This window comes from Bacteroides sp. MSK.18.37, assembly GCF_019129155.2.
Lineage (GTDB): Bacteria > Bacteroidota > Bacteroidia > Bacteroidales > Bacteroidaceae > Bacteroides > Bacteroides ovatus.
In genome coordinates this window covers 6,686,904-6,802,246 of record NZ_JAHOIB020000001.1, presented here as the reverse complement: position 1 = coordinate 6,802,246, position 115,343 = coordinate 6,686,904, and the positions used below count along the sequence as shown (strand labels likewise).

118 protein-coding genes, 1 tRNA gene and 1 pseudogene (2 of these 120 cut by a window edge) are annotated in these 115,343 nt (G+C 40.5%); 86 read left to right on the top strand and 34 right to left on the bottom strand.

Annotated features, from left to right (window positions below; translation table 11 throughout):
• Positions 1-130 carry the 3' portion of an alpha-L-arabinofuranosidase C-terminal domain-containing protein gene (locus KSX81_RS26975; RefSeq protein ID WP_149939484.1) on the top strand. Its footprint begins 1,853 nt before the window's first position, so 130 of the gene's 1,983 nt are visible here — the last part of the coding sequence; its start codon lies beyond the left edge, outside the window; the stop codon is at positions 128-130.
• Positions 127-1,095 (top strand): glycoside hydrolase family 43 protein, encoded by a 969-nt coding sequence (locus tag KSX81_RS26970; RefSeq protein WP_195355295.1) that lies wholly within the window; start codon positions 127-129, stop codon positions 1,093-1,095. Before KSX81_RS26975 ends, KSX81_RS26970 begins: the two co-directional genes overlap by 4 nt.
• A 130-nt stretch (positions 1,096-1,225) precedes the next feature.
• Here KSX81_RS26970 and galK read toward each other — a convergent pair whose 3' ends face one another.
• From galK to KSX81_RS26955, 3 genes are read right to left on the bottom strand one after another with little or no spacing between them, the layout of a single operon-like run.
• Positions 1,226-2,380, bottom strand: coding sequence for a galactokinase (galK, locus tag KSX81_RS26965; RefSeq protein ID WP_008774868.1), 1,155 nt, complete (start codon positions 2,378-2,380; stop codon positions 1,226-1,228).
• A 47-nt stretch (positions 2,381-2,427) separates the two neighbouring features.
• Positions 2,428-3,768: an MFS transporter gene (locus KSX81_RS26960; RefSeq protein ID WP_008644046.1), complete on the bottom strand. Its 1,341-nt coding sequence runs from the start codon at positions 3,766-3,768 to the stop codon at positions 2,428-2,430.
• A gap of 51 nt (positions 3,769-3,819) precedes the next feature.
• A complete protein-coding gene (locus tag KSX81_RS26955; RefSeq protein WP_004307294.1) occupies positions 3,820-4,917 on the bottom strand; it encodes an aldose epimerase family protein in 1,098 nt (365 codons plus the stop codon).
• Between the two features lie 259 nt (positions 4,918-5,176).
• Here KSX81_RS26955 and KSX81_RS26950 point away from each other — a divergent pair, with 259 nt between their 5' ends.
• The 4 genes from KSX81_RS26950 to KSX81_RS26935 all read left to right on the top strand — a co-directional run bounded on the left by KSX81_RS26950 (position 5,177) and on the right by KSX81_RS26935 (position 8,905).
• Positions 5,177-6,148: a type I phosphomannose isomerase catalytic subunit gene (locus tag KSX81_RS26950; protein ID WP_004309166.1), complete on the top strand. Its 972-nt coding sequence runs from the start codon at positions 5,177-5,179 to the stop codon at positions 6,146-6,148.
• A gap of 101 nt (positions 6,149-6,249) precedes the next feature.
• Entirely contained in the window at positions 6,250-7,215 is a 966-nt protein-coding gene (locus KSX81_RS26945; RefSeq protein ID WP_217725686.1) for a tyrosine-type recombinase/integrase, read from the top strand.
• 334 nt (positions 7,216-7,549) lie between these two features.
• Positions 7,550-8,128: a UpxY family transcription antiterminator gene (locus tag KSX81_RS26940; protein ID WP_004307291.1), complete on the top strand. Its 579-nt coding sequence runs from the start codon at positions 7,550-7,552 to the stop codon at positions 8,126-8,128.
• A gap of 27 nt (positions 8,129-8,155) precedes the next feature.
• Positions 8,156-8,905, top strand: coding sequence for a polysaccharide biosynthesis/export family protein (locus KSX81_RS26935; protein WP_004307290.1), 750 nt, complete (start codon positions 8,156-8,158; stop codon positions 8,903-8,905).
• Here the strand turns inward: KSX81_RS26935 and KSX81_RS26930 are convergent.
• The 3 genes from KSX81_RS26930 to KSX81_RS26920 are packed head-to-tail and all read right to left on the bottom strand — an operon-like array spanning position 8,898 to position 9,964.
• Positions 8,898-9,323, bottom strand: a complete 426-nt coding sequence (locus KSX81_RS26930) for an N-acetylmuramoyl-L-alanine amidase (RefSeq protein ID WP_004307289.1) — start codon at positions 9,321-9,323, stop codon at positions 8,898-8,900. The genes KSX81_RS26935 and KSX81_RS26930 overlap by 8 nt on opposite strands.
• A gap of 4 nt (positions 9,324-9,327) precedes the next feature.
• A complete protein-coding gene (locus KSX81_RS26925; RefSeq protein ID WP_004297473.1) occupies positions 9,328-9,435 on the bottom strand; it encodes a smalltalk protein in 108 nt (35 codons plus the stop codon).
• Positions 9,436-9,475: 40 nt separating this feature from the next.
• Entirely contained in the window at positions 9,476-9,964 is a 489-nt protein-coding gene (locus KSX81_RS26920; RefSeq protein WP_004307288.1) for a DNA-binding protein, read from the bottom strand.
• Between the two features lie 220 nt (positions 9,965-10,184).
• Between KSX81_RS26920 and KSX81_RS26915 the strand changes: the two genes are divergently transcribed.
• Complete coding sequence (locus KSX81_RS26915; RefSeq protein ID WP_004297475.1) at positions 10,185-10,403, top strand: DUF4248 domain-containing protein; 219 nt, start codon at positions 10,185-10,187, stop codon at positions 10,401-10,403.
• Positions 10,404-10,536: 133 nt separating this feature from the next.
• Here KSX81_RS26915 and KSX81_RS26910 read toward each other — a convergent pair whose 3' ends face one another.
• Both KSX81_RS26910 and KSX81_RS26905 read right to left on the bottom strand, forming a co-directional pair.
• The gene (locus KSX81_RS26910; protein ID WP_009041113.1) at positions 10,537-12,369 is read right to left on the bottom strand and encodes a DUF3987 domain-containing protein; all 1,833 of its coding nucleotides are present in this window, start codon (positions 12,367-12,369) and stop codon (positions 10,537-10,539) included.
• Between the two features lie 29 nt (positions 12,370-12,398).
• A complete protein-coding gene (locus KSX81_RS26905; RefSeq protein ID WP_120080411.1) occupies positions 12,399-13,028 on the bottom strand; it encodes a BT4734/BF3469 family protein in 630 nt (209 codons plus the stop codon).
• A 153-nt stretch (positions 13,029-13,181) separates the two neighbouring features.
• Between KSX81_RS26905 and KSX81_RS26900 the strand changes: the two genes are divergently transcribed.
• The 28 genes and pseudogenes from KSX81_RS26900 to KSX81_RS26765 all read left to right on the top strand — a co-directional run bounded on the left by KSX81_RS26900 (position 13,182) and on the right by KSX81_RS26765 (position 40,476).
• On the top strand, positions 13,182-13,328 hold the full coding sequence (locus KSX81_RS26900; RefSeq protein WP_165863272.1) for a hypothetical protein: 147 nt from the start codon (positions 13,182-13,184) through the stop codon (positions 13,326-13,328).
• 147 nt (positions 13,329-13,475) lie between these two features.
• Positions 13,476-14,882 (top strand): undecaprenyl-phosphate glucose phosphotransferase, encoded by a 1,407-nt coding sequence (locus KSX81_RS26895; protein WP_004307284.1) that lies wholly within the window; start codon positions 13,476-13,478, stop codon positions 14,880-14,882.
• Positions 14,883-14,946: 64 nt separating this feature from the next.
• The gene (locus tag KSX81_RS26890; protein WP_008651614.1) at positions 14,947-15,756 is read left to right on the top strand and encodes a polysaccharide biosynthesis/export family protein; all 810 of its coding nucleotides are present in this window, start codon (positions 14,947-14,949) and stop codon (positions 15,754-15,756) included.
• 6 nt (positions 15,757-15,762) lie between these two features.
• Positions 15,763-18,198 carry a GumC family protein gene (locus KSX81_RS26885; protein WP_151923051.1) on the top strand — a complete coding sequence of 812 codons (2,436 nt, stop codon included), beginning with the start codon at positions 15,763-15,765 and terminating at the stop codon, positions 18,196-18,198.
• Positions 18,199-18,234: 36 nt separating this feature from the next.
• The gene (locus KSX81_RS26880) at positions 18,235-19,548 is read left to right on the top strand and encodes a UDP-glucose dehydrogenase family protein (RefSeq protein WP_151923050.1); all 1,314 of its coding nucleotides are present in this window, start codon (positions 18,235-18,237) and stop codon (positions 19,546-19,548) included.
• A gap of 47 nt (positions 19,549-19,595) precedes the next feature.
• A complete protein-coding gene (locus KSX81_RS26875) occupies positions 19,596-21,125 on the top strand; it encodes a lipopolysaccharide biosynthesis protein (RefSeq protein WP_151923049.1) in 1,530 nt (509 codons plus the stop codon).
• Positions 21,118-21,915 (top strand): acyltransferase, encoded by a 798-nt coding sequence (locus KSX81_RS26870; RefSeq protein WP_217725685.1) that lies wholly within the window; start codon positions 21,118-21,120, stop codon positions 21,913-21,915. Before KSX81_RS26875 ends, KSX81_RS26870 begins: the two co-directional genes overlap by 8 nt.
• A 113-nt stretch (positions 21,916-22,028) precedes the next feature.
• Positions 22,029-22,697, top strand: a pseudogene (locus tag KSX81_RS26865) (glycosyltransferase family A protein); the annotation flags it as partial.
• A gap of 248 nt (positions 22,698-22,945) precedes the next feature.
• Entirely contained in the window at positions 22,946-23,920 is a 975-nt protein-coding gene (locus KSX81_RS26860) for a hypothetical protein (protein ID WP_151923784.1), read from the top strand.
• Entirely contained in the window at positions 23,910-24,917 is a 1,008-nt protein-coding gene (locus KSX81_RS26855; RefSeq protein ID WP_233471900.1) for an acyltransferase family protein, read from the top strand. The genes KSX81_RS26860 and KSX81_RS26855 overlap by 11 nt, the downstream gene beginning before the upstream one ends.
• Before the next feature lie 6 nt (positions 24,918-24,923).
• Complete coding sequence (locus tag KSX81_RS26850; protein WP_230297185.1) at positions 24,924-25,421, top strand: glycosyltransferase family 2 protein; 498 nt, start codon at positions 24,924-24,926, stop codon at positions 25,419-25,421.
• Between the two features lie 49 nt (positions 25,422-25,470).
• Positions 25,471-25,848, top strand: coding sequence for a hypothetical protein (locus KSX81_RS26845; RefSeq protein ID WP_230297184.1), 378 nt, complete (start codon positions 25,471-25,473; stop codon positions 25,846-25,848).
• A gap of 1 nt (position 25,849) precedes the next feature.
• Positions 25,850-26,887, top strand: coding sequence for a hypothetical protein (locus KSX81_RS26840; protein WP_120080421.1), 1,038 nt, complete (start codon positions 25,850-25,852; stop codon positions 26,885-26,887).
• Positions 26,884-28,851: a pyruvate formate lyase family protein gene (locus tag KSX81_RS26835; protein ID WP_120080423.1), complete on the top strand. Its 1,968-nt coding sequence runs from the start codon at positions 26,884-26,886 to the stop codon at positions 28,849-28,851. The genes KSX81_RS26840 and KSX81_RS26835 overlap by 4 nt, the downstream gene beginning before the upstream one ends.
• Entirely contained in the window at positions 28,841-29,629 is a 789-nt protein-coding gene (locus KSX81_RS26830; RefSeq protein ID WP_120080425.1) for a 4Fe-4S cluster-binding domain-containing protein, read from the top strand. Before KSX81_RS26835 ends, KSX81_RS26830 begins: the two co-directional genes overlap by 11 nt.
• The gene (gene glf, locus KSX81_RS26825; RefSeq protein ID WP_120080427.1) at positions 29,626-30,756 is read left to right on the top strand and encodes a UDP-galactopyranose mutase; all 1,131 of its coding nucleotides are present in this window, start codon (positions 29,626-29,628) and stop codon (positions 30,754-30,756) included. The genes KSX81_RS26830 and glf overlap by 4 nt, the downstream gene beginning before the upstream one ends.
• A gap of 1 nt (position 30,757) precedes the next feature.
• A complete protein-coding gene (locus KSX81_RS26820) occupies positions 30,758-31,762 on the top strand; it encodes a galactofuranosyltransferase (protein WP_074708508.1) in 1,005 nt (334 codons plus the stop codon).
• A 58-nt stretch (positions 31,763-31,820) separates the two neighbouring features.
• Positions 31,821-33,014 carry an O-antigen ligase family protein gene (locus KSX81_RS26815; protein ID WP_074708511.1) on the top strand — a complete coding sequence of 398 codons (1,194 nt, stop codon included), beginning with the start codon at positions 31,821-31,823 and terminating at the stop codon, positions 33,012-33,014.
• Positions 33,015-33,185: 171 nt separating this feature from the next.
• Positions 33,186-34,244: a glycosyltransferase family 4 protein gene (locus KSX81_RS26810; RefSeq protein WP_120080429.1), complete on the top strand. Its 1,059-nt coding sequence runs from the start codon at positions 33,186-33,188 to the stop codon at positions 34,242-34,244.
• A 10-nt stretch (positions 34,245-34,254) separates the two neighbouring features.
• Positions 34,255-35,349 carry a glycosyltransferase gene (locus tag KSX81_RS26805; protein ID WP_074708514.1) on the top strand — a complete coding sequence of 365 codons (1,095 nt, stop codon included), beginning with the start codon at positions 34,255-34,257 and terminating at the stop codon, positions 35,347-35,349.
• Between the two features lie 11 nt (positions 35,350-35,360).
• Positions 35,361-35,948 (top strand): putative colanic acid biosynthesis acetyltransferase, encoded by a 588-nt coding sequence (locus tag KSX81_RS26800; RefSeq protein WP_081354192.1) that lies wholly within the window; start codon positions 35,361-35,363, stop codon positions 35,946-35,948.
• A gap of 25 nt (positions 35,949-35,973) precedes the next feature.
• The gene (locus KSX81_RS26795) at positions 35,974-37,089 is read left to right on the top strand and encodes a glycosyltransferase family 4 protein (protein WP_074708516.1); all 1,116 of its coding nucleotides are present in this window, start codon (positions 35,974-35,976) and stop codon (positions 37,087-37,089) included.
• On the top strand, positions 37,082-37,651 hold the full coding sequence (locus KSX81_RS26790; protein WP_230297196.1) for a DapH/DapD/GlmU-related protein: 570 nt from the start codon (positions 37,082-37,084) through the stop codon (positions 37,649-37,651). The genes KSX81_RS26795 and KSX81_RS26790 overlap by 8 nt, the downstream gene beginning before the upstream one ends.
• An 8-nt stretch (positions 37,652-37,659) precedes the next feature.
• The gene (locus tag KSX81_RS26785; protein WP_004313228.1) at positions 37,660-38,139 is read left to right on the top strand and encodes a hypothetical protein; all 480 of its coding nucleotides are present in this window, start codon (positions 37,660-37,662) and stop codon (positions 38,137-38,139) included.
• Between the two features lie 41 nt (positions 38,140-38,180).
• A complete protein-coding gene (locus KSX81_RS26780; RefSeq protein WP_229096967.1) occupies positions 38,181-38,606 on the top strand; it encodes a glycosyltransferase in 426 nt (141 codons plus the stop codon).
• A gap of 30 nt (positions 38,607-38,636) precedes the next feature.
• Entirely contained in the window at positions 38,637-39,392 is a 756-nt protein-coding gene (locus tag KSX81_RS26775) for a glycosyltransferase family 2 protein (RefSeq protein ID WP_008651635.1), read from the top strand.
• Between the two features lie 405 nt (positions 39,393-39,797).
• Positions 39,798-40,091, top strand: coding sequence for a nucleotidyltransferase family protein (locus KSX81_RS26770; protein WP_004311443.1), 294 nt, complete (start codon positions 39,798-39,800; stop codon positions 40,089-40,091).
• Positions 40,084-40,476 (top strand): DUF86 domain-containing protein, encoded by a 393-nt coding sequence (locus tag KSX81_RS26765; protein WP_008644079.1) that lies wholly within the window; start codon positions 40,084-40,086, stop codon positions 40,474-40,476. Before KSX81_RS26770 ends, KSX81_RS26765 begins: the two co-directional genes overlap by 8 nt.
• A 7-nt stretch (positions 40,477-40,483) precedes the next feature.
• On the opposite strand, the gene KSX81_RS26760 is transcribed toward KSX81_RS26765, so the two are convergent.
• The 3 genes from KSX81_RS26760 to KSX81_RS26750 are packed head-to-tail and all read right to left on the bottom strand — an operon-like array spanning position 40,484 to position 41,349.
• Entirely contained in the window at positions 40,484-40,741 is a 258-nt protein-coding gene (locus KSX81_RS26760; RefSeq protein ID WP_004297510.1) for a hypothetical protein, read from the bottom strand.
• Positions 40,742-40,744: 3 nt separating this feature from the next.
• A complete protein-coding gene (locus KSX81_RS26755; protein ID WP_004297511.1) occupies positions 40,745-41,107 on the bottom strand; it encodes a phage holin family protein in 363 nt (120 codons plus the stop codon).
• Positions 41,108-41,139: 32 nt separating this feature from the next.
• Positions 41,140-41,349 carry a YtxH domain-containing protein gene (locus KSX81_RS26750; RefSeq protein WP_004297513.1) on the bottom strand — a complete coding sequence of 70 codons (210 nt, stop codon included), beginning with the start codon at positions 41,347-41,349 and terminating at the stop codon, positions 41,140-41,142.
• A gap of 200 nt (positions 41,350-41,549) precedes the next feature.
• Here KSX81_RS26750 and KSX81_RS26745 point away from each other — a divergent pair, with 200 nt between their 5' ends.
• From KSX81_RS26745 to KSX81_RS26660, 18 genes are all read left to right on the top strand, one after another.
• Positions 41,550-42,320, top strand: a complete 771-nt coding sequence (locus tag KSX81_RS26745) for an SDR family oxidoreductase (protein ID WP_217725684.1) — start codon at positions 41,550-41,552, stop codon at positions 42,318-42,320.
• Positions 42,321-42,435: 115 nt separating this feature from the next.
• A complete protein-coding gene (locus KSX81_RS26740; RefSeq protein ID WP_004313235.1) occupies positions 42,436-42,930 on the top strand; it encodes an SPOR domain-containing protein in 495 nt (164 codons plus the stop codon).
• Positions 42,931-43,181: 251 nt separating this feature from the next.
• The gene (gene cysQ / locus KSX81_RS26735; protein ID WP_195580724.1) at positions 43,182-44,006 is read left to right on the top strand and encodes a 3'(2'),5'-bisphosphate nucleotidase CysQ; all 825 of its coding nucleotides are present in this window, start codon (positions 43,182-43,184) and stop codon (positions 44,004-44,006) included.
• Between the two features lie 11 nt (positions 44,007-44,017).
• Positions 44,018-45,571: an SLC13 family permease gene (locus KSX81_RS26730; RefSeq protein ID WP_149939514.1), complete on the top strand. Its 1,554-nt coding sequence runs from the start codon at positions 44,018-44,020 to the stop codon at positions 45,569-45,571.
• Between the two features lie 12 nt (positions 45,572-45,583).
• Complete coding sequence (gene cysC / locus KSX81_RS26725) at positions 45,584-46,192, top strand: adenylyl-sulfate kinase (protein ID WP_004297522.1); 609 nt, start codon at positions 45,584-45,586, stop codon at positions 46,190-46,192.
• A 7-nt stretch (positions 46,193-46,199) separates the two neighbouring features.
• Positions 46,200-47,108, top strand: a complete 909-nt coding sequence (cysD, locus tag KSX81_RS26720) for a sulfate adenylyltransferase subunit CysD (protein WP_004297523.1) — start codon at positions 46,200-46,202, stop codon at positions 47,106-47,108.
• 12 nt (positions 47,109-47,120) lie between these two features.
• On the top strand, positions 47,121-48,581 hold the full coding sequence (gene cysN, locus KSX81_RS26715; protein ID WP_004307251.1) for a sulfate adenylyltransferase subunit CysN: 1,461 nt from the start codon (positions 47,121-47,123) through the stop codon (positions 48,579-48,581).
• An 82-nt stretch (positions 48,582-48,663) separates the two neighbouring features.
• Complete coding sequence (locus KSX81_RS26710) at positions 48,664-49,770, top strand: sulfotransferase family protein (protein ID WP_055235431.1); 1,107 nt, start codon at positions 48,664-48,666, stop codon at positions 49,768-49,770.
• Between the two features lie 25 nt (positions 49,771-49,795).
• Entirely contained in the window at positions 49,796-50,764 is a 969-nt protein-coding gene (locus tag KSX81_RS26705; protein WP_004307249.1) for a PCMD domain-containing protein, read from the top strand.
• 318 nt (positions 50,765-51,082) lie between these two features.
• Positions 51,083-52,222, top strand: coding sequence for an OmpA family protein (locus KSX81_RS26700; RefSeq protein WP_004311450.1), 1,140 nt, complete (start codon positions 51,083-51,085; stop codon positions 52,220-52,222).
• 74 nt (positions 52,223-52,296) lie between these two features.
• A complete protein-coding gene (gene ruvX / locus KSX81_RS26695) occupies positions 52,297-52,713 on the top strand; it encodes a Holliday junction resolvase RuvX (protein WP_004307247.1) in 417 nt (138 codons plus the stop codon).
• Positions 52,714-52,758: 45 nt separating this feature from the next.
• Complete coding sequence (gene def, locus KSX81_RS26690; RefSeq protein ID WP_004313245.1) at positions 52,759-53,313, top strand: peptide deformylase; 555 nt, start codon at positions 52,759-52,761, stop codon at positions 53,311-53,313.
• Positions 53,314-53,389: 76 nt separating this feature from the next.
• Entirely contained in the window at positions 53,390-55,420 is a 2,031-nt protein-coding gene (locus tag KSX81_RS26685) for a tetratricopeptide repeat protein (protein WP_004307245.1), read from the top strand.
• Positions 55,421-55,502: 82 nt separating this feature from the next.
• Positions 55,503-57,443 (top strand): threonine--tRNA ligase, encoded by a 1,941-nt coding sequence (thrS, locus tag KSX81_RS26680; RefSeq protein WP_004311453.1) that lies wholly within the window; start codon positions 55,503-55,505, stop codon positions 57,441-57,443.
• 72 nt (positions 57,444-57,515) lie between these two features.
• Positions 57,516-58,127 carry a translation initiation factor IF-3 gene (infC, locus tag KSX81_RS26675; protein WP_004297533.1) on the top strand — a complete coding sequence of 204 codons (612 nt, stop codon included), beginning with the start codon at positions 57,516-57,518 and terminating at the stop codon, positions 58,125-58,127.
• A 68-nt stretch (positions 58,128-58,195) separates the two neighbouring features.
• Positions 58,196-58,393 carry a 50S ribosomal protein L35 gene (gene rpmI, locus KSX81_RS26670; protein ID WP_004326827.1) on the top strand — a complete coding sequence of 66 codons (198 nt, stop codon included), beginning with the start codon at positions 58,196-58,198 and terminating at the stop codon, positions 58,391-58,393.
• Positions 58,394-58,491: 98 nt separating this feature from the next.
• Positions 58,492-58,842 (top strand): 50S ribosomal protein L20, encoded by a 351-nt coding sequence (rplT, locus tag KSX81_RS26665; protein ID WP_004297540.1) that lies wholly within the window; start codon positions 58,492-58,494, stop codon positions 58,840-58,842.
• Between the two features lie 359 nt (positions 58,843-59,201).
• The gene (locus tag KSX81_RS26660) at positions 59,202-59,963 is read left to right on the top strand and encodes an EFR1 family ferrodoxin (RefSeq protein WP_118418658.1); all 762 of its coding nucleotides are present in this window, start codon (positions 59,202-59,204) and stop codon (positions 59,961-59,963) included.
• Positions 59,964-59,980: 17 nt separating this feature from the next.
• On the opposite strand, the gene xpt is transcribed toward KSX81_RS26660, so the two are convergent.
• From xpt to KSX81_RS26625, 7 genes are all read right to left on the bottom strand, one after another.
• Positions 59,981-60,553 (bottom strand): xanthine phosphoribosyltransferase, encoded by a 573-nt coding sequence (gene xpt, locus KSX81_RS26655; RefSeq protein WP_004297542.1) that lies wholly within the window; start codon positions 60,551-60,553, stop codon positions 59,981-59,983.
• A gap of 89 nt (positions 60,554-60,642) precedes the next feature.
• Complete coding sequence (locus KSX81_RS26650) at positions 60,643-61,950, bottom strand: phenylacetate--CoA ligase (protein ID WP_004297543.1); 1,308 nt, start codon at positions 61,948-61,950, stop codon at positions 60,643-60,645.
• Between the two features lie 14 nt (positions 61,951-61,964).
• A complete protein-coding gene (locus tag KSX81_RS26645; protein WP_004307241.1) occupies positions 61,965-62,546 on the bottom strand; it encodes an indolepyruvate oxidoreductase subunit beta in 582 nt (193 codons plus the stop codon).
• 3 nt (positions 62,547-62,549) lie between these two features.
• On the bottom strand, positions 62,550-64,142 hold the full coding sequence (locus KSX81_RS26640; RefSeq protein ID WP_004319097.1) for a thiamine pyrophosphate-dependent enzyme: 1,593 nt from the start codon (positions 64,140-64,142) through the stop codon (positions 62,550-62,552).
• An 83-nt stretch (positions 64,143-64,225) separates the two neighbouring features.
• Entirely contained in the window at positions 64,226-65,263 is a 1,038-nt protein-coding gene (mltG, locus tag KSX81_RS26635; RefSeq protein ID WP_004319095.1) for an endolytic transglycosylase MltG, read from the bottom strand.
• A 235-nt stretch (positions 65,264-65,498) separates the two neighbouring features.
• Complete coding sequence (locus tag KSX81_RS26630) at positions 65,499-66,377, bottom strand: DNA/RNA non-specific endonuclease (RefSeq protein WP_004326832.1); 879 nt, start codon at positions 66,375-66,377, stop codon at positions 65,499-65,501.
• 27 nt (positions 66,378-66,404) lie between these two features.
• The gene (locus KSX81_RS26625; protein ID WP_004326834.1) at positions 66,405-66,986 is read right to left on the bottom strand and encodes an epoxyqueuosine reductase QueH; all 582 of its coding nucleotides are present in this window, start codon (positions 66,984-66,986) and stop codon (positions 66,405-66,407) included.
• Positions 66,987-67,198: 212 nt separating this feature from the next.
• Between KSX81_RS26625 and KSX81_RS26620 the strand changes: the two genes are divergently transcribed.
• From KSX81_RS26620 to KSX81_RS26605, 4 genes are all read left to right on the top strand, one after another.
• A complete protein-coding gene (locus KSX81_RS26620) occupies positions 67,199-69,241 on the top strand; it encodes a toxin-antitoxin system YwqK family antitoxin (protein WP_217725683.1) in 2,043 nt (680 codons plus the stop codon).
• A 108-nt stretch (positions 69,242-69,349) separates the two neighbouring features.
• A tRNA-Thr gene (locus tag KSX81_RS26615) sits at positions 69,350-69,422 on the top strand.
• Positions 69,423-69,561: 139 nt separating this feature from the next.
• Positions 69,562-70,794 (top strand): tyrosine-type recombinase/integrase, encoded by a 1,233-nt coding sequence (locus KSX81_RS26610; protein ID WP_217725682.1) that lies wholly within the window; start codon positions 69,562-69,564, stop codon positions 70,792-70,794.
• 227 nt (positions 70,795-71,021) lie between these two features.
• On the top strand, positions 71,022-72,782 hold the full coding sequence (locus KSX81_RS26605) for a hypothetical protein (RefSeq protein WP_217731665.1): 1,761 nt from the start codon (positions 71,022-71,024) through the stop codon (positions 72,780-72,782).
• A 13-nt stretch (positions 72,783-72,795) separates the two neighbouring features.
• Here the strand turns inward: KSX81_RS26605 and KSX81_RS26600 are convergent, their stop codons facing one another.
• The 3 genes from KSX81_RS26600 to KSX81_RS26590 are packed head-to-tail and all read right to left on the bottom strand — an operon-like array spanning position 72,796 to position 74,592.
• The gene (locus KSX81_RS26600; RefSeq protein ID WP_254884274.1) at positions 72,796-73,077 is read right to left on the bottom strand and encodes a DUF6965 family protein; all 282 of its coding nucleotides are present in this window, start codon (positions 73,075-73,077) and stop codon (positions 72,796-72,798) included.
• Between the two features lie 41 nt (positions 73,078-73,118).
• Complete coding sequence (locus KSX81_RS26595) at positions 73,119-74,045, bottom strand: hypothetical protein (RefSeq protein WP_217726125.1); 927 nt, start codon at positions 74,043-74,045, stop codon at positions 73,119-73,121.
• A 4-nt stretch (positions 74,046-74,049) separates the two neighbouring features.
• Positions 74,050-74,592, bottom strand: a complete 543-nt coding sequence (locus KSX81_RS26590; protein WP_217726124.1) for a hypothetical protein — start codon at positions 74,590-74,592, stop codon at positions 74,050-74,052.
• 353 nt (positions 74,593-74,945) lie between these two features.
• Here KSX81_RS26590 and KSX81_RS26585 point away from each other — a divergent pair, with 353 nt between their 5' ends.
• From KSX81_RS26585 to KSX81_RS26570, 4 genes are all read left to right on the top strand, one after another.
• Entirely contained in the window at positions 74,946-75,233 is a 288-nt protein-coding gene (locus KSX81_RS26585) for a hypothetical protein (protein WP_118496698.1), read from the top strand.
• Between the two features lie 61 nt (positions 75,234-75,294).
• On the top strand, positions 75,295-75,735 hold the full coding sequence (locus KSX81_RS26580; RefSeq protein ID WP_118496696.1) for a LexA family protein: 441 nt from the start codon (positions 75,295-75,297) through the stop codon (positions 75,733-75,735).
• Between the two features lie 11 nt (positions 75,736-75,746).
• The gene (locus KSX81_RS26575; protein ID WP_217726123.1) at positions 75,747-76,985 is read left to right on the top strand and encodes a Y-family DNA polymerase; all 1,239 of its coding nucleotides are present in this window, start codon (positions 75,747-75,749) and stop codon (positions 76,983-76,985) included.
• A gap of 1 nt (position 76,986) precedes the next feature.
• Positions 76,987-77,685 (top strand): SOS response-associated peptidase, encoded by a 699-nt coding sequence (locus KSX81_RS26570; RefSeq protein WP_217726122.1) that lies wholly within the window; start codon positions 76,987-76,989, stop codon positions 77,683-77,685.
• 32 nt (positions 77,686-77,717) lie between these two features.
• Here KSX81_RS26570 and KSX81_RS26565 read toward each other — a convergent pair whose 3' ends face one another.
• Positions 77,718-78,341: a hypothetical protein gene (locus KSX81_RS26565; RefSeq protein ID WP_217726121.1), complete on the bottom strand. Its 624-nt coding sequence runs from the start codon at positions 78,339-78,341 to the stop codon at positions 77,718-77,720.
• 32 nt (positions 78,342-78,373) lie between these two features.
• Positions 78,374-78,616 carry a DUF6965 family protein gene (locus tag KSX81_RS26560; protein WP_254884273.1) on the bottom strand — a complete coding sequence of 81 codons (243 nt, stop codon included), beginning with the start codon at positions 78,614-78,616 and terminating at the stop codon, positions 78,374-78,376.
• A 264-nt stretch (positions 78,617-78,880) separates the two neighbouring features.
• On the opposite strand from KSX81_RS26560, the gene KSX81_RS26555 reads away from it, so the two are divergent.
• Both KSX81_RS26555 and KSX81_RS26550 read left to right on the top strand, forming a co-directional pair.
• The gene (locus KSX81_RS26555) at positions 78,881-79,081 is read left to right on the top strand and encodes a type II toxin-antitoxin system HicA family toxin (RefSeq protein ID WP_217726120.1); all 201 of its coding nucleotides are present in this window, start codon (positions 78,881-78,883) and stop codon (positions 79,079-79,081) included.
• A 33-nt stretch (positions 79,082-79,114) separates the two neighbouring features.
• Positions 79,115-79,522 carry a helix-turn-helix domain-containing protein gene (locus KSX81_RS26550; protein ID WP_217726119.1) on the top strand — a complete coding sequence of 136 codons (408 nt, stop codon included), beginning with the start codon at positions 79,115-79,117 and terminating at the stop codon, positions 79,520-79,522.
• Positions 79,523-79,561: 39 nt separating this feature from the next.
• On the opposite strand, the gene KSX81_RS26545 is transcribed toward KSX81_RS26550, so the two are convergent.
• Genes KSX81_RS26545 through KSX81_RS26520 form a run of 6 tightly spaced genes read right to left on the bottom strand, consistent with a single transcriptional unit; the run spans position 79,562 to position 85,530 of the window.
• Entirely contained in the window at positions 79,562-80,014 is a 453-nt protein-coding gene (locus KSX81_RS26545) for a DUF6808 domain-containing protein (protein ID WP_217726118.1), read from the bottom strand.
• On the bottom strand, positions 80,011-80,505 hold the full coding sequence (locus tag KSX81_RS26540; protein ID WP_217726117.1) for an N-acetylmuramoyl-L-alanine amidase: 495 nt from the start codon (positions 80,503-80,505) through the stop codon (positions 80,011-80,013). Before KSX81_RS26540 ends, KSX81_RS26545 begins: the two co-directional genes overlap by 4 nt.
• Positions 80,502-80,960 (bottom strand): phage holin family protein, encoded by a 459-nt coding sequence (locus KSX81_RS26535; protein WP_049702776.1) that lies wholly within the window; start codon positions 80,958-80,960, stop codon positions 80,502-80,504. The genes KSX81_RS26540 and KSX81_RS26535 overlap by 4 nt, the downstream gene beginning before the upstream one ends.
• A 27-nt stretch (positions 80,961-80,987) precedes the next feature.
• Positions 80,988-81,254, bottom strand: coding sequence for a hypothetical protein (locus KSX81_RS26530; RefSeq protein WP_217726116.1), 267 nt, complete (start codon positions 81,252-81,254; stop codon positions 80,988-80,990).
• Positions 81,251-81,574, bottom strand: coding sequence for a hypothetical protein (locus tag KSX81_RS26525; RefSeq protein WP_117611185.1), 324 nt, complete (start codon positions 81,572-81,574; stop codon positions 81,251-81,253). Before KSX81_RS26525 ends, KSX81_RS26530 begins: the two co-directional genes overlap by 4 nt.
• A gap of 5 nt (positions 81,575-81,579) precedes the next feature.
• Positions 81,580-85,530: a hypothetical protein gene (locus KSX81_RS26520; RefSeq protein ID WP_217726115.1), complete on the bottom strand. Its 3,951-nt coding sequence runs from the start codon at positions 85,528-85,530 to the stop codon at positions 81,580-81,582.
• A gap of 145 nt (positions 85,531-85,675) precedes the next feature.
• Here KSX81_RS26520 and KSX81_RS26515 point away from each other — a divergent pair, with 145 nt between their 5' ends.
• Genes KSX81_RS26515 through KSX81_RS26505 form a run of 3 tightly spaced genes read left to right on the top strand, consistent with a single transcriptional unit; the run spans position 85,676 to position 87,031 of the window.
• Complete coding sequence (locus KSX81_RS26515; protein WP_217726137.1) at positions 85,676-86,062, top strand: gp53-like domain-containing protein; 387 nt, start codon at positions 85,676-85,678, stop codon at positions 86,060-86,062.
• Positions 86,063-86,092: 30 nt separating this feature from the next.
• Entirely contained in the window at positions 86,093-86,488 is a 396-nt protein-coding gene (locus KSX81_RS26510; protein WP_217726136.1) for a hypothetical protein, read from the top strand.
• A 12-nt stretch (positions 86,489-86,500) separates the two neighbouring features.
• Positions 86,501-87,031, top strand: coding sequence for a DUF4376 domain-containing protein (locus tag KSX81_RS26505; RefSeq protein WP_151923605.1), 531 nt, complete (start codon positions 86,501-86,503; stop codon positions 87,029-87,031).
• On the opposite strand, the gene KSX81_RS26500 is transcribed toward KSX81_RS26505, so the two are convergent.
• Genes KSX81_RS26500 through KSX81_RS26485 form a run of 4 tightly spaced genes read right to left on the bottom strand, consistent with a single transcriptional unit; the run spans position 87,001 to position 96,629 of the window.
• Positions 87,001-87,531, bottom strand: coding sequence for a DUF4376 domain-containing protein (locus KSX81_RS26500; protein ID WP_151923606.1), 531 nt, complete (start codon positions 87,529-87,531; stop codon positions 87,001-87,003). The genes KSX81_RS26505 and KSX81_RS26500 overlap by 31 nt on opposite strands.
• A gap of 12 nt (positions 87,532-87,543) precedes the next feature.
• On the bottom strand, positions 87,544-90,804 hold the full coding sequence (locus tag KSX81_RS26495; RefSeq protein ID WP_254884277.1) for a hypothetical protein: 3,261 nt from the start codon (positions 90,802-90,804) through the stop codon (positions 87,544-87,546).
• Between the two features lie 6 nt (positions 90,805-90,810).
• A complete protein-coding gene (locus tag KSX81_RS26490) occupies positions 90,811-91,764 on the bottom strand; it encodes a hypothetical protein (RefSeq protein ID WP_217726135.1) in 954 nt (317 codons plus the stop codon).
• Complete coding sequence (locus KSX81_RS26485; protein ID WP_217726134.1) at positions 91,761-96,629, bottom strand: tape measure protein; 4,869 nt, start codon at positions 96,627-96,629, stop codon at positions 91,761-91,763. Before KSX81_RS26485 ends, KSX81_RS26490 begins: the two co-directional genes overlap by 4 nt.
• 207 nt (positions 96,630-96,836) lie before the next feature.
• Between KSX81_RS26485 and KSX81_RS26480 the strand changes: the two genes are divergently transcribed.
• The gene (locus KSX81_RS26480) at positions 96,837-97,247 is read left to right on the top strand and encodes a hypothetical protein (RefSeq protein WP_055167973.1); all 411 of its coding nucleotides are present in this window, start codon (positions 96,837-96,839) and stop codon (positions 97,245-97,247) included.
• A gap of 47 nt (positions 97,248-97,294) precedes the next feature.
• On the opposite strand, the gene KSX81_RS26475 is transcribed toward KSX81_RS26480, so the two are convergent.
• Positions 97,295-97,684, bottom strand: coding sequence for a hypothetical protein (locus tag KSX81_RS26475; protein ID WP_217731663.1), 390 nt, complete (start codon positions 97,682-97,684; stop codon positions 97,295-97,297).
• A gap of 221 nt (positions 97,685-97,905) precedes the next feature.
• Here KSX81_RS26475 and KSX81_RS26470 point away from each other — a divergent pair, with 221 nt between their 5' ends.
• The 19 genes from KSX81_RS26470 to KSX81_RS26380 all read left to right on the top strand — a co-directional run.
• The gene (locus KSX81_RS26470; protein ID WP_005777415.1) at positions 97,906-99,036 is read left to right on the top strand and encodes a site-specific integrase; all 1,131 of its coding nucleotides are present in this window, start codon (positions 97,906-97,908) and stop codon (positions 99,034-99,036) included.
• A 133-nt stretch (positions 99,037-99,169) separates the two neighbouring features.
• The gene (locus KSX81_RS26465; protein WP_008640347.1) at positions 99,170-99,943 is read left to right on the top strand and encodes a hypothetical protein; all 774 of its coding nucleotides are present in this window, start codon (positions 99,170-99,172) and stop codon (positions 99,941-99,943) included.
• Between the two features lie 176 nt (positions 99,944-100,119).
• Positions 100,120-100,518 carry a helix-turn-helix domain-containing protein gene (locus KSX81_RS26460; RefSeq protein WP_004322056.1) on the top strand — a complete coding sequence of 133 codons (399 nt, stop codon included), beginning with the start codon at positions 100,120-100,122 and terminating at the stop codon, positions 100,516-100,518.
• Positions 100,496-101,602, top strand: coding sequence for an AAA family ATPase (locus tag KSX81_RS26455; RefSeq protein WP_004310190.1), 1,107 nt, complete (start codon positions 100,496-100,498; stop codon positions 101,600-101,602). The genes KSX81_RS26460 and KSX81_RS26455 overlap by 23 nt, the downstream gene beginning before the upstream one ends.
• Positions 101,603-101,708: 106 nt before the next feature.
• Positions 101,709-102,596, top strand: coding sequence for a toprim domain-containing protein (locus tag KSX81_RS26450; protein ID WP_008640349.1), 888 nt, complete (start codon positions 101,709-101,711; stop codon positions 102,594-102,596).
• Positions 102,597-102,830: 234 nt separating this feature from the next.
• Entirely contained in the window at positions 102,831-103,283 is a 453-nt protein-coding gene (locus KSX81_RS26445) for a hypothetical protein (RefSeq protein ID WP_008640351.1), read from the top strand.
• Position 103,284: 1 nt separating this feature from the next.
• On the top strand, positions 103,285-103,608 hold the full coding sequence (locus tag KSX81_RS26440) for a DUF4134 domain-containing protein (protein ID WP_004310187.1): 324 nt from the start codon (positions 103,285-103,287) through the stop codon (positions 103,606-103,608).
• Between the two features lie 62 nt (positions 103,609-103,670).
• The gene (locus KSX81_RS26435; protein WP_004322059.1) at positions 103,671-104,048 is read left to right on the top strand and encodes a DUF4134 domain-containing protein; all 378 of its coding nucleotides are present in this window, start codon (positions 103,671-103,673) and stop codon (positions 104,046-104,048) included.
• A gap of 13 nt (positions 104,049-104,061) precedes the next feature.
• Entirely contained in the window at positions 104,062-104,355 is a 294-nt protein-coding gene (locus KSX81_RS26430; protein WP_117833886.1) for a DUF4133 domain-containing protein, read from the top strand.
• A gap of 110 nt (positions 104,356-104,465) precedes the next feature.
• The gene (locus KSX81_RS26425; protein ID WP_004322061.1) at positions 104,466-107,177 is read left to right on the top strand and encodes a helicase HerA domain-containing protein; all 2,712 of its coding nucleotides are present in this window, start codon (positions 104,466-104,468) and stop codon (positions 107,175-107,177) included.
• A complete protein-coding gene (locus tag KSX81_RS26420) occupies positions 107,177-107,815 on the top strand; it encodes a hypothetical protein (RefSeq protein WP_217725898.1) in 639 nt (212 codons plus the stop codon). Before KSX81_RS26425 ends, KSX81_RS26420 begins: the two co-directional genes overlap by 1 nt.
• A gap of 4 nt (positions 107,816-107,819) precedes the next feature.
• On the top strand, positions 107,820-110,351 hold the full coding sequence (locus KSX81_RS26415; protein WP_032577526.1) for a hypothetical protein: 2,532 nt from the start codon (positions 107,820-107,822) through the stop codon (positions 110,349-110,351).
• Positions 110,348-111,073, top strand: coding sequence for a hypothetical protein (locus KSX81_RS26410; RefSeq protein WP_004322064.1), 726 nt, complete (start codon positions 110,348-110,350; stop codon positions 111,071-111,073). The genes KSX81_RS26415 and KSX81_RS26410 overlap by 4 nt, the downstream gene beginning before the upstream one ends.
• A gap of 210 nt (positions 111,074-111,283) precedes the next feature.
• Entirely contained in the window at positions 111,284-112,054 is a 771-nt protein-coding gene (locus KSX81_RS26405) for a DNA-methyltransferase (RefSeq protein ID WP_004310179.1), read from the top strand.
• 68 nt (positions 112,055-112,122) lie between these two features.
• Positions 112,123-112,893 carry a DUF5045 domain-containing protein gene (locus KSX81_RS26400; protein ID WP_032577527.1) on the top strand — a complete coding sequence of 257 codons (771 nt, stop codon included), beginning with the start codon at positions 112,123-112,125 and terminating at the stop codon, positions 112,891-112,893.
• A gap of 14 nt (positions 112,894-112,907) precedes the next feature.
• Positions 112,908-114,041, top strand: a complete 1,134-nt coding sequence (locus tag KSX81_RS26395) for a hypothetical protein (RefSeq protein ID WP_117833885.1) — start codon at positions 112,908-112,910, stop codon at positions 114,039-114,041.
• A 29-nt stretch (positions 114,042-114,070) separates the two neighbouring features.
• A complete protein-coding gene (locus tag KSX81_RS26390) occupies positions 114,071-114,460 on the top strand; it encodes a hypothetical protein (protein WP_004310176.1) in 390 nt (129 codons plus the stop codon).
• 6 nt (positions 114,461-114,466) lie between these two features.
• Complete coding sequence (gene traK, locus KSX81_RS26385) at positions 114,467-115,081, top strand: conjugative transposon protein TraK (RefSeq protein WP_004310175.1); 615 nt, start codon at positions 114,467-114,469, stop codon at positions 115,079-115,081.
• A 12-nt stretch (positions 115,082-115,093) separates the two neighbouring features.
• Positions 115,094-115,343, top strand: the 5' portion of a protein-coding gene (locus KSX81_RS26380) for a hypothetical protein (RefSeq protein ID WP_117833884.1). It continues 125 nt past the right edge of the window; the window shows 250 of its 375 coding nt (coding positions 1-250); it begins with the start codon at positions 115,094-115,096; its stop codon lies off the right edge, out of view.

Here is a 115,343-nt window from a genome sequence, read left to right as displayed (position 1 = left end):
CAAGGATAACACGCTTGAACAACCTTCCGCCATCACTCCGCAGGAAACTCCGGTATCGATTGAGGGTAATGTGTTTGTTACCGAATTGGAACCTACCACCTTTGCGGTTTATAAATTCAAGAAGAAATGATAACTAAGATTAGATTCATTGTTTACTCATTTGCACTGACAGTCTTTTCCGGGCTGTCAGCGCAAAATGACACCACTTTCATTGCTAACGGTAACCCCATCATTAGATACAAATATACGGGTGATCCTGCTGCTATGGTGCATAATGGTAAAGTATATATCTATGCCGGACACGATGAATGTCCTCCTCCCAAAGAACACTACCTGCTGAATGAATGGTGTGTGTTTTCCTCTCCTGATATGAAAACATGGACGGAGCATCCCGTTCCCTTGAAAGCAAAAGATTTCAGTTGGGCGAAAGGAGAAGCGTGGGCAAGCCAGGTAATCGAACGAGACGGTAAATTCTACTGGTATGTAACGGTAGAACATGGTACGATTCCCGGCAAATCAATTGGCGTAGCTGTTTCGGATTCTCCGGCAGGTCCTTTTGTGGATGCTCGCGGATCAGCATTGATTACCAATGATATGACAACCGAATACACTAAAATCCGGTGGGATGACATTGACCCGACGGTTTTCATTGATGATGACGGACAGGCATATCTCTGTTGGGGAAATACCCAGTGTTACTACGCTAAACTGAAAAAGAACATGATTGAGCTGGATGGTCCGATTATCCCCATCAAGCTGCCCCGTTATACGGAAGCTCCATGGATACACAAACGTGGAGACTGGTATTACCTCTCTTACGCTTCCGAATTTCCCGAGAAGATCTGCTATGCTATGAGCCGTAGTATCGAGGGACCTTGGGAATATAAAGGTATCCTGAACGAACTGGCGGGTAATTCCAATACCAATCATCAGGCTATCATCGAATTCAAAGGAGATTGGTACTTCATTTACCACAATGGAAGCATTAATACGGCAGGTGGTAGTTTCCGCCGCGCTGTTTGCATCGACCGTTTGTACTATAATGAAGATGGTACGATGAAACGGATTCAGATGACGACAGAGGGTGTACAATAAGAAGAATCAAAACGAATAGGGTTAGTTAAATCAATAGGTAATAGATTTTAGATTTTTGTTAATTGTAAAAGTAAGGGCGGCTCCCGTGATGGAAGCCGCCCTTCTTACTTATTTAATTTCGAATAAATTCTTATTCAATTCTACGAGAACCGTCGCCGATTACTACGTCATACACTTTCGGGCTTCTGCCGAATTTAGCTTTGAAAGCAGCTTTTGTTTTTTCAACGAAGTTATCGTACAACTCATCCTTAACAAGGTTGATAGTACAACCACCGAAGCCGCCACCCATAACGCGTGAACCGGTTACACCGTACTCTTTAGCGCAGTCATTCAGGAAGTCGAGTTCTTCGCAGCTTACTTCGTACAACTTGCTCATGCCGTGATGAGTTTCGTACATCTTCTTACCTACAGTTTCGTAATCATCCTTTTCCAATGCCTCGCAAACATCGAGTACACGTTGGATTTCTTCGATTACATATTCTGCACGCATATAGTCTTCAGCGCTGATATCAGCTTTCGCTTCTTCTAGCATAGCCATTGTACAGTCGCGCAGGAATTCTACGTGCGGATGTTTTTTCTGGATAGCGGCAACAGCAGCTTCACAGCTTTGGCGACGCTTGTTATAAGCAGAAGAAGCCAATTCGTGTTTCACAACTGAATCCATCAGAACCAGACGATAACCTTCCGGATGGAATGGGAAATACTGATACTCCAGTGAACGGCAATCCAGACGGATCAAACTACCTGCTTTACCGAATACGGAAGCAAACTGGTCCATAATACCGCAGTTCACACCACAATAGTTATGTTCTGTAGCCTGGCCAACTTTAGCCAATTCAAATTTATCTATTTTGTTTTCACCGAACAGTTCGTTCAGTGCGAAAGCATACGTACTTTCCAAAGCAGCAGAAGAAGACATACCTGCACCCAGAGGTACATCACCTGCGAAAGCAGTATTGAATCCCTTCACATCAACGCCACGTTTAATCATTTCACGGCATACACCGAAAATATATCTTGCCCAGCTGGCGCGTGGAGCATCTTCTTCATTCAAACCAAATTCTACATAATCCTTCAAGTCGATAGAGTAAGCCTTTACTTTGTCAGTACCGTTAGGTTTGATTTCAGCAATCATCCCTTTGTCTACCGCTCCCGGAAAAACGAATCCACCGTTGTAGTCAGTGTGTTCACCGATCAGGTTGATACGGCCCGGAGAAGCATATAAAAATCCAGTAGTTCCGTCAAAGTGTTTAATGAATCGACTTCTTACGTATTCTGTATCCATGATATTTATATTTTAAAGGTGAATAAATTGAATTCTATTCTATGTGATTATTCCACAGGAATATCCTTATTTACATTCTTGCAACCTACCAAACCGTAGAACAACAGGTAAGCCAGAGCAGCGATAATCAACCAGTAGCTAGCCATATAACCTACAGAGTCAGAGATGCTTTGTTGGATCAACGGCAATACACCACCACCAACAACCATCATCATAAAGATTCCGGAAGCCTGTGCTGTATATTTTCCTAAGCCTTCTACTGCAAGGTTGAAGATACCACCCCACATTACAGAAGTACAAAGACCGCAAAGTACAAGGAACAAGGCACTTATAGGAACCTGTGCCATCATAAAGCCTTCGCCTACAGTGTAACCCGGCATTGAAACCGTTACATCTTTCGGAGTGAAGATAGCGATCAATACGAAAATGATAGCAGTAGCAGAAACAGCGATCAACTGTGCACGGCTGGAAACCTTACCACTGATAGCACTACTTGCAGTACGTCCCACAAGCATCAGCAACCAATAGATAGCAGCGATAGCACCACCGATAGCAGCACCGTTCATCATGATACCGGCACCTTTATCGCTTGAATCGGCAAGATAGAAGTTCAGTGTACCCGGGATACCAATTTCAATACCTACATAAATAAAGATACCGATTACACCCAGTAAAGTGTGACGGAAGCTCCATGGACTGTGAGAGAATTTTTCTTTCTTCACTCCACCTTTCTGAAGGTGTGGTTCAGGAATAGCAACAAATGAGATAACGATAAATGCAGCAACGAATACACCCATAGCAACGAAGAGCAGAGGAGCAACGTCAGACATAGCAGTACTTGAAGTAACAGTACCGATCAAAGCACCTACGAAAAGCGGAGTCAATGTACCAGACAAAGAATTAAGAGCTCCACCAGTCTGAATCAACTGGTTACCTTTGTTACCACCGCCACCGAGAAGGTTCAACATCGGGTTTACCACTGTGTTAAGCATACAAACGCAGAAACCGCAGATAAATGCACCAAGCAGATAGATTACAAAGTTTAATTTGATAACATACTCACCGAATGCGAATACTTCAGCACCTGCTCCGAATAAGCTGGAAAGATACTGTGTGAACAAACCGAGGAAACCTACTGCCATTGCAATCAAAGCAGTCTTCTTGTAACCGATCTTAACGAGCATGTTACCGGCAGGAATTCCCATAAACAGGTAAGCCAGGAAGTTCATCATATTTCCCATCATACCTAAAGTGTTCGAACCCGCATATTCATTTCTCCAGATTGTTCCGAATGGAGCAGCGAGGTTTGTTACGAAAGAGATCATCGCAAAGATGAAGAACATCGTGATAATTGCGACGAGATTACCGTTCTTTTTTTCTTGTGTCATGGTTCAAAAAAAATGTTAGTTTATAAAATTAGGTTAGTTATTTTTCAAATCTTATTCTTCTACCGTAAATTTGTAGACAGTGATCTGTTGGTATTCATCACCCGGCAGCAAGGTAGCCGATGGGAAATGAGGTTTGTTCGGAGTATCCGGAAAACACTGTGCTTCAAAGCAGATAGCGCTTCTGGCAGGGAATGTAGCTCCGTGTGCACCTTCAAATCCGTTGAGCCAGTTGCCCGTATAGAGTTGTACACCCGCTTCGGTGGTATATACTTCCATGATACGTCCGCTTTCCGGGTCCTTGCAAGTGGCAGCCAGGTCGAGCGAACCGCTTTCCATCTTGTTCAGTACATAACAGTGGTCATATCCTGCACCGAAAATCAGTTGCTGGAATTTGTCGTCGATACGTTCGCCTACAGTGTGTGGAGCACGGAAATCCATCGGAGTACCCTCTACTTTGGCAATTTCACCGGTAGGGATAGAAACTTCGTCGATAGGCGTATAGAAATCAGCGTTGATCGTAACGATGTGGTTGTTAACGGTAGGAGTAGGGTTGGAAATACCGGCGAGGTTGAAGAAACCGTGGTTAGTCAAGTTAACGACTGTAGCTTTGTCGGTGGTAGCGCGGTATTCGATAGTCAGTGCATTTACTTCATTTTCCAGGCGGTAAGTCATTTCCACTTCCAGATTGCCGGGGAATCCCTCTTCGCCGTCAGCAGAAACATAGTTGAATTGCACTGTGCTCTCATCAATCTGGACAGCATCCCAAACACGGGCGTGGAAACCGGTAGGTCCACCATGCAGAGAGTTAGGTCCGTTGTTAATCGTGAGTTCATGTTCTTCGCCGAACAAGGTGAATTTTCCTTTTGCGATACGGTTACCGTAGCGTCCGATAGTAGTGCTTAGGAAAGGTTCCGGGCTGTTGATGACGTGGTCGATGCTGTCGTGTCCGAGGATTACATTAGCATACTTACCGTTTTTGTCCGGTACCATGATAGAAAGAATGGCGCATCCGTAATTGGTTACAGCTACTTCCATTCCCTTTGTGTTTTTGAGGATAAATAAATCAGTTTTCTTATCATTTATATCCTTTTGGAAATCTTTCCGGCTGAGCCCTGATAGATTCCCTTCTGTTGGGAATGTGTTATTCATGTCTGGTATTATTAAAAATTTCCTGCAAATAAAGGGAAATTCTTTCTTACTCACAAATTATTCCGACTAAATATGACAGGTGCTTTAGGAAAGTTTAGCTTTATTACTTCATCTTCTTTGGATGCAAGGACAAAAGATGATTTCTTAAATGAATTTTCATCCTCCTTTTCTTAAAAACTGAACTATTTTTTGTATGTTTGTTCCCGGATTGTAACAATCCGAGCGAATTTAATCTAAGTTTATAACAAGAAAAACAAAAATGTATCCATTAAAATTCGAACCTATTCTGAAGCAGACGCTTTGGGGGGGCGACAAAATTATTCCGTTCAAGCATTTGAATTCAGACTTGAAAGGAGTAGGAGAAAGCTGGGAGATTTCCGGTGTTGAGAACAATGAATCCGTAGTGGCTAATGGCCCGGATAAAGGTTTAACCTTGGCCGATATGGTAAGAAAGTATCGTGAGGAACTGGTTGGTGAAGCGAATTATGCCCGTTTCGGCAATAAATTCCCACTGCTCATTAAGTTCATCGACGCCAAACAGGATTTGTCAATCCAGGTACACCCAACAGATGAGTTGGCGAAGAAACGCCACAATTCGATGGGAAAAACCGAGATGTGGTATGTGGTAGATGCCGACAAAGGAGCTAAATTGCGTTCAGGATTCTCTGAACAGATTACCCCGAAAGAATATAAAGAACGCGTGTTGAACAATACGATTACCGACGTATTGCAGGAATATGAAATTCATCCGGGTGATGTATTCTTCCTTCCTGCCGGACGTGTGCACAGCATCGGGGCAGGTTCTTTCATCGCCGAGATTCAGCAAACTTCTGATATAACTTATCGTATCTACGATTTCAACCGTAAAGATGCGAATGGTAAAACCCGCGAACTTCACACCGATTTAGCCCGTGAAGCCATCAACTACGAAGTGTTGGATGACTATCGTACTAAATACGAACCACTGAAGGACGAACCGGTAGAACTGGTTGCCTGCACCTACTTCACGACTTCTCTGTATGATATGACTGAAGAAATCAGTTGTGACTATTCCGAACTCGATTCATTCGTGATCTTTATCTGTATGGAAGGATCATGTACAATGAGAGACAATGAAGGTAATGAACTGACTGTTAGTGCAGGAGAATCTATCCTGTTGCCTGCTACCACGCAAGATGTCACTATCACTCCCGAAGGAGGAAGTGTGAAATTGCTGGAAACATACGTATAAGATAATAGCGTACAAAATGAAGGTCATCCGACTTTGTTTCATCCTCATGATGGGCAAAGGCGGATGACTTTTTTGAAATATATAAAATAACTAGTGATGTAATGAGGAACAAAAATGGATTTAGCCGATGTGCAGAGTTCTACATCGGCCGTTTGCGAAAGGAGGGACGCTATTCTACGGCGCATGTCTACAAGAATGCCCTCTTCTCTTTCAGCAAGTTTTGCGGCACGCTCAATGTGTCGTTCAGACAAGTCACCCGGGAAAGTTTACGACGCTACGGGCAGTATCTTTACGAGTGTGGCTTGAAACCCAACACGATCTCTACGTATATGCGTATGCTTCGTAGTATTTATAACCGGGGAGTAGAAGCGGGCATTGCGCCTTATGTGCCGCGACTGTTTCATGATGTTTATACCGGTGTCGATGTTCGCCAGAAGAAGGCCCTGCCTGCTGTCGAATTGCATAAGCTTCTGTATGAGGACCCCAAGTCGGAGCGTTTGCGTCGTACACAGGCTATTGCTGCCCTGATGTTCCAGTTTTGTGGAATGTCGTTCGCTGATCTGGCTCACCTGGAGAAATCAGCTTTGGAACAGAATGTGTTGCGATACAACCGTATCAAAACTAAAACCCCGATGAGTGTGGAAGTGCTTGATACAGCCAGAGAAATGATTAACCAGCTTCGCAATAGGGAAGATGCACAACCCGATTGTCCGGATTATCTGTTTGACATCCTTAGCGGCGATCAAAAACGTCTGGATGAAAGAGGGTACCGGGAATATCAGTCCGCTCTTCGCCAATTCAATAATTGTTTGAAGGACTTGGCAAGAGCCTTGCATTTGCAATCTCCAGTCACTTCCTATACACTTCGCCATTCTTGGGCAACGACAGCGAAGTATCGGGGAGTACCTATTGAAATGATTAGTGAATCATTGGGCCATAAATCTATAAAAACCACACAAATCTATTTGAAAGGCTTTGGACTTAAAGAACGTACAGAGGTAAATAAAGGGAATTTATCTTACATTAAAAACTGTTGTGTAGACAGGGCAAAAAGTGCAAAGTATTAGTATTCAGAACTAAAGTATGTGTGTTACTTCTTAGGTAACGGAACTTAAATTTGACGCAAAGATAGACAAAAACATAAATAGTAAGCAAATATTCTTCCACTTTTTTTCGTTTTATCTGAAATATAGGAAAAAAACTATCCGAACATGAAATAACTTTATTTTCATGTTCTAAACTTTTTATTGCCTAATCTCTGGATTTTTCCTGTTGAGTATTAGGCAGTTCCTTTCTTGTGCCCTATTCCTATATGTGATTTCCATTTTTATAGAGACGCGCGCCTTGTGTGTGTATTGTCCGTTACCTAAGAAGTAACGGAATAACATGGGGTAAAAAAACATGATTTTAACAAAACCAAAATCACTTAGTGCTGGGCCTAGCGATGGGACAGGGGAAGGCGTAGCACACTCTAAACGCTGGTATGTTGCTCTGGTTCGTATGCACCACGAGAAGAAGGTAGCCGAACGTTTAGACAAAATGGGGATCGAGAATTTCGTCCCTGTCCAACAAGAAATTCATCAGTGGAGTGACCGGCGCAAGGTAGTTGAGTCTGTCCTTCTTCCAATGATGGTGTTTGTGCACGTAAATCCGAAAGAACGCAAAGAAGTTCTGGGTTTTTCTACAGTGAGCCGTTATATGGTGATGCGTGGTGAGAGCTCTCCGGCGGTGATTCCAGATGAGCAGATGGCTCGTTTCCGTTTCATGCTCGACTATTCCGAGGAAGCTATTTGTATGAACAGCTCTCCTTTGGCACGTGGTGAGAAGGTCCGTGTTGTGAAAGGACCTCTGACCGGGCTGGTTGGTGAACTGGTCAATGTCGATGGCAAAAGCAAGATTGCCGTCCGGCTGAATATGCTGGGATGCGCTTGCGTTAATATGCCTATTGGCTATGTCGAGGCTGTCTGCGAGAAAAACTAATCCCGTCATCATTTATCCACCATTTACATGAATACGAAATTATCCGGTGCTTTTGCACTGATATTCTTTTTCTTCTTTCTCTCGGCTTGCCAGTCCTATAAGAAAGTACCTTACTTGCAGGATGCGGAGATTTTGAAACAGGCGAATACGCAAGTTGCGCCTGTTCAGGACGCAAGACTGATACCGGGTGATGAAGTTTCCATTCTTGTTTCCACTTCCGATCCGGTTGTTTCGCAGCCTTTCAATGCGCAAGGCAGTACGTTTCTATTGGACGATCAGGGAAATATCAATTATCCGGTTTTAGGTAAACTTCCTTTGAACGGTTTAACAAGTCGTGAAGCTGAAAACCTGATAACGGATAGACTGAAATCTTACGTGAAAGAAAGACCTACGGTAGTAGTCCGTATGTCCGGTTTTAAAATTTCCGTTTTGGGCGAAGTGGCCTCTCCCGGTGTTTATCCGGTAGTGAATGAGCAGATCAATGTGCTCGAGGCCCTTGCCATGGCAGGAGATTTGACTATTTATGGTGTTCGTGATAATGTAAAACTAATCCGCGAAGACAGGAATGGGCATAAACAGTTTGTTACACTCAATCTGAACGACGCGGATTTGTTATTATCTCCTTACTATCAGTTGCAACAGAATGACATCCTGTATGTCACTCCTAATAAAACCAAAGCGCAGAGCGCAGACATCGGAACAAGTACGACGATGTGGGTTTCGGGATTTTCCATTCTGGTATCTATTGCCAGTTTGCTGGTCAATATACTTAGATAATACCATCTAATTCCCGGTACTCCTCCGTACAATTAAAACACGGACACTCCTTTATCGGATTCAAATCATGATGGCCTACAATCAACGTCTTAGGAAATATTTTCCTCAATTCGCGGAGCAGACCGAGCAAAGAAGCCCGTTGTGCCAATGTACGCGTGTCTTTGGGACGTCCCGCCATATCCAGCCCTCCTTCGTAACAAATACCTATCGAATGGGTGTTATGGTCACGGCAGTGTGCCCCGACCTTTTCCAGAGGACGGCCTTGGTAGATTTCTCCATCCCGGGTGATGTAGAAATGATAGCCGATGTCACGGAATCTCCGGTGAAGGATATGATCTTGACGGCAAGCCTCCGCCGAAAGGGACTTTCCTTCCGGCGTGGCACTGCAATGAATGATAATCAGAGTGATGGTACGCATAAGGCTACATACAGCTCTGTACTCCGATCAGACCTCCGATAGCGGTGGCAACGGTGATAATCACTTTGATGATGAAGCTCCATACGGAGCGGGGAGAAGATGAATTACTCATGATGTTACTTTTTTAAAGATTAAAAATAAAGGATTTAGGATTAAGCAGCCGGATCAGGCGCTTCACCGCCACCATCCGGTTTCGGATCAGGGGTATCACCCGAATCAGAACCTCCTCCGGCAGTTGTTGGTTTCTGATATTCGGCCTGCTGTTTCAACTGGCTGTCGAGTTTCAGGTTGGTGGTTGACAAATTACCGGTAGCACGGGCTTTCAGACGCATACCAGTGATGTTTTTCTCCAATGAGAAATCTTCCAGCGTATCAGCTGCCTTACTGCGGATGCCCACACCAAAGATGGCAAGGTCGTCGATTTTCACACATTTGCCGTCGAGCAGCAGTTCCTTGATGCAGTCTACCATGTCGGAAAGCACACCTTTGATGACACCACCGGAATACGGTGAATTGTGTTTTGACATGTGTTCGGCAAGCTTAGCCAAATCAAACGTCTCGTCGCTTACCGCACGGGCGAACCACTTGCCTGCATTCAGGCCTTTTTGCTGTTGGTTTTGATAAATTTTGTAACGAATCATAAAACAATAAATTAAAGGGTTAAACATTGTGTCCGGGGGATTCTTTTCCCTTTCGACGATACAAAGATACAACCCTGAAACCCGCAGAAATCAATAGTCTACAGTTGCACGCGATTGTTGTCAATTATGCGCAGTAACGGTCGGTTATTCAATGGAAAAACGTAGGATATGTGAATATGTTTTGTTATTTTTGTAATTGTAAATCAGAAACTTATTCATCATGAACGAATTCAAAATACGCGCCTACGGTCGCATGGAACTGGCTCAACTTTATTCTCCGGAACTAACTGACATTGCTGCATATCGAAAGATGAAGAAATGGATCTCTTTATGTCCCGGACTTCTGCAACGCCTGTACGACTTAGGTTACGAATCAAAGCGCCGCTCATTCACCCCGTTGGAGGTGAGAGTGATTGTAGATGCCTTGGGAGAACCTTAGAAGAGCGGAAAAGTAAAGCACCGCTTTAGCAATCGTAAAGCTATGCTTTACCACCTCTAAAGCGCCGCTTTAGGATTCATGAAACGTCCTGTTGTTATATAAATGCAAAAAATGCACTTTTTCCGAGGGTTCCCTAACACACGCACACATGCGTGCGCGTATAAACGCCTTTATCGTCTGTATTGATAAGCAATCCTTTTTTTATCAGACGGTTCAGCCAGCTAAGAGCAGTGTTAGGTTTGATTTTCATCTTTTCAGCCTGCTCCAACAACTGTGCGCGGGTGAACTGGTTGCCCATCATTTCAAAAAGTGCATCCCGGTCGGCATTGGCTCTATGTTTGACCTCTGTGGAAGGAAGAAAAGACAAGATATGTGTGGCATGACGATAGAGCGGAGTTACAAGCTCCAGCACCGCATGGAAATCTTCAGCGGTGATTGTCACATCCCAACGGGTGATAATGCCGTCTTTGATATTATCGGCGGCAATCTCCTTGTCAGGGGTCAGCAGAGGGGAGGAAGAATCCTTGAACTGATAAGGCTGGTCGCATTCCAATGCACGAATCATAGCTATTTCTGCCATGATACGGCATGTATTGACAGCCAGTCGGGCTATGGAACTGCTCATTTCGTTATCGTTGGCAAGTCCCGAGCGGAAAAACAGATCGGCAAAGAGGGCATTGAACTCTTGCTTTTGCTCATCAGTGAGCCGGAGCGTATGAAGCCCGTGTGCTTTCATCAGGTCCAGTTGCTTTTTCCATTCCAGGCCTATGCCTGTGAAGATGGCTTCCAGATCGGTTTCGCCACTTTCAAACTGGTTGATCCATGTCCATATGCCGTGCATATAATAAAACAGCTGGCGCGAGAAAAGACCGTTCTCTGTCGAGGGAATGAGTGGTTTTACTTGTGCGGGTGTGCCGGAAAGCAGGAGGGAGAGATAGCTTTTCTTTACCTCCCGGTATTCCTGGTCGGTGCGCCGGTTGTACGACAGACGATCGTGGTCGAATGCTTTGCGGAGTGTATCGCTCCAGTGTCCGTATTCAGAACCGATAGCAGCGGAGATGGTATCCGCTTCGGTTTCGCAGATAAGTCCTGTGCCGTTGGCATCCATGATATTTTGCAGAATACCTGTTCCGGTGTTATTGCCCGAGATGAGAAACATTTTATTCTTGGGCATTTGAGGAGCTTCCACTTTGCAGCGCTCCTTTCCCATGGTATCATAGGCGGCTTTCTCTTTTTTGTAGGCCTTGACCTCTTCCGCTACTTTTTGGCGGATCTCGTCATGAATAGGCTCTACAAGCAGCCGGATGAACGAAAGAATTCCCTTACCCGAGGCGGAAGGAGCCACAATAAAACTTTGCAGGCAAGGAGACTGGAGTTTGCCGGCGTATGGACATCTCACATATCGCTCCATGCTGGCACCTATGGCGGTCAATGCTCCGAGCAGCATGACATCGCGTTGTGTGGGGCTGGTGGCATAACTCATGATGAGCAACAGGATTTTCGGCCAGTCCGCTTCGGTGAAAGAGGGCAATGGTTGGTTCGGGTCACTCCCGTCCTGCAGCTCTTCGGATTCGTCCGGTTCTTCATTGTCCACCTTATTATACACGTGCGTGTGTGTGAGATTTTTGGACGGTGCATTTCCTGCATTTTTTGCATTTTTCCGGTGGTTCATCATTTCCTCTTTGCAGAGAGTCACACCCGCCCTTTCAGCAAGATGGAATGCAGTGCCCAGATGGACATCTCCATGCCGGGTAGTAAGTGCGTTAGAGAATATCCGTTCGGCATGTTCCCGTTCGTACTTGGCAGACACCCGGCACAACCGATGGAAAAACTCGCGTCCCGCTTCTCCGCAATCCGTTGCGATGGCGAACGCCAGTTGTACATATTCAGCATACGTAGGGGCAATATCCGCTCCTGCAGTTTCAACCGCCTCACAGAGGCGGCATAACGATTCAATTTCGTCCATAATTTTAATTTATAGTTTTTAATATCTAATTATTTGTTGTTTCTAAACAACGCTCCCGGATCATGACTAAGAAAACAAGACCTAACAATGTCCTTACCGGAAAAGTCTACCCCTTTGCGTTTTTCTCCGAATGGAGGAGGTGTTTCAGTACCATAGAGCAACACAGTGAACATCATTGCCAGTTTCATATTTTCGATGATACTGTTTGTGTCGTTAGCAATGGGTAAATGATCGTAGGGTACGAATGCTTTCACACCCCGTCCGCTGGGACTGATAAACGTGAGTACAGGATGCAGAAGGTGGTCATTAAACAATGTACTGCGCATTTCCACTGCCTCCTGATAGGAATCGAGATGGTCGATATCTACCACCACCAGATGTGAAGAAGCTACGAAACATTTGCTGTTGCGACGCGAGAACGTACCACAGGGAGTCACATAAGGCAATAGTGATGCTTTTGCTGTCCGTATATCTCCGGAATTGCGTACTTGCTCGGTCAGAATTTTGAGATTCTCGTTGCAGGTTATCATTTGAAAAACTTGTTCTACGGAGACTTCGCAGGAGGGAATAAGTGTTGCAGGAGTAACAATCCGCCCCAGTTCATTTTTGATGGGAGCAATGGGAGGCATGAAATAAGACATTCTGAAATCGTTTGTCATAACATTTATATTTTTTGATTATCGTCTTGAATTTTCAAAACGCGAGGCGAAGGTAGAAATAGCTTTTAAATATATCGTTCAGACATGTCTGAACGGATATGCATAAAATTAACATATAATACAATGTATTTAACAACTAATAAAATTATAAACATGAAAAAATTTAATCATCCCGTACTGGGCCATTTCATCGCAGAGCAGTTTGAACGTGCTCACTTGTCAATAGAGGCTATGCGTAAAGAAATCCACATGGGAAAACCCACTTATTACAAGATGATATCTGGGGAGATTTACGTCTAAGTGATTTTACCCGTCTTTTTTCCTATTACTATGACAATCTCACAAAAGAAGAGTTTCGAGCCAAAATGGTAGAATGGGGAGAACTTTATATTGAGTATAGGGAGAAAAATGAGGATATGGATGAAAATCTAAATCAAGAATAAAGTAATGCAGGAAGTCCAACGTTTTAATAAAGTCTTAAAATCTTTTGTCCTTTCAGGGGACATCATCTTACTGAACTTACTGTTGTGGGTGTTTGGTTCTCTTTGGGGAAACCGTTCTCCTTTTGAGTTTTCCATGCCTCTTTTCCAGAACATGGCTTTGATGACTTTATGTTATCTGGTTTGCAACATTCGTTCTGGAGTGATTCTTCATCGTCCGGTGGTTCGTCCGGAGCAAATAATGCTTCGGGTGGCACGGAACATGATTCCTTTTGTATTGATAGTACTGGGACTTTCGTACATATTCCATTTTGAATGTGTTAACCTGCGTCAGCTGGGGGCATTTTATGTAGTTCTCATTATCGTTATTATTTCTTATCGCCTGACGTTTCGCTATATTCTGGAGCTTTATCGCAAAAGTGGGGAAAATGTCCGAAAGGTAGTACTGGTGGGTAGCCATGAAAATATGCAGGAACTTTATCATTCCATGACGGATGATCCGACATCAGGATATCGTGTACAGGGGTATTTTGAAGATTTCCCATCAGACCGCTATCCTATGAATATTGCATATTTGGGGCAGCCGTGCGAAGCTGTTGATTATTTGACCCGTAATGCGGGAAAGGTAGACCAACTTTATTGCAGTCTTCCTTCCGCCCGTAGTGCTGAAATTGTGCCGATTATCAACTATTGCGAGAATCATCTAATTCGTTTTTTCAGCGTTCCCAATGTCCGGAACTATCTGAAACGGAGAATGTATTTTGAAATGTTAGGTAATGTCCCGGTACTTTCTATCCGTCGTGAGCCACTTGAGTTATTGGAAAATCGTATTGTGAAACGTAGCTTTGATATTGTTTGCTCGCTACTATTCCTTTGTACTCTTTTCCCGATTATATACATCATTGTGGGACTGGCTATAAAGATAAGTTCTCCTGGACCTGTCTTTTTCAAACAGAAACGAAGTGGTGAAGATGGTCGTGAATTTTGGTGCTATAAGTTCCGTTCGATGCGGGTGAATGCTCAATGTGATACGCTTCAGGCTACGGAATGTGATCCTCGTAAAACCCGTATCGGTAATCTGATTCGCAAGACGAATGTGGATGAACTTCCCCAATTTATTAATGTACTGAAAGGGGATATGTCTTTAGTGGGTCCCCGTCCGCACATGTTGAAGCACACAGAAGAATATTCCCATTTGATAAATAAATATATGGTTCGTCATTTTGTTAAACCGGGTATTACAGGTTGGGCACAGGTGACAGGTTTTCGTGGAGAAACGAAGGAACTTTGGCAGATGGAAGGACGTGTGCAACGTGACATCTGGTATATCGAGCATTGGACGTTCATTCTGGACTTATATATCATGTATAAGACTGTATATAATGTAATCCGTGGGGATAAAGAGGCTTATTAGGTGAGGAATTGGAAATTGAGTAAAAATTAAATCAATAGTTGTAAAATTACATGAGTAGGTGGTTATGAGAAAACTGAAACGATTGACTTTGGGTGTGTTACTTGCTTTTTTGCTGGTATCCTGCCAATCATATAAGAAAGTGCCTTATTTGCAGGATACGGCTTTTGTGAATGATACAGAACAGAGTGTTCGTCAGACAGGTGTGAAGGTTATGCCCAAGGATTTGTTGACGATTGCCGTGTCTTGTTCTACTCCGGAATTGGCTGCACCTTTCAATCTGGTTCGTTCGAAGACTGCAGGTGGATTGGAGGAAAAGACGGCGGGACAAGGAACCACGCCCTCTGCTCTGCAACAATATTTAGTAGATAATCAAGGGAATATCAATTTTCCAGTGTTGGGCGAGATTCATGTGAGTGGATTGACCAAACTGGAAATAGAAAACCTGATTATAGATAAGCTGAAGGTTTATTTGAAAGAAGCGCCGATTGTAACTGTGCGTATTGTTAATTACCGAATTTCGGTATTGGGGGAGGTTGCCAAGCCTGGTAGTTTTGTGATCTCTAATGAGAAGATTAATTTGCTGGAAGCACTCGCTATGGCAGGTGATTTGACTATTTATGGTATGCGTGATAATGTGAAATTGATCAGGACAGGGCAAGATAACAAGCAGGAAATTATTACTATGGACTTGAATAAGGCTGAAACGGTACTGTCTCCTTATTATCAGTTACAGCAGAATGATATAATTTATGTGACACCTAATAAGACTAAGGCTAAGAATTCGGATATAGGAACCAATACGGGATTATGGTTTTCTGCTACTTCTATCTTGGTTTCACTTGCAAATATATTGGTAATTTTATTAAATAAGTAATTAGTAATGAAAGAGAATGAGAATTCGTATAACAATAATATGAGTGAATTAGACGAAGAGAAAGTAAATTATCAGGAAATTCTCTTTAAGTATATCATTCACTGGCCTTGGTTTATTGCTTCGGTTTTAGCTTGTTTGATTGGCGCTTGGGTGTATTTGCATTTTCAAACTCCTGTGTATCAGGTCTCTGCATCTATCATGATAAAGAATGATAAAAAGAATGGTGGTGGAAATACTGCAGATTTGGAAAGCTTGGGATTAGGTGGGGTGATTACTTCTACGCAGAGTATTGATAATGAGATAGAAGTGCTACGCTCAAAAACAATACTGAAAGAGGTCGTTAATAATCTGGAACTTTATATTACTTACTATGATGAGGATGAGTTTCCTAAAAAGGAACTGTATAAAACCTCTCCCGTAATTGTGAATTTGACGGCACAAGAGGCGGATAAATTGCCAAATGTAGCTTTGGTTGATATGAAGTTATCTCCAGAGGGTGGTCTGGATGTGAATCTAAAGATAGGCTTGAATGAATATAATAAGCATTTTGATAAACTTCCAGCAGTGTTACCTACGGATGCAGGTACATTTGGGTTTACATTGAAAGATTCTTTATCAAATGGGAAGATAGTAGGGCAAAGTGTAGTACGAAATATCAGCGCTGTAGTTAGTCAGCCTTTTGGGGTGGCAAAAGGATATCAGTGGGCATTGGAAATAGCACCTACCTCAAAAACGACTTCTGTAGCAGTTGTTTCATTGATGAATACGAATATACAGCGGGGACAGGACTTTATTAATAAGTTAATGGAAATGTATAATCGGAATACGAATAATGATAAAAATGAGGTTGCCGAAAAGACGAGAGAGTTTATCAATGAACGTATTAAGATTATTGATGAGGAACTTGGCACTACAGAGGATAAGCTGGAAGCTTTTAAAAGAAATGCAGGATTGACGGATATCAGTAGTGATGCCCAATTAGCAGTATCGGGAAATGCTGAATATGAAAGAAAACGTGTAGAAAATGGAACTCAAATTAATTTAGTTCGTGATCTTAATAAATATATCAATAATCCGTCGAATGAGTATGAAGTATTACCTAGTAATATTGGTTTATCCGATAATGGTTTAACTACTCAAATAGATCGTTATAATGAATTGATTATTGAACGTAAGCGTTTACTTCGTACTTCTACGGAAAGCAACCCGATGATTGTAAATCTGGATACAAGTATTCGTGCCATGAAAGCAAATGTAAAAGCTGCTATTGATGGGACTTTACAAGGCTTGCTTATCGTGAAGGCTGATCTGGATCGTGAGTCCAGTCGTTTTTCCCGTCGTATCAGTGATGCTCCGGGACAGGAGCGCCAGTATGTAAGTATTGCACGTCAGCAGGAAATCAAGGCTGGGCTTTATCTGATGCTTTTGCAGAAACGTGAAGAGAATGCTATTACTTTAGCCGCTACTGCGAATAATGCGAAGATTATTGATGAGCCAGCAGCTGAAGGTGCTCCAGTTTCTCCTAAGCCTAGGATAATCTACTTAATTGCTTTAGTGGTAGGAGTGGGATTGCCTGTTAGTATTATTTTTTTAATTGGTTTGACTAAATTTAAAATAGAAGGGCGTGGTGATGTAGAGAAGTTAACAAGTCTGCCTATTGTAGGTGATGTACCGTTGACAGAAGAAGCAAACGGTTCTATTGCTGTGTTTGAGAATCAGAATACTTTAATGAGTGAAACTTTCCGTAATATCCGTACTAATCTTCAGTTTATGCTTGAGAATGATCAGAAAGTGATTTTAGTGACTTCGACGGTTAGCGGTGAAGGTAAATCTTTTATTTCTTCAAATCTAGCGATTAGTCTTTCTTTATTAGGAAAGAAAGTGGTGATTGTGGGGCTTGATATTCGTAAGCCTGGTTTGAATAAAATTTTTAATCTTCCGCGGAAAGAGCAAGGGATTACTCAATATCTGTCGAATCCAGAAAAGAATCTGATAGATTTCGTTCAGCCTTCGGATGTTAGTAAGAATTTGTTTATTCTTCCAGGAGGAACTGTACCACCTAATCCAACAGAGTTATTAGCTCGTGATAGTTTGGATAAAGCGATTGAGGTATTGAAAAAGAACTTTGATTATATAATTTTGGATACTGCCCCGGTTGGTATGGTGACTGATACTTTGCTCGTAGGTCGTGTCGCTGATTTGTCTGTTTATGTATGTCGTGCAGACTATACTCGGAAAGCTGAATTTACCTTGATTAATGAATTGGCTGATAGTAATAAGTTACCCAATCTTTGTACTGTAATCAATGGTCTTGATCTTCAGAAGAAAAAGTACGGTTATTATTACGGTTATGGTAAGTATGGCAAATATTATGGCTATGGTAAGCGTTATGGGTATGGGTATGGGTATGGCTATGGAGAGCATACAATAAAGGAAGAATAAATATCTAAAATAGTAAGTACTTAACAATAATAATATATGAATATAGCAATTGTAGGCACGGGTTATGTTGGCTTGGTGTCCGGTACTTGTTTTGCAGAAATGGGTGCCACTGTGACTTGCGTGGATGTAGACGCAAATAAAATAAACAAACTGAAAGTTGGTGAGATGCCTATTTATGAACCGGGGTTGGAAGAATTGGTGAAGCGTAATGTAAGTTATGGGCGGCTGAATTTCACGACAAACTTGACCGAAGTCTTGGATGATGTAGAAGTAGTCTTTTCTGCTGTAGGAACTCCTCCTGACGAAGATGGAAGTGCTGACTTAAAGTATGTACTTGCTGTAGCTCATCAATTTGGACAAAGTATTAACAAGTACACAATTTTAGTGACCAAATCAACTGTCCCCGTAGGTACTGCTCGAAAAGTGAAAGCTGTCATTCAGGAGGAACTAGATAAGCGTGGGGCGGATATATCCTTCGATGTAGCCAGTAACCCTGAATTCCTGAAAGAGGGAGCGGCTATCAAAGACTTTATGAGTCCTGACCGAGTGGTAGTAGGTATTGAGAGCAAGAAGGCCGAAGAGGTGATGACTAAGCTTTATCAACCCTTCTTACTCCAGAACTTCCGTGTGATCTTTATGGATATTCCTAGTGCAGAGATGACTAAATACGCAGCGAATGCGATGTTGGCTACCCGTATTAGTTTTATGAATGATATAGCTAATTTATGTGAACGAGTAGGAGCTAACGTAGACCATGTACGTAAAGGTATTGGAGCCGATGTGCGTATTGGCCAGAAATTTCTTTATGCCGGTTGTGGATATGGCGGTAGCTGTTTTCCGAAAGATGTGAAAGCTTTAGTGCATACAGGCATCGAAAACGGCTATCACATGGAGGTGATTGAAGCAGTAGAGCGTGTTAACGATCGTCAGAAGAGCATTGTGTATGATAAACTGACTCGTTTGATGGGTGATGTAAAAGGTAAAACCATTGCTATGCTAGGTTTAGCCTTTAAACCTGATACAGACGATATGCGCGAAGCTCCCGCTTTGGTGGTTATTGATAAGTTGCTGAAGGATGGTGCTATCGTTAGAGTCTTTGACCCCATCGCTATGCTTGAATGCAAACGTCGTATTGGTGAGGTGGTAACCTACACTGAAAATCTATATGACTGTGCCGATGGCGCTGATGCGTTGTTGCTAATGACTGAATGGAGACAATTTCGCTTACCCACTTGGAACGTGATTCAGAAAGTAATGACTGATAAATACATTGTAGATGGACGTAATATTTGGAATCGTGCGGAATTGGAAGAGTTGGGATTTAGTTATACGAGAATAGGGGAAAAGTGATTTTTTATTCTTCATATTGAATAGCATAGATATTATAGTATAGCTGAATGATGATGACGCAGAGTAATAATAAAAGAATAGTTAAAAATACACTTTTCTTATATATTCGTATGTTCCTGATGATGGGCATAAGTTTATATACAAGTAGAATAATATTAGCTACATTAGGTGTAACAGATTATGGTATTTATAATGTAGTTGGCGGAGTAGTAACTATGCTTGGTTTTCTTACTGGTGCAATGAGTTCAGCAACTCAACGCTTTTTGTTAGTTAAATTAGGGATTAATGATGTGGAAGGACTTAGAACAACCTTTCATTCAGCTTTATTAATTCATTTCATTATAGCATTTATAGTATTATTCTTAGCGGAAACTATTGGGCTGTGGTTCTTGAATGTGCAAATGAATATCCCCGTCACAAGAATGGAAGCAGCCAATTGGGCCTATCAAGCAACGGTGATATCTTTTGCTTTTTCGTTATTCATTGTACCATATAATGCTTCTGTCATTGCTCATGAAAGAATGGGTGCCTTTGCATATATTGGAATATTTGATGCTGTAGCAAAGTTAGCGATTGCTTATCTATTATTAGTTATTGGTTATGACCATTTAATAGTATATTCAATTTTGTTGTTATTGGTAGGTATCATTAGTAATCTGCTTTATATTATATATGCTCGTACTCATTTTACAGAGTGTACAATGAACTTTTCTTTGGATAAAGAGTATTTTAAGTCCATAATGAATTTTGCGGGGTGGAATTTGATAGGAAATTTAGCATATGTCGTAAAATCACAAGGAATCAACATTCTTATTAATATTTTTTGCGGCCCGGCTATCAATGCGGCAAGAGGTATTGGATTTCAAGTGAATCAAGCTGTAACTTCATTTGTAACCAACTTCCAAATGGCTTTGAATCCCCAGATTACAAAGTCTCATGCACAGGGTGACATGGATTATCTTAATGAATTGATATTTAGAGGCACTTTGTATTCTTTCTATTTAATGTTGTTTTTATCGATGCCTATATTGGTGAATACTCATTTTATACTATCAATATGGTTGGTAGAAGTTCCACAATATTCAGTAGAATTTGTACAATTGGCAATTATTCTTTCTTTGTGTGATACGCTATATAGACCATTGCTTACTGCCCATTTGGCTACAGGAAAAATAAAAAATCTACAGATCATAGTAGGTGTTGTCAATCTCTTGAATTTACCTGTTTCGTATTTTCTATTGAAGATGGGATTTAATGTTTTATGTACGATGTGGGTTGCGATAGCCATATCATTAATTACTCTATTGTTGCGAATATTTTGTTATTGTAGTATCGAAGTGTTCCCTGTACTAAATTTTGTAAAGCAAGTTTTGCTTAGAGTATTGTTAGTTTCTCTATTTGCTATATTCTCAACATTTATTTTGCAATTTATGCATTCAGATGGCTGGTCATATTTCTTTTTATCTTCTTTCTATTGTGTTGTTTGTATCACAATAATCACCTATGTAATAGGGTTAGATAAAAGAACTAAAGATTTCTTGAAGAAAAAAATTAGAGTTATTATGTATCATGAGTAAGAAAGTAGTTCGAATTTTAAGATTGTTGATAGAGTTGAGGTATAAATATTTGTTTCAATTCTCCATTGTAATAGTGGAACGTGGATCTAAATTGGAAGTTGGAGAGAATACTAAGATTATTAAATCAAAGATTGTAGTCAAAAATCGACATAATTTGCAAATTGGCAATTCTTGTATTATAAAAAAATGCACTCTTTCCTTTTATAGTGATAACGGTTGGAGAGAATCATCAATAGGCAGTAATGGAAATTTCAATGGTGTATACCTACAAGCTTATGGTAGTTTCAAGTGTGGTGATTGGAATATTTTTGAGCAGAAAAGTAATACTCCGATGCTTACCGTTTTTAATGGGAGCTTAGATATCGGACATCATAATCGTTTTATGAATCGTTTTTGGATTCGTTATAATGCAAACGTAAGAATTGGTAATTATAATAACATCAATGAAAGATCTTGGTTGAGAGCTGATGAACAAATTACAATTATAGATTATAATCAAATCTCTTATAATGTAATGATTTGGGATACTAATACACATAATATATATACACCATCAAAAAGAAGAGAGTTAACAGAAAAATATTATCCGTTTTTTGGATATGAATATGAAAAGCCTTCAACGAAACCTGTCAAGATAGGTTCTGATTGCTGGATTGCCCAAAATGCTGCAATATTAAAAGGAACAGAGTTGGAGGATGAAGTGATTGTAGGTTTTTGTACCATATTGTTAGGTACAAGTATCCCTTTCGGAACTACGGTGGTGAATAAGGTAGAATACCGATTTGTGTAAAATATAGACTTAATAGATATATGTGTTTAATTTAATTTATTGATTATGAGTAATTTACCCCCCCCACCCCACCACACACATGCACACCCAACGCACGCCCACCCAGATTTTCGTTTGTGCTCCCTGTGTTTAAAGCAAAATATTTGTCTGAATCTATAGATAGCATATTGAATCAGACTATGAGTGATTTTGAATTGATTATCGTAAATGATCAATCTCCAGATGATATTGATTCTATAGTGTTTTCTTTTAACGATAGTCGTATTCAATATGATATAAATGAAAAAAATATAGGTGGTACGGATTTAATATTGAATTGGAATAAGTGTTGTCAAAAGGCTGTAGGAGACTATCTGATATTAGCGTCTGATGATGATGTTTATAGTCCTGATTTTTTAGATGAAGTTTCCTGTTTACTAGAGCGATTTCCTAAAGTTAGTTTGGTGCCTGGTAGAGTACGTTCTATTAATGAAGAAGGTGCAGAAGTAGAGAAAGATCATCTGTTTCCCATTTATATGCCACAAGATGATTTTTTATATTATGCATCACGTGGAATGATTTCTGTACAAGCCCAATATGTCTATAATCGTGAAAAATTTATGAAAAGAGGTGGATTTATAAATTTTCCTTTCGCATGGAATTCTGATGCGGCAACCGCTTATATGATGTCTGACGGAGGAGTATTAAGTACCCCTTCTATAGTATTCACGTTTCGTAAATCGTCCATTCATATCACTGGTGATGGCAGTATAAAAAAACAGGATAGTGAAATTGACTGCTGACTATCTATATTGGGGATGGGTTCATACATTCGTTTCACAACTATCTGTGAAAAATTATAAGACTAAGTTTTTTGAGGATGTCTCTTATCATAAATTGCAAATTCAATTTGATATTTTATTGTCTGGAATCCCTTTTTCAAAATTATCAGTATGGAGAAAATATTGTTTTCAAAACAAGTATCTTTCTCGTTCAAGAAAGATTAAGATATTTCTTCATGCTGTATTTTGTCAAATAACACATTCGTGATATGTTGTATGGTTTTGAAAATGCCTTTTATGATTCGGCATCTGTATATAAGTTAAAGGATACGAATCAGCGGGTTTATGTAAAAGATGTATTGGAATCATTGTCTGCTATCATGCCATCTTTTAAAGAATATCGTTTCTATTTTTTCTGTGCTACAGCAAACATAGAACCGGATTCCATGAATGATGCCTTTCCTCGTAAAATTCTTATTCAGTGGGAAGATCAATTAGGAACGGAACCATCTGTAAAGGTCATGTCTTCTTTTGTTTGTGTGTTTAAAACACATCTTCGGAAAAAAAGCGAAAAATATTCCAATTTGTTTTCTTATCCTTTGGGTATTCCTTATAAAATAAAGGAACAGCCTTTTGTTCCTATATTGGATAGAAAGTATAATGTTTTTTATTCTGGCAATTTGAATAAAAATCGAGTTCCTTTTTATGAAGCTTTAGCAAGGGGTAGATGGTCGATAAAAAGAAGGTTGGCTATTCCTATCTTAAAATTGGCAGCTAGATATGAATATGATAAAAAATGGAGAAATTTTTCATTAAGACTGAAAAGTTTAGTTTTTAAGATTGGTGCCACTCATTTTGATGATATTTTTGATGCATCGTATATTGAATTTACACGGTCTTTTGAGGCGGGATTGACTCCGGATAAATATGGAACGCTTTTGGCAAATTCTAAAATCATCTTATCGCCTAAAGGATTTTTTAATACTGAATGTTTTAGGTTTTATGAGGCACTTAGGCAAGGCTGTATTGTGATAACAGAAAAGTTGCCTGCTACTGCATATTATCATCCGGAGAATTATATAGAAGTGGAATCTTGGGATGGTATAGATAAATTAATTCAAGCACTTCTTACTGATGATAGTAGGATGGAGAAACTCTCTTTGAAAGGAAGAATATATTATCAGAATACTCTTTCTCCAATGGGAGTCGCAAAATATATTGTTTCTAAAATTAATGTATATTGATTCAAACAATCTTTACTATTTAATTATGCGTATAGAATCACTTGATATTTTAAAAGGGATAGGTATTATCCTTGTGGTAGTTGGTCACATGATTGGGAATCAACTATATATCCGTCCATGGATATATGCATTTCACATGCCTCTTTTTTTCATGCTATCGGGATACTGCTTCAATATAGCGAAGCATCCTCAATTGCTACCGTTTGCTGTAAGTAGGGTTTGGACACTTCTCGTTCCTTGTGTTCTATATACGGTGGTTAGTCTTGTAGTTTCTCCGGAATATATTTGTGAAGGGAGATATTATGAACTGAAGATATTGCTTCCCGGCGCACTTTGGTTTCTTCCAATATTATTTATGGTAGAAGTTCTAGGGTATAACGTGGCTCGCTTTAAGGGGAAGGTAAAAATATTTATCATATTACTGTGCGTGGTCTTAGCTGCTTGCTTTCGTTTTTGGGAATTCCCTTTAACATATAGGCTTATTCAAATTCCAATGTGTCTTTTGTTCTATCTAATAGGAAATTCATTGAGAAAATATGCTATTGTTGAGAGGTTTTTGATGAATAGCAATTGGATGCCTTTGTGGAAATATTGTTTGTTGGGTTTGTCGGTGTGTGTTTTGACTTATGTATATGTGAGAACTGATGCGTTAAAACATAATCAGGAAATTTTAAACTATTTTGAGATAGGGATGGTTCTTGCTTGTTTCAGTGCTATTGTCGGCGTAGCTTCGTTCTCGGTTTTTTCTATGAAAAGAATGCCTAAATTAGGAAATGTATTGATATATATAGGTAGAAATACATTGATAATTATGTCTGTTCAGGGTATATTTATATCATTAGCTGATTATTTTTTGCGTCCATTGATACCGTCGTTTGCTATCGGTAAGTTAGTTCAGTTTATTTTTGTATTTTCCTGCTGTTTGATAATGATACCACTAATCAATAAATACATTCCTGTACTAGCCGGTAAAGGGATAAAACATCGTTCACTTTAATTAAATATGTTTCTTTCAGTTATTATTCCTGTATACAACGTAGAACCTTATTTGCATCGTTGTATTGATAGTGTCATAGCCCAAGATATGGGTGATGAAATAGAATTGCTGTTGGTGGATGACGGTAGCAAAGATGCATCGGGGGCAATATGTGATGAATATGCATCGAAGTATAGTTGGATTCATGCCTTTCATATTCCCAACGGAGGAGTAGGCAATGCGCGTAATTATGGTATTGAACATGTTCAAGGTGAATACTTTACTTTTATAGACTCGGATGATTTTCTTGATCCCGGTCTTTATAAAGAAGTGTTGAGATTGCATCGTCAAAATCCTTCAGATGTATATGTATTTGGTTATAAAGATTATCCTATCGACGGCAGCGGTGGACATGTGTTGAAACAATGTCGGTGTGACAATGCCGAATCGTTGGCGCAGTTATATTTGGATATGAAACGGAACTATCTGATGTTTCCGGTTGTCAACAAATCTCCACTATTTTGAGGATTGCCTCTTTGCTCTTGATTGTCTGGGCAGAGCAAAATCTGTAGGAGTGATTGACCAGATTGCTTATAATTATGTGCATCATCCGGGAGAACATTTAGGTGGAAAATATACCGAGCCTAGAGTGATTGTCGAAGTGGCACGTGAATTGAAGAGGCGAAGTGACTTACTTCCTCAAAGTGATGAACTGACTCAATATACAATTCTTGAATATTATAATAACATGCTTCATGCGGTTGATAGCAGCCGTGGCATAAAGCAAAGATTACAATATATACGCATACTTTTGAGAGAAATCGAAACACTTGGTTTCAAGACTGAATTCAAGAAGTATCTAGGCAGGAGAAAGATGCTGATACGGTTCTCCACTCCTGTGAGTGTACTTTTGATGTGTCTCTTACGTAATTTAATCCTAAAATTCAGATGATATGTATCAAAATTATAAAGTTGTAGTGAATACGGCTGCAGGTCGCCGCCGTTATATGCAATATTTGGTTCCTCCCATTTTGAATGCTGATATTGTAGATCGGTATGATATATGGGTTAATACTCACAATATGGTGGATATTGAGTTCTTTAAAAAGCTTGCGAAGAAATATCCGAAAGTTAATTTGGTGTGGCAACCGGACGGAGTCGTTAATGGTATTGCGAGCATTAATGCATTTTATCGTGATTGTTGTGACAAAGATACTATTTATATGAAACTTGATGATGATGTGGTATGGTTTGAACCGGAATTATTCGAGAAGATGGTAAAGTTTCGTGTGGATAATCCAGAGTATTTTTTAGTATCACCGCTCGTAATCAATAACGCTTTGTCTACTTATCTTTTACAGGTGCATAATAAAATCAAGTTGGATAAGTATTATATGAGTATCTGTATGGAGAGGACTATTAGTTTGGACGGTTGGTTTGCAGCGGATTTGCACAATTGGTTCATGGAGAAGTATCTTACTACTGGTAAGTATCAAGAGTTATATGTTGGTAAACATCCTATGGCAATGGGGCGTTTTTCAATCAACTGTATTTTATGGTTTGGTGGTGAAATGGCTGAATTCAAGGGCGAAGTGCCTGGAGATGATGAAGAGTTTTTGAGTTGTATCAAGCCAACTCAACTAGGCAAAGCTAACTGCTTTAATGGTGATGCGCTGATTGCTCATTTCGCTTTTGGAACTCAACGGGAAGGACTCGATAAGATGGATATTCTGAATCGATATGGTAATATATTGCATGAATTATGGAAGCAAGATGAAACAATGCGTAAGATCGATGTTTCTGTACAACAAATGATGGAGGAAGTGGAAACGCGTGAGGATGAATTGAGCGCTCTTCCATCTCCATACAGGCATGTGCCTAAAGAAAGAGAAACTTTTGCAATGCGTTGGGGAAAGAAACTGCCGGAAAAGGTGAGGTGCGCCATCAGAGAGTTGCAACGTAAACGGCAATATAAATTCATAGAGAGATGAAAAATACGATAAAAAAAGTAATGCCCATGCGGCTTGTTACTTTGGTCAGATGTGTGAAGAGCCATCGTGCTGAAGGTAAAATGGACATGATACTTGGAGGTTTAAAGGATTTTCAGTGTCAAAAGTGGGTGTATTCGCACGCTAAGGATGAAGAGACAGCCTATCTTGAACAGTTGGAAAAGATATGCCGTAAGATTGAAATCGATGAAAACAATTATTTCTTTTATCCATATTCCAAGACGCTTCACCGCTTTTTCCCCACGCACGCTATGAACATTTTAAGCATTACTCCGGCTTATGAAGAGGTGCTTGCGACAGACTTTGCTGCAATGGGAGAAAATAGAGTGGTGCGAGCGTTGAAAATCTTAGTTGACAGAGTGACTGAAAAGCAATCTTGCGTAGTGCGTTTTATGGAGGTGACACGCCTTTGTAGGCGTGTCTTGTATCCTTCTGATTCTTTCGAGGGAGCACTACAGAAAATTCTGTTTTTTCATGCGATGCTTTGGCAAATGGAGCATGGGCATAATGGCCTGGGGCGATTGGATATGGCTCTGTTCCCTTACTATAAGAAAGATATTGAAGAGGGGCGGCTTACGAGAGAAAAAGCTGAAGTCATTCTTCGGGAGATGATTGCTCTTATCGGATCGCAGACGCATCAAAAAAGCGCTACACTTTATGGAGATACCGGACAATATATCCTTTTGGGAGGTTTCGATAAAGAAGGTCGGAATGTGGAGAATGAGTTGACTCACCTTTTTCTGGGAATATTCGCCACACTTTCCATTCCTGATCCAAAACTGATTTTAAGAGTAAATAATCATACATCAAAGTCTGTCTATGACGCTACTGCCCGGTGTTTACTCAAAGGGAATGGGTCACCTCTGATTTTGAATGAGGATAAGGTGATACCTCTGATGGAGAGGTTTGGCTATGCTCCGGAAGATTGTTACAACTTAGGGACTAGCGCCTGTTGGGAGCCGCTAATCCTAGGGAAGAGTTTTGACCAGAATAATAATCTTAACAGTATTTCTCCTTTGAAAGCTGTCAATAATGCTATAATGATGGCGTCTTCTTATACAGCGGACTTTGAAGCCTTTATGCGGTTGTTTGAACAATGTCTGGAAGAGAATATCAGAAGTTGCGCTCACGACTTGGTAATGGATTGTTCTCCTTTGTTTACATTGTTGTTTTCGGATGCCACGAAGTCGGGAAAGGATATCAGTAAGGGAGGAGCGAAGTATGCTTATCATGGAATGTTAGTGGTCGGTTTGCCTAATACCATCAATGCTTTGCTTAATATAAAGGAACTGGTGTTTAAGCAAAAGTTACTTACTCTTAAAGAGTGCAAGGACGTGATAGAGCATAATTTTGAAAACGCGGCGGATCTTAGGGGCTTGCTTCAGTCGCAACCTCTCAAGTTTGGGAAAGTTGATGACAGTGTTTTGCGATTAACTAATCGGGTGAGTGATAAAATTGAATCAGTTGTTTCGAATATTCGCATCAATGGAAGGCGGGCAAAAGTGGGGTTTAGCTCACCCAACTATATTTCTCAAGCATTTGATATAGAAGCGTCTATGGATGGGCGTCGTTCGGGTGAACCTCTCTCTACGCATATATCGCCGGTTGGGAAAAATATTGATATTGTGGAGGTTATCAACTTTGCGTCTTTGATGAATTATGAGGGTTGTCGTATCAATGGAAATGTGGTGGACTTTATTATACCTGCGGCTTTTAATAGGCATGTGGATAAATTGAGCGAACTGTTGAATGACAGTGTGCAGCGTGGATTATACGAACTTCAGTTGAATGTGTTGGACAAAAATACATTAATTGATGCACGAAATCATCCGGAAAAGTATCCTAACTTAGTTGTTCGTGTATGGGGATTTAGCGCATATTTTAATGAACTTCCGGATGAATATAAAGTAAACCTAATAAATCGGGCAGAGGCGTATGAGTGCTGAACGGCAATTATTGGTAACAGCTGTTCAAAGAATGACTTTAGATGATGGAAGCGGTTTACGTACAACTGTGTTTTTTAAAGGGTGTCCTCTTAAGTGTCCTTGGTGCTGCAATCCGGAGACTCAATCCAGCAAACCTGAAACTTTTTACAATGAAGAAAGATGTGCAGTTTTTAAGGGGAGTAAATATTGTGGTAGTTGTAATGATGTTTTTAATTTGGAAAACACTTGTCCTTTTGGTGCGAGGGAATCTGTGGGCGAATGGTTTGCTTTGGATCAACTTAAAGCCAAAATTGAAGCGAGTGGGTATCGGAGGGTCACCTTCTCCGGAGGTGAGCCTTTGTTACAAGGTGAAAGTCTCTGTGCATTGATAAGAAGCTTGAAAGAGGAAGAATATAATATAGCAGTGGAAACCGCACTTTCTGTCCCCCCTCTTGCAGAAATGTTCCAGTGGGTGGATGAATGGATTGTTGATTTGAAATTTCAATCTCCTTATTATACTTTTTTCCCTACTATAAAATTATCTAATGCAACTTACCGATTGGTTGTATTTGCAGAACTGCTAGATAATATCGATTGGCTATCTTGGCTTGTCGAACAATTAAAGAACTATTCTGTAAACTCTATAGAATTATTGAGCTATCATACGTTGGGACACGCAAAATATCAACGATTGAAACGTTGCTTCTCAACATTTACGACTCCGACAGCAGAGGATATTTCAAGAATATCATCCGCACTTGTTGAAGCTGGTATAAAAACAAGATATTTACATATATGAAACAGTATGATTATTTGATAGTGGGTTCCGGACTTTTTGGATCCACTTTTGCCTGTATGGCTAAACGACAAGGTAAGAAATGTTTGGTCATTGATAAGCGTCCACAGCTGGGTGGCAATCTTTATTGTGAAAATATAGAAGGAATAAATGTTCACCAATATGGAGCGCATATCTTTCATACTTCAAACAAAGAAGTGTGGGATTTTGTCAACTCTATAGTGGAGTTTAACCGATATACCAATTCACCGGTGGCTAATTATAAAGGCAAACTTTATAATCTTCCCTTTAATATGAATACCTTCTATCAGATGTGGGGCGTGACAACTCCTCTTGAAGCTGAAGCTAAATTGGAGGAACAGCGGACGGAAGCAAAAGTTGCTCTTAATGGTCGTGAACCTGAAAATTTGGAAGAACAGGCGCAGCTTCTTATTGGAAAAGATATTTATGAAATACTCATCAAGGGATATACTGAAAAACAATGGGGACGATCTTGTACAGAATTGCCTGCTTTTATCATTCGTAGATTGCCGGTACGTATGGTATTCGATAATAACTATTTTAATGACAAATATCAAGGAATTCCAATCGGTGGCTATAATAAACTGATTGCTGGTCTATTGAATGGTGTAGAGTGTCGTCTGAATTGTGATTTTGGGGAGAATCGTGAAGAACTGACAGCTCTTGCCGATAAGATTGTTTATACAGGTGCGATAGATGAGTTCTATGGTTATCGTTTGGGGCGTTTGCAATATCGCACCGTATCTTTTGAAACAGAGATCTATGATACTGCCAACTATCAAGGTAATGCTGTAGTGAATTATACTGACCGAGGAGTACCCTATACTCGTATCATTGAGCATAAACATTTTGAGATGTTTGGTCAGCAACTTTTGGATTGTCCGAAAACTGTAGTTAGCAAAGAGTATTCTACAGAATGGAAACCTGGTATGGAGCCCTATTATCCAGTAAATGATACTCTAAATAATGATTTAGCCGATAAATATCGTGCATTAGCAGCTCACGAAAAAGATATCATCTTTGGAGGTCGATTGGCTGAATACAAATATTATGATATGGCTCCTATTGTGAAAAGGGTTTTTGAAATAGTTAAATCACAAGGTTTATAAAATGAAGAAATACATACTTATTATTAAAACTATAACAAATGATAAACTTAGTAAATCTTTAATAGGTGGTGGAGCAAGTGTTAAGGCTCCTCAAGATATACATAAAATTGCTTTACAAAATGGTTATGAAGAATATCCTATCATTTTGAGAGGGTATAAGAATAAGCTACTTTTTATTGTTGTTTTATTCCTAAAAATGATTCGTCTTGCTATCAATTTACCTAATGGTGCAACATTGTTGATTCAGTATCCAAGTTTAAATCCTAAAATGCTTTATTTTATTCTTCCTTTCTTGAAAAAAAAATATCTGATAACATTGTTGCATGATATTAATTCTGTAAGAGAAAAAGGGGAGCTATCGGGCTTTGAGAATAAGGTTTTGTCAAATTTTGATGAAATAATTGTGCATACACCTGAAATGCAAACTTATTTTGAGCAGCGATTGAGACCGGGTATTAAATATCATTATTTAGGTTGTTTCCCTTATATTGCAGTCCCAGATAAAGAAGCACGTCAGTTAAGTAAGCAGGTTTGTTTCGCAGGTAATATAGATAAGAGCGTGTTTTTTAGTGATTTTGTTTTTGAGAATAAAGATTTAGATCTTATAGTATATGGTTCTTGTTCCTCAAATAATGCTATGAAGAATAAATATGAGTATAAAGGAGTTTTTAAGCCTGATATAATTGGTCACTTAGAAGGGAGTTGGGGACTTGTTTGGGACGGAGATTCCACAGAAACCTGCTCTGGTACATGGGGGAGTTATCTTAAAATTATTGCACCTCATAAATTTTCGTTATATGTGTTAGCTGGATTACCATTAATAGTATGGAAGGATTCGGCGATGGCGAAATTGGTAGAGATGAAGAATATTGGTATTACCGTGACATCGCTTTCAGAGATTTCTGCTAGAATTTCTGCTGTTTCAGATAATGATTATAAAGAATATTGTGCTAATATTCTAAAATTCCAGCCAGTTCTATTGAAGGGTGAAAATGTGTGTTTGTAGAACATTGGGTATTATAGCCATATAGGAATGCATAATTTCTAGTAAATTTTATTATTATATGTTGGGTCTTAGCTTGGTAATAATTAATCGTGATATTAAGGAATATTGTTTTCCTTCCTTAATGGCTTTTTTTCTTATTTGTTCAAATTCAATTATTTTTCCTGGTATATATACATTACTCATTGCATTTGGGTATGTGGCATTTTACAAAATTAGATATGGAACCTTTACCATTAAATATTCAAAACTAAATATCTTATTTCTTTTAGCCTGCTATATTTCTGTATTTTCAAATTTATATATCGATTATCGCATTCTTATGTTTACTGGGATGATGCTTATTTGTGCACCATTTTATGTATCTAAAAAAGTCTTCTTATTTGAACGCAAAATTTTATCTGTAATTTTATTATTTTTTCCTGTTGTATCAATGATAGCTATGTATTGCTATCTAAAAGGCATAAATGCCTTTGCACAGGAGGGGGTACATATTGACCTCTCTTTTTCGGCTATTTATTATCATCCTATGTGGTTAGCTCCTATTGCAGGATTAGCTAATGTTATTTTGTTGTGGTGTCTATTTCAGTTACAAAATAAATGTTTCAGATGTATTGTGTTGTCTATTTTGTTACTGTCTATTTATGTCACTGTTGTTGCTGCATCTCGTACTGCTCTTTTTGCATCCGTGATAACTATGGTGTTATACATTGTATACAATGCAAGAAATGTTAAAAAAATAATATTGTATTTGTTGGTTATAGGATTTCTTGCAACAATATCGATTCCTGTATATCTTGAGCATTCAACTCAAATACAAAATAAGTTTGAAGGGGGAAAAGGTGAAAAATATGGTTCTCGCTCTGCCCATTTTGGAGAGGGGTTTGAAAAATTAAATGAATCTCCTCTTATTGGAAGTGGATTTGCAACGGCTTGGTATAGAGGCGTACTTCATAAAGGTCGATTGGAGAGTGGTAGCGGATGGTTGTCTATATTATTTCAATTAGGTGCCCTAGGTGCAATAATAATGTTATTCATTCTAAAGAAAGTAACTCGAGTTTTTAAATATATTAGACATGATCGAAGGTTACAATTGTTTGTTATTTCTTTACTTTTTCTGTGTTTGCATTCTTGTTTTGAGGGGTATTTATTAACTGTCGGTTATTATATAGGTTTTGTATTTTGGCTTCTAATTTCTCATATAATATGTTATCCGGATATGGTGAAGAAGTACAAATTAAATTTTGAATCATGAAAATGTTTTCTTTGGATACTTTTGTTTACAGTGTATTGTTCTTTTGTATTGATTGTGATGGGTTGAATCTATTTAAAATATTTAATATCATTCTATCTTCATTCAGTTGATGTTCATGTGTTAATAGCTTATTTGTTATGATCTTTTTTATTTGCAAAATCTTGTATTGAAATGAACTTATTTTTTTTCCAAAATTGTATTAGTCCGCATCAGATACCTTTTATCGAAGAACTGTCAGTTTTTACAGATGTTGATAGGGTAGTGGTGATAGCTCCTCGTGTGGATTACGATGATCGAAAGCTGATGGGATGGAAAGCTTCTAACCTGCTTAAAGTAAGTAATGTTGAGTTTATTATTGCTTCTTCTGTTGATCAGGTGAAAAAGTTATATGAGTCATGTAAAGGTGAGGATACCTATTGCTTCTTTTCAGGTATTAATGCTTTTGCAGAGGTTGTGTCTTGGATGAAACTTTCACTAAATTATCCTTTTAAACGTGGAGTGATCACAGAACCTCCTTTACTTTATCATTATCCTTTATGGCAACACAGCCTAAGGTTTGCGTTGAAGGATTGGAAATATGTAAAACATTTCAACTATCTATTGGTGATGGGAGATGAGTTTGTGAATTATTATAGATTTTGGAGTAAACGATGGAAAGTATTGCCTTTTATATATTGTACGGAATGGAAAGAGCGGACTTTGCCTGTACCTATAACTGAAAAGCTTAAGGTCCTTTATGTTGGTAGTTTTTCGGACAGAAAGAATGTTGTGGCAATGTTTAGTATATTAAGCCAGAAGAGCGAACTGGAGCTAGGCTTAGTGGGTGATGGTGAGAAACGTACATTGATAGAAACGATGAATAAAGAAGCTAAGGCGAAAGTTATTCTTTATGGTATGCAGCCTATGAATAGGATTTCAGAGATTATGCAACAGTATGATGTCTTAGTTTTACCTTCTAAGCATGATGGCTGGGGGGCTGTGGTAAACGAGGCGCTGACAATGGGATTATATGTGGTTACTAGTAATCATTGCGGGGCTTCATATTTACTAAAAGATAGACAGCAAGGAATTGTATTTAATTTGGAAAGCTCCTCAAGTTTGAATAATGTGATAGATACTTGTATTGCTAATCGTGATTGGATAAGGAAAACTGTAAATGAGCGAATCGCGTGGAGCAAAGATCATATTTCATGTAAGGCTGTGGCACATTATTTTATGCAGAATTTATAATCGAAAGTTTATGAAAGTAGTACACTATATTCCTTCTATTGGAAAATCAGGTGGGGGGGTAAGTGCATATTTACAGTTATTATCACATAATTTGGGACAGTTAGTGGAGTTGCATATTGTATGTCATCTCTGTGATAATGAATTGCAACTAACTAATTGCAAAGTGCATTATATAGAGAGCAGCATTAAGCATCCACTAAAGATGAAGCATGAGTTCTGCGCTTTGCTTGATAATTTAAAGCCTGATGTAGTACATGTTAATGGTTGCTGGATGTTACAATGTTCATGGACTGTGTTTTGGGCTAAAGCGAAAGGGTATCCGGTTGCTCTTTCACCGCATGGCATGCTTGAACCTTGGGATATCAAGAAGAATTATTGGATAAAGAAACTGCCTGCATTATTACTATATCAGAAACACAGCATCAAGATAAGTGATGTACTTGTAGCAACAGCAGAGAAAGAGAAAGAGAATCTTTTAGCATTGGGATATAATTCAAATGTAGCTGTTGTCCCCAATGGGGTAATCGTTGATGGTATTGGTTGCAAAGAATCGTGGGAAGAGCGGAAACAAATACTTTTCCTGGCACTTTATCGTAAGAATAAAGGTATTGACATTTTGATGGAAGCTGTAGCTAAAATAAAGCAACAACTTAATGGGTGGAAGATAGTGATAGCAGGTATTGAATCTGATTATACTGTAGTAGAGTTGAATGAAATGGCTATCCGATTAAATATATCAGATATGGTAGATGTTGTAGGCGGATTGTTCGGAGATGATAAGTGGGATGCTTATTGTTCTTCGGATGTGTTTGTACTTCCTACTCTTAATGAGAATTTTGGCATTGTGATAGCAGAATCGTATCTCTGTGGAACACCTGTAATTACTACGAAGGGAGCCCCTTGGTCGATGATTGAGAAGTATAACTGTGGATGGTGGATAGATAGAACTGTGGATGAATTAACTTATGCCATAATTGATTTTGTCCATACTCCTATTGAGAAGCGTAGACTGATGGGCCTGCGAGGTCGTCAATTGGTAAAGGAGCGCTTTGCAAGTGATATTGTTGCAAAGCAAATAGTAGAATTGTATAACTCAATAATATGACAAAAGATTTGATGGAGTTTAAAACTCCATATTCAAAGAGTAATAAATTACGTCGTTTAGTATGGGGCGTAGTTTGGACTTGTTTTGCCCGTCCATTTCCTCGCTCTATGGCGATGGGATGGAAACGTATGCTACTTCGTGCTTTTGGGGCTAAGATCGCGTCTACTGCTGTTGTGTATGCTACTGCTCGGGTATTTCAACCGTGGCTGCTAATAATGGATGATTATGCTTGTTTGGCCGATGGGGTAGACTGTTATAATGCAGCGCCCATTCATATAGGGCGTAATGCTACGGTAAGTCAACGGGCTTTTCTTTGTACTGCAGGGCATAATATTATGGACCCACATCATCATCAAATTGATGCTCCGATTGTAATTGAAGAACAGGCATGGGTATGTGCTGAAGCCTTTGTTATTCAAGGGGTCACGGTAGGTCAGGGAGCTGTATGTGCTGCTCGTGCAGTGGTGATTAAAGATGTTGAACCATGGACTGTGGTTGGAGGAAATCCAGCAAAGTTTATAAAGAAAAGAGTGTTAATAAATGTTAGCGGGGGGGGGGGTGAACCCTTATCTCTTATTTTATATAATCAGTCGGCTTGATGCTGCATAATATCATTGAGCTGACATGAAAGTAAATATAATAACAGGGCCTTTTGGCTGTCTACCCCCATATGCTATTGGAGCAGTGGAAAAATTATGGTACTCTATCGGTACAGATATGAGAAATAAGGGACATCAAGTCATCTTTATATCTAAGAAACCACTAAAAGAGAGTTCTATGGATGATAATCTTCTTCTGCATGGCTATGAAAGAACTGGATCTTGGGTAAAGGACTTTGTTCTGGATTTTGTTTTTTCAATAAAGGCATTAAGTAAAATGCCTAAATGTGATATGCTTGTGCTTAATTCAATATGGAGCCCTATTCTTTGTCTATTATTTAAATGGAAGTATCGTAGGGCTTTATATAATGTGGCACGATTTCCGAAGAAACAGATGGGGGCGTATTTTGCTATGAGTAGTTTGGCATGTGTGTCAACTGCAGTTTACAATGCATTAATAGAACAGAGTCCGAGTATGAAATCTAGGGCTTGTGTCATACCCAATCCGATTGATACTCATATATTCTGTAATGAACACATGGTAAAAACTCTTTCAGATAGTCCGGAAGTGGTTTATTCTGGCAGAGTACATAAAGAAAAGGGATTGGATATATTAGTAAAAGCAGTGACAAGACTCCATGAGGTGGGGATATCTGTTGGATTACGGATAATTGGTGCAACGAAAATAGAAGACGGAGGTAGTGGTGAAGACTATGTAGATTATTTAGAATCTTTAGTAAGAGGATACAGGATAACATGGGTGGAACCTATTTTCTCACCTAGTTTGTTGGCAAAAGAAATACGTAAAGGTGATATTTTTTGCTATCCTTCTATAGCTGGATTAGGTGAGACATTCGGTGTAGCCCCTCTTGAGGCAATGGGCTTAGGATTGGTTCCTATTGTTTCGAATTTAGATTGTTTTAAGGACTTTATAGTGGATAATGAGAACGGATTGGTCTTTGATCATACTGATGTACGATGTGATGAATTGTTAGCTAATTGTTTAATGCGCTTATTATCAGATGAAAAAATGTATTCAGAAATGTCAGCGAAAGCAATTAAAAAGTCTGCAGGTTTTAGTGTGAGTAGAGTGTCTGATATGTATATGAGTATTTTTAAAAAAGTATTAGGTGGTGAGTGAGCTTTATCGTAAAAATAAGAACCAACGTGATGCGTATTCTAGCCCATGGCCAAAGAAAGAAGCAATCATGATTCGTATATGGGAAGTGGTTTGGACACTTTTTGTAAGGTGGTTGCCAAAACCTTTTTATCGGTGGCATATATTTCTATTGAAACTGTTTGGTGCACATATTAGTGGTCATCCTTTTATTGCACCTACTGCCCGTATATATGCCCCATGGCTTTTAACCGTAGGAGATAGGTCTTGTATAGCGACTCGAAGCGAAATATATAATTTGGGACCTGTTATTATAAAAGAAAGAGTAACCATAGCACAGTATGCTTATATCTGTAATGGATCCCATGACTTATCTGATAATAAATTACCTTTGGTTGTAGGTGATGTGGTTATTGACAATGATGTGTTTATTGGAGCAAGAGCCATAATTCTGCCAGGATTACATCTTTGTCGATATTCGGTTGTTGGTGCTGGCGCAGTACTTACCAAAAATACTACTGATTTTGGCATTTATGCAGGTAATCCTGCAAGATTTATAAAAGAAAGAAATATTTATGGTGAATAATCATTATTATGGTGGCTCTTATGTTGCATAAATCTCCTAAAATCTGTTTAGCTTGTTCGGCAGGCGGGCATTTACGTGAGCTACAATTGGCTATCGGTGCTATTCCCGAGCAATGGGATTGCTATTGGCTTACCTTAAAAACGACATCAACTAAAGCTTTTATGGCAGACAAGGAACATGTATTTTTAGTGAATTTTCAACCAGCAAAGAAATGGACACTGATAGTGAACTGTTTGCAAGCAATATTCTGGGTGCTGGTGAAACGCCCAGATGTAATCATTACTACAGGAGCTGGTGTGACTGTACCTACGGTTTTTTTCGCAAAAAAACTATTGGGGACAAAAGTAATATTTGTTAATTCGGCTGCTGATGTGACACATGCTTCTAAAACTCCCGTATGGATAGAACGGTATAGTGATCTATTTTTGGTCCAATGGGAAGAGATGCGGCAATTATTTCCTAATTCAATTTGTTGTGGTGTTTTATGATTTTTGCTAGTTTAGGTACAATGAACATAGCCTTCAATCGTATGGCAAAAGCCGTGGATGAATGGGCAGCTATAACTAAGGAAGAGGTGATAGTACAAACTGGGTATACAGATTATCCCTACAAACATGCGAAAGCTTTTAAATTTTGTACAAAGGAGCAGATGAAGGGTTATATTTCTAGAGCTGATATATTAATACTTCAAGGTGGCTGGGGAGCAATATCGGAAGCGATGGAATTGAGGAAAAGAATAGTTGTGATACCAAGATATGACAAGGTAGAGCATATCCATGACCAATTTCAATTAATTAGGAAATTGGATACTTTGGGATGTGTGCTAGGGGTATTTGACGAAAGGGAGCTTGCTGCAAAAATGGAACAGGCAAAAACTTTTGAGTTTAAGCAAATAGAGAAAGGAAACGCACAGAAACTGATTGAGAAGAAACTGCAGGAGTGGTTTCCGAGATGACAATAATTAGCGAGTTCAAAATAGAATCTTATGAAAGTATCTATAATAACGTCATGCTTTAATCGTGTGGCGACGATTCGTGGTGCTATAGAGAGTGTCTTGGCGCAGGACTATAATAACATAGAGTTTATTGTTGTAGATGGGGCGAGTACAGATGGTTCGTTAGAGATTATTAGAGAATATGAAGATCGTATATCAACTATTATCAGTGAGCCTGATCATGGTATGTATGAAGCCATCAATAAGGGAATTCGTGTGGCTACAGGTGATGTAATCGGATTGCTACATTCGGATGATTTCTTTTATGATAATGGGGTCATAAGCCGCATTGTGGAACACATGAAGACTACTCGAGCGGATTTTCTGTATGGTGACGGACTTTTTGTGAATCCCGATAATACTGACAAGGTAGTACGTAACTGGATTGGCGGTGATTATCGTTTGTGGAAGGTACGTCATGGCTGGCTTCCATTACATCCTACTTGTTATATTCGCCGCGAGGTAATGATGAGACTAGGTCTTTATAACGAAAGTTATAAGATTGCTGCGGATAGTGAACTGCTGGTGCGTTATCTGATGACGGGCGGACTTTCTGTTACTTATTTGAAAGAGTATGTTGTACGTATGCGTATGGGAGGGCTTTCTACTGATAGTGCTAAGCGTAAGAAAATGTGGGGAGAGGACATTAGAGTGTATTCCTCTCACGGTCTATGGCCTACTCTGACTAAATTAGAGAAGATGGCATGGAAAGTACCACAGTTTGTATTGGCATTATTGAAAGGATAATGGCAATTAAATGAAATTGATCGTTGATTTGTGTTGATCAACTAGCCACTTTCTAAAAATAAACTTCTGAAGATTATTAGCCTATAATATAACGAAATATGTAGGTCCCTAACTTCATGCTACACACATGAATCCCCTACATTCTGCAGGTTGGGAAAAATACAGCGGTATATTCCTGATCTGTCCCCTCATATTGGCAAAATGCTGATATGTATTCTAAATATATCAACTGTCTGTGAAGATCGTTGATATATTGTTTTTTTAATACCATGCTTATTGATTAAAGATAATATTCAGATTTCTAGTTTTGTATAATAGAAAGAATTAGAATATTTTTTATTGATTATCTATTGTGTTTTTGAAAGAAAATGCATTTCTTTGTAATATAGATAAAAGCAATTTATTATGTTGACTACTGTAGAATACTTATCTTTGCTTCGTGAGTATATGCGCAAGAATGCTGCTAAATATGGTATTTCTCGCATGGGGATATTTGGCTCCGTTGCTCGTGGTGAACAACATGAGGGTAGTGATGTCGATATTTGTGTTGAAATTGATAGACCTTCTATCTTTACTTTAGTTCATATTAAAGAAGAATTGGAAAAACTATTGAAATGCCCTGTTGATCTGGTTCGGTTGCGAAATAATATGGATGAATTATTGAGAGGGTGTATCAATAAAGATGGAATTTATGTGTAAAAGTCAGATAATAGAATCATTGCTAAAGAAAATTTTCCAAACGGTGGAAAGGATATTAGCGAACTCGGAAACTATTACTTCCCCTTCTTTTTATTTATTGACTCCATCCGGAATGGAAAGACTAGAGAGTACTTGTATGTTATTAATAGCCATCGGTGAAGGAGTGAAAGGTGTTGATAAATTAACAGATAAAAAGTTATTATCTTTCTATCCAGAGATGGATTGGAAAGGTGTAATGGGAATGAGGGATATAATCGCACATCATTATTTTGATTTAGATGCTGAAATTGTTTATGACGTGATAAAACATGATTTGCCGAAGTTAAAAGATGTGTTGCAACAAATCATAGACGATTTGAAAATATCCAATCAAGCGATTGACTAAATGGTTTTTATCTCAAATTTCTAAAATACGCCCGTATCTTCCGCATAATCTTGATTCCCATCACTACGCCATCAAATACAGCCATACCGGTATTGAACGAACGCATGAGTGCATCCGCCTTGTTGGTTGCCGGAGCAAGTGGGGCAAATATTTCGCGTGTAGTAGCTGTCATGGCTTTTTTTTGGGCATGGATCTCATTTAAAAGCTTCTTTTTACGTTCGGCAATCTCTTCTAATGTAAATTTCTGCGGGGTCTGCGCATTCATAATTTATTTATTTGAATCAGTTAAAAATAAATTAGCGAGGAAGTTCACCATCGGAGAAATGATGAGCTGCTTGCGGAAAATAATAACCAGGGCGATGAGAACAACATTGATGCCTGCTATGATGGCGAAACTCGACATCAGACCGCCCACTAAAGGCTCCAATATATAAGCAAGAGCAAAAAGCAGATAAAACAGGGCAACCATGCCAAGGATAATAAGTACTAATATCATAATTAACGTGGAAAAAAGTATGGTTAACTTCTCCGTCAATTCTAATTTGGTATATTCTTTTTGAAGCTCCAGATATTTCTTGAACTCGAAAAACAACTGCTGAAAATTCTCAATACTTTTATCGTCTGCAAACATGGTCGCTCTGTTTTTAGTCTTTGGTTACTCACTTATTCTGCTATTTCTCCCTTCATCTCGGCAGCGATCTCGTCAACGAGAGTTTCCATTTCACTGCGATTAAGCTTGATTCCTTTTTTACGAAGAATCTCTGCGATTTTATGACGGGTATCTTCTCCCTTTTCAGGAGCAAATAAAATACCAAGGGCTGCACCTACGGCTGCACCACCCAGAAAAGCTGCTAAAACATTCAATCCTTTCATAATGTATAATGTTTAAAATGATTATGATACAACAAATATAACATTTTTATGGAAAGGTTGTTCGTGAAAACTGAAATTTTTTGCTACGTTTTATAATTCTTTTTTTCTTTTATGGTTTAATCTTATTTAACTGACTTTCGTAGCTAACCTTTGAAGGTTAAGGCGTACTTTTGTTTTCGAATATTGTAAATCAAAACATAATGGAAGCTAAGATTGTTTTTATAACTGGCGCCAGTAGCGGAATTGGTGAGGGTTGTGCCCGTAAATTTGCGAGGGAGGGATGGAATCTGATTCTGAATGCCCGTACCGTATCGAAACTGGAAGAACTGAAAGCTGAACTGGAAGGGGCGTATGGTGTCCAGGTTTATACATTGCCTTTTGATGTGCGCGACCGGAAATTGGCTGCCACATCTTTGGAATCATTGCCCGAAGAATGGAAGGCGATTGATGTGTTGGTGAACAACGCCGGACTGGTGATTGGTGTGGATAAGGAATTTGAAGGTAGCCTGGATGAATGGGATATCATGATCGATACGAATATAAGGGGATTGCTGGCTATGACGCGTTTGGTGGTGCCCGGTATGGTGGAACGTGGACGCGGACATATTATTAACATAGGATCTATTGCGGGGGATGCCGCTTATCCGGGTGGAAGCGTGTATTGCGCAACGAAAGCTGCCGTGAAGGCTCTTTCGGACGGCCTCCGGATCGATTTGGTGGACACTCCGTTGAGAGTGACAAATATCAAACCGGGAATGGTGGAGACAAACTTTACAGTGGTGCGTTATCGGGGGGATAAGGAAGCTGCCGATAATTTTTATAAAGGGATTCGTCCGTTGACGGGAGATGACATTGCAGAAACGGTTTATTTTGCCGCGTCAGCTCCTGCACATATTCAGATTGCGGAGGTGCTTTTGATGCCTACTTATCAGGCAACAGGCACTATTTCGTATAAGAAGAAGACGGAATAGACGTTTTTTTGACGGATTTCTTTGCCGGATGATAAAATTTCTATTATTTTGTTGCCCGAAACTAAATATAATAGACGAGAATATTGAATTATTAATTAAAACAGCGTATAGGAATATGAAAAAATTAGTCGTATTAGGAATGGGAGTATGCTTGGTGCTAGCATTTGCATCTTGTAAATCCAGCGAAAGTGCCTATAAAAAAGCTTACGAGAAAGCAAAACAGCAAGAATTGGCAGAACCGCAGGTGGAAGCTCCGGTAGAGGTAACTCCGGTGGTTGCAGCTCCTGTGACAACTACTAAGGTGGCAGATACATCCGGCGTTCGTCAGGAGAAGGTTACAGTGGTTTCCGGCAACGAGGGTTTGAAAGATTATAGCATCGTAGCAGGTAGCTTTGGTGTGAAAGCGAATGCTGAAGGCCTGAAAGATTGGTTGGATGGACAAGGATATCACTCTACTATTGCATTTAATGCTGACAAGGCAATGTATCGTGTTATCGTAAATTCATTTGCTGATAAGGCTGCTGCTGCTGAAGCTCGCGACGCATTCAAGGCTAAATACCCGAACCGTTCGGATTTCCAGGGTGCTTGGTTGCTGTATCGTGTATATTGATTTCTTTTTGGTAATATATATTGGAAAGAACGAACGTTTTTTTCCGAATAAGAAGGCGGTAACTGGGAAGTTACTGCTTTTTTATTGAAAATGAGTGGCTTTTTCGTTTAGATATTTTTATCTTTCTACTAAAAGAAGTTATAAATGATAGTGGGGAAACTTTTATAGCAAAGAAAGTTTTTACTTTTGTCAACTCTTAATTTGGAGGATGTTTTGCCTGAATGTGAATAGGGCATTAATTTAGAGATTGAATGGAACAAAAATATGTAATGGCTGCTATCGACGCGGCTCTAAAAGCAGGTGGAAAGATTCTTTCTATTTATAATGATCCGGCATCGGACTTTGAAATAGAGAGGAAGGCTGACAACTCTCCGCTAACTATAGCAGACAGAAAAGCGCATGAAGCGATTGTGGCTATTCTGAACGATACTCCTTTTCCTGTTCTTAGTGAAGAAGGGAAGCATTTAGGGTATGAGATCCGTCGAGGATGGGATACTTTATGGATTGTAGATCCGCTGGATGGAACGAAGGAGTTTATTAAGCGCAATGGAGAATTTACGGTAAATATCGCTTTGGTGCAGAACTCTGTACCTGTATTCGGTATTATTTATGTGCCTGTTAAAAAAGAACTTTATTTCGGGATCGAAGGTGTAGGGGCTTATAAATGTTCCGGTATTGTCAGTTTGGAAGATGACGGCGTGGCATTGGAACAACTGATTGGGAAGTCGGAACAGATACCTTTGAAGGAGGTGCACGATCATCTGATCGTGGTTGCTTCCCGTTCGCACCTGTCGCCTGAAACGGAATCATATATTGCAGATTTGAAGAAGAAACACGGCAGTGTGGAGTTGATTTCGAGCGGAAGTTCAATTAAAATCTGTCTGGTTGCTGAAGGTAAGGCTGATGTATATCCGCGTTTCGCTCCGACGATGGAGTGGGATACGGCTGCCGGGCATGCGATAGCCCGTGCTGCAGGGATGGAAGTATATCAGGCTGGAAAGGAAGAACCTCTACGATATAATAAGGAGGATTTATTGAATCCGTGGTTTATCGTTGAGCCAAAAAGAGAACACTAAATAATGTTTATATGACATTTGAAATTGTATTTGTACTATTATCCCTATTAGGAATGGTAGCGGCTTTGATAGCAGATAAGATGCGTCCGGGCATGATACTTTTTTCGGTAGTGGTTTTGTTTCTGTGTGCCGGCATTCTGACTCCTAAGGAGATGCTGGAAGGGTTTAGTAATAAAGGGATGATTACCGTTGCTCTGCTGTTTCTGGTGAGTGAGGGTATTCGTCAGTCGGGCACATTGGGACAAGTGATTAAGAAGTTGCTTCCGCAAGGAAAGACGACAGTATTTAAGGCACAGTTGCGTATCTTACCTTCGGTGGCATTTATTTCTGCCTTTCTGAATAATACGCCTGTTGTGGTTATTTTTGCCCCGATTATCAAGCATTGGGCTAAGTCGGTGAATCTCCCGGCTACGAAGTTTCTGATTCCTCTTTCTTATGTGACTATTTTGGGAGGTATCTGTACCTTGATCGGTACTTCTACCAATCTGGTGGTGCACGGTATGATATTGGAGGCCGGATTTGAAGGCTTTTCTATGTTCGAGCTCGGAAAGGTGGGTATTTTTATAGCTATTGCCGGTATCATTTATATATTTCTTTTCTCTAAACGTCTTTTGCCGGATGCACGTCCGGATACGGCTGTGCCGGATGAAGAAGTAGAAGAAGGGGAGAAGTTGCATCGGGTAGAGGCTGTTTTGGGTGCCCGTTTTCCCGGTATCAATAAAAAACTGAAGGATTTTAATTTCCAGCGTCATTACGGTGCGGAGGTAAAAGAGATTAAAACACGTAACGGACAACGTTTTGTGTCGAATCTGGAGGAAGTGGTACTTCACGAAGGGGATACATTGGTGGTGATGGCGGATGATACGTTTATCCCGACGTGGGGGGAATCTTCTGTGTTTGTCTTGTTGACAAACGGGAATGAACCGGATACTAGCGGGAAGAAGAAGCGTTGGTTTGCTTTGTTGTTGCTGGTGCTGATGATTGTGGGTGCAACGGTAGGGGAGCTTCCGATAACGAAGGAGATGTTTCCGGATATCAAACTGGATATGTTTTTCTTTGTGTCTATTACTACTATTATTATGGCATGGACGAATCTGTTCCCTGCTCGTAAATATACTAAATATATTTCGTGGGATATTCTGATTACTATTGCCTGTGCTTTTGCTATCAGTAAGGCAATGGTGAACTCTGGTGTGGCGGATAGTGTTGCGAAGTTTATTATCGGGTTGAGTGATGATTACGGCCCGCATGTGTTGCTTGCAATGGTATTTATTATCACGAACTTGTTTACGGAATTGATAACTAATAATGCAGCAGCGGCTTTGGCGTTTCCTTTGGCACTGTCAATCTCTGCCCAATTAGGAGTGAGCCCTACGCCTTTCTTTGTGGTGATCTGTATGGCTGCATCTGCCAGCTTCTCGACACCGATCGGTTATCAGACAAATTTGATTGTGCAAGGTATCGGTAACTATAAGTTTACGGATTTTGTACGTATCGGGTTGCCGCTTAATATTATCACTTTCTTAATCTCTATTATTCTGATCCCGTTGATCTGGAACTTTTAAATAAAATTGTAAATGGAAGAAAAGAACCATATATATCCGATATTTGACCGCATGATGACGCGGCAGGACAAAGAAGAGCTTTTGGGGCAACACAGTGTGATGATCTGGTTTACCGGATTGAGTGGTTCCGGAAAGAGCACGATTGCCATCGCATTGGAACGTGAACTTCATAAGCGTGGATTGCTTTGCCGTATCCTGGATGGGGATAATATCCGTAGTGGAATTAATAATAACCTGGGATTCTCCGAAACGGACCGGGTGGAAAATATCCGTCGCATAGCGGAAGTGTCGAAGTTGTTTCTGGATAGTGGTATCATTACGATTGCTGCATTTATCAGCCCTAATAATGATATTCGCGAAATGGCTGCAAACATTATTGGTAAGGATGATTTTCTGGAGGTTTTCGTTAGTACTCCGCTGGAGGAATGTGAGAAACGTGATGTGAAAGGATTGTATGCGAAGGCACGGAAAGGGGAAATTCAGAATTTTACAGGAATTTCCGCACCTTTCGAGGTTCCCGAACATCCGGCTTTGTCACTGGATACTTCCAAATTGACTTTGGAGGAGTCGGTGAACCGTTTGTTGGAGCTTGTTTTGCCAAAAGTGAAGTGTATAAAATGAAATAAATATGGAAGAATATAAATTAAGCCACTTGAAGGAGCTCGAAGCCGAGTCTATTCATATCATCCGCGAGGTGGCGGCGGAATTTGAGAATCCGGTGATGCTTTACAGTATCGGAAAGGATTCCTCGGTGATGGTACGCTTGGCTGAAAAAGCGTTTTATCCGGGTAAAGTGCCATTCCCGTTGATGCATATCGATTCGAAATGGAAGTTCAAGGAGATGATTCAGTTTCGTGATGAATATGCGAAGAAGTACGGATGGAATCTGATTGTTGAAAGTAATATGGAGGCTTTTCATGCAGGGGTAGGACCTTTTACGCATGGAAGCAAGGTGCATACGGACTTGATGAAGACGCAGGCTTTGCTTCATGCGTTGGATAAGTATAAGTTTGATGCTGCATTTGGTGGTGCCCGTCGTGACGAGGAGAAGTCACGTGCGAAGGAACGTATTTTCTCTTTCCGGGATAAGTTTCACCAATGGGACCCGAAGAATCAGCGTCCTGAATTGTGGGATATTTATAATGCCCGCGTGCATAAGGGGGAAAGTATTCGTGTATTCCCGATTAGCAACTGGACTGAATTGGATATTTGGCAGTATATTCGCTTGGAGAATATTCCGATCGTTCCGTTATATTATGCTAAGGAGCGTCCGGTAATTAATTTGGATGGCAATATTATTATGGCGGATGATGACCGTTTGCCTGAAAAGTACCGTGACCAGATTGAAATGAAGATGGTTCGTTTTCGTACGTTGGGCTGTTGGCCTCTGACAGGGGCAGTGGAAAGTGGAGCTGCTACGATTGAAGAGATTGTGGAGGAAATGATGACTACAACGAAGAGTGAACGTACTACCCGTGTGATTGACTTTGACCAGGAGGGTAGTATGGAACAAAAGAAGCGTGAGGGATACTTTTAATTGTAACTAGTTATGGCAGATAATAAATTAGATATAAAAGCTTTTCTGGACAAGGACGAACAGAAAGATTTGTTGAGACTGTTGACTGCGGGTTCGGTAGATGATGGAAAATCAACGTTGATCGGACGCTTGTTGTTTGACAGTAAGAAACTGTATGAGGATCAGTTGGATGCACTGGAGCGTGATAGTAAACGTGTGGGGAATGCGGGCGAGCATATTGACTATGCGTTATTGCTCGATGGATTGAAGGCTGAACGTGAACAGGGTATTACGATTGACGTGGCTTATCGCTATTTCTCAACGAATGGTCGTAAGTTTATCATCGCGGATACTCCGGGACACGAACAGTATACCCGTAATATGATTACCGGGGGATCTACGGCTAACTTGGCTATTATCTTGGTGGATGCTCGTACCGGAGTGATTACCCAGACTCGTCGCCATACTTTCCTGGTGTCTTTGCTAGGAATCAAGCATGTGGTGTTGGCTGTCAACAAGATGGACCTGGTGGGTTTCTCGGAAGAGCGTTTTAACGAGATTGTGGCTGACTATAAGAAGTTTGTTGCTCCATTAGGTATTCCTGACGTCAACTGTATTCCACTTTCTGCATTGGATGGGGATAATGTGGTGGATAAGTCTGAACGTACTCCGTGGTACAAGGGGATTTCTTTGCTCGATTTCCTTGAAACGGTTCATATTGATAATGACCATAATTTTACGGATTTCCGTTTCCCGGTTCAGTATGTGCTTCGTCCGAATCTGGATTTCAGAGGATTCTGTGGTAAAGTTGCATCCGGTATCGTTCGCAAAGGGGATACGGTGATGGCGCTTCCTTCCGGAAAAACATCTAAGGTGAAGAGTATCGTGACTTATGACGGGGAATTGGATTATGCTTTCCCACCGCAGTCTGTGACCTTGACATTGGAGGATGAGATCGATGTGTCGCGCGGCGAAATGTTGGTGCATCCTGATAATCTACCAACGGTGGATCGTAACTTTGATGCTATGATGGTCTGGATGGATGAAGAACCGATGGATGTAAATAAGTCGTTCTTTATTAAGCAGACTACCAATTTGAGTCGTACGCGTATTGATACGATAAAGTATAAGGTGGACGTGAATACGATGGAGCATCTGTCTCTGGAGAATGGTCAGCTGACTAAAGAGACGTTGCCTTTGCAGTTGAATCAGATTGCCCGTGTGGTGCTGACTACGGCTAAGGAATTGTTCTTTGATCCTTATAAGAAGAATAAATCTTGTGGCTCATTTATCCTGATTGACCCGATCACTAATAATACTTCGGCAGTAGGTATGATTATCGACCGCGTGGAAATGAAAGATATGAGTGACACGGAGGATATTCCGGTATTGGATATGGCAAAACTGGGAATTGCTCCGGAACATTATGAAGCGGTAGAGAAAGCTGTGAAGGAACTGGAACGTCAGGGCCTTGCAGTGCGACTAATAAAATAGATTGTTCAACAATAAATTGAAAACTGAAAATGACAGCATTCTGTCGTCTTTAATTTTTAATTCTTAATTTCTAATTAATAAAGTGGGATTACTCGAATTTAATAAACTTCCGATTAATACATTGGTAGGTGCCGACTGGAAGACATTCAAGGCTATCACCGCCGGGCGTGAAATTGACGCAGCCTACAAAGGTAAATACCGATTGACGAAGGCTGTGTGCCGATTGCTTTCTCCACTGGCGTCATTACAAGACAGGCGTTACGAGAAGTTGCTGGCTAATCAGCCATTGGAGCATGATCCGGTGTTCATTTTGGGACACTGGCGGAGTGGAACTACATTTGTACATAATGTGTTCTCTTGTGACAAGCATTTTGGGTATAACACTACTTATCAGACTGTATTTCCTCATCTGATGATGTGGGGACAGCCTTTCTTCAAAAAGAATATGAGTTGGCTGATGCCGGATAAACGTCCGACGGATAATATGGAACTGGCAGTGGATCTTCCCCAGGAAGAGGAGTTTGCTTTGTCGAACATGATGCCTTATACATATTATAATTTCTGGTTCCTGCCGAAATATCAGCAGGAGTATGCCGATAAGTATCTTTTGTTTGATGATATAACGGATGCCGAATTGAAGGTGTTTGAAGAGGTGTTCACGAAGTTGATTAAGATTTCTTTGTGGAATACCCAGGGAACTCAATTCCTTAGCAAGAATCCTCCGCATACCGGAAGGGTGAAGGAACTGGTGAAGATGTTCCCGAATGCTAAGTTTATCTACCTGATGCGTAATCCGTATACCGTATTCGAATCTACACGCAGTTTCTTTACAAATACGATTCAACCGTTGAAGTTGCAGGATGTCAGCAATGAACAATTAGAGGAAAATATCCTTTCTATCTATGCAAAACTTTATCATAAGTATGAATCGGATAAGAAATTTATTCCGGAAGGTAACTTGATGGAAGTGAAATTTGAAGATTTCGAAGCGGATGCGATGGGAATGACGGAGAATATTTATCAGTCTCTTTCTATCCCCGGATTTACCGAAGCACGTACTGATATAGAAAAATATGTGGGCGGAAAGAAGGGATATAAGAAGAATAAGTATAAATATGACGACCGTACGATTCGTTTGGTAGAAGAGAACTGGGATTTTGCTTTGAAACAATGGGATTATAATTTATAAGAAGAAAAAGAAAGGAAAAGTATTGATGATTCAGAAAAGCGTTCATCGCCTGTTGATGACAGGTTTCGTTGCATTTATTTCTTCCTTGTCTTTGATGGCGCAACATAAAGTTGAAATGCTTCCTTTTGGGGACATGGATCAATGGGTGGACCGTCAGATAAAGGAATCGAGCATTATCGGTGGGAATACAAAGAATGTATATGCGATAGGGCCGACGACGGTAATTAAGGGAGATCAGGTTTATAAGAATATGGGCGGATCGCCTTGGGCTACTTCAAATGTGATGGCGAAAGTTGCCGGTATTACGAAAACTAATACTTCGGTATTCCCGGAGAAGCGGGGAGATGGATATTGCGCCCGTTTGGATACGCGCATGGAGAGTGTGAAAGTGTTGGGACTGGTTAATATTACGGTGTTGGCGGCTGGCTCTGTCTTTACCGGTTCGGTGCATGAGCCGATTAAGGGTACTAAAAACCCACAGAAAATGTTGCAGACCGGTATTCCGTTTACCAAAAAGCCGGTGGCTCTTCAGTTTGACTATAAAGTGAAGATGTCCGACCGGGAGAACCGTATTCGCGCTACCGGTTTCAGCAAGATTACGGATGTTCCCGGAAAAGATTATCCGGCAGCTATCCTGCTTCTGCAAAAACGTTGGGAAGATGCCAATGGAAATGTGTATGCAAAACGGATAGGGACTATGGTGACTTATTACTATCATTCTACAGACTGGAAAAATAATGCGACCTATGAAATTATGTACGGTGACATCACGAATCGTCCGGAATATAAGTCGCACATGATGCGTTTGCAGGCGACTGAAAGTTATACGGTGAACAGTAAGGGTGAAAGCGTGCCTATTCATGAAGTGGCCTGGGGAGATGAAAATGATGTTCCGACTCATATGTGTCTTCAGTTCACGTCCAGTCATGGAGGAGCCTATATCGGTTCTCCGGGAAATACACTGTGGATTGACAATGTAAAACTGGTATATTAACTAAAGTATATAGACAAAGAATAGAAATAGTCAGTGATCTAATTTCATCACTGACTATTTTTTTTGTTTTAATTCTTCCACAACAAACCCCTTCAGATGCCTTCTGAAGTTATATTACACTTTTATCGCTCTATAAAATTCTATGAATGAATGAAAATTTACGTGTTTTTTTGTTTGTGTTATATTAAATATCTATATTTGCACTAATTTTAGAAGAAAGGATGACGTTTATTGTCTCTTAGTCAGGTGTGGAACATTTGGGTTGTGTATCTAGCCTGTAAGACAATTGAAATATATTATTTACTAAAATAAATTGAGATGAAAAAGGGTTTATTGTTTATTTTATTGGCAGCAGTCTCAGTATGTCTGCCTGCACAAGAAAAAGAAAATGCAGCAAAGAGTTATAGAGTGGAAACAAATCGCTTTGGTGCTAACTGGTTTATTAGTGGTGGCGTTGGCGCACAAATGTATTTTGGTGACAATGATGGTAAAGCTGACTTCGGAAAACGTCTTGCTCCGGCACTTGACATTGCTGTAGGTAAGTGGTTTACTCCGGGTATCGGATTACGTGTAGCTTACAACGGGCTTCAGGCTAAAGGTGCTACTCCTAATGCTAATGGTCCGCTTGTAGACGGAGGACAGTATTCTAATGGCTACTACAAAGAAAAGTGGAATGTGATGAACTTCCATGGAGATGTAATGCTGAATCTTTCCAATATGATTTGTGGTTATAGAGAAGATCGTCTGTATTCATTCATTCCTTATGCAGGAGCTGGATTTGTACATTCAGGAAAAGGTGCAGGTTATGACGAACTGGGTATCAATGCCGGTTTGATCAACCGTTTCCGTTTGTCTTCTGCTTTGGATCTTAACGTTGAATTGCGTGGACTTTTGATGAAAGGCGCATTCGGCAATTCAGGTCCTGAAGGATTGGCTGGTCTGACTGTAGGTGTTACTTACAAGTTTAAGAAACGTGGTTGGGATGCTGTTCCTACTGTACCAATGGTTCCGGAAAGCCAGTTGAACGACATGAGAGACAGAGTGAACGCTTTGAAGGGTGAAAACGAATCTTTGAAACGTGACTTGGTTGAAGCTCGTAACAAGAAACCTGAAGTGATCGTTAAGAAAGAAGCTGGATTCGTTCCACGTCTGGTTGTTGTATTCAATATCGGAAAGAGCAACATCAGCAAGAGAGAATACATGAATATTGAAGCTATGGCTAAGGGTATCAAAGCAACTGATAAAGTGTTTACTATAACAGGATATGCTGATAAGGGTACTGGTTCTGCTGAATACAACATGAAGTTGAGTAAGAAGAGAGCTGAAGCTGTTCGTGACCTGATGGTTAATGAATTTGGTGTTCCTGCTTCTCAATTGAAGGTTGATTACAAGGGTGGTGTAGGCAACATGTTCTATGATGATGCTAAGTTAAGCCGTGTAGCTATTGTTGAAGAATAATATACATTTGAAATAATAGAATAAAAGAGACGTTTCCTTTCACGGGAAGCGTCTTTTTTGTATTTTTGTACCCCATGAGCAGAATAGTAGCAATAGATTATGGAAGAAAGCGTACCGGAATAGCTGTGAGCGATACAATGCAGCTGATCGCAAACGGATTGACGACGGTGCCCACGCATGAACTTCTGAACTTTATCGGTGAATATATAGCTAAAGAACCGGTGGAGCGGATTATTATTGGATTGCCCAAGCAAATGAATAATGAGGTTTCGGAGAATATGAAGAATATAGAGCCTTTTGTTCGTTCGCTGAAAAAGCGTTATCCGGACCTTCCGGTCGAATATGTGGACGAACGTTTCACTTCTGTTCTTGCACACCGTACCATGCTGGAGGCAGGTTTGAAGAAAAAAGACCGCCAAAACAAGGCATTGGTGGACGAAATAAGTGCTACTATTATTTTGCAAACATATTTGGAGAGTAAACGTTTTTAGTATAGGACATAAGAATAACTTAATTTTTTAGTAGAGTATAAAAGTATGATTTTACCTATTTATGTATATGGCCAACCTGTATTGAGAAAGGTTGCAGAGGACATAACACCGGATTATCCGAATCTGAAAGAGTTGATTGAGAACATGTTCGAAACAATGGTACATGCGGACGGTGTAGGATTGGCTGCTCCACAGATTGGTTTGCCTATTCGCGTGGTTACGATTACATTGGATCCGCTTTCGGAGGAATATCCTGAATTTAAAGACTTTAATAAGGCGTATATCAATCCTCATATTTTGGAAGTAGGAGGGGAAGAAGTGAATATGGAAGAGGGATGCTTAAGCCTTCCCGGTATTCACGAAACAGTGAAGAGAGGTGATAAAATTCGCGTGAAATATATGGACGAGAATTTTGTGGAGCATGAGGAAGAGGTGGAAGGTTATCTGGCTCGGGTGATGCAACATGAGTTCGATCATTTGGATGGTAAGATGTTCATCGACCATATCTCACCGCTTCGTAAGCAGATGATTAAAGGAAAGCTGAATACGATGTTGAAGGGGAAAGCGCGCAGTTCATATAAGATGAAACAGGTGAAATAAAGATAAAAAACGTTTATATCCCTGTTAAGTAAGCGAAAAGCATTATTTTTGCTTCGTTTACAAGCATAAAATATCAATGATAAAAAGAATCTTAACAGTTTTATTACTGTTCCCAACGCTGGTGTGTGCTCAAATAAATACGGATCGGGTGATGACTATTGCCCGAAACGCTCTTTATTTTGAGGACTATGTACTTTCTATTCAGTATTTTAACCAGGTTATTAACGCTAAGCCTTATCTGTATGAACCTTATTTCTTCAGGGCATTGGCTAAACTGAATCTGGAGGATTTTCAGGGTGCTGAAGCAGACTGTGATGCAGCTATCCAACGCAATCCATTTGTGGTGGGTGCTTATCAGATTCGTGGTTTGGCAAGGATTCGTCAGAGTAAATTTGATGGAGCGATTGAGGATTATAAGAAAGCATTGCATTATGATCCGGAGAATATTACTTTATGGCATAACCTGACATTATCTCATATCCAGAAGAAGGATTATAATGCTGCGAAAGAGGATTTGGAAAGCTTGTTGAAGGTGTCTCCACGCTATACCCGTGCTTATTTGATGAGGGGGGAAGTGTCTTTACAACAGAAAGATACGATTGCTGCCTTGAATGACTTCAATAAGGCGCTTGAACTGGATAAATATGATCCGGATGCTTGGGCTGCAAGAGCGATTGTTAAATTACAACAGGCTAAGTATGCGGAAGCGGAAGCGGATTTCAACCGTGCTATTCCGTTGAGTGCTAAGAATGCTGGAAATTATATAAACCGTGCATTGGCTCGTTTTCATCAGAATAATTTAAGAGGTGCCATGAGCGATTATGATCTGGCATTGGATATTGATCCGAATAACTTTATCGGTCATTATAACCGCGGTTTGTTACGTGCACAGGTAGGAGATGATAACCGGGCTATCGAAGACTTCGACTTTGTTATCAAGATGGAGCCGGATAATATGATGGCTGTCTTTAACCGTGGTTTGCTGCGTGCGCAAACGGGTGATTATCGCGGGGCTATACAAGATTACACAACTGTTATCAATCAGTATCCGAACTTCCTGGCCGGATACTATCAGCGTTCGGAAGCTCGCAGAAAGATTGGAGATAAGAAGGGTGCGGAGCAGGATGAATTTAAAGTCATGAAGGCTCAGATCGACAAGCAGAACGGTGTGACGAACAAAGATGTAGCACAGAACAAGGATAAGGAGAATGATGAGGAAGGCGGAGAGAAGACCCGTAAGAAATCCGATAAGAATATGAATAACTATCGTAAGATAGTGATTGCGGATGATTCTGAAGCTGAACAACGCTATACAAGTGATTATCGTGGTCGTGTGCAGGATAAGAACGTAAATATAACGCTGGAACCGATGTTCGCTTTGACTTATTATGAGAAGATGAGTGACGTGAAACGTTCGGTGAACTTCCACAAATATATTGAAGACTTGAACCGTACGGGTATACTTCCGAAACGTCTTCGTATCACAAATATGGAAGCTCCGTTGACGGAAGAACAGGTGAAGGTGCATTTTGCCTTGATTGATACACACACATCGGCGATTGTGGAAGATGACAAGAATGCTTCGAAACGTTTTGCCCGTGCGATTGATTTTTATCTGGTGCAGGACTTCTCGAGTGCGGTTTCTGATTTGACCCAGACGATCTTACTGGATGGTGATTTCTTCCCGGCATATTTTATGCGTGCGCTGATCCGTTGTAAACAGTTGGAGTATCAGAAGGCTGAACAAGCTGTCGAAACAGATGTTGTTCCGGGTGATAATAAGCGTAAGGAGATTACCGCAGTAGATTATGAAGTGGTCAGAAAAGACTTGGATAAGGTGATTAATCTGGCTCCGGACTTTGTGTACGCATATTATAATCGTGCTAATGTTTCTGCCATGTTGAAAGATTACCGTGCCGCAATTATTGACTACGATAAGGCGATCGAGCTAAATCCTGATTTTGCGGATGCTTATTTCAATCGTGGACTGACTCATATTTTCTTAGGAAATAATAAGCTGGGCATTTCAGATTTGAGTAAAGCCGGTGAGTTGGGGATTGTTTCTGCTTATAATGTTATCAAACGTTTTACAGATCAATCGGAATAACATTTTTTTGATAAAAAATAGAAAACTCAAAAGATTTAGTTACTTTTGCGTTCAAATTATGAAAATATAACATCATCATATTATGATAAAGATAACATTTCCCGATGGCTCCGTTCGTGAGTATAACGAAGGAGTGAACGGTTTACAGATTGCTGAAAGTATCAGCTCGCGTCTGGCACAGGAAGTGCTGGCATGTGGAGTGAACGGCGAGACTTATGATTTAGGACGTCCTATTAATGAAGATGCTAATTTTGTTCTTTATAAATGGGATGATGAAGAAGGTAAACATGCGTTTTGGCATACAAGTGCACACTTGTTGGCGGAAGCTTTGCAGGAACTTTATCCGGGTATCCAGTTTGGTATCGGACCGGCTATCGAGAACGGATTCTACTATGATGTGGATCCGGGTGAAGCTGTGATTAAAGAAAGCGATCTTCCAGCCATTGAAGCTAAAATGTTGGAACTGGCTGCAAAGAAAGAAGAGGTAGTCAGAAAAAGCATCGCAAAAACAGATGCTCTGAAAATGTTTGGCGATCGTGGCGAAACATACAAATGTGAATTGATCTCCGAACTGGAAGACGGACACATTACAACTTATACCCAGGGTGCATTTACTGACCTTTGTCGTGGTCCTCACTTGATGACGACTGCTCCGATCAAGGCTATCAAGTTGACCTCAGTGGCTGGTGCTTACTGGCGCGGTCATGAAGATCGTAAGATGCTGACCCGTATTTATGGTATCACGTTCCCGAAGAAAAAAATGCTGGATGAATATCTGGTATTGCTGGAAGAAGCGAAGAAGCGTGATCACCGTAAGATCGGTAAGGAGATGCAGTTGTTTATGTTCTCCGAAACTGTAGGTAAGGGACTTCCTATGTGGTTGCCGAAAGGTACTGCATTGCGTCTGCGTCTGCAAGAGTTCTTGCGTCGTATTCAGACACGTTACGATTATCAGGAAGTAATCACTCCGCCAATTGGTAATAAATTGCTGTATGTGACTTCAGGTCACTATGCAAAATATGGTAAGGATGCATTCCAGCCTATTCATACTCCGGAAGAGGGTGAAGAGTATTTCTTGAAACCAATGAACTGCCCTCACCACTGTGAGATTTACAAGAACTTCCCACGTTCATATAAGGACCTTCCATTGCGTATTGCAGAATTTGGTACGGTTTGTCGTTATGAACAAAGTGGTGAGTTACATGGTTTAACTCGTGTACGTAGCTTTACACAGGATGATGCGCATATCTTCTGCCGTCCGGAACAAGTGAAAGATGAATTCCTTCGTGTGATGGATATCATATCTATCGTGTTCCGTTCTATGGATTTCCAGAATTTTGAAGCACAGATATCCTTGCGTGATAAAGTGAACCGTGAAAAGTACATCGGTAGCGATGATAACTGGGAGAAGGCTGAACAGGCTATTATCGAGGCTTGTGCGGAAAAAGGATTGCCTGCTAAGATTGAGTATGGAGAAGCAGCCTTCTATGGTCCTAAACTTGACTTTATGGTGAAAGACGCTATCGGTCGTCGTTGGCAGCTGGGTACGATTCAGGTTGACTACAACTTGCCGGAACGTTTTGAACTTGAATATATGGGTTCTGACAATCAGAAGCATCGCCCGGTAATGATTCACCGTGCTCCGTTCGGATCAATGGAACGTTTTGTTGCCGTACTGATTGAACATACTGCCGGTAAATTCCCATTGTGGCTGACACCGGAACAGGTAGTTATTCTGCCAATCAGTGAGAAGTTCAATGAATATGCAGAGCAGGTGAAGATGTATCTGAAGATACACGAAATCCGTGCGATTGTAGATGATCGTAACGAGAAGATCGGCCGTAAGATTCGTGATAATGAGATGAAACGCATTCCTTATATGCTGATTGTCGGCGAAAAAGAAGCAGAAAATGGAGAAGTTTCTGTTCGTAGACAAGGCGAAGGTGACAAAGGAACCATGAAATTTGAAGAATTTGCTAAAATTTTGAACGAAGAAGTTCAGAATATGATAAATAAATGGTAACTTTGCAGCCGTTTCAGAATAAAATATTTAGTATAACAATAAAAAGATCAAACTAGGAAGTAAACGTTTTTAATGAAGAATGACACTCTAAAAGGGCAATACAGAATCAATGAACAGATTCGTGCCAAGGAAGTTCGCATAGTAAGCGATGATATTGAACCGAAAGTATATCCAATCTTTCAGGCTCTGAAAATGGCTGAAGAGAGAGAATTGGATTTAGTGGAAATTTCTCCTAATGCTCAACCCCCTGTTTGTCGTATTATTGATTATTCTAAATTTCTTTATCAATTAAAGAAACGCCAGAAGGAACAGAAAGCGAAGCAGGTTAAGGTTAATGTGAAGGAAATCCGTTTCGGACCCCAGACAGACGACCATGATTACAACTTTAAGTTGAAGCATGCTAAAGGATTTTTGGAAGATGGCGATAAGGTGAAGGCTTATGTATTCTTTAAAGGTCGTTCCATCCTTTTCAAGGAGCAAGGTGAAGTGCTTTTGCTTCGTTTTGCAAATGACCTGGAAGACTACGCTAAAGTAGATCAAATGCCGATACTGGAAGGTAAGCGCATGACTATTCAGCTTTCTCCGAAAAAGAAAGAAGCTTCTAAAAAGCCGGCAACAGCTGGAACACCGAAACCTGCTGCTCCTGCACAAAAAGCAGAGAAGCCGGAAAAGGGCGAAGAATAAGAAAGGATGCGTAACGCGCAGGTATAGTGCGTTGCCATTATATATTTAATAATTTAAAAACAAGTAAGATGCCAAAGATGAAGACTAACTCCGGTTCTAAAAAAAGGTTTACCCTTACCGGAACAGGTAAAATCAAAAGAAAGCACGCTTTTCACAGTCACATTTTGACTAAGAAAACTAAGAAGAGAAAAAGAAATCTGTGCTACTCTACAACTGTTGATACAACAAATGTAAGCCAGGTTAAGGAACTCTTAGCAATGAAGTAATCAAAAGCGTAAAAGTATTATTAAAGTATTAACCGAATGCATTAGCCTGAAGTTCGCTGCGTGAAGTAGCGGCGCTAACATTCAAAAAAAGTAAAACTATGCCAAGATCAGTAAATCATGTTGCTTCAAAAGCAAGAAGAAAGAAAATTTTGAAATTAACCAGAGGTTACTTTGGTGCAAGAAAGAATGTATGGACCGTAGCTAAAAACACTTGGGAAAAGGGTTTGACTTACGCGTTCCGTGACCGTAGAAATAAGAAAAGAAACTTCCGCGCTCTTTGGATACAACGTATCAACGCTGCTGCACGTCTTGAAGGAATGTCTTATTCTAAATTGATGGGCGGTCTGCACAAAGCCGGTATTGAAATAAACCGTAAGGTTTTGGCTGATTTAGCTATGAATCACCCGGAAGCTTTCAAAGCTGTAGTTGCAAAAGCAAAAGCTGCTTAAGCATCAATAGTTTACGAGTTACAAAGTGTCAGTTACTAAGCTAGTAACTGGCACTTTTCTTTTGTTAGGCAGATGAAAGGGAATAAAAAAAATGTTAGTTGGCAAACAAAATCCTTTTTTTTCTTGTTAGTTTCATGTATTCTTATTACATTTGTGATACAAAAATATTAGCCGTATCGACTGGATCGGGAAACTCTTCAAATTAATCTGATGCACCGAGAAAGCTTCGTTCTTCAATGGCGGGCCACATCCTTCGGGACAGCTTTAAGCCGGTGGATTACAAAGAGGGCGAGCGCTCAAATCTTGTTCTATCAGAGTTTCATCACATCGTCGATGCGGCTTTTTTTATATACTTTTCTATGATATTCTATTTCTCCGGTACAGGTAATTCTAAATGGATTGCAAATCAGCTTTCCAAAGAGCAAAAAGAAGAATTGTTTTTTATTCCCGATGCGTTAAATAACGGAACGTTCGAGTTTTGTTTGCGGGAAGATGAAAAGATCGGTTTTGTATTTCCTGTCTATTCGTGGGCTCCTCCTGAAATCGTACTTAATTTTATTCGGCAACTCTCTTTAAAGGGGTATAAAAGACAATATTTGTTTTTTGTTTGTTCCTGTGGGGATGATACCGGGCTTACGCAGCAGGTGCTGGAGAAGGCTTTGAGTCATAAAGGCTGGAAGTGTCATGCAGGCTTTTCTGTGACTATGCCCAATAATTATGTATTGCTTCCCGGTTTTGACGTAGATAAGAAAGAATTGGAGGAGAAAAAACTGGCAGATGCTATTCCGACTCTCAATCAAATAAATGCTTCAATAAGTAGGAGAGAGGAGTTGTTTCTTTGTCATGAAGGGAGTATTCCTTTTATTAAGACGAGGATTATCAATCCTTTATTTAATCGCTTTCAGATGTCTCCCGGGAATTTTTATACTACGGATGCTTGTATTGGATGTAAGCGTTGTGAGAAGAGTTGTCCGGTAGGGAATATTATGATGATGGGCAGAAAGCCTGTTTGGGGGATGGATTGCACCTCATGCCTGGCATGTTATCATGTTTGTCCGCAGCATGCGGTGCAATATGGGAAAAGAACGAAAGATAAAGGGCAGTATTTCAATCCTAATTAATCTACTCGCCAATTAATCTACTCGTCTTTGATTTTAATGCAGCAATTGGATAAGTCTTCAATGATAGCCAGGCTTTCTACTCTGACGCTTTGCTCCTCAAGTTTTTTACGCCCATTTTGGAAGGCTTTTTCAATAATGAATCCCATTCCTACCAAGTTTGCTCCGGATTGCTTGATGAGGTCGATAATGCCTAATGCGGCATTGCCATACGCGAGGAAGTCATCCACGAAAAGAACATTGTCATTTGGAGTGAGGAAATCGGCACTGATAACGACTTCATAATCACGATCTTTAGTGAATGAGTGCACAGTGGTGCTTAGTGCATTCTGGATGGTTTTAGGAGACTTCTTCTTTGCAAATACAACTGGTAAATCCATCAGGTAGCCTGTCATGATAGCAGGGGCGATGCCGCTGGCTTCGATTGTCATAATCTTATTTACGTTTGTGGCTGCAAAACGGCGGACAAACTCAACTCCGATTGATTTCATCAGGACAGGGTCCATTTGATGATTAATAAAACCGTCTACTTTCAGGATACCTCCTTCGTAGCACTTTCCGTCTTGCAGAATTCTTTTTTTAAGTAATTGCATGCTGTATGATATTAATTAAATAATGTGCTAATATTCCATTCCGCATGGTGAACAGCGGTTGGTATATTAGCACATGGAAATTTGAATTGTTACTTGTTGTCTCTTAAGTCTTTTACTCGGACGGCTTTTCCTTCGCTTTGCGGGAGAGAGCCTTTTTTTACCAGTTTAACTTTGGGAGTCACCAATATTTCATCCTTTAATTGGCGGGTTATATCCTTGCGGATCTTCTCCAGTTCAATATAATTGTCAGTGGAAAGGTCGCTTAATTCTACTTCGACGATCATCTCGTCTTGGTTGTTGACTGTTTCCAGTGTAATCAGGTAATTGCTGCCTAATTCGGGAAATTGTACGAGTATCTTTTCTACTTGCATCGGGAAGATATTTACTCCCTTGATAATGAACATATCATCACTGCGTCCCTTGATACGATCAATACGGATGTGCGTGCGGCCGCAGGGGCATTTTCCCGGAAGAATACGGGTTAAGTCACGGGTGCGATAGCGGATTAACGGCATCATCTCCCGGTCGAGAGTCGTAAGTACTAATTCTCCGATTTCTCCTTCCTGAACGGGTTCTCCTGTTTCCGGATCGATAATTTCTACCAGATAACAGTCTTCCCAGAAGTGCATTCCGTTTTGTTCCTGACATTCGAAAGCAACACCGGGACCGTTCATTTCTGTCATACCGAAGCTGTTGTATGCTTTTACGCCCAGCATCTTTTCTATTTTCCGGCGTTGTTCGTCGGTGTGAGGTTCAGCACCGATAACCAGCGTTTTCAGTGTGGTTCCTTTGGGATCAAGGCCTTCTTCCTGAAAGACTTCGGCAAGGCGGATGGCATAGCTGGGGATAGCATGTAAAGCGGTAGTCTTGAAGTCGTTGATGAATTTAATCTGTCGTTTACTGTTTCCGGCTGCGGCAGGGACTGTCAGACAGCCCAGGCGTTCTGCACCGTATTGGAAGCCTAACCCTCCTGTAAACATACCGTATCCGGAGCTGTTTTGGAAGACGTCGGTCTTGCGTATTCCTACTGCGTACAGGCAGCGGGCTACCAGGTTGGCCCAGGAGTCGAGATCGTGCTGTGAATGAACAATAACTGTCGGGTTTCCGGTAGTACCACTAGAAGAGTGAATACGTACACCATCATTGCTCATATCACCTGCTACCAGCCCGAAAGGATAGTGGGCACGCATATCGGCTTTGGTAGTAAAGGGCAATTTGCGGATATCGTCTAATGATTGTATGCTATCTGCAGTGATGCCATGTTTGCTGAAAACTTCTTTGTAATATGGGGAGTTTGCAGCTATATTGATTGTTTTCTTAAGCCGTCGAAGTTGTAATTCCTGCAACTTCTCCCGGCTCATGGTTTCTAGTTCTTCTTCCCAGTATTGTGTATTCATGATAATGCCTGTTATTACATTAGCTTTTCTGCAATTTCCTTGCCGGCAGCCAATGCTTTAAGATTCATTTCTACAATTGCTTCTCCCTTGCGCAGGAAGATTTCACGGATGCTGTCTTGTACTTTTCCGTAGTCGATGCCAAGGAATGGAATGGTTGCTCCCAGTAAGACTATGTTGGCAACGCGGGCGGAGCCTACTTCTTTGGCTACTTTGTCTACGTTCAACACAATTTTGTGAGGCAGCTTATTGATTTCTGCCATTACTTTGTCTGCTTCCGGATAATTGGGGATATTGACAAACGGAGTTTCGTTAGTCACTAACCAACCGTTAGGGCTAAGATAAGGGAGGTAGCGCAATCCTTCCATGGGTTCCAATGAAATGATAAGGTCGCATTTACCTGATGGGATCAAGTCTGAAGCAATCGGCTGGTCGCTGATACGGAGGTTGGATTGAACATCTCCTCCGCGTTGGCTCATTCCGTGCACTTCTGCTTGTTTCATATATAATCCTTCTTTCAAGGCAGCTTTGCCGATCACTGTAGCAATAGACAGAATTCCCTGTCCACCGACTCCTGATAATATAATGTCTTTCTTCATGGCTTACTTACTTCTTTTTTTGCGTGCTAATGTCTGGATACACTCTCTACGTGGAATAATGACAGATACACCACGGTATTCGATCTCTTCGCGAATGATTTGCTTCATCTCCTCATAGTTTTTCTTCAACGGAGTAACGACGCGGATATGAGCCGGATCTACTCCGATACCTGCACAGATCGCTTCGATACGTCCGGTTCCGGCAGAGTCCTGTCCGCCTGTCATGGCGGTAGTTTCATTGTCGGAGATGACGATGGTTACACTGGCATTCTCGTTCACACAATCTAATAGTCCGGTCATTCCGGAATGGGTGAATGTGGAGTCTCCGATGACAGCTACAGCCGGGAAAAGACCTCCGTCAGCCGCACCTTTCGCCATCGTGATGGAGGCGCCCATGTCTACGCATGAGTTGATTGCATTGAAAGGAGCATTCGCGCCTAATGTGTAACAGCCGATGTCGCTGAATACTTTATGAGATGGGTATTCTTCTTTCAGAACTTCGGTTAGTGTGATATACATATCGCGATGTCCGCAACCTTCGCAAAGTGCAGGCGGACGCATTTCTACGACAGAAGGAATGCCGAATTCCGATTTATTCTCTTTGCCTACGGCGCGGGCTACAGAGTCCGGATTTAATTCTCCATCCTGTGACAGAGTGCCGTCCAAGCGTCCTTTTACTTTAACGCCGATGCCCAGATAACCTTTCAATTGTTTTTCTACAAATGGTTGTCCGTCTTCCAGAACGAGGATTTCGTCACAGGAGTCAATCAATTGATGTAATTGCTTTTTAGGCAATGGATACTGGCCGATTTTAAGTACCGGATATTCGCAACCTTCAGGATAGTTTTCCATCAGATAGTTGTAGCCGATGCCACAAGCGATAATTCCTAACTTTTTGTTAGGACCATCTGTATATTTATTATAAGGTGATTCTTCCGAAGCTTTGATAAACTCGTCTTGGCGCGCAAGTAATACTTTGTAGCGTTTACGGGCATTTCCAGGTAACAAGATGAACTGACGAGGATCTTCGCTGAAAGAGATGCCATTCTGTGGTTTTTGTGCTTTGCGTTCTACTCCAGAGCGGGAGTGTGCAAGGCGGGTTACCATACGCATCAAGATAGGTTCGCCCAATTTTTCAGAGAATTCGAAACCACTGTATACCATATCATACGCTTCCTGCTGATTGCTGGGTTCGTACATGGGAATCAGTGAGAAATCTCCGTAGAAACGGCTGTCTTGTTCGTTCTGCGAAGAGTGCATACTGGGGTCGTCTGCTGCTATCACGATCAATCCGCCTTTCACGCCTGTGATGGCAGAGTTGACAAAACAGTCGGCAGCTACATTCATACCTACGTGCTTCATACAAACTAATGCCCGTTTACCAACGAATGACATACCCAACGCAGCTTCCATCGCTGTTTTTTCATTGGCACACCAACGGTTGTGTATATTCTGTTCGGTCGTTATTGGGGCCATTTGAATATATTCCGTAATTTCAGTTGAAGGAGTACCAGGATAGGCATAAACACCTGAAAGTCCGGCATCCAGTGCAGCTTGTGCAATGGCTTCATCGCCAAGTAAGAGTTGCTTGCTCATATATATTTCTTTTATTTAGTGTTGATCACAGTTTGTTAATCTATCGGGCAAAGATAGGCTTTTCCGTTCGTTTTATCACAAATTTACTTGAAAATCTTTCTTTCATTCAGGGCTTTCCAGTATTTTCTTGCATTTGCCATGTGGTCGGCATAATTGGATGCAAAGTTGTGAGTTCCGGAAAAATCTTCTTTAGCACACATGTAGATATAGTTATGTTTGGTATAGTTCAATACGCTGTCTATTCCCTTTTTAGAAGGGATACGGATGGGGCCTGGAGGCAGACCGGTATTTATATAGGTGTTATAGGGGGAATTGACTTTTAAATTTTCGTTGGTGATTCGGCGCAGACCGAAATCCTGTAGTGCAAATTTGATGGTAGGATCTGCCTGCAAAGGCATATCTTGATGTAAACGATTGATATACAATCCGGCTACCATTGGCTTTTCTTCATTGTTGTTGGTTTCTTCTTCAACGATGGAAGCAAGAGTGCTGACTTCTTCCGGTGTCATGCCGATGGCGGTGGCTTGTGCCAGACGTTCTTTGTTCCAGAAGCGTTCGTGCTCATTCTTCATCCGTTTAAAGAAGTCGTCTACGCTCATGTCCCAATATACCTGATAGGTTTCAGGTATGAAAAGGCTGGGGAGTGTTATGGTTGTGTATCCCATTTGAGCCTGGAAAGTAGAGTCGAATAACTGGCTGGCGATTTCGGCAGAGTCTATCATGAGTTGTTTTCCAATGCTTCGTGCTAACCGGTCTAATGTCCGGACACTTCCTATGGTAAGGTTGATCGCTTCCTGATAGCCTCTGGAAAAGCGACTATATACGTGATAGACATTGTCATTGGGGCGAATGGCATAACGTCCGGTATGGATATTCTGATCGAAATCTTTGTATTTTGCCATCCACTGGAAACCGGTGAACTTATTGACATGCCCGATTTTTTGTATTTTATGATAGATAGAGTCGGCTGTATCATCCCGGTCTACATAAATATATACGGTTTTAGATGGATGAAATTGAGGAGCAAACAGATAGTAATAAAAGGTGCCTCCGGCAATTGCACAAAGGAGGAATGCTCCGATTAGAATTGATAGTAGAATATTTCTCTTTTTTCTCTTCATCTTTTGAGGTATATTTAAAAAGTTCGTCAAAGATAAAAAGAATTTGGATAGGTGTAATCCCTTTCTATAATGAATCGTTGAAAAGAGGATGAATTACTCCGGACTTTTCTAATATTTAAAGATTGAATGTGCTGATTGTATTAGGTTGTATTGCGATTATTAATTCGTTCTACAATTGTGGAACGAATCAGAATTTGTATGTAGATAAGTTAGTCTTAGTGAAGCGAGTTGTTAATTAGTTCGGCCAGAGGGAATAATTTGCATTTGCTTCTATTTTGTTTTCTATCTCATCGGGTAAAGGTGCGAAGAAATCCATATTAGTCAGGCTCTCGATGCTATCCACTGTGACTACATATGAAGATAGAGGTTCTACTGCCTGCTCATTGTTGAATAAGAAGCCGATAGCCCGTATCGGTTTGGCAAAAGGAGATAGGACTACTTTGAAAAACCGTTGAGGTACTACGACCTTATTTTTCCCAATCGTTTTAGGCTGTTTTTCAATAATAGGTCCACATATAATAATAATGGCACTATCTGCTATAGCCCAATTCCGGATTTTTTCTTCCAGATTTTTCCATCCTCTTCTATTTAACTGGGGATGTTGGGGACACATATTGCTGAAATAGAATGATTCTTTCATGGCTTCAGGACTCCATTTCATATCTGCAGCAGGCGCCATGTGTCCTTTGTCGTATCCTGAACGGGTGTAGTCAGCATTGGTTGCAATCGGGCCTGTCACTAATGGGTCGGCAATAAAACGATTGCCTCTTTTTTCTTTTCCTTTGGTTTCTTCCCGGGTTAATTCGTAAGAGACCCAGTTGGGTATTTTTAAATCTTTGTTATATGATACGGTATATCCGCTATGCCGGATTATTTGTTCTTGCCGGGGAACTAATGGTATGGGTGTCTCCAGATCTTTGCCAAGTGGAATTTGAAGGGAGATATCGGTTTGCGGTTCATTATTATTCTGGGTATTAATCTGTTGGCAATATAAATAGACGCCAAAAAGAATAGGAATGAGCACAATGATGGCGATGATACATCCTAATCTGTTATTGGAATGTGATTTCTTTTTGAATAGCTTTCTGTTTTTACCTTTTTTACTTCGATTCATTGGTTAGCTAGTAATGGCGGGTTTGTTTTATTCTTCTTTTCTCATGCTGAATTCACAACCGCAATATTGTTGGTTGTAGAAGTTATACTCTTTAATGATGGCGATACGTCGTTCGCTAAGTCCGCCTTTCCGCCAATTCTGTTCCCAGTATGTGACATCCGGGTATGAAGCGGTGGCATATTGTCCGGCTTCATTAATCTGCTCCAGACTTTTCCAACGACTGGAAGCAAGCGTTGTGGTTATTACGGAAAGGCCATGTTCATGTGCATAACGGGCGGTCTCCAATAAGCGTAGTTTAAAGCAACGTAGGCAGCGTCCTCCTCTTTCGGGTTCCTGCTCCATTCCTGCTATATGGCATCGCCAGTTTTCATGATCGTAATCAGCATCTATTATTTCCAATCCCAATGATTGGGCATAGCGTGTACATTCGTCTTTTCTTATCATATACTCTTCCTGCGGATAGATGTTAGGATTGCAATAATAGATAACAGGGGTGATGTGATGTTGCATCATACATTCAATAATGGCTGATGAACAAGGAGCACAACAGGTATGAAGTAAGACTTTATCGGCTCCTCCCGGAACTTCGAGTTGGAATTTCTTTTTCATGCTGTAAAGTTAATACATATTTACGATACGAGTCAATGGTTTATGCTTTATTCAGAATAGTTTTTTATAAAAATAGGAGGGAGGATATCTCCTTTATACTGTTTTTTATAAAATCTTGTTTATTGAACTAATTCACTAAATGAGTATGAATTAACTAATTAATCTCATCTTTTTTACTACTTTTGTCCATTCAAGTTTATAACAACTCAATAATGGATGAATTAAATTGCGGGCAAGGAGAGCAAAATGCAGGCCCGGAGAAGAAAAAAAGTACCTCGAAAATAGTGAAGAGAACTTTAGTTGTGGCTGCATTGGCTTTGGCGGTATATGTTGTATATTCCGTAGTTTATTTATTTGTCTCACCTGATCGTAATATTCAGCAGATCTATCTGGTTCCGGAAGATGCTGCGTTTATCATTCAATCATCGGCTCCGATTGAAGATTGGGAAAAGTTTAGTGGAAGTGAAACATGGCAATGTCTGAAGAAAGCGAAATCTTTCGAGGAAGTAACGAAGAGCGTAGAGAAGCTCGATTCGGTTGTCAAAAGCAATAAGGTGCTATTGTCGCTTGTCGGTGAACGGGATATGCTTATTTCGCTTCATAAGACTCGTGCCACAGAGTGGGATTTTTTGCTTATCTTGGATATGCAGAAAACATCGAAGATGGATTTATTGAAAGACCAGGTTGAAACCGTATTGGTCATGAGTGGTTTTACTGTGACTAACCGGATGCATAATGGTATTAATATCCTTGAAATGCGCGATTCCGAGACGAGGGATATTTTCTATATTGCTTTTGTCGATAATCATTTGGTTGGTTCATACACATCCGGACTTGTCGAGTCGGCTATTGATTCGCGTAATAAACCTAAAATCGGGCTTGATCAGTCTTTTATTGAAACAGAGAAGTTGGTTTCCGGTAAGGGACTTGTCAGAGTCTTTGTCAATTATGCGCGTGTACCTCAATTTATGTCTATTTATTTAGGTACAAGAAATGAGTACATTGATCTGTTTAGCAATTCCATGAATTTTGCCGGACTTTATTTAAATACGAATAAGGAGCGGATGGAAGTGAAAGGATATACATTGAAAAAAGATTCTGCCGATCCTTATGTCACTGCTTTGTTGAATTCGGGAAAACATAAAATGAAAACACATGAGATTCTGTCCGGGCGGACAGCTCTTTATACGAATATAGGTTTCAATAGTCCGGTGACCTTTGTAAAGGAACTGGAGAATGCACTGTCGGTTCACAATAAACAGTTGTATGATTCTTATCAAAGTTCCCGGAAAAAGATAGAAGGGTTATTCGGTATATCTTTGGAAGAAAACTTTTTGAGTTGGATGTCAGGAGAGTTTGCTATTACCCAATCCGAACCAGGTTTGTTAGGACATGATCCCGAACTGATTCTGGCTATCAGGGCTAAAAGTATTAAAGATGCCCGTAAGAACATGGAATTCATTGAAAAGAAGATTAAGCGACGTACTCCGGTTAAGATTAAGACTGCTAATTATAAGGATTTCGAGATTAATTATGTCGAAATGAAAGGCTTTTTTCGCTTGTTCTTTGGAAAGCTATTTGATAAATTTGAGAAGCCATACTATACTTATGTTGACGATTATGTAGTTTTTAGTAATAAAGCTGCTTCTTTACTTTCCTTTGTAGAAGATTACGAGCAGAAGAATTTATTAAAAAATAATCCGGGTTTTGAAAATGCACTGTCATATTTAAAATCAAGTTCTACTATTTTCTTATATACAGATGTGCGCAAGTTTTATTCCCAGTTGAAACCGATGATGAATCCTGCTACATGGAATGAAATACAATCAAACAAAGACGTTTTGTATTCATTTCCTTACTGGACTATGCAGATTATAGGAGAGGATCAGTCGGCTTCTTTGCAGTATGTGATGGATTATAGCCCATATCAACTGGAAGAGGTTGACGTTGCTATTGCTACCGATGAAGATGATAAGGAAATGAACGAAGATGCAGAGACCGAAAAAGAGCAGATGAGCGAACTGAAACGTTTCTATATCGAAAAGTTTGAAGGAAACGTTTTACGGGAGTTTTATCCGGAGGGAGCATTGAAGAGTGAAGCGGAAGTAAAAGAAGGGAAACGCCATGGTCGTTACCGCGAATATTATGAAGATGGGACATTGAAACTTCGTGGAAAGTATGCAAATAATAAACCGAAGGGGACATGGAAGTACTATACCGAGGACGGAAAATTTGAACGCAAAGAAAAGTTTTAGATAACGTCAACAAAAGTTGATTTAAAAATTAAGCTCAAAAAATAATCGGATTCTTTTTGTTTTCTCAAATAAAGCTGTAATTTTGCACGCCGTAAACGAGAGACAAACGCCGCTATAGCTCAGTTGGTAGAGCAACGCATTCGTAACGCGTAGGTCGCCAGTTCAAGTCTGGCTAGCGGCTCTCAAATAAAACGCTGATTATTAGTTCTTTAATCAGCGTTTCTCTTTTCTAAAAATTCAATTCCGAATAAAAAAAACATAAATCTGCGTATATATTTGCACAAAATTGTATAGTAGAATTGTGTTTTGATTATTCGACTATGGCAACAATCAGATTAACAATTTTAAGTTCTATTAAGGAACATGATGGCAGGCTTCCCATCTTAGTCTGCATCTCCCAAAAGAAAGAACGCGCCTACATCAAAACAGAGTTTCTGTTAGATGATATTGCAGAATTCGATAACGGTAAAGTCGCTTACCGGAAGGATGCGAACGTCATGAATAAAAGGCTTGAATTTGTGTTTTCACAATACAAAGAGAAATTTAATTCTATTGAATGTATAGACTATTTTTCTGCAATTCAGATAAAGCGGATTATAATGTCCAAGGAACGCCCTTCACATATTTCGTTTCTGGAGTTCTGGAAACAGCGCATAAATGAAATTAGGGAAGAGGGGAGGGAAAGCTATGCAAAAATGAATGAGGAGACTGTACGGGTGTTTACGAATGCGGAAGGAGATGTACCTATTCCTGCAATTAATACTTTATTGGTAGAGCATTTTAAAAAGTGGATGATAAAGAAAGGCTATGCTAATGGAAACATCGGATTGCGATTAACCCATCTGAAAGCCCGGATAAACGAGCTGATAAAAACAGGTGTTCTGAAAACGGATATGCACCCATTTGCGTACACGAAAATACCAACAGCAGACCCTAAAGAATGCGATCTTTCAATAGAAGAATTTCAGAAAATACAAAGAACGGAAGTTGAAGGAAAACGATTGAATTTAGGTAGGGATATGTTTTTACTATCTTTCTATTTGTGCGGTATCAATCTGAAAGATTTGTTATCAGTCGATTTGTCGGTGGATATACTTTCTTTTGAAAGAATCAAGACTGTTCATGCTAGGACAGGGAAATCAGTTATAACGATACCCATACACAGTGAAGCGAAAGCAATTATCAGTAAGTACATAAATAAAAAAGGATTTTTGGATTTGGGGTATTCTTATACCTATTCTAATTTGCAAAAATATATCAATCTTTGCATGAGGGAACTAAAGGAATACTTGGGGATTAAACAGACATTGTGTTTCTATTCTGCTCGTAAGACTTTTGCACAATTCGCCTCTGAACTTGGCATACCAGACGGGGTGATAGATTATTGCCTCGGTCATTCGGACAAAAGCAGAGGGGTTATCAGGTATTATACAAAAGTAAAGCAGAAACAGGCGGAGATAGCCATAAACAGAGTTATAGACTATGTGAACAACCCGGATAAATATAAGGACTATATAGAGATGAGGGCGGATATCATGATGATGAAGGGGTAAAATAAAGAGGATTACTTGAAGATACATTTCCCTCATACTCCTTTTTTATAGGATATTTTCACTATGCTTCGATCAAGACCAGCGTAAGTATAAAAATAATACTTGCAAATGTGGAAAATAATCGCGAATATTGCATTATCCGTTACAAATAAAAATAGTTTTAAGTTATATAAATTAGTGTTTGTTAAAAAAAAATAGGTTTAACTTTTATAAACAAAATAATACTCATGGGATACAATGGTAAAAATAGGAGATTAAGAGGTTCGGTTATAAGAAAATCATCTCTAAAATTTGGAACTAAACTAATTTCAAGTGTAATAGCAATTCCTATAGCTGCCGCCTTGGAAGAGACTTCTACAAAAAGGAGTATTGTGAAAACAAATAGCCAAACTCTACCTAATACCTCCCTCAAAAAAAACGAAAAAACACAGAAGTGTAAAATTTATATAGATAATATACGCTCAATCACTGATAATAAATACAAATATATCATAGCGGACTTTATTACTTTGATCGAAGAGAACCAGTCTTTAAAAAAAACTATATTATTAAAAAATAACGAATTAGAGAAGTTGAAGTTAAGAAAGAAACTCTTCACATTTTTTCCAAGAAAGAAAAGCAAAATTGAAGCTGATATTAGTAATACAATAAAGGACATTGAAGATTTAAGCAACAGAAAACAAATAGAAACATTAAATGCGGAGGGGTTGAGAAATTTAATCGTTGAGAAAAAAATATTGTCTTTGAAAGAACCATTAAATTCTTCAAAGCTTTTACTATCTGATGATAGACCCTCTTTTTTTAATAATCAAAGTGTGTATCATTCTTTTATGCTAAATCGAGTAAAAGCGCAAATTTCATTTATGCCTAATATACATATAAGCCATTGCCCTGCATTAACAATTACCGCTCCATGTATAGATTTATTTTTTTTCGGAAAGGGTATTATCTTTAAATGTAATGGAGAGTTTGCTATTATTGGTTATGAAAATCTAAACTGTAAATATAAAGAAGTGAAAATAAAAGAAGATGAATCTTTTAATACTCATGACTATACTTTAGATAGTTATACGTTTCTTTACCCAAGAAATGATGGAAGAGCGGATTTAAGATATAGCTATAATCCACAAATCCCTATTATTAAATATGGAAGATTATCTTTGGAAACAAGCAGAGGATTATCATTAAATCTTTTTTTTAACAATTATTTCACTGGACTCCAATTATATAAGGCCATAAAAGGTATTTCTTATTCAAATATTGACTATAAGACAAAAAACAGTCAGTACGCAATAGACAAAAACGTTTCAAATATTTCCTGCCAAAATTCAGAAAACAAGTTTTGTTTAAAAGATTCTGATGGATTTGATGTGATTGTGGATTTATGCAATGATGAGGAAATAAATCAGATATTGACCTATGCAGATAGTTTAGTTAACGCAGAAAAATACAAAGAAGCCAATGTGTTATATAAAAAACTCTTAAATACCACAACGCTACAAAATAACTCTTTATATAATAACATTGTTGTTAATAAGATTAAGGATATAGAAAACAATCAATCAAAAAAAACTATAGATGCGACAAATGTGTGGAATAATGAAATGCACAATTTACTAATTGATGCAGACAACTTGATGGAAAATAAAAAATATAAAGAAGCAAAAATGCAATATTACAAGTTGTTGGAAGCTGCGATGTTATACAATAATCATTTATACAATGGCATAGCAACAACAAGACTGAAAGAATTAAAAAATAAGATTGATTTATCCGATCCTTGCTATCCCGGCCCCTTATTTGATATTGAAATGATCAATGAAATTATAGAAGATGCTAAATCTTATGAGAAAAGAAAAGATTACAAAAAAGCACTTTCCAAATATATAGAAGTCAAAATGTATGCTAATATGTACTCATCGCTACCATATATAAACCTTGCTAAAATAGAAATTGAAAAACTTAAAGAGCTGAAAAATGAGAATTGAAAGAGAAGGCTGCTTATTCGGCTGCCTTCTCTCTAAACAATCTCAATTGGTCAATCGTCGGGTAAAACGTCGGATTCTCCCAGTTCCTCGAAATCACTGAAATCATCGAATCAAGGTACTTTCCACAATCGAGAATCTTTGCGCATTTATCAAGCTGGAATTCCCCGGCTGGGTATCTCTTATTATTGAGCGTTTCTTTAGCCCAAGTTAGCAACTCGTTTATCGAGTCATAGTCATATTTCTTTTCTTCTGCCATAATGTTAGTTTTCGGCAAAGGTATAAAAAATCCCGGCATATCTAATACACCGGGAGGATTCCATTTTAAAAAGGAATAAGCTATAATCGTCTTCTTAAATCTCTATTTACCATCTTTTTAAAAGGACGTTTTTCAACTCCAGACAAGTTTTTTGCATCATTTATTTCATTTACATTAGAATTTTTCTGTGCTCCCTTAATCTCTAGAGCAAGGTCTTTCACTGTCGAAAGCTTGTCTGTTTCTTTCTGTATATCCTTACATATTGCCTTTAATGGTTCAAAAGTCTTCTCTATTGCATTATATATATCAACAGACTTGCTTCGTATAAAAAATGCAAATACTACAAAATTTACATATGGCAGGAATAAAGTAATATAAACTGCAATATCATAATAAGGCACTAACAGGTGCCTTGTTAAGATTTCACCCCAAATCCAAGTAGTAATTATTCCCAATAACAATATGATAGAAAATACATATATTGAACACTTTAATGAAGAATAATCAACCCATAATTTACATCTTTTCTTTTCACCAAAAAACCATGAAGAGACTGTGTATAAGAACGATAATAAAACAACTACAATCCAAAAGACCCTTATAGAGTCTGAATCAAATCCTGCAATAAATAATGAAACCAAAGAAAATAAGAATGTAAATAAACTCAAAGCTGAATAACTTTTTGAATTACATTTTTCTAAAACGTAGCTATTTAAAGAATTCTTCTTATCATTAATATCTTGCAAAGCTTTTTCTTTCTTCCTTTTCAATCCCTCTATCTTAAAACCTGCATCGCAGCCATCAATACTAAAACTGCTTAACCCATCAATTGTATCTTCGTCAATAGCTTTTTTACATTCTAAAACAATTTTCTCAATACGTCCAAAATAATCAAATACTTTTTGGGCTATTAAACAAGTGTATTGCTTTGTATATTCAACAGCCACAAATGCGATAGTAAGTGTCGCGCCCATTTCTATAAAAGAAGTGAAATTATCTAATTCCATTTTATTACAAATTAAATATTTTCACTAGGTCAATAACTAGATTAGCAGGATCGTTAAATACTGTATCGAAAAAAGATACTAATTTCTCTGAATAATCAGGATCTGCCATATTACATATTGCAGTACGTTTTTCTATATCCGTTTCAATACGATAAGAACAACGATCTCCAATAGCTAAATGAGCTGACTTATCTTTATAAGCAATTTGTGTGTTTGTTGACTTTATTAAAATGTGATATTCCCCTAATGATTGATAATAAGCCAAACGTTTATATAAATTGTGATTTACAGCCTGTTCTTGTCGAAATTTATTTAATAATATATACAAATATCCTTTTTTCTCAATAAAATTACTTACAGATTCAATGTATTCTTTACTTCCTGTTACTTCGTTACATAAATTCCCTGCAAATATTCTAAACTCCGTACTAGAATGATCGAACATTTCTTGAAAAACAGACAACATTTTATCATTATCCGAATTAAGGAAAACTTTATTAATTTGCTGTTCTGCTAAATTATGAACAAAACATTTATAAGTATTCATAGAATTATATTATCTTTTTCGCAAATTAAACACATTAAGTCTGATTTTGCTCAAAAATAACGTTTTTTTTATCTTTTATTTGCTTAATATTGCAAAGTGAACATTACAATATCAATTGTATGCATAAAAATATAACCCTTGCAATAATCGCAAGAGGAATCAGCCAGTATAACCACCTTTCTAGACGTTCCATAGCATCACCAGCAAAAGCAAGCGGAAATAGCCATAAACAGGGTGGTAGACTATACCAACGATCCAGAAAAATATACTGAATATATAGAGATGAGAGTAGATATTATGCTGATGAAAGGATAACCGAACCTTTTTCTTATATTTGCTGGAAAATAATCTATATGACAATTGAAGAAGCAATTGCTCTTATTGAGCGAATAAAAGACCAGGTTGTCGGGGCTCCAGTTAAAGGTCGGTTCATTGAATCTTTGTTTATTGGGCCAACCAACTGGGATGAAATGCATGTCTTTATGAATATCTGTCTTCAAAAAGGGGAAGATGAAGCTATCGACGAGTTTATTGGCAAAAGTTTTTCTGTGTATGGCAGGTCGGTAACATATATTAATCCTGACCTTCCACGGTGGGATGTAACTGTGCTGGATGATTGGGAGAAAACTATTAATAATTAAAAAAAGTATCTGCAATGAGCAAACCCTGACCTCTTTTGTTTTAATACAAAGAAGCAGAGTTATGAAAAAGCAAATAGAAATACATAAAATAGATATATCAAGCAATCTTCCTTTGCAATACGCTGATGAAGGCATAAAGGCCGGTTTTCCTTCACCGGCTCAGGACTATTTAGAGCAGGCAATTGATTTGAATAAAGAGCTTATTCGGCACCCGGCAAGTACTTTTTATGGTCGTGTAGTCGGAGACTCAATGCGTGATGAAGGAATAGAGGAAGGCGATATACTCGTAATAGACAAATCGCTTGAATTACTGGATGATGATCTTGCCGTATGCTTTATCGACGGTGAGTTTACCGTAAAGCGTGTAAGACTAGAACCCGATGCAGCATGGTTAGTACCGTCAAACAGTAATTATCCACCCATCAAAGTGACGAAAGATAATGAGTTTATGGTTTGGGGGATAGTAACCTATACAATAAAAAAGAATCGGAGGAAAAGATAATGTTCGGATTGATGGACTGCAATAATTTCTATGCTTCCTGTGAACGGGTATTCAATCCAGCGCTTAACGGGAAGCCTGTCGTTGTACTTAGTAATAACGACGGGTGCGTTATTGCACGATCCAATGAAGCTAAAGCACTAGGTATCAAAATGGGAGTACCTGCTTATCAGATTAAGGATTTGGTGAGTAGTCACGGAGTTGCTGTATTCAGCAGCAATTATACGCTGTATGGAGATATGTCCGGACGCGTAATGTCTATTTTGGCAGGATTAGCACCCGAACTGGAAGTTTATTCTATCGACGAAGCATTTATCAACCTTGATGGCATTCAGGATATTCAATCACTTGGAACAAGAATAGTAAACCAGGTAACACGTGGTACCGGTATTCCTGTTAGTTTAGGTATTGCACATACCAAGACACTTGCAAAGGTAGCTAATAAGTTTGCAAAGAAGTATCCAGCTTACAACCGTCTTTGTATCATTGACACCGAAGAGAAACGAATCAAAGCACTACAACTGACAGATATTAGTGACGTATGGGGAATCGGACGTAGACAAGCAGCAAAGCTCGAAAAGCAAGGAGTGAAAACAGCATATGACTTTACGCAGCTTTCCGGTGCATGGGTACGCAAGAATATGACGGTTGTAGGAGAACGTACATGGAAAGAGCTTCGCGGTATATCATGTATTGATATGGAATCAGCTCCACCGGCCAAAAAGCAAATTTGCACTTCACGAAGTTTTGGCAAGATGCTCACTGATATAGACACAATAGCTGAAGCAATAGCAACACACGCTTCCACTTGTGCAAAAAAGCTCCGGAAACAAAAATCTTATGCAATATCCCTGATGGTGTTTATCCACACGAATAATTTTCGGGAAGATCTTCCTCAATATTGGAAAAATACCGTTCTACATCTTCCGGTACCAACAAATGACACTCAAGAGATAGTACATTATGCACTAGCCGGACTGAAAACAATATTCATGAATGGGTATCAGTATAAGAAAGCCGGGGTTATCATCACCGAAATAACTGAAGGCGCCCAGCTTGGACTTTTTGATTCAGTGGATCGTGAAAAACGGGAAAGACTTCAACAGGCAATAGACAAGATTAACGGAGAGCATAACCAATTCGTTAAATTGGCTATTCAAGGAACTGGAAGAGACTGGAAACTTAAACAAGAACAACTCTCTGGGTGTTATACTACTGATATTAATCAGATTATAGACATTAATTGTAGATAGTATGTGTTTCCATAATTCCATGTCAGCGAAAGCAATAAAACTTGCCGCCCGATACGGTCGTAAATCGGATATTGTTGAAATATACCAAGATATGCTAAACGAGCAGTATCACGTGAATGCATTCAACTTTCCGAAATATCCTATTATCACAACCGCGGATGAGATACAAGTGTTCAACTGGGGATTAATACCATTCTGGGTAAGAACCGAAGAAGATGCGCAGGAAATCCGAAAAATGACTCTCAATGCACGTTCGGATACTATTTTTGAGAAGCCTTCTTTCCGGGAACCAATTATGAAGAAGCGATGTATTGTGCCGTCAACCGGGTATTTTGAATGGAGGCATGAGGGAGCAAAGAAGATTCCCTATTACATATATCTGAAAGATGAACCTATCTTTTCGATGGCAGGTATTTACGATCGTTGGCTAGACAAAGAGACAGGAGAAAAATATGATACTTTCTCTATTATAACTACTGATACTAACCCTTTGACTGATTATATCCATAATTCAAAACATCGGATGCCGGCTATCCTATCTAAAGAGGACGAAGAAAAATGGCTGGATTCTGACTTACAGAAAGCGGATGTTACTTCTTTTCTTAAACCGTTTGATGCTAATAAAATGGACGCTTATATAATAGAGAGAGATTTTATTAAGAAGATTTCAACTGACCCAACCATTTTACAAAGAGCATAAAGAGGTAGCCGAATAAGCTACCTCACCTATATCTAAATACTTTTCCTTAAATCTTTCAAAAACGCTCTCAAATTACGAACGTCCTTTTTAATTAGCATTTCATTCACTGTATTACCATTATAAGTATCATATATAGAAATACGTAATATTGGAACTTTTCTTATAACTGAATTCAGATCTTTTATGAAATCATAAAAAGCCCTTTGTCTCCATCTAGAACTGCCATTTTCTGATAAATCACCATAATCTCCACTAATAACAAAATTTTTATCAGAAGAGTTTGTCTTCCAATTATTTCCCCAACTTGCAGCTCTTAAACATTGTTCTTCCTTTGTTAAACAATATGTTTTATAATTAGAAACTGAAAAAAAAGGGAAATCATTGTAGATAGAAGAAGCCAATGTCTCAAGTCGGTATCGATTGAAATGTCTTTCTTCGTCAAGCTCAATACAAAAATCTTTCAATGAAATATCCCAGGAACCATAGTTTATGGGTATTTGTTCAGAAGTTCCTCCTAATGCTGAGTAAACTCTTTTCACCTCATTTATTAGCCCAGAATATTCAATCTCAAAGATTGATAACTTTGGAGATTTTATCAATGAACCACTGTATATATCCTCTGTAATTGATTTTAATAAGGTTTGTCTTTCTCCCATATCTTGTTTGTATTATAAATATATTGCATTAATTAATGCATCTCTGTTATTTTCATCCTAAATTCCCGCAGCTGGTCGATAGTAGGATAGAATGTAGGATTCTCCCAGTTCCTTGATATCATTTGTATCATTGATGACAGAAAAGAAGCACAGTCTAGTACTGTAGTTGCTTTATTGATTTGAAATTTGCCATCAGGATATGATTTATTACTAAGCGTTTCTTTCGCCCAAGCTAGCAACTCTTGCACGGAATCGTGATCGTAGTTTTGTTCCATAATGTTGTTTTTGGGGCAAAGGTATATACCTGCTGTGAAATATGCTAATATTGAGTATTCAATTCTAGATAAAAATGGTAGTAGGCAACATTAACACTCTAATATTAGAGTCAAGATGTTAAATAGTAGTAATATTGCTATTTTCTATAGCGTCTTTTATTGGTAGTAGTAGTAATATTACTATCTTTGTAATGCATTTGTTGACGATAAGTAAACTTCTACACATTACTTGTTAAAAATGAGATTTAAACCCCAGAGAAAAAAATGGGAAAAAACATGAAAATTTCAGCTATATTAAAAAGGCTGAAAAAAAGTGGTTGGGTACAATCCCACCAAGTAGGTAGTCATAAACAATTTAAACATCCTACAAAAAAAGGAAAAGTTACTATTAATGGTAATCCTTCGGATGTAATTGATGGTATGCTACTTGCCAGTGTAGAGAAGCAGTCTGGAATTAAATTTTAGCCAGACTCTACAATTTTAGTAAATTTTATCAATATGAAGAAAGTTGTCATTACTGTAGCAAAAACTCCTAAAGGTTACTCTGCAGCTTGCGAGTTATTAGAAGGTTGGATAGTTGCTGTCACTGGAAGTTTTGAGGATTTGAAATTGCAAGTGAAAGAAAGTATTGATTTTTATGTATCATGTGCCCAAGAAGAAGGGGATGATTATCCTATTATCTTCAATGGGGATTATGAACTGGAATATAAATTTAATATTGAAAGTTTACTTTGCTGCTATGAAAAAGTCTTTACAAGATCGGCTTTAGAGCATATAACAGGGATAAATCAAAAACAGCTTAGCCATTATGCCTGTGGACGTTCAAAGCCTCGTAAAGAAACTGCCGAAAAAATAGTGAATGCTCTTCATAAGTTAGGAAGAGAGTTATGCTATGTATCTATTTAAGAAAAGGGTGGTTTATTAGCCACCCTTTTTCTTTTCATATTACCACCTAAATAAGTTATAACTAATCCCTACACCAAGATATAAACCATTGGGATAACTGTATCCGGCTTGTAACCCAAGTCCCCAACGCTTCCTCTTTGGAACAATAGTATGATAAATATCATTTGTCACTTCCTGAAACACAGTTCGCGGATACACTTCTATACTGTCAAGTCTTGGGTGGTAACCAGAGACCCATGCTTGGTAAAGACTATCCTTATAGCAAGTTTGTTCACGATTGACTACTGTATCACCTATGTGTATCGTATCTTTTAACTGTATAAACAACAAAGGAGCCATAGGTGAAGAAATAAGCAATGTATCAACTTTGACAACCGTCCTTATATTCGTCTTAGTTCTTATTTGTGTCGGGAGAGGATCAGGTGGACGGAACCAGGCTACTACACAAGCAATAGCCAATAATACGACTAATGTCCAAGAAAACGTTTTCATGGCCGAACTACTGTATTACGAAGAAAATTAGAAAATTCACTCCTGACATCAAAGCAGGGACAAGCCTTGATATATTCCCTAGACTCTACCTCTCCGCTGCCGTCTAGATCCGGCGAAGTATCACGATGTCCGAGCACTTCAATTATAGGATATTCCTTACAGAGCTTCGCGACCAATTCGCGTAGTGCTGTCCTTTGAGCTGGAGTACGTGTATCTGCAGGTTTTCCAGATGCGTCCAAGCCTCCGATATAACAGATGCCAACACTATGCTTATTATACGAAGACTTTGAAAATCCTTTGGTATTACAATGCGCTCCGTCAATGCTTAACGGTCGCCCATTCTCAACCATTCCGTCAAGGTCAATAATGAAGTTATAACCGATTTGATTGAATCCCCGAGCCCGGTGCATCCGGTCAATATCTTTGGCTCGTAAATCCTGTCCGGCACGCGTGGCCGAACAATGGATGATAATTGCATCAATAGTTTTCATTTTGCGTCTCCTTTTTGTAAGTAGTTCGTTAAATAGGGGATGTTCTTTATAAACTCAACACTTAATACATAGTGCAAGAAAGCTACTACCTTATGGCCATTGCTAGAGTTGGGTAGAATTTCTTTGATATTCCTTAGAATGTTCACCCCGTAGAAATAGAAAACGCTATACGTAATAAATGAAACACATTGTAGCGCACCTTCCGGATTTCCTTTGTGTTCACCAATAAAGTAGATGCAGCTAACCAAGGCAAAGAAAATAGTTGCTTCTACGATACACCTCCAAGCCTTTTTAAAAGAAAAACTCTCATGATTGATAAGGAGTGCAGTAAGTAGCCCGCAAATGAAATTGAGGGCAAATACAGCAATAAGACTTTTGATCTCCCCAGAAATAGGATTGAGATAAGCAGCTATGCCGGTAACCAATCCAATAAGTAAGTTTTTGAAATAATCCATATCATTTTTATCTAAAATATTAATACTTTATTTTAATACCTCGCTACAATCATCAATAGCTGTCTGAAATACTTGTTTCACTTCGCCAAAGGTTAGCCCATGATCCTCATGTAGCGAGAATCCGGTTACTCCATTTCGCGATGCATTGAAGAATCCGACAGTCGTTTCATCCTTAATGATTTCGGCAGTAATATCTTTCACCGCTTCGGTACCACGAGTTGACATTCTGTACTTAATCCTGATAGCGTCCGTAACCTTAGTTGTGGCAGTACTGTTAGTTGCTGTGATGTTCATTCCTTGTTTCCTCCTTCTATTAAATCATAAATTTGTCCATACGTACCTGCAGTAAGATACTCTCCACAAATTTCTTTTAATAGAGCAGCATCTTCCGTTTCAATATCAAGTACTCCACGATTGTTAATAATCTGTTGTAGCATTTTATATGCTCGTAATTTCTTGGAAGTTTCCATATTCTTCTGTGGATTAGAGCCTGCTGCAAATAATGCCTCTGCCACCAAATCACGAAGAGATTTCTTACTTTCCTTACCATTCACCAATTCGACAAACTCCCGACCTCTAAAGTCGAGTAAGTTTCTGTTTAGATTTACTTTCATAATTTTTATTTTATTTCAACGATTAACCCTTTTACTATATGCAAAGTCTTTCCTCGTGTAGAAGGATCTAAAAGTGTAATTGTGCTATCTGAAATAACAGACCAATAACTCCCATTGCCATCACTCGGAAAGAATCCATTTGCCGTTACATCTCCTAGTACCCTTACGTTGCCATCGAAGAAACCCGCATAAATGTAATTATCGGGATATTTAGGAGTCTTAAGATTGGTAGAACCATAAATAGCAGCACTTCCTCCAAAACCAGCCCCAATAGCGGAAATACCGAAATTACCATCCGTGGCTGGATTGAAAGTAACATGCACTACACCTTCTTTCGAGGTGGTACTATATCCCAATTTCAGACTGCGGGAAATATCCCCGAAATAATCACCCGCTTTCCAGACTAACCGACCGTTATCAATAGTGAATCCTCCAACCTTTGCGCCGTCCGCATCAATACGTTTCACACGGATATAGTCAGTATTCAAATATCCACCTACAACAATGGTAGTACCAAGTTTTGCATATTCAACTGCATCCTCAAATGCCAATTTACCCAATCCGTCTCGATCAATCTTGGAGTTAATCATTGTCTGCAGATCACTATGCAGTGCGGTGATTGTAACAGCACCTTCCAAATTAATTTTAGATGAGTGAATCGTAGTCTCTCCGGCCGCCTGGTTGATATAAGATATAAGCGTATTACCGTTTTCCAGTTCTTTAGAAGCATATATCTTATTACCGTCGGAAGTCGTTATCCACCCGGCAGTATCTATCCGCTGCGTCAGGCTGTCAACTCGAGTTACTTGTGCGGAGATTTGAGTATTGAGCACTTTCAGATCAGCTGTACATTCATCTGAATAGCTTTTCAGTTTGTCTTGTATGGCTTTGTTTGCTCCTTCAACGGCTGTATTGAAACTAGCTAAAGCAGAGTTGAATAGAGTAAACTTATCATCTACATTCTTTTTTTCCTCAATAGTCGTTTGTCCATCTGCAATAGCTGTATTTATTGCAGCAATAAGATTGTCAATTGCACCTGACAAAGAAACCTTGGCATTAAGTAAATCTGTTTTAGCAGAGCCTTCCAGATAAGCGTTCACATATAGTTTGCTATATGTAGCTTCAACAGCAGATTTCGTATTTCCGACTGTATTTAAGTATTTCTCAATCGCTTTAGCTTCCGCCTCGTCTATAATGCCATCCGCAAATGCGCCATCTACATAGTCATGCAAGCCTTCAACTGATGTTGCAGCATCCTGCGCAGCCTTAGCAGCATCCGCAGCATCCTCTAAAGCCTGCATTGCCTGTTTCAGTGCTTCATCCGAATAATCCTTTAGCTTGTCCTGTATAGCCTTATTAGCGGCTTCAACAGCAGTATTAAAATCAGCATAGGCAGAATTGAAAAGAGTGAATTTATTATCCACGTCTTTCTTTTCTTCAGATGTTGTAAATCCGTCGAAAATTGCGGCATTGATAGTATTAATCAGGCTTTCAATACTCCCCATTAAGCTAACTTTAGCATTGAGCAAACCAATCTTTGCAGGACCGGATAAATAAACATTTGTGTAGAGTTTATTGTAAGTTGCTTCGATAGCTTGTTTGGTATTGTTGACAGTATTGATATACTTTTCAATAGTTTTTGCTTCTGCTTCGTCTATAATTCCGTCAGCGAAGGCTCCATCTACATAATTATGAAGTCCTTCCACTGAATCAGCAGTATCCTTGGCCGCTTTAGCTGCATCCTTTATTTCCTGATGAGCAGCTTCCCATTCAGACAGATTTTCCAATCCGGAAGAACCTGCTTTTATTTGAATGTTACCGCCGATCTCACTTTTTACTAGATCGAAATATGTATCACCATCCGGAGAAAGGATTCTTTCTGTTGTTACGCGGCCCGGCAGAATTTCAGTAAATCCGTATAGCTGAACAAAACTTCTACTACCTTCATACTCGCTGTTAAGCACTCCGGTGAGTAAATGATAATATCCAGCTATCTGTTCCATTTTAATAGCTGTTTCACTCAAGAGGAATGTTCCGGCTTGATTCTCCTTGCCAACTTTAGCATATAGATAATACTTTTTGTCCGGGTCAATGAGTACCGGAGAATCATAGTTAGCCATGTCCCAGTACTTGTATTCATCTGCCTTATGAGAAGAAGAAAGAGAACTAATACCGAGTGTCAAATGCTGAAGGATTCCTGCCGGAGCGTTCAGTATCTTTGTACTTGTATTGAAAGTAATATTATGAGATACCTGAACCGGATTCGTTTTTGAATTGACAAAACGAAATAGCAAGCTTTCGTCTCCGACAAGCAGTTGCATGGTTGAAACGGTTATCGGATTGACGGAGCCGGAGAAGTTCAACAGTGCATCTTCAAGCATAGACATCGTTTCCTTTGCGTCACGGAAACGACGTTTAGTGAATTGTAAAGCGTCCTTATGCTTCTCAATAACTGTCACCTCGTTAGTTTCTATCTTGTTCAGATCACTTGACACAGACGTACCTATCGGTTCGTTAGACAATTCAATTTCGGGTGAATACGGATTATTCACAAAACGTTTGATTCCAATCATCCGGATAAGAGAACCTTCCGGATGAAACTGTGTATCAGAGAAGTTTACATATCCACCTAGCACAATCTTTCCGCCTATCTCCAACCAGCGTTTTTTAGCCCAAATACCGTCCAATGTCCCGGTAAATATGAATGCTTTATCTTCATGTTCATAGAGGTATTTAGCAGCTTCCTTGAAAGCTTCCCAGCTCGCACCCGTTTGTGTGCTATCGTTACAGATATAAGCCTTCGGCAATTGCATTCCGAACACTGCGTATGTATCACCAACCTTCGGTCGCCAGACTTCCGGCTCTGGCATAGTAATACCATCAATTTCCTGCGGAACAATTTCAAATCGACGTGCCTCTTTCTTGTCTTTCGCTTCATGGATATACTTTACTTCGAACTCCTTGCCTGTAAGCATACCAGTCTGGAAAATAACCGTCATTGTTTCTCCTGCTATGAGACAATCTTCGAAATTCAACTCTTCAGGAATGTCTTTATCTACAAAGTCAAAGAAGTTATTCTCCTTGTTCACTTCAATAACAGAACTAACAGTACCAACACGGGAAGGATAAATAGCTGTACAGTCCAGACTATCTTCCTTTGCTGTTGTAAGTTCTTTATCAGCACGCATGACACAAGTTCCATCCGCATCTGTCTTATACGTTCTCCCTTCGTAAACAAGAGTCTTATTCTTTGGAAGTAACAGGTATTTAGATCCGTATGTAGAATAATCAATATTGCGATCTGTAGTTTCTACCAAAATTATTTCGGGTGGTATATCCCCAGAAGTCCTACCAACACCGACCTTGAAGCCGTGGCCTTTACCATACGACAGTTTCAAAGGGTTCTCCTTGTTATACTCAACTTTACGCAGATGGATAGTCTTAATTTGTTTTCCTTCAACCGTTTCTTCTGTGATCTGCCATTCTGTCTCATATAGTTCTGCAAGTTGATTGAAAGCATCAAGAATATAGGTGTGATTGTAGTTGATTACTTTTTCCGTTCCCTCAATGCAATCACCGACTTTCCAACCGGTACTCCGACGGTTCAGGTTCTCAACGAGTAGACGTAGGTGTTCATGTGCCTTGGCTGTATATGAGAATTTAATGCTTCTGTCAACGGTATGACGTACTTTCCACAGCATAGCATCAGCCTTCCCAGTTTCCAGAATCAGAGTGTATTCGAAGTTACGTTCACCGTTCTTCTTGAAATTGCTGTCTTTTTTGAGGGAATACCGTTTTCCGTAGAAATCACACCAGGAGCCAACCGGAATTTCAATATACCCCGGATGAGAAAAATACAAAGTGAGTGTATCTTCTCCCATGATAGCTTCATAAGAGTAGCTTTCATCCTTTACTTCGATTTTTATTTCCTTATCACCATTATATAAACTTATCATGTCCTTAGAATTATATCCTAAAATATAAACGTCAAATAGAAATGTATTGAATAATAGGCATAAAAGTAAGGAAATGATAGACGAATCATTGATAAAATAATATATTACACACAACATCAACAGCATTGTCACGAAATAAATCAAAATGGAAAATATTAAAAGAAATCACTCAAAATGTAGTTTAATTCACCTAAGTTCTCTCGGGACAAAATCTGCGCAAATTAAAGAGCAAAATTTGGGACAAAACGGTTATCGAAAATATGAAGATGGCCTACTAATTCAATGGGGGCATTTAACTAATTCATCAGCTGGAAGTGCAACTATATGGTTCCCTATTTCTTTTCATGATGCCTCCTATCAATTTGTGACTACGATGGAGACAGTATCTAATGAACATACATTATATACTGCTTTACCGTATAATAAATCAGCATCTTATGTAGATGTCATGCGAAAGTTTCTACTTGCAGATAATAGTATAACCGTAGGAAGTAGTACTCGTTCATTTGACTGGATAGCTATAGGTCGTTGAAAATAGAAATATTATAACATCAATTTGATTATGGATAGATTTAGTAGAAAATTGGTATTACTTTTATTGCTTGTAATTTGGCAAAGTTCTCTCGGAACTAATGCAATTCAATCATCTGGTCAAAGTTTCGGACAAAATTCATATATTAAGTTCAATAATGGTCTATTAATCCAGTGGGGAGTAAAGGCTGGAGCTGTAGGATTCTCCTCATTATATCTACCTACAAGTTTCTATGATACGAATTATATCGTACAACTAACGGGAGTATCAGCTAATACAACAGAGATTATAGTGTATGCTCCAACAATATATACTAAAACAGTTTCTTCATTTAAAGTAGGTACAAGGTATATAGCAAGCGGAGGAGAAATAGCTTGGACAGGTTGGCAGTTTACTTGGTTTGCAATAGGACGTTGGAAACTTTAAAAATTATAAATTATGAAATATTGGAAACAAGGATTCTATGACGAATACCAGGAAGGTTCGGTAGAAATTACGGATGAATATTATCAAGAGTTACTGGCTGGTCAATCTACCGGCTTGATAATAACTGAAAGCAAAAAAGGATATCCTATTTTAGTTGTGCACGAGGCTACTATCGAAGAAACCAGATCGCAAAAACTTGATGAATTACGATTGTTCGATTCATCTGAAGCAGTGAATCAGTTCAGTATAAACGGAGTATTGGGATGGTTAAACAAGTCTACACGCGTCGGGCTTATGAACTCAATCAATATTGAGAAAGAAGCCGGACGATCTGAAACAAGTATCTGGATTGGTGATACAAAGTTTGTCTTATCAATCGAAAGAGCTATTGACATATTACAACAGCTAGAATTGTATGCCCTTGCGTGCTATGATACGACACAAAGGCATACGAAAGCTATTCAACAGCTAGAGACAAAAGAAGAAATTGAAGCATACAATTTCAAGACTGGTTACCCGGGAAAGCTAAGTTTCACCGGATAACCGACCGTATAATCATAGTTTTCGATTTCCTCAATTGTCTGCAATGATCTAACTGCTGCGATGTGAGATTGTGTCACATTGTAGCAGTTTAATGCATACATTTCAATCTCATTCAGCATTGATAAAGCGTCAGAAATTGGAATGATATACTTTATAGCATCATACCACAGTACTGTATCTGTTTTACCAGCTTCTTTTTCAATCGAAATTGAGTTAAATAATCCAACACGTGTACTTTTATCTAACCACATGCTTTTACCTAATAAATCAAAAGAATTGACATTAGTCGATTTGTCAAATATCTGTATTTCAGACATTTTCATTTTTCGCACTTCTTCGATGTCGTACTCATATTCTACCAATATTGGGTATCCATCCTTACTTTCAACTATCAGTAAACCGTTAGACTGCCCAGCTAATAACTGATTGTAATACTCTTCCGTAATTTCTACCGAACCTTCCTGGTATTCGTCATAGAATCCTTGTTTCCAATATTTCATAATTTATAATTTTTAAAGTTTCCAACGTCCTATTGCAAACCATGTAAAATCCCAGCTAGTCCAAACGATAGCCGGAGTTGAATTTATTCCACGGGCAAGAATTATAATATATGATTTATTCTTATTATTAGGGTCATAACCCGGAGCATACACAAATGGTTCACTTGTGACGTTTAACCCTGCAGTAAGATAAACATTGTAATTAGTATCATAGAAGCTGGTAGGAAAATACAGGCTAATTGCACCCGTTGCTCCAGCTCTTGTTCCCCATTGCATCAATAGCCCATTTGAATATTTTACATATCCATTTTTTGCTTTTTCATTCCATAGATTTTGTGATTCTAATTGTATAGCATTAGTCCCGAGAGAACTTAGTAAAGTTTTCTCTGCATCAGTCATGAATTTTCTTGTAGTACTTTCTTCAATCATTGATGCTGGATGAGAAGCCGGATGAGAGTAATTATTAGCTCCGGAGGCTATTCCACTAAGTTTTGTACGTTCTGCATCCGTCATAAAACGATGAGTCGAATCTTCTTCAACGTCCGTAGCTGTATGTTTATGCGAACTTGCAGCATAACTACCCTTGGGTTGGTATGCTGAATCGTGGTTGTGATTTCCTGCCGCCTTACTATTCCAAGTAGATCTTTCCGAATCCGTGACAAATCTATGCGTACTATCTTGGTTAATATCCGTCGCATCATGACTATGTGATGAAGCAGCATAACTACCTTTAGTTTGATACACTGAATCGTGATTATGGTTTCCCGCAGCTTTACTGTTCCAGGTCTCTTTTTCCGTGTCAGTAACAAAGCGGTGAGTACCATCAGGAGTTATATCCGTTGCTCCGTGTTTATGCGAACTCGCTGCATAACTTCCTGCTGGCTGATAGACCCCTGTATGAGTATGATTCGACGGAGACGCACCAACTTCGGAAGCTGTATAGGATGGTTTACTTGCAGCCTTCGCCCATGCAGGTACATCGCTTGCTGGCATCGAAGTTGGAAAATCACTTATTTCAGACTTCTTGTGAGTATGCGCTTTCGGTACACGTGTGTCACTTAACCGGGCATCATTTCCCTCGCATACGGTTCCTTCTGCACTACCAAAATTCTTATTAAAGGCAGAGTTTTTAGTGAATGCAGGTTCGTATGTACCTGCATGATTGTGATTAGATGGAGATGCACCTACTTCGCTTGCTGTATAACTAGGTTTACTTGCAGCTTTCGCCCATGCAGGTACATCGCTTGCCGGCATGGAGGTTGGGAAGTCGCTGATATCCGCTTTCTTATGCGTGTGAGCTAACGGAGTTCTTGCATTGCTTAACCGGGCGTCGTTACCCTCGCATATAGTCCCGGCAGTCGTACCGAAATTCTTGTTAAAGGCGGTAAGTTTAGTGATTATCAGTTCATATCTGCTATCATGGTTGTGTGTATCCAGAGCTGCTTTCAATGCCTTTCCCTGTTCGGCAGAAAGCACTTTATTAGTCCCTCCACTTGTCAGATTATTAACAATATCAGCTATATTGAGCTTCTTTCCTAACTCTGTTGCCATTGTAGCCGCAAAGTTCGGATCATTGTTCAGGGCGTTCGCTAACTCAATCAGTGTATCGAGAGCATCCGGTGCTCCGGCAACGAGTGCATCAACTGCAGCTTTCACTTTTGCGTCAACTCCTGAAACCGCATTGTTAGCCGCCAATGCAGCAGCGTTCGCATCGTCAGTGGCTTTCTTTGCTAACCCTGTTTGTATAACAGATGCATCCTTGGCTGTATTTGCTTCATCTGTCGCTTTCTTCGCTAAGGCGGTTTGAGCTTCTGATTCAGCTTTGGCAGCATTGGCCCCTGCAGCCGCAGTAGTTGCAGCATCTTTAGCTGCATTAACACTACCAGCCGCAGTATTAGCCGCATCTGTAGCTTTCTTTGCAAGAGCCGTCTGCTCAACAGATGCATTTTTAGCTGCATTCGCATCATCTGTTAATTGCTTGACAAGAGCAATCTGTCCGGTGGCTTCTTCTGTTGCTTGCGTCATTTCCTGCACAATACCGGCATACTCTGACTTGCGTTGAGACTCTGCTTCGACACGCTCCGTTTCAGCGTTTATACGCTTAGACTCATTTGATCCGCGAGTACCTTCCGCAGTTTTACGCTCATCTTCATTCTGCTTTCTCTTGTCTTCTTCTGACGAACGGGAAGTTTCAGCCGTAGCGCGGGAAGTTTCAGCAGCCTTTCTCTTGTTTTCTTCTGATACCCGGCCTGTCTCCGCTGACTTGCGGGCTGCTTCGGCAGATACACGTTCGGATTCGACAGTAACACGGTTAGATTCGGCAGCCACACGCGAGGTTTCATTTGTTTCTCTTGTCGCTTCATCTGTTTTCCGCTTATCCTCGGCAGAAACACGGGTAGATTCAGCGGAAGAACGACCACTCTCCGCAGTTTTTCGTTTGTCTTCTTCCTTCACACGTTCCGATTCAGCAGAAGAACGACCTGTTTCAGCGGTCTTACGTGCATCTTCATTGCTTTTACGTGTTTGTTCATCCGAGACACGTTTATTTTCTGTATCAACACGTCCGGATTCAGCAATTACCCGTTTATCTTCAGCAGTTACGCGGGCCGCTTCTTCTGTCTTACGCGCATCTTCATTTTGCTTTCTGATATTTTCAGCAGAGGAACGTCCAGTTTCAGCCGTAACACGTTCTGTTTCGGAAGTCTTTCTTTTATCTTCTTCGGACACACGGGAAGTTTCGGCAGATTTACGTGCTGATTCGGAAGCTACTCTCTCGGCTTCTGCTGTTCCTCTTCCTGTTTCGGAATCTTTTCTAACCTGCTCGTTAGCTTCTCGTGTACCTTCAGCGGTAGCACGTTTCTTTTCTGCATTATCCCGTGCAGTTTCCGCAGTAGATCGTCCTGTTTCAGCGGTCTTACGTGCATTCTCATTAGTGATACGCACTGATTCAGCAGCTTCCCGGGCTTGCTCTTCACGGGAACGATTCGTTTCGGCTGTCTGCCTGGATTGTTCGGAAGCATTACGACGGGATTCGGCTGTTTCACGGGCTGATTCATTGCTTTCAACAGTTGCTTCTAATTGCCGCATATCGGTAGTAGCTGTTTTTGCATCACTCGTAGCCTTGAGCATATTATCCAAGGCAGTCTGAATCTTCTCTAAACCAAATTTAAGGCTAGTCTTAACTCCGTTGATTACTCGGTAGCCGATAGTGAAGAAGCCTTTCATGTCGCTGGCTTCGTTCAGTTCTGATATTTTTTTCTTCTTTAATGGCATAGCAAATCAATTTAAATCTATATAAAACTCTCCGTCCTCTGTTATGATAAATTCGCCCGCTTCGGATGAAAGCAAGAACTCCGTTTCTCCGATCCGAAAGCTGGTAAATACGAGTTTCAAGGTAAATTCCCACCATACACCGTTATTTAGCATGAAATCATTCGTCTGACAACTTTTATAATAGCAGGGATAGCTTTCACTCCATTCATCACAATAAAATATACGTTCTGCATCGGAATACTCATATCCTTCATCATCGACCTTAGCAGACAGTTTTGTGAGATCATAGAGTAGGGCATCGCGATTACGCCAGAACGCTTCAATCGTCCCGGCCCGCATCAGGCATTTGAGAGATACTTCTTTGGTCTGGAATTTCACAACTTCACCATCGTAGATTGCTCCGTCTTGACGCTTGAAATTCTGTAATAGGTTCTTTTTTACCGTCGGAGCCTTTAGTATTTCAGCATTGCTACCTTGCAATACGACTACGCCATAATCGGATAAGTCTTTGTCATCAATCTCGTAACCTTTAGGCATTGAAAGCTCATTTACGGGTTCCTGGTATTCGTAATCGACTTCTCGGGGGAAGTCGTTACTAAAAATAAATTTAGCAACTTCAAGGCCCGGATTAATAACATAGCTGCTTTGGGAAGACAGACGTAACTTATAACTCCTGTCGATTAAGGGAAAGTAAAATTCATGATAGCTTAAGTCAGAAAGTATATCAATCAGTCCACCAATACCCAAACTGCCTATATATGCAAACTCAATGCTTACTTCAGCTGTATTAAGAGTTGGTGTAGTCAGATCAAACTCCTTCCCGTCTTCTTCCGGCCAGTCGTTTTTGTCCGGCTCTTTCATAGCTGGAAATGCTACAAGATTATTGTAACTTCCCCTTGTAACACATATACCCAATCTGGTATAAGCATCTGTTCTGTCTATTAGTAATTGCCCTTTCATCGCTTAAGTGTTATCCCTTTAGTGTTAAGTGAATCAATTCCTAATTTCATAGAATACATGAATTGTCTAATGTCAACAAGATTTGCTGTATACCCTTCAATGTTAGAAAGATGGGCTACGATTATATCATGTCCTCTAACCATGTCGCTCATGTTCTTGTCCATGCTGGTAAGGAATGATAGTTTTTCGGCAATCTTCGCTGTATCCGACTGGATCACTTTCACACCACTGTTGATTTCGTAGGTATGTCCCTGAATGACTGTAAAGCGTCCGTTAAGTTCATCAACAGAATCTTGTGAAGCCGTTGCAACACCCTTCTTTGAAGCTTCACGTGATGATTCAGAACCAGAGCTACCTACTATTTTCTCCCAAGCTTCGCGGTCTGATAATGCACCGTTTACAATGTTATCCCATTTCGTTTTTAAATCATTGACATCATCTGTTGTTATACCTCCTTCCTTATCATTTGCCTTGGCAAAATCCTTATACCAGTTTTCTAACTCTGTTTCATAGTTTTTGGCAAACATTGAAGTAAAAATCGCTTTTCTCATGTATTCTTCGAAATTATCAGCAAAGTCCTGAGAAGAAGCATCCATATCCATAAGAGTATTTACAAAACTATCAAATAGGCTATCAAAAGAAGTCTGGGTTAGTTGTTCATTGATAGATTTAATGATTTCATTTTCGGTATCCCCATACTCAATAATATCATCCAAATACCCCCTGAAATCACCATCCATTTTTGACCATAACCCAGAATAATTGGTTTTTATCCATTCCAACTGTTCTGCTGACATATCAAGCATACTCCACATGCTACTGAAGTCAACACCGCCAAGGGATTTAGATATATCGCCAGCCACATCTTTCCAGTTAGTACCGTTGTAATCATAAGAACCTTTCCACATTCGATAATTCATAGAATGACTACCAGAACTTGCACCTGCATCCAAGCGCGAACTAGCTAGTTCCCTTGTTATTTTCCTCTCGGAATTTAATAAGTCCAATGCCTCTTGTCCGGCTTTTGTCGCTTCTATTCCGTAAGATTCTTTTATATATGCCTTTTTCTTATCTAGTAACTGATCCCAGACATCTATCAAAGTGTCATACTGCTCAACAAGTTCATTGTAGTCGTCATAATCAGCACTTTTCATGAAACTCATATCTAGTCCAGTTATGGATTCTGTGTCCCTCGCGAAAGCGTCGGTTACAGTACTTGATATGTTTTCGATAATATCCATACCATATTGAAAAGTACCCACTTCACCTGCAGCATCTATAATAGATAAGATAGCCGAAATGATTCCACCTATTTTGGTTCCTGAAGAGCTTAGGGCATCAACAAGGGCTCCAACTGTATTTCCAATATCAGACAAACTAACATTCTCTTTGCCGAGTTGCACGATGGCATTGGAGACAGCAGTAATATTACTGATTGCCTTGTCTTTAGACTTTTCTACATTTGCCTGTGCATTAGCTTGATTTTGTTCTGCTGCGTTCTTTTTCTTCTTCGCTTTCTCTATAGCAACTTCATCGCCTGATTTCAATGCCTTTTCCAACTCCTCCTGTGCCTCTTTTACTTTATATACAGTGCTTTCATATTCAGTAAAAGAGTCCGTCAATCCTCCAAAGAAACCACCTTTATCAACCAATGCTGTATTTATGTTATTCAAAGCTTCTTCTATCACTTTGATCTGTTCCGGGGTGGAGGTTTTGAACTCAGGAGACCTTTTAAATTCTTGCAACTGTTTCTTTACCTGCTGTAATTGTTTCTTGGTAACTTTACTCATATCACCAAAGACAACTTCCCAATTGATGTTTTGCTTTAACTTATCAAGGTTAAGGTTCGCTAATGCTTCATCCCATTCTTTTTGCAAGGTAGCAATTAGGGCGTTCTTTTCATCGCCTGATTTATTCTTATCATTTTGGACTTCTTTTATTTTCTGCTGGTATTCTTTAGTCAAAGCAAGGCGTTTCTGTTCCCAAGTACCGTATGTTTGATAATATTCGTTCCACGCACTTTGAGCTGCTTTCAGTCTCTCGCTTTCTTCTTTTTGTGTCTCTTTCATGACATCGGAAATGCTCTTATCTTTCTTATCTTCAGCTTGTGTATAGGCAATAGAAATTTCTTGGCTCTGCTTTTCGGTTAACTTACCACCTTGTGCCTTACTCCATTCCTCTTCCTTCTTTTTTATGGCAGCTATCTCATTCTTGTAGTCTAATTCGATCTGGGCTATCTTTTTCTTTGAACCTTCCTCCATCAAATCAATTTCTGATTTCTGATTATTTCTTTGGAGGGTGAGAAGTTCTTCATTGCGTTTTTCTTGCTCTTTGCGAAGGGTGTCGGCTTCTTTTTTTGCTTTTGCGGCGGATGATTCTTCTTTTTTGTCGGATGAAGTAGAGCCTCCTTTTCTTTCATAAGTAGCTTTTGCAGTATCACGTAAGCCCTTAAGCCTTTTCAATTCTTTATCTCTATCAGCATCGGACATTATTTCTTTAGATTTCAGAAAATCATTATATGCTTTATCAGCATCTTCATACGTTTTTTTGTATGAGGATAACCATTCTGAAACTGCTTTCTTTTCTGCTTTCGCTGCCTCTTCTTTTGTCTTTTTTGCAGCGTCTATCATCGTTTTGATACTATTAACATCATAAATAGCTTCACCAGACAAAGAGCCTTTTATATCAATCGGTAAACGGAGTTTTACTTTTCCATTCTCTCCTTTCCCTTTTATTCGCTTCTCTAATTCGGAAATGTAGTGGTCGAACTCGTTTATATCAATATTTTTAAGATTAGAAATAAATTGTTCGGAAATTTCCTTTCCATTTTCCTGCAATAAGACATCGCGATCCGCTCGTAACTCTTTTAATTTCTTAACATATCCATCAACACCTTGTTGGCCAGATAATGTTTTTAATAGATTCTCATAATACTTGATTTCCTCCTCAATATTAGAAAGCTCTTTTGCTTTCTTCTCGCCCGCACGTTTTGCATCTTCTTCCGCAATTTCACGTTTTAGTTTAAGAATATCCGCAAGTTTTATAGTTTCAATGTCGTATTTTTTGAATATTTGGGGATATTCTTTGCGAAGTTCTGCCAAACTCTGTCCACGTTGTAAGTCAGCTAAAGCAATGTCACGGGAGCTTTCTACGAGTGAATCAATCTTCTGTTTATGTTCCTGCTCCTGCTTGGCAGCTTCTTCCTGTTTCTTATTGAAACGTTTTTGAGCCTTTTCCGCCTCTGTTGTAGAATCATGTAAAGCCCACATAGCAGTTGCCGCCCCCACTAGGAGCGTTGCTGCTAACACGTAAGGATTGGCCTTCATTGCAGCATTTAAGGCTAATTGAGCTACAGTCTGCGCTTTAGTTGCAATAGTTTGCATTCCCTTTGCTGTCGCATCAGCCCGTGCAGCTACTGCCCAGCCACGAGTTAGTGCAATGTTTGTGATAAGTGCAGTTTTATACACCCCATAGGTGGCAATCATTCCTACAAGCACTTTGCCTATAGTTTCATAGTTTTCTATTAGGGAAGTAGTCAATTGAATACCAGACATAATAATACCTTCCGACTTTTGCCCCATCTCATTGAAAGCATTATCCATAGCATCTTGCATCATTGAAAGCTGACCGTTGATAGTCTTAGAGGCGTTTTCGGACATTCCAAAGAACTTGCCACCGGCAGAAGTAGCATCAATAAACGCCTGTTGTACCATTTCAGCGGAGATAGCCCCCTTGGACATTTCATCTTTCAATATAGCAATAGATTTTCCTGTCTTTTCGGAAATGGTTTGCAGTGGATTAAATCCGGCATTGATCATTTGGTTAAGGTCTTGTCCCATCAGCTTGCCAGCAGCGGACATTTGGGAGAAAGCTAAGGTAAGAGAATTGAACTTATTGGATTCCCCCATGGAAATATCACTAATAGCTTTCAAGTACTTGATAGTGTCCTCTGCTTGAATATTGAAACCCAGCATCATTTTTTCAGCACCTACCATATCAGTCAAAGTAAGAGGCGATATTTTTGCCAATTCTTTAATTTGGGGGATGATTTGACTAGCAACATCTTTTCCAACCATTGTTTCAATTGCTGTCTGCATAGACTGAAACTCACCACGCACTCGGATTATTTCAGAGCCTAATTTCTTCAGAGCTGCAACGCCTCCAATAACACCTAACAATTTCCCGAAAGACAGAGACATCTTTTCATTTGCGTTTACCACTGTTTCTGTTTCTTTCTGATATAGCTTTTGTTCGTCTTTTAATTTACGCACTGACAAACGGGCTTGCGCTTGTTGAGTTTGAAGTTCGAACAATGCGCTCTTTTCCTCCTGTAATGCACTTTTTGCACCTTTAAAATCAGCAAACAAAGCATTTTTCTTAGTTGTGCCTTCTCCTGCTTTTTTATATGCTTCGCCAAGTGTCCGAACATCATGTTCAATATCCTTTATCAAAACCTTCTGTTTGATGATTTTTTCAGTTAAGGTATTGACAGCCTGTGCCCCCTCATAAACCTGTTCTTTCAAGACATTACCAATATTGACATTGCCTGAAACATCGCTAAAAGTAGAGCCTAACTTGCCATTGCCAACACTCGCAATTCTCTGGTTTAATCGCTCAATATGCTTTTCAAGTCCATCAATTTGCCTTTGAAATGATGAAATACCCTGCACTTCATTAGGGAAGTTCTTCATTATTTGTTGCACACGTTCAAGACTTTTCAACGAAATCTTTTCAAATGCTGCATCAATCCTCCGCCCTTGAGTTTCAGCCGAATTTCCAAGTTCTACAAAAGCCTTTTGAGACTCACGAATTTTTCGCATTACTTCTTCATTGTTGTATGTCGCATCGAAATGTAAGTTTCCCATATACTCTATTTTATTAATCAAAAATCAACGACCTTTCAAACTTGTTTCAATACAAAGACTTCAACGAAAGATTCGAGATAAAAGTAGACAAATGTGATGTAAAAAGAACTTTTCAAATAGTTTGATATGCAACAAGACAAAGATTGTTGTGAAATAATTGGAAGTAATTAGATTTCTTGGTAGTTTTGCAAGAAAAGAAGTAAGAACATGAATAAAATAACATTTCTATTACTATGTATTGCTCTGCTATGGGGTTGCTCTACAAATCATAATATTGACTCTGCTATAAAAGATATATACGGTTCAAATGTGCCATCCAAAGAAGAGGATGGGGCTTATATTTATGTCTTAAACTATCTTGAAAAAGAAAATAAACAAGACGCAGATTTAGCAAAACTAAAGGATAAAATAGATAAATACACAAATTCTTTATCCGAGAATGTAGGAAACGATGTTTCTTCTAAATCAGATGCTAATACATCTGCAACATGTAAAGACGATTGTTTAAGTGACTTCTATAAATGGGAAACTCCATCTATTCGTGTTGTGCTTATTTCACGCAAGTGTATAGACAATAACGGTAGAGACATTACAATTATAATAACCAATAAAGGGTGATTCACTCACCCCTTACACTTAAAAGCATCTGTGCTGATACAAATTAACTACTTATCTTTAACTTTGAAAGTTATTAAATCAAATAGTGCAATTCCTAAATCATATATTACTTCAAGATAATATATAAATGCAGCGATTACAAAAGAGTCAGAAACAATATTTATCACTGATTCTTCAATGATATTTTTATTCTTAAGAAAGGCGCATAAAGTTTGAATTACGAACAAGCATACCAAAACAACTATTTGCATAATTAATCCATGCTTCAATTCATTAAAAGTTGCCGTAGAATGAATATCCATCTTTTCTTTTATCCTGTTTATTTCTGAAATAATAAGGGTACTTGTAGGTATGTTAATTGCTAGAATTGTGGTAAGTAATGATATAATATTTGAAGAGAATCCTTTTATAAACTCTCTATCACCATTATTTGCCAATAATCATAAAGACATATATAAAATGAAAACAAGTTCCAAATAAATATAGATAAATCATCTATATATCAATAATTTATATACGAGTTTTTATTTTCGGTTGTTTTCTACGTTTTCAGTTGCTTTGCTCTTTTTAGGTGCATTTTTGTTTCTTGTTTGTTTCTTGATTTCGTTTTTTTATTTGTACCTTTGTGATAGGAAATAACGAATAAAAGGACACAAATATGCCAAGGACCAGAAAGCCAATAAAAGTAAAGGAGCCGATTCGTCTTCGGACGAAGGAGTTGGCCAATGGCAGCAAGAGTTTGTATCTGGATATATACCGAAATGGTAAGCGGACATACGAGTATTTGAAAATGTATCTTATTCCGGAAACGGATCGTAATGCCCGCCAACAGAACGAAACGACAATGGCTGCCGCAAATGCAATCAAATCGAAGCGTATCATAGAGTTGACAAGTGGTGAAGCCGGTATCATGAATCACAAGGATAAGGTTTATCTGCTGGACTGGATGCAACTCTATAAAGAGGAACAGAAGAAACGTGGTAAGAAAAACATAGGCCAGATAAAATCTGTTACCGGTATCTTGAAAGAGTATGCAGGAGAAAGATTCACATTAAATCAGATTGACCTCACTTTTTGCCACGGCTATATCGACTATATGCTGACAAACTACCGTCCCAAAGGAAAACCCATCTCGGCTTCTACGCGTAATACCTATTACCAGATTTTCAACGGTGCGTTAAATGCCGCTGTCCGTGCGAAACGGATCTTAAAGAATCCATTCAACGAAATGGAAAAATCGGAGAAGCCCAAGATGCCGGAAAGTGTGCGTTCGTATATGACTATTGAAGAAGTGAGATCATTAATCGCTACACCAATGCAGAACGAAGGGGTAAAAAGTGCCTACCTGTTCTCCTGCTTCTGTGGACTACGTATCAGTGACATTATCGGATTGCAATGGAAAGATGTGTTTATTGACAACGGCCAATACCGCTTGGCAGTAGCCATGCAGAAGACGAAAGAACCGATTTACCTTCCGCTCTCCAATGAAGCGTTGAAGTGGATGCCGGAACGTGGGGACAAGACAGCAGACGACCATGTGTTCGATTTGCCTTCTGGTATCAACCAGCTTATCAAACCATGGGCCAAAGCCGCCGGAATTTCCAAGCGATTCACCTTTCACACCGCCCGCCACACGTTCGCCACAATGATGCTGACATTGGGGGCCGATTTGTACACTGTATCTAAATTGCTCGGTCATACATCTGTAAAGATGACCCAAGTGTATGCCAAAATCGTCAATAAGAAAAAAGACGATGCAGTAAATCTGACCAACGGTTTATTCGATTGACAATGCAATGAACATCAGATATGTAATCACTTATAAGGGTGTTGTTCCGACAGGATTCTCTTTCGGGAGCAACACTCTTATAATATATCATATAAATCCAATTTAAAATATTTCATCATGAAAAGACCTAACAATGGCCCTCTCTCTTTTTGGAGGGAAAAAACATCTGCACCATTTTGTTGCAGAACAGGATGTAGCGAAAGAATTATTCGCATTGCTCGTTGAAGCAAAAACAATGTATCTCCGTGATGTCGTGACGGGCAATAAGCAGTACTACCGTTACGTGGAGGATTTCGTAAACAGCCACCGGTATATCGACTGTGACCATGCGGTCTGCCGGAACTGCCATGAAATGAACATTCATATCATCAAGGGGCTATTAAACGATTGCTCCCATCTTATCCGAGCATTTTTTACCGAAGCAGACTTCTCGTTCGAGAAGTGTATGGAACTGAAACGAACGTATGATACGTTTGTGCCACCATCACAGTCCGTCACGTGCTGCAAAGATGGACCGACAAGAATTTATCCTCTTTCTTTTGGATGCAATCTCACTCGTAAACAGATGATAGGTATTACAGCTTGTGCCAATGCTTATCATCTGTTTTGCGTTTCTACCCTACACGTTGAAGATATGGAAGCCCTGCTTTCCTGTAAAGAAGGATTCTGTATTCGTGTAAACAATATCCGCCATGTGGCCATCCTGTTTGATACACTCCTTGAGCACTCGTTTATCCAAGCCAAATGGCAGTCCGTTCTCAGTAATGGGCGGTTCTTGCAAACCAAGGATGGAAAAGGATTCGTTTCAGCTTCAAGCCTTTCATCCGCTCTGTCTGCCTTGCGTAACAACATGACATCAACAGGTTACGGTATCAGACGAGCCATTGATGAGCTGAGAGAGTGGTAAGAAGTGCCAATAAGCGAAGTATGTGAAAGGTAAAAGCGTGACAGTTGCCGTGATACGTGGTTACTATCACGGTACAAACTCACGCTGACCTTTTGGGTTGCCCTATCTTTGACCTCCGTTAGCGCGCTACATAACGGAGGATATACTTCATTGTCTAAATTTATAATAACTCATTTATGCAAAATAATAGATTGACATTCATGGAACGGCTGAGTGAACGGCTTACAAGCGTCGAAGCCATCCTAAAGAAATTAGATCCGATAGAAAGTCTGTTGGAACGCATCGCATTGCTGGAAAAAAATATATATACCACCAAACAGGTGTTTACCTTCCAAGAGGCTTGTATGTATATCGGAATATCCGAGAGTATGCTGTACAAGCTAACATCAGGCAAGGAGATTCCGCACTACAAGCCACGTGGCAAAATGATATATTTCGCCAAAGAAGATCTGGATGAATGGCTTTTACAGAATTATGAACCAACCGTAGATGAAGCAGCACGTATGGCAAACGAGGCCGCTGCCACACAACCTTTCTTTAATCAAAGACGCCATGGAAAACGAAAGAAGAACTGAATATAATGTGGATATGAGGCCGGAGGAGGATTTCTTATCGGATATCCTCTCCGCCTCGCAGATTCGGGCGACGGATACCTATGAAACGCCGCCACAGATTATCTGGATAGACAACTCGACCATTGCTACGCTCGGCAACTTCAGCGCATCAACCGGCAAGGCGAAATCAAAAAAAACATTTAACGTTTCGGCCATTGTCGCTGCATCGCTGGCAGGGAAACAAGTGCTGAACTACCGGGCGCACCTCCCGGAAGGTAAACGCAAGATTCTGTACGTGGACACGGAGCAGAGCCGCTTCCATTGTCATAATGTACTGGAACGCATCTTGCGGCTTGCCGGACTGCCCACTACAACCGACAGTGAAAACCTCGACTTTATTTGCTTGCGCGAATACTCTCCGGCAATACGCATTGGGGTCATCGACTACGCCTTACGTCAAAGAAAAGGATACGGACTTGTTATCATCGACGGTATCCGTGACCTGATGCTTGACATAAACAGTACCGGTGAGTCCGTGGAAGTCATTAACAAGATGATGGAATGGTCATCAAAGTATGACCTGCATATCCACTGTGTGCTACACTTGAATAAAGGAGATAACAATGTGCGCGGGCATATCGGTACGGAAATGAGCAACAAGGCGGAGACTGTACTGGTCATCAGCAAAAACAACGATTGTCCCAACGTCAGCGAAGTTCATGCGTTGCACATCCGTGAGAAAGAGTTTAAACCTTTTGCTTTCACTGTCAATGAGGGCGGGCTCCCGGTTCTCGCAGAAGGGCATTTGTTTGAGAATGCCCCACATCAGAAACCGAAACAGCGGACGGGTTTTATGGAACTAAGCATCGAACAGCACCGTGAAGCCCTTTCCGCTGCATTTGGAGACAAACCCATCCGTGGGTTTGAAAATATGCTGCAAGCCATGATGACTGCTTACGAGGCAATCGGGTTTAAGCGTGGGAGAAATGTAATGGTCAAACTGCTGCAATATCTGACTGACACCTTAAAACTGGTTATCAAACGAGATAAACTTTTTTATTATGACATGACACAGGCAGAAACCATGCTTTTCGATGAAGAATGAGAGCGGGCGCGGGCCTATATAATTCAGTTTAATTTAGTATTTATATATATAGGGGCGCAAACTAAACTAAACCGCTTTTGTACAAACAAGTGAAAAGAAATTTAATATGACCATAGACGAAGCAAAACGAGTGCGTATCGTGGACTTTTTGGCCCTGCTCGGCCACCGTGCGCAGTATATGAAATCAGAGCAATATTGGTATCTTTCGCCTCTCAGGAAAGAGGTGACGCCATCGTTCAAAGTCAATGACCGGCTGAATGAATGGTATGATTTTGGCGAGGCCACCGGAGGCGACCTTGTGGAACTGGGTAAGTACCTTTGCGGAACTAAAAGTGTGAGTGAAGCATTAGCATACATCAAACGGTATGTCAATGGTGTGTCGCTGCCGAAAACCCGGGCGTTGCCCGCAACCTCTCGACCAGTGGAAGCCGACATGAAGAATTTGATTATCGTGCCGCTGCGACACCACGCACTGCTCTCATATCTCCATTCACGTATGATTGATTCGGATATCGGACGAATGTTCTGCAAGGAAGTCCATTACGAACTGCGCCAGAGACGTTACTTTGCACTGGCCTTTGGCAATATATCCGGTGGATACGAGGTACGAAACCCTTATTACAAAGGATGTATCAAGAACAAGGACATTTCCTTGATACCCCAATCGCGTGGTGAGGCACAGAGCCGTGTCTGCCTATTTGAAGGATTCATGGACTTTCTGTCCTATCTAACCCTAAAACAGACGGACGATAGTGCCATTTGCATTAATGCCCCCTGTGACTACCTTGTTATGAACTCGGTCAGTAATCTGAAAAGGACATTGACGTATTTGCAAAAATACACGTATATTCACTGTTACCTTGACAATGACCTTGCCGGACAAAAGACAGTGGAAACCATAGCCGGGATGTATGGCAGATGCGTCTATAACGAATCAAACTGTTATGCCGGTTACAAAGACCTGAACGACTACTTACGTGGGAAGAAACAATGAACAACCCGCTCCCTAAGCCCTCCTTCATCACGGAGGGCTTTTTTTATATCCCGACTTTTCCTGTTTTCTTATCCAAAATCATATTTGAATATGATTTTGAAATATGATTTTTAGATTTTGAAAAAATGTTATATTGAAACGATACGTTTTATAATCAATAATTTTATCTTTCAAATTATCCATTCTTATTTTGCACACACAACCAAATATAAAAATCATATTATACAAAAATATATGAAATCATATTTTATTTTCACCATTGTCCTGACGGTTGCCTATCTCGTCTATTATGCAGTTATCATCGTGCAGGACCTTTATGGAAAAAAAGGAAATGGCAAGCCGGAAGAAGAGGTATTTGACCTCGGTGCGCCAGAAGATGAACAGAGTGTGTACGTGACGGAGAGCGATACGGGATTCAATGTGGGTAATGAGAAATATGAAACAGATGTTGCCCCTACCGCTTCGCCTGCACCACAGGAGACGGAAACCGCAGACAATAATGGCGAGATAGCCGTGGCGGAGAAGCTAAAACGCCTGAAAGCCCAAGCGGAGGAACAGATGGAAGAAACCGAGACCTACCTGTCGGACGCATACACGGCAGACGAACTATACAAAGCGATGCTTGCCAAAGGAAAGACGGGCAACCGTCCGAAACTGGTATGGAAACCTCTCAAAGACCGATTGTAAAATGTCGAAAGCAAAAAAAATATTATGTGCACTGTGCTTTGTCCCTTATGCGGCATTCGCCAAAAGTGGCAGCGTAAACTACAGTTGGGGTGCAGACGCACTGGCAACGATGCACGACTTCGTGGTGACGATGATGCTGTACGTGCTGTACATCTGCTACGCTGTCGCCTCGGTTTTCGTAGTCGTTGCCGCGCTCCAGATCTATATCAAAATGAACACAGGCGAGGACGGCGTGGTGAAGTCTATCGTATCACTTGTCGGTGCGTGCCTCTTCATCATTGGTGCTTCAATCGTGTTCCCTGCTTTCTTCGGCTACCGCATATAGGTGGCTGACAGAAGTGTAAAATAAATTCAAAAAAACAAGAGTACCACAAAAATGTAATAAATATGTTTCAGAAATTCAAAAGAATGTGCCGAAAGGCAAAGAAAACCATCATGCAAGTTTCCACCAAAGTAAGAATGTTAATCATTGCCCTGTTGGGAGGCATACCTGCTATGGCTCAAAGTACAGCAGGCGATTACTCGGCCGGTACGACAGCTCTATCAACCGTAGCGGAGGAAATCGTGAAATACGTTCCTGTCATGGTCAAACTCTGCTATGCCATTGCTGGTGTCGTGGCCATCATCGGAGCCATTTCGGTGTATATTGCCATGAACAACGAGGAACAGGATGTCAAGAAGAAGATTATGATGGTAGTTGGGGCGTGCCTTTTCTTGATTGCGGCAGCCCAAGCATTACCTCTATTCTTCGGAATTAACGCATAAACAGTCAGGGGAAATGATTAATGACGGACGTTATCCGGATTATCCGCTGTTCAAGGGGTTACAACGGCCTTTGGAGCTGATGGGATTACAAGGCCGCTACATCTATTGGGCGGCAGGCGTGGCTGGTGGAGCCATTGTGGGCTTTATCGCCGCCTACTGTCTTATGGGCTTTGTGGCCGGACTGGTCGTATTGGCAACTGTCTTATCTGCGGGAATCGTGCTTATCATCCTCAAACAGCGAAAAGGGCTGCACAGCAAAAATGTAAAACGTGGAGTGTATGTGTATGCCTATTCGCACAAATTATGACTATAAGAAAAACCATCACGGCAATGTGTGTGGCTGATTGATTGTTGAACGCGGGCGGGTCCGCCTCCAGCCGAGGCAGACCTGCCCCTATTTAATGAACGAATATCGGAATGACCCTATATATCATTTTATTTTTCATCGCCCTATGTACGGGTATGGCCTTGTCAGTCTATACGTTCGGTACGGGCGGCAAGCGCAAGCACATCTTTCAGAATATCTATTTCTCTGTGGAAGATACAGATGGTGTGGGTGTGCTGTACACCAAGACGGGTGAATATTCCGCCGTCTTAAAAATCGAAAATCCGGTACAGAAGTATTCGGCGGACATTGACAGCTATTACGATTTCACGCATCTATTCTCTGCCCTTGCGCAAACACTGGGCGAAGGATATGCCTTACACAAACAGGACATCTTCGTGAGAAAACAGTTCGCGAACGAGCCGGAGCATAATCAAGAATTTCTCTCAGCATCGTACTTCCGTTATTTTAATGGGCGTCCGTACACGGACAGCCTTTGCTATCTGACTATCACACAGGAAGCCAAGAAGAGTCGTCTTTTCTCTTACGATAGCAAGAAATGGCGCGATTTCCTCGTGAAAATTTATAAGGTTCGAGACCTACTACGCGACAGCGGTGTACAAGTGAAATTTCTGAACAAAGCCGAGGCAAGCGAATATGTGGACCGTTACTTTGCGATGAACTTCAAAGACCGTACGGTCTCGATGACGAATGTCAAGGCTGACGACGAAACGGTATCTATGGGTGACAAACGCTGTAAGGTGTACAGCCTCGTGGACGTGGACTGCGCCGCACTCCCCTCGCTGATACGTCCCTATACCAATATCGAGGTGAATAATACCGAGATGCCAGTGGATCTTGTCTCGGTGGTGGATAATATTCCGAACGCAGAAACGGTGGTGTACAACCAAATTATTTTCCTGCCCAGTCAGAAGCGTGAACTGGCATTACTCGACAAAAAGAAGAACCGGCACGCAAGCATCCCCAATCCAAGTAACCAAATGGCCGTAGAGGACATCAAGCAGGTACAGGACGTAATAGCCCGTGAAAGCAAACTGCTCGTGTACACACACTTCAACATGGTGGTGGGCGTGCCTGCCGACACCGACCTTCAAAAATGCACGAATCACTTGGAAAACGCTTTTGGGCGCATGGGCATACATATCAGTAAGCGTGCATACAACCAACTGGAACTGTTCGTCAGTTCGTTTCCGGGCAACTGTTACAGCCTGAACGAGGAATATGACCGTTTTCTGACCCTCTCCGACGCTGCGGTATGCCTGATGTACAAGGAACGGGTGCAGCATAGTGAGGAAACGCCGATAAAAATTTATTATACTGACCGTCAAGGTGTTCCGGTAGCTATCGACATCACGGGAAAAGAGGGAAAGAACAAGCTGACCGACAACTCGAATTTTTTCTGCCTGGGGCCTTCGGGCAGCGGAAAGAGTTTCCACATGAACTCCGTCGTGCGCCAGTTGCATGAACAGGGGACGGACGTGGTAATGGTCGATACGGGTAACTCATACGAGGGGCTATGCGAGTATTTCGGCGGCAAGTATATCAGCTATACCGAGGAACGGCCCATCACGATGAATCCGTTCCGTATCAATCGGGAAGAGATGAACGTAGAAAAAACGGGATTCTTGAAAAACCTCGTCTTGCTTATCTGGAAAGGTACGCAGGGAACGGTCACAAAGACGGAAGACCGTCTGATAGAGCACGTCATCACGGAATATTACGACGCCTACTTCAATGGTTTCGAGGGCTTCACACCCCAACAGCGTGAGGACTTGCGTAAGAGCCTCGTTATTGATGACCGCAACAGCAGTGAGAAGCGGCACGAAAGCGAACGGGAACGCGCGGTCCGCATCGAGGGTATCATTGACGAGATAGAGGGCCGACGCAAGGAACTGAAAGTGGAGGAACTGTCATTCAACTCTTTCTATGAATATTCCGTGCAGCGCATCCCGGATATCTGTGAGGAGAACCGTATCACGGGCATCGACCTCTCGACATACCGCTATATGATGAAGGACTTCTATTTGGGCGGCAACCACGAAAAAACGCTGAACGAGAACATGGACAGCTCGCTGTTCGACGAGACGTTCGTGGTCTTCGAAATCGACAGCATAAAAGATGACCCGCTGCTTTTTCCTTTGGTCACGCTGATTATCATGGATGTTTTCTTGCAAAAAATGCGCATCAAGAAGAACCGCAAAGTCCTTGTCATCGAGGAAGCATGGAAAGCCATCGCCAGCCCGCTGATGGCGGAGTACATTAAATTTATGTACAAAACAGCGCGTAAATTCTGGGCCAGTGTGGGCGTGGTGACACAGGAAATACAAGACATCATCGGCAGCGAAATCGTGAAAGAGGCCATCATCAATAACTCGGATGTGGTGATGCTGCTTGACCAGAGCAAATTCAAGGAACGTTTCGACACCATCAAGACGATTCTTGGCCTAACGGACGTGGACTGTAAGAAAATTTTCACCATTAACCGCCTTGAAAACAAGGAAGGACGCAGCTTCTTCCGCGAGGTGTTTATCCGTCGGGGCACGACCAGCGGTGTTTATGGCGTGGAAGAACCGCGCGAGTGCTACATGACTTACACGACCGAACGAGCGGAGAAAGAGGCTCTGAAGCTTTACAAGCGCGAGTTACAATGCAGCCACCAAGAGGCTATCGAGGCATATTGCCGCGACTGGAATACCAGCGGTATCGGCAAGGCATTGCCGTTTGCGCAGAAAGTTAATGAAGCGGGATGTGTACTGAACTTAACCACTAAAATAACATCATAATGAAAACGAAAAGGATTTTAATCACCCTGTCACTGGGCTACGGGATAAATATGATGGGGTTTGAAAGCAGCTTGACGCGCGAACAAATCTCTGTCAGCAATCCGGAACTCACTGTTTTGTCCCTCCGGGAGTTTTGTATGCTGTCCAAGGAGAACCTGCTCCGCATGGATGACATGACACCGGACAAAGTAGCCGCCATCGAACGGTTGTTGGCAGAGTATTCCCTTCGGTTGGGTATGTCCGATGTAGAACTGGAAGCGTATTTGAACCGGTATTATGAAGAAAACCCCAAAGAAAAGGAGTTTTACGATATGTGCGACAGGCTATGTAACAGCAAACCTGTCTTCGATGAAAACAGGTTTCGAGAAGAACTATTCAGGGAACTGAACAGTAGTTCGATGAGTGAAAAAAGACTAAGTGACTTGGGATGGCTACGTTATCAGACCGTGCGCGAAACTTATCTAAACCAGCCTTTCTTTTTGAGATGGTTCGGCTCCCAAGAAGCCCGGATCAAAAGGGCCATCAAGGATACTACCATCATACATGATATGTTCTGCCGACTTGTCACGGAGAATTGTATCGAATCTGAACGGTGGTATTTCAATCACAAGGAACCGGAATACATAAAAGAGGTCTGAAACGATGAAACGGCTGTTTATCTTTTGGGTTATCCTATTGCCTGCCCTGACACAGCACGTTCACGCACAATATTACAGCGTGAACTATGACGCTCGTACCGTGGCGGCCATGGCCGCAGCATTCGGCACGGAGGCAGTAGCCGAAAGCTACTACCGCGAGCAGGTGGATGATATTCTGAAACACTATACGGCGGCAGAAGTGGCGGCAGCAGGGATATTTTCTTCCAAATTTTTGGAACACAAGGCTCTGTCCGACCTTGGCATCTGGTGCAGCAGCACGGAAAATTACTACTATCGTCGAATTTACCACATGGTGGCAGAAAAAATCATGCCGAAAATATGGGTGGTGGCGAAGCTGATGCTGCGCTCACCACAAACAGCAATCCACTGGGGCAGCTATCTGATGAAGGTGTGCGACGATACGAAGAGCCTGTGTATGCAGTTCGAAAGTGTGGTGACAAACAGCACGCTGTCGTTCTCGGACATCGCTTTTCTGGAAATTGACCGCGACATTGCCACCTTGCTGAACCTCGCAGAATTGGGCGGTACCGATTGGCAACGGATGTTGGACAACTTTACCAAAGTGCCGGGCAATTTCACGATTGAGAACTTAAAGGGCGACATTGACAACCTTTATAACATGGGCGTAGGGCTGGCAACATCAGGTATGGAGAACCTCGGTGACGCTCTACTGCAAAGTAGTGCGTTCCATGACCTGCTGGGTGGCAAAGTCAATGAAATCGGCAACCTGTATGAACACTACGGTACTCTCTTCGAGCAGGCGGAACATGACATCGGCAGTCTGCTAATCGACATGGTGGGCGGTCAGGATAGCGTGGCCGCATTGTTCAATTTCAGCAACTACGACCTCACATCGTGGATGACCGACTATATGGACAATGCTGTCGGGAACTATTACACGCAACGGTGGTATATCGCACGGCGTGATCAAGGAAGCATTTCTCTATGCGACTACTACCCACCGACAGACGACAACAGCATATTGAATGGGGGCGCATGGACACGCTTTAACACGAGTGATCCGGGATTTTATCCGAACGCTTCGCAACGGGAGCAGGCCCTCGCCAATTCAGAACGGTATGCCGGATGGTCAAGAAGCCGAGTGCAACAGCTCAACAATAGCAACGATGGCTACACCTATACTATCAATACCCGACAACAGGCCTATATCATCAGTAAGGGTAACAAACAGACAAAGAAGGCATACGCCTACGAGATACACGTGACACAGAGTTGGAATCGGACGGAGGTGGTCTATGAGGATGTCTTCGACTCCTATTCGATGGATTTGAATACGTTCAAAGCGCAGCTCAATGCCCGCCTCTCGGAGTTCAATGACAACGAGGAAGGCTATGTCTATTACATAGCATCCGATGCACGGAACTATTATCAGGCGACGGATGCCGCAAAATTGCAGGGATGCGAAAGCGTGACCATCAGTGTAACCTGTTCAGACGGGGCGACGCTGGGACAAGGCTCGACACAATACAAGTGTCGCAAGTGTGGCGGCTCACTGGATGCCCACTCCAAAGAGTGCGTCATGCAGACCTCGGTAACGGAGAACGAACTGGACCTTTCAGAACTGGACGCACTGATACGGGAAGCGGACAATCAAGTCGCCGTTCTTCAATCTCAGATTAGTGCCTTGGAAAAGGAAAACGCCGACCTTCTGAAAAAAATTGCCGAGGCGAGCGTGGAAGACGCAGCAGCTTACCGGCAACAATATAACTCCAACCGGACACGTATCGAGGAACTGAAAAGCGAACTTGCCGAGTGGCAACAAAAACAGAAGGAGTACGCAGATGCAAAGCAGGAAGCGGAAGCAGAGAACGATGTGCCGACAGATGATTACTACCGCCTACCGGCTATCATGCAGGATTGCAAGACAGCCTATAGCCTCACTTGGCAGGACGGAGGTACATGGAGCGGCTATACGTTCGTCCGTAAGGCGACGATGCCGAACATCAATGGTATCATTACGTTCCGTGCGACTATTTCTATCGCACGGAAGCCGAAATACTTTCTGGGTATCAAGATTCACCGTGCCATTATCCAAATCAGTTGGGAATTGACTTCGGCATACACAGACACGCACGTTACCGATGTACTGACACTCGATCCGAACCTGCCGAACGAGGAAAAGACTAAAATCGTGAATAATCGCATATCGGAAATCGCACGGGAATATCCCAACTGTAAAATCACTACCGAGTATGCCCGTACAGAACCTATGGAAGAAGTACCGAACAGCGACGTGTACCACCTGCTTTGGTCAAGTGACCGCCTCGAAATCGCACGAGAAGTGGATTCACGTATCACGAAAATATACGCCGACCTCGTATCCTTGGAGAAGATGATGCACTACAAGCGGAACATCATCGACGTACTGAAGGATGTGCTACCGGGACTCGATACGGACGAGGGTCGTAGGCTGACACTCGTGGAAGAGTGCCATGACCGCTGGGTAGAAAACGCACGAACATCCCGAAGTGGCAGAAAGGAGGTACGGCCATGAAACGCACTATACTGATAGCCATTACGTTGCTTGCACTACTACCCGATGTCGCCAAGGGCCAATGGACATTCGATATCGTGTCGGTGGAAGCGTACATAAATGACCACAAAAAACAACGCAGCCTGTTGCTGGCCCGAAGCACGCTGGAATACAGCAACCAACTGCTGCATGAGTACAGCCGTGAGGAGACGGGCAAATACAAGGAAGTAAATATCGACCTTGACCGCTATACCCGTGCCTTTGATGTCATCGACGTGATGTACCAATCCCTGCGGACGGTGCTGAACGTGAAGGATACCTACAGCTCGGTAAGTGACCGTATCGGTGACTATAAGACCATGCTGGAGGCTTTCCATGAGAAAATCCTAAAACATGGGAACATCGAGCCGTCAGACGCACTGATACTGACTATCAATGAAAAAGCAATACGGGACATCGCCAACGAGGGAGAACACCTCTATAAGTCGGTGAGCGACCTCGTGCTGTATGCCACGGGCGCAGCGGCCTGCTCGACCAGCGACCTGCTTATGGTACTGGAGTCCGTGAACAAGTCGCTGGACAGCATTGAGCAACACTTGAACCGGGCATACATCGAGACATGGAGATACATACAGGTACGTATCGGCTACTGGAAATCGAAGATTTACCGGGAACGTACCAAACGGGAAATTATTGACGGTGCTTTCGGACGATGGCGCAATGCGGGACGACTGGATTATTGACGGTAAAAGAGGAAGGAGGTAAATAATGCCACAAGTTAGATTATGACTTCTATGTACCGAAATTGATAAGGGATATCTTAAAACGCAGGAAAAGCGTTTCGTCCTGAATGTTCGGAGAAGTACAAACAGAGAAAGAAACTTTAAGTACAAACAAGTCTATCTGGCCTATAACCAAGAGGCAAATGGACATTTGGATTAATAAAAGATGTAATGAAAAAGATCGTTTTTGAAAAAGACATTACGCTATATAAAGCCGATTGCCTTGAAGTAATGCCTCTTCTCCCAGAATCAAGTATTGATTTAGTTCTATGCGACCCACCTTTCGGAATTACAGCCTCGCAATGGGATAAGATAATACCATTCTCGAAAATGTGGGAGGAGATTAGAAGAGTGAGAAAGGATAATGCGCCTACGGCTTTATTTGGCAGCGAACCGTTCAGCAGCCTTTTACGCTGTGGCAATTTAGCCGAATTTAAATATGACTGGGTATGGGAAAAGTCAAAAGCAAGCAATTTCCTTCTTGCTAAAAAGCAACCTCTAAAAGCGCATGAGCTAATCAGTATCTTTTGTAACGGCAGAACTCCTTATTATCCAATCATGGAGGAAGGTGAGCCTTATGAGAATCGTACAAAGAGAGGAAGTAACTGGACAGGAGTAAACAAGGTACCAAATCCTACATTCAGAAATGAAAACAAAGGAACGAGATACCCACGAAGTGTGAAATATTTTAAAACTGCGGAATCAGAGGGCAAAACGATTCATGTTAATCAAAAACCAGTCGCATTGTTGAAATATCTGATAAAAACATACACGAAAGAGGGTGACACAGTCCTTGATTTTGCCTCTGGAAGCATGAGCACTGCAATCGCCTGTATTCATACGAATAGAAAATGTATTTGTATTGAAAAGGATGATATGCACTTCTTGCGGGGAGAGGAAAGGATTAGAAATGAATATAATATAAAAAGAAATGTGGAATAATCCTGGTGATTAACTGATTGAAGCACATTGAGTATTGAAAGATTAATAACAAATAACCGAAAGTAAATATGGACAGAATACTCTTACTCGTGACGGTTACAATAATTGCAACCACGGCGGCAAAGGCACAATCCGTGACCTATAACCACGATTCGCCGAAACAAAACCAAGTAACAGTAATGGAAACCGGTACGGGAGCACTCTCGCCCGACCTCTACTACTCCATACTGCACAACAAGTATAAGAAGTCGGCAGCAGTCAAGAACAAACTGTCGTTCCGCACACTGGCGGGCGTCCACCTATACAACCAAACGGACGAAGCTGAAGCCATCGACTCGGCATTGGTGAGCCGGGCAAAGATAGAAGCCTTGAACGTGGCTGACCGTCAAGCGGACATCGCATGGGTCGCTGAAGGCGATAAGGTCAACGGACAGATGGTACGGTTCAAACGAAACATAGACCGCATCTTGCCTGTCGGGGGGACACCGGAGGATAAAGACAGATGGACGGAATATTACCATATCTACCAGTGCGCCATTGATGCAACGAAAGATGCCTATATGCCCAACGCACAGCGGAAGAAAGAGTATCTGCGCATCTACGAGGATATAACTCGACAGAACGAAATCCTTGTCGGCTACCTTGCCAAACGGCAGAATACTACGATAACAAGTACGCTACTGAATGCTACCGCTGACCGTACTCTGGATAAGGAGAGTATTGTCCGCGATGCGGTGAACCGATGGCACGAATCGCGCTTTGCCGTGCGCGGCCCGCAATCAGGCAATAACACGGGTGGCAGCGGCGACGGAGATGAAACAGTAAACAAAGGGAACTGAAAAAACAAAAACGTATGGCAGACGGAAATATACTCTCGGATTTCGGTATTAATATCCTTGAAGAAGAAATAGACGATGTGATTTTTCAAACGAACGAGTTCCTGACTGATGCGACTTTTACCGGCTCGCAGGGACCGTTCTGGTGGATACTACAAATGTGCATGGCACTGGCTGCCCTGTTCGCTATTGTGATGGCAGCGGGAATGGCGTACAAGATGATGGTGAAACATGAGCCACTGGATGTGCTGAAGCTGTTCCGTCCTTTGACTGTTTCAATCATCCTCTGTTGGTGGTATCCGCCAGCAGACACGGGTATGGCTGGCAGTGGGAGCAGTTGGTGTTTCCTTGACTTCCTGTCTTACATCCCGAACTGCATCGGCTCGTACACGCATGACCTGTACGAGGCAGAAGCCACCCAAATAGCGGACAAATTCGAGGAAGTGCAGCAACTTATCCATGTACGTGACACGATGTACCAAAGCTTGCAAGCACAGGCAGATGTCGCTCACACGGGTACCTCCGACCCGAATCTGGTAGAAGCGACCATGGAACAAACCGGAGTGGACGAAGTGACGAAGATGGAGAAAGACGCAGCCGAACTGTGGTTTACCTCACTGACGGCAGGAGTCATCGTAGGTATCGACAAAATCATCATGCTTATCGCTCTGATTGTGTATCGTATCGGATGGTGGGCAACCATCTATTGCCAGCAAATCCTACTGGGCATGTTAACAATATTCGGACCTATACAATGGGCGTTCTCGCTGTTGCCCAAATGGGAAGGTGCATGGGCGAAGTGGCTTATAAGGTATCTGACAGTACATTTCTATGGTGCAATGCTCTACTTCGTCGGCTTCTATGTGCTACTGTTATTCGACATTGTACTGTGCATACAGGTAGAAAACCTGACGGCAATCACAGCAAGCGAACAGACAATGGCGGCCTACTTGCAAAACAGCTTCTTCTCCGCCGGCTACTTGATGGCGGCAAGTATCGTGGCACTGAAATGCCTAAACCTCGTGCCGGACTTGGCAGCATGGATGATACCTGAAGGCGACACGGCCTTCTCTACACGGAACTTTGGAGAAGGTGTGGCGCAGCAGGCCAAAATGACGGCTACGGGCGGTATCGGCTCGATGATGAGATAATGATAAACCTAATATTAAATATCCAAAAGATGAATGTACAACAGAAAATTGAGAAATGGTGCAGGAACGAGCGTTTCGTGCACTATGCAAATGAACGCATAAGCGAAGAACTCGTTTATGCACCTAACCACCGAATTGATCCGGAATATGAAGAACTGGACGAAGCCATTACATGGGACAACCGATATATTGTCCCTATGATGACTTACCTTACCTATCGTCTGCAACTGGTCAAATTGCAGAAAAATGCCAAGAATCGAAACCGCCGTGTCTGGTGGATATTCGTGCATGTAATCATGCGGGAAGATTACACACAGCTTTTTGACGGGAAGTTCGAAAAATTTCTGACGGAGTTGCATGATACAGTCATGACAATGTTACATGACGAATACACACGATTGTCTAACAAGAAAAAATAAAGGTATATGGTCATCAAACATTTGGAGAATAAAATCCGACTGGTGGGCATCATCTGCACTGCTTTTCTTGCAGGGTGTATCATCATCAGCGTATCAAGTATCTGGACTGCCCGGACAATGGTAACGGACGCGCAGAAAAAGGTGTATGTGCTGGACGGAAATGTACCTATACTCGTAACCCGCACGACGATGGACGAAACACTGGACGTGGAGGCCAAGAGCCACGTAGAAATGTTTCACCATTACTTTTTTACTCTCGCACCGGACGACAAATACATCCGCTATACGATGGAAAAAGCGATGTACCTGGTCGATGAGACGGGACTGGCACAGTACAATACCCTCAAGGAAAAGGGATTTTACTCCAATATATTGGGTACGAGCGCGGTGTTCTCGATATTCTGTGACAGTATCTCCTTTGACAAAAAGAATATGGAGTTCACCTACTATGGTCGGCAGCGAATCGAGCGCCGGAGTAATATCCTGATGCGCGAACTGGTTACGGCAGGGCAACTTAAACGTGTGCCGAGAACGGACAATAATCCGCATGGATTGCTCATAGTAAACTGGCGCACATTGCTGAACAAAGATATCGAGCAAAAAACAAAGAGTAACTATTAAATCACCAAAGATATGAATATCAAAGGATTCAAACGGATGTTGTTCGGCGAGAAGATGCCGGACAAAGATGACCCGCAGTACAAGGAACGCTACGAGCGAGAGGTGCAGGCCGGGCATAAATTCGCCAAGGCGACACGCATCGACCAAGCGGCGGCCAAGGTGCAGGGCTTTGCCAACGCACACCGGACGCTGTTTCTGGTCATCGTCTTTACATTCGTCATCGGAGCTTTCGTATGGAACGCCTACCGCTTGGTAACTGTGT

Bases quoted from the DNA above. Each gene is read 5' to 3' on its own strand.
- KSX81_RS26970 (WP_195355295.1), top strand. From the start codon at position 127: ATGATAACTAAGATTAGATTCATTGTTTACTCATTTGCACTGACAGTC.
- galK (WP_008774868.1), bottom strand. From the start codon at position 2,380: ATGGATACAGAATACGTAAGAAGTCGATTCATTAAACACTTTGACGGA.
- KSX81_RS26960 (WP_008644046.1), bottom strand. From the start codon at position 3,768: ATGACACAAGAAAAAAAGAACGGTAATCTCGTCGCAATTATCACGATG.
- KSX81_RS26955 (WP_004307294.1), bottom strand. From the start codon at position 4,917: ATGAATAACACATTCCCAACAGAAGGGAATCTATCAGGGCTCAGCCGG.
- KSX81_RS26950 (WP_004309166.1), top strand. From the start codon at position 5,177: ATGTATCCATTAAAATTCGAACCTATTCTGAAGCAGACGCTTTGGGGG.
- KSX81_RS26945 (WP_217725686.1), top strand. From the start codon at position 6,250: ATGAGGAACAAAAATGGATTTAGCCGATGTGCAGAGTTCTACATCGGC.
- KSX81_RS26940 (WP_004307291.1), top strand. From the start codon at position 7,550: ATGATTTTAACAAAACCAAAATCACTTAGTGCTGGGCCTAGCGATGGG.
- KSX81_RS26935 (WP_004307290.1), top strand. From the start codon at position 8,156: ATGAATACGAAATTATCCGGTGCTTTTGCACTGATATTCTTTTTCTTC.
- KSX81_RS26930 (WP_004307289.1), bottom strand. From the start codon at position 9,323: ATGCGTACCATCACTCTGATTATCATTCATTGCAGTGCCACGCCGGAA.
- KSX81_RS26925 (WP_004297473.1), bottom strand. From the start codon at position 9,435: ATGAGTAATTCATCTTCTCCCCGCTCCGTATGGAGCTTCATCATCAAA.
- KSX81_RS26920 (WP_004307288.1), bottom strand. From the start codon at position 9,964: ATGATTCGTTACAAAATTTATCAAAACCAACAGCAAAAAGGCCTGAAT.
- KSX81_RS26915 (WP_004297475.1), top strand. From the start codon at position 10,185: ATGAACGAATTCAAAATACGCGCCTACGGTCGCATGGAACTGGCTCAA.
- KSX81_RS26910 (WP_009041113.1), bottom strand. From the start codon at position 12,369: ATGGACGAAATTGAATCGTTATGCCGCCTCTGTGAGGCGGTTGAAACT.
- KSX81_RS26905 (WP_120080411.1), bottom strand. From the start codon at position 13,028: ATGACAAACGATTTCAGAATGTCTTATTTCATGCCTCCCATTGCTCCC.
- KSX81_RS26900 (WP_165863272.1), top strand. From the start codon at position 13,182: ATGAAAAAATTTAATCATCCCGTACTGGGCCATTTCATCGCAGAGCAG.
- KSX81_RS26895 (WP_004307284.1), top strand. From the start codon at position 13,476: ATGCAGGAAGTCCAACGTTTTAATAAAGTCTTAAAATCTTTTGTCCTT.
- KSX81_RS26890 (WP_008651614.1), top strand. From the start codon at position 14,947: ATGAGAAAACTGAAACGATTGACTTTGGGTGTGTTACTTGCTTTTTTG.
- KSX81_RS26885 (WP_151923051.1), top strand. From the start codon at position 15,763: ATGAAAGAGAATGAGAATTCGTATAACAATAATATGAGTGAATTAGAC.
- KSX81_RS26880 (WP_151923050.1), top strand. From the start codon at position 18,235: ATGAATATAGCAATTGTAGGCACGGGTTATGTTGGCTTGGTGTCCGGT.
- KSX81_RS26875 (WP_151923049.1), top strand. From the start codon at position 19,596: ATGATGATGACGCAGAGTAATAATAAAAGAATAGTTAAAAATACACTT.
- KSX81_RS26870 (WP_217725685.1), top strand. From the start codon at position 21,118: ATGAGTAAGAAAGTAGTTCGAATTTTAAGATTGTTGATAGAGTTGAGG.
- KSX81_RS26860 (WP_151923784.1), top strand. From the start codon at position 22,946: ATGTTGTATGGTTTTGAAAATGCCTTTTATGATTCGGCATCTGTATAT.
- KSX81_RS26855 (WP_233471900.1), top strand. From the start codon at position 23,910: ATGTATATTGATTCAAACAATCTTTACTATTTAATTATGCGTATAGAA.
- KSX81_RS26850 (WP_230297185.1), top strand. From the start codon at position 24,924: ATGTTTCTTTCAGTTATTATTCCTGTATACAACGTAGAACCTTATTTG.
- KSX81_RS26840 (WP_120080421.1), top strand. From the start codon at position 25,850: ATGTATCAAAATTATAAAGTTGTAGTGAATACGGCTGCAGGTCGCCGC.
- KSX81_RS26835 (WP_120080423.1), top strand. From the start codon at position 26,884: ATGAAAAATACGATAAAAAAAGTAATGCCCATGCGGCTTGTTACTTTG.
- KSX81_RS26830 (WP_120080425.1), top strand. From the start codon at position 28,841: ATGAGTGCTGAACGGCAATTATTGGTAACAGCTGTTCAAAGAATGACT.
- glf (WP_120080427.1), top strand. From the start codon at position 29,626: ATGAAACAGTATGATTATTTGATAGTGGGTTCCGGACTTTTTGGATCC.
- KSX81_RS26820 (WP_074708508.1), top strand. From the start codon at position 30,758: ATGAAGAAATACATACTTATTATTAAAACTATAACAAATGATAAACTT.
- KSX81_RS26815 (WP_074708511.1), top strand. From the start codon at position 31,821: ATGTTGGGTCTTAGCTTGGTAATAATTAATCGTGATATTAAGGAATAT.
- KSX81_RS26810 (WP_120080429.1), top strand. From the start codon at position 33,186: ATGAACTTATTTTTTTTCCAAAATTGTATTAGTCCGCATCAGATACCT.
- KSX81_RS26805 (WP_074708514.1), top strand. From the start codon at position 34,255: ATGAAAGTAGTACACTATATTCCTTCTATTGGAAAATCAGGTGGGGGG.
- KSX81_RS26800 (WP_081354192.1), top strand. From the start codon at position 35,361: ATGGAGTTTAAAACTCCATATTCAAAGAGTAATAAATTACGTCGTTTA.
- KSX81_RS26795 (WP_074708516.1), top strand. From the start codon at position 35,974: ATGAAAGTAAATATAATAACAGGGCCTTTTGGCTGTCTACCCCCATAT.
- KSX81_RS26785 (WP_004313228.1), top strand. From the start codon at position 37,660: ATGGTGGCTCTTATGTTGCATAAATCTCCTAAAATCTGTTTAGCTTGT.
- KSX81_RS26780 (WP_229096967.1), top strand. From the start codon at position 38,181: ATGGCAAAAGCCGTGGATGAATGGGCAGCTATAACTAAGGAAGAGGTG.
- KSX81_RS26775 (WP_008651635.1), top strand. From the start codon at position 38,637: ATGAAAGTATCTATAATAACGTCATGCTTTAATCGTGTGGCGACGATT.
- KSX81_RS26770 (WP_004311443.1), top strand. From the start codon at position 39,798: ATGTTGACTACTGTAGAATACTTATCTTTGCTTCGTGAGTATATGCGC.
- KSX81_RS26765 (WP_008644079.1), top strand. From the start codon at position 40,084: ATGTGTAAAAGTCAGATAATAGAATCATTGCTAAAGAAAATTTTCCAA.
- KSX81_RS26760 (WP_004297510.1), bottom strand. From the start codon at position 40,741: ATGAATGCGCAGACCCCGCAGAAATTTACATTAGAAGAGATTGCCGAA.
- KSX81_RS26755 (WP_004297511.1), bottom strand. From the start codon at position 41,107: ATGTTTGCAGACGATAAAAGTATTGAGAATTTTCAGCAGTTGTTTTTC.
- KSX81_RS26750 (WP_004297513.1), bottom strand. From the start codon at position 41,349: ATGAAAGGATTGAATGTTTTAGCAGCTTTTCTGGGTGGTGCAGCCGTA.
- KSX81_RS26745 (WP_217725684.1), top strand. From the start codon at position 41,550: ATGGAAGCTAAGATTGTTTTTATAACTGGCGCCAGTAGCGGAATTGGT.
- KSX81_RS26740 (WP_004313235.1), top strand. From the start codon at position 42,436: ATGAAAAAATTAGTCGTATTAGGAATGGGAGTATGCTTGGTGCTAGCA.
- cysQ (WP_195580724.1), top strand. From the start codon at position 43,182: ATGGAACAAAAATATGTAATGGCTGCTATCGACGCGGCTCTAAAAGCA.
- KSX81_RS26730 (WP_149939514.1), top strand. From the start codon at position 44,018: ATGACATTTGAAATTGTATTTGTACTATTATCCCTATTAGGAATGGTA.
- cysC (WP_004297522.1), top strand. From the start codon at position 45,584: ATGGAAGAAAAGAACCATATATATCCGATATTTGACCGCATGATGACG.
- cysD (WP_004297523.1), top strand. From the start codon at position 46,200: ATGGAAGAATATAAATTAAGCCACTTGAAGGAGCTCGAAGCCGAGTCT.
- cysN (WP_004307251.1), top strand. From the start codon at position 47,121: ATGGCAGATAATAAATTAGATATAAAAGCTTTTCTGGACAAGGACGAA.
- KSX81_RS26705 (WP_004307249.1), top strand. From the start codon at position 49,796: ATGATTCAGAAAAGCGTTCATCGCCTGTTGATGACAGGTTTCGTTGCA.
- KSX81_RS26700 (WP_004311450.1), top strand. From the start codon at position 51,083: ATGAAAAAGGGTTTATTGTTTATTTTATTGGCAGCAGTCTCAGTATGT.
- ruvX (WP_004307247.1), top strand. From the start codon at position 52,297: ATGAGCAGAATAGTAGCAATAGATTATGGAAGAAAGCGTACCGGAATA.
- def (WP_004313245.1), top strand. From the start codon at position 52,759: ATGATTTTACCTATTTATGTATATGGCCAACCTGTATTGAGAAAGGTT.
- KSX81_RS26685 (WP_004307245.1), top strand. From the start codon at position 53,390: ATGATAAAAAGAATCTTAACAGTTTTATTACTGTTCCCAACGCTGGTG.
- thrS (WP_004311453.1), top strand. From the start codon at position 55,503: ATGATAAAGATAACATTTCCCGATGGCTCCGTTCGTGAGTATAACGAA.
- infC (WP_004297533.1), top strand. From the start codon at position 57,516: ATGAAGAATGACACTCTAAAAGGGCAATACAGAATCAATGAACAGATT.
- rpmI (WP_004326827.1), top strand. From the start codon at position 58,196: ATGCCAAAGATGAAGACTAACTCCGGTTCTAAAAAAAGGTTTACCCTT.
- rplT (WP_004297540.1), top strand. From the start codon at position 58,492: ATGCCAAGATCAGTAAATCATGTTGCTTCAAAAGCAAGAAGAAAGAAA.
- KSX81_RS26660 (WP_118418658.1), top strand. From the start codon at position 59,202: ATGATATTCTATTTCTCCGGTACAGGTAATTCTAAATGGATTGCAAAT.
- xpt (WP_004297542.1), bottom strand. From the start codon at position 60,553: ATGCAATTACTTAAAAAAAGAATTCTGCAAGACGGAAAGTGCTACGAA.
- KSX81_RS26650 (WP_004297543.1), bottom strand. From the start codon at position 61,950: ATGAATACACAATACTGGGAAGAAGAACTAGAAACCATGAGCCGGGAG.
- KSX81_RS26645 (WP_004307241.1), bottom strand. From the start codon at position 62,546: ATGAAGAAAGACATTATATTATCAGGAGTCGGTGGACAGGGAATTCTG.
- KSX81_RS26640 (WP_004319097.1), bottom strand. From the start codon at position 64,142: ATGAGCAAGCAACTCTTACTTGGCGATGAAGCCATTGCACAAGCTGCA.
- mltG (WP_004319095.1), bottom strand. From the start codon at position 65,263: ATGAAGAGAAAAAAGAGAAATATTCTACTATCAATTCTAATCGGAGCA.
- KSX81_RS26630 (WP_004326832.1), bottom strand. From the start codon at position 66,377: ATGAATCGAAGTAAAAAAGGTAAAAACAGAAAGCTATTCAAAAAGAAA.
- KSX81_RS26625 (WP_004326834.1), bottom strand. From the start codon at position 66,986: ATGAAAAAGAAATTCCAACTCGAAGTTCCGGGAGGAGCCGATAAAGTC.
- KSX81_RS26620 (WP_217725683.1), top strand. From the start codon at position 67,199: ATGGATGAATTAAATTGCGGGCAAGGAGAGCAAAATGCAGGCCCGGAG.
- KSX81_RS26610 (WP_217725682.1), top strand. From the start codon at position 69,562: ATGGCAACAATCAGATTAACAATTTTAAGTTCTATTAAGGAACATGAT.
- KSX81_RS26605 (WP_217731665.1), top strand. From the start codon at position 71,022: ATGGGATACAATGGTAAAAATAGGAGATTAAGAGGTTCGGTTATAAGA.
- KSX81_RS26600 (WP_254884274.1), bottom strand. From the start codon at position 73,077: ATGCCGGGATTTTTTATACCTTTGCCGAAAACTAACATTATGGCAGAA.
- KSX81_RS26595 (WP_217726125.1), bottom strand. From the start codon at position 74,045: ATGGAATTAGATAATTTCACTTCTTTTATAGAAATGGGCGCGACACTT.
- KSX81_RS26590 (WP_217726124.1), bottom strand. From the start codon at position 74,592: ATGAATACTTATAAATGTTTTGTTCATAATTTAGCAGAACAGCAAATT.
- KSX81_RS26585 (WP_118496698.1), top strand. From the start codon at position 74,946: ATGACAATTGAAGAAGCAATTGCTCTTATTGAGCGAATAAAAGACCAG.
- KSX81_RS26580 (WP_118496696.1), top strand. From the start codon at position 75,295: ATGAAAAAGCAAATAGAAATACATAAAATAGATATATCAAGCAATCTT.
- KSX81_RS26575 (WP_217726123.1), top strand. From the start codon at position 75,747: ATGGACTGCAATAATTTCTATGCTTCCTGTGAACGGGTATTCAATCCA.
- KSX81_RS26570 (WP_217726122.1), top strand. From the start codon at position 76,987: ATGTGTTTCCATAATTCCATGTCAGCGAAAGCAATAAAACTTGCCGCC.
- KSX81_RS26565 (WP_217726121.1), bottom strand. From the start codon at position 78,341: ATGGGAGAAAGACAAACCTTATTAAAATCAATTACAGAGGATATATAC.
- KSX81_RS26560 (WP_254884273.1), bottom strand. From the start codon at position 78,616: ATGGAACAAAACTACGATCACGATTCCGTGCAAGAGTTGCTAGCTTGG.
- KSX81_RS26555 (WP_217726120.1), top strand. From the start codon at position 78,881: ATGGGAAAAAACATGAAAATTTCAGCTATATTAAAAAGGCTGAAAAAA.
- KSX81_RS26550 (WP_217726119.1), top strand. From the start codon at position 79,115: ATGAAGAAAGTTGTCATTACTGTAGCAAAAACTCCTAAAGGTTACTCT.
- KSX81_RS26545 (WP_217726118.1), bottom strand. From the start codon at position 80,014: ATGAAAACGTTTTCTTGGACATTAGTCGTATTATTGGCTATTGCTTGT.
- KSX81_RS26540 (WP_217726117.1), bottom strand. From the start codon at position 80,505: ATGAAAACTATTGATGCAATTATCATCCATTGTTCGGCCACGCGTGCC.
- KSX81_RS26535 (WP_049702776.1), bottom strand. From the start codon at position 80,960: ATGGATTATTTCAAAAACTTACTTATTGGATTGGTTACCGGCATAGCT.
- KSX81_RS26530 (WP_217726116.1), bottom strand. From the start codon at position 81,254: ATGAACATCACAGCAACTAACAGTACTGCCACAACTAAGGTTACGGAC.
- KSX81_RS26525 (WP_117611185.1), bottom strand. From the start codon at position 81,574: ATGAAAGTAAATCTAAACAGAAACTTACTCGACTTTAGAGGTCGGGAG.
- KSX81_RS26520 (WP_217726115.1), bottom strand. From the start codon at position 85,530: ATGATAAGTTTATATAATGGTGATAAGGAAATAAAAATCGAAGTAAAG.
- KSX81_RS26515 (WP_217726137.1), top strand. From the start codon at position 85,676: ATGGAAAATATTAAAAGAAATCACTCAAAATGTAGTTTAATTCACCTA.
- KSX81_RS26510 (WP_217726136.1), top strand. From the start codon at position 86,093: ATGGATAGATTTAGTAGAAAATTGGTATTACTTTTATTGCTTGTAATT.
- KSX81_RS26505 (WP_151923605.1), top strand. From the start codon at position 86,501: ATGAAATATTGGAAACAAGGATTCTATGACGAATACCAGGAAGGTTCG.
- KSX81_RS26500 (WP_151923606.1), bottom strand. From the start codon at position 87,531: ATGAAATATTGGAAACAAGGATTCTATGACGAATACCAGGAAGGTTCG.
- KSX81_RS26495 (WP_254884277.1), bottom strand. From the start codon at position 90,804: ATGCCATTAAAGAAGAAAAAAATATCAGAACTGAACGAAGCCAGCGAC.
- KSX81_RS26490 (WP_217726135.1), bottom strand. From the start codon at position 91,764: ATGAAAGGGCAATTACTAATAGACAGAACAGATGCTTATACCAGATTG.
- KSX81_RS26485 (WP_217726134.1), bottom strand. From the start codon at position 96,629: ATGGGAAACTTACATTTCGATGCGACATACAACAATGAAGAAGTAATG.
- KSX81_RS26480 (WP_055167973.1), top strand. From the start codon at position 96,837: ATGAATAAAATAACATTTCTATTACTATGTATTGCTCTGCTATGGGGT.
- KSX81_RS26470 (WP_005777415.1), top strand. From the start codon at position 97,906: ATGCCAAGGACCAGAAAGCCAATAAAAGTAAAGGAGCCGATTCGTCTT.
- KSX81_RS26465 (WP_008640347.1), top strand. From the start codon at position 99,170: ATGGCCCTCTCTCTTTTTGGAGGGAAAAAACATCTGCACCATTTTGTT.
- KSX81_RS26460 (WP_004322056.1), top strand. From the start codon at position 100,120: ATGCAAAATAATAGATTGACATTCATGGAACGGCTGAGTGAACGGCTT.
- KSX81_RS26455 (WP_004310190.1), top strand. From the start codon at position 100,496: ATGGAAAACGAAAGAAGAACTGAATATAATGTGGATATGAGGCCGGAG.
- KSX81_RS26450 (WP_008640349.1), top strand. From the start codon at position 101,709: ATGACCATAGACGAAGCAAAACGAGTGCGTATCGTGGACTTTTTGGCC.
- KSX81_RS26445 (WP_008640351.1), top strand. From the start codon at position 102,831: ATGAAATCATATTTTATTTTCACCATTGTCCTGACGGTTGCCTATCTC.
- KSX81_RS26440 (WP_004310187.1), top strand. From the start codon at position 103,285: ATGTCGAAAGCAAAAAAAATATTATGTGCACTGTGCTTTGTCCCTTAT.
- KSX81_RS26435 (WP_004322059.1), top strand. From the start codon at position 103,671: ATGTTTCAGAAATTCAAAAGAATGTGCCGAAAGGCAAAGAAAACCATC.
- KSX81_RS26430 (WP_117833886.1), top strand. From the start codon at position 104,062: ATGATTAATGACGGACGTTATCCGGATTATCCGCTGTTCAAGGGGTTA.
- KSX81_RS26425 (WP_004322061.1), top strand. From the start codon at position 104,466: ATGACCCTATATATCATTTTATTTTTCATCGCCCTATGTACGGGTATG.
- KSX81_RS26420 (WP_217725898.1), top strand. From the start codon at position 107,177: ATGAAAACGAAAAGGATTTTAATCACCCTGTCACTGGGCTACGGGATA.
- KSX81_RS26415 (WP_032577526.1), top strand. From the start codon at position 107,820: ATGAAACGGCTGTTTATCTTTTGGGTTATCCTATTGCCTGCCCTGACA.
- KSX81_RS26410 (WP_004322064.1), top strand. From the start codon at position 110,348: ATGAAACGCACTATACTGATAGCCATTACGTTGCTTGCACTACTACCC.
- KSX81_RS26405 (WP_004310179.1), top strand. From the start codon at position 111,284: ATGAAAAAGATCGTTTTTGAAAAAGACATTACGCTATATAAAGCCGAT.
- KSX81_RS26400 (WP_032577527.1), top strand. From the start codon at position 112,123: ATGGACAGAATACTCTTACTCGTGACGGTTACAATAATTGCAACCACG.
- KSX81_RS26395 (WP_117833885.1), top strand. From the start codon at position 112,908: ATGGCAGACGGAAATATACTCTCGGATTTCGGTATTAATATCCTTGAA.
- KSX81_RS26390 (WP_004310176.1), top strand. From the start codon at position 114,071: ATGAATGTACAACAGAAAATTGAGAAATGGTGCAGGAACGAGCGTTTC.
- traK (WP_004310175.1), top strand. From the start codon at position 114,467: ATGGTCATCAAACATTTGGAGAATAAAATCCGACTGGTGGGCATCATC.